Here is a 108823-nt window from a genome sequence, read left to right on the forward strand (position 1 = left end):
ACTCCAGCAGGTGGCCCGGCTGATAGCCCCAGGGCCGGAAGAGATCGCCCGGCTTGTCGCGGTTGTACGCCCAGTCGTGGTCCCACTCGCTCGTGTAGTGCTCCCACAGCAGGCCGTCGCCCTCGTCGGCGAGGTCGCGAGCCAGCCCCTCGGCGATGCGAGCGGCGCGGTCGAGGTACTCCTCGGTCCCGGTGGCCTCGTAGGCGGCCAGCAGCGCCTCGCAGGTGTGCATGTTGGCGTTCTGGCCGCGGTAGTCGCTCGTGCCGGACCAGTCGCGGTCGAGTTCGACGCGACACCGGCCGTACTCGTCCTCCCAGAAGTGGTCGTCGAGCAGCGCGTACGCGGGCTCGATCCGCTCGCGGGCACCCGGGACGCCGGCACGTGCGGCCGTCGCGTACGCCAGGAGGACGAACGCGTGACCGTAACAGCGCTTGCCGCCGTCGGCCACCGCCTGGCCGTCGAGTTGCCAGACGTAGCCGCCGTGGCGGTCGTCGCGGTGGTGGCGTTCCAGGTGACGAATGCCGTGTGCAGCCATCTCCTCGCAGTAGTGGGGGCCATCGAGGAGTGCGCCGACGCTGTAGTTGAACACGAAGCGAGCAGTGGCCGGCAGGAGCTTGGCGCGAGCGTCGTAGACGGTGCCGTCGCGGTCGCTGATCTGTGGGACGAACCCGCCGTGGGTCGTGTCGACGGATCGCTGGTGGTAGAAATCGAGCAACGAGAGCGCGTGTCGCCGGAGGTACCGGGGGTCTCTGACCGTCGTGTCGTTGCGGGCGAGCATTGCCGGCCCGTCGACGTGACGAGTAATAAGCTTGCCCGAACGCGTGCCACTCTGTTCCAGACCGAGTGCCGTGCCGTCGGCCGGAACGGACCGACGGCGGTCCGGTTTACAGGATCCGCTTGCCCATCGCGCTGGCGGTGAGTTCACAGGCCAACTCCGCGGTCTGGTTGTGCGTGTCCAGGATCGGATTCACCTCGACGATCTCCATCGAGCACAGCTCCGTCGAGCAGTTGGCGACGTACTCCATGGCGACGTGGGCTTCCCGGTACGAGACGCCGCCCCGGACCGGCGTTCCAACCCCCGGTGCCTCGTTGGGATCGAGCCAGTCCATGTCGAGGCTGACGTGCAGTCCGTCGGCCGCGCTGCTGGCGACGGCCAGCGCGGACTCGACCACGTCCGTCACGCCGCGGTCGTCGATGTCGCTCATCGTGTAGGCCGTCACCGGCGACTCACGGATGTGTCGGCGTTCGCCCTCGTCGAGGTTCCGCAGCCCCACGAGCGCGACGTTCGCTGGGTCGACGTTCGGAGCGTGAGCCCACTCACTGCCGTCGAAGGAACCGGTCCCGAGAATCGCAGCCAGCGACATCCCGTGGACGTTGCCGCTGGGGGTCGTCTGGGGCGTGTTGTAGTCGGCGTGGGCGTCGAACCAGACGATGCCGATGTCGTCTGCCGTGGTTCCCGCGACCGTTCCGATCGCGATCGAGTGGTCGCCGCCCAGAACGAGCGGGAACTCGCCTGCACTCGCCGTCGAGTCGACGGCCGACGCGACGCGTTCACAGACCACCTCCGTCTCGGCGAGATACTTCGCTCGTCCGTCGACCGATTCGTTTGCGACCGGCTCCAGTTCCTCCGGGCGTGGAACCGTCACGTCGCCGTAGTCGACACACTCGATACCGGTCGATTCGAGCTGGTCGGCGAGGCCGGCGTACCTGATCGCCGAGGGACCCATGTCGACGCCGCGGCGATCCGCGCCGAGGTCCATCGGTGCACCGATGAGACGTACCTGTCGATCCATATCGGGTGGCTACGCGAGCCAGCACTAAAAGACAGATGGACGACGTGACCGGCGAGCCGTGCCAGCTGGGAGCGTGCTTCCTGTCAGCGGTATCTAATTGTTCTGTGAAGAACCCGGCTGACGACAGTACTCGTCGGTGTGACTGTGACGACGGGCAGAACTTCCAGTCGGGTCGCGACGAGTGTCAAAAAACACTGGCCCTGTCGAGGGACCTCGGGAAACAGCGCTGCTTCCGCTCGATTTGTGGATGTGATTTTTTACCACGATACACAGTGACAAGCAGGATGGGGCCACCGTCGGCTTTAAGGACAGGTACATCCAATCTTCGGTTATGTCATCAATCGAACTCACACCCAGTCAGAAAAACATCTTGCAGGAACTGGTCAACCTGTACAAAGAGAGCGAGAGTGCGGTCAAAGGTGAAGACATCGCCGAGAAGGTCGACCGAAATCCCGGAACGATCCGCAACCAGATGCAGAGCCTGAAGGCACTCCAGCTCGTCGAGGGCGTACCCGGTCCGAAAGGCGGGTACAAGCCGACGGCCAACGCGTACGACGCGCTCCAGATCCAGGACATGGACGACGCCGCCCGGGTCCCGCTCCGGCACAATGGCGACCTCCTCGAAGACGCCAACGTCGAAGAGATCGACCTGACGAGCGTTCACCATCCCGAGAAGTGTCGTGCCGAACTCCAGTTGCAGGGTTCGATCTCAGATTTCCACGAGGGTGACTCGGTCACCGTCGGTCCGACGCCGCTCTCGAAGCTCCAGATTATCGGTACCCTCGCGGGGAAAGACGACACCAGCAACAAGCTGATCCTGACCATCGACGACATGCGGGCACCGGCCGGCGAACCGGAACATTAATTCTGCCGTTCGTTTTCGAATAGTGGACGTTTAGCGTTTCTAACTATTATTCAACCCTTCATTTCGTGACATAAATAATAAATGCAGTCCCCCTGAATGTTTGATCGTCCATGACGGACAAAGACATTGGGGGGAGTACCAGACGAACCTTCCTCGGGACAGTAAGCGGTATCGTTGGATCAACAGCAGTCGGCACTGCGGCCGCGGTGGAGGGGCGAGATCCCGACGGAAACGGCGGTGATTCCCGTGATCCGGGAGAACTGATCGTCGGGATGGAGCCGACGGCCAACGCCGCCGAGACGAAGGCGACGATCCAGTCGGGACTGCCCGAAGGAGCTTCGGTCGTCGGCGAGAACGACACGCTGGGGTACATGGAAGTTCAGTTGCCCCAGCAGACCGGACCACAGGCACAGTCGGCGGCCAAGAAAGACCTGGAGAACCGGCCCGGCGTCGCGTACGTCGAGCCGAACACGACCTACTATCCGATGGTCATCGACGTGGACGACCCACGGGTGGGAGAACAGTACGCTCCCGAACTGGTGAACGCCGGTGGGGCGTGGGAGACGACGTTCGGATCGACCGACGTGACGATCGGCGTCGTCGATCAGGGGACCCAGTACACCCATCCGGACCTCGAAGCGCAGTTCGGACAGGTCAAGGGTCGGGACTTCGTCTCCGACGACGACGACCCGAGTCCGCGAAGTGGGAACGGACACGGGACCCACGTCTCCGGTATCGCGGCCGGGACGACGAACAACGCGACCGGCATCGCGGGCATCTCTGACTCCTCGCTGCTGGCCGCACGCGCACTCGGGGGTAGGGGCGGTGGCGGCGTCCTGAGCGCGATCGCAGACGCGATCGTCTGGTGTGCGGACAACGGTGCGGACATCATCAACATGTCTCTGGGCGGCGGTGGCGCGTCCCAGACGCTGCGCAACGCCTGTGACTACGCGTTCGAAAACGGCGCACTGCCGATCGCTGCGGCCGGAAACAGCGGTCAGCGCGGCGTCTCCTATCCGGCGGGCTTCGACTCCGTCGTCGCCGTATCTGCGGTCGGACCGAACGAGACACTGACCGACTTCTCGCAGTACGGCCCCGGAGTCGACGTTGCCGCGCCGGGACTGAACGTGCTCTCGACGTACCCGACCGACGGCTACAACTCGCTGTCTGGAACGTCGATGGCCTGCCCGGCGGCCGCGGGCGTCGCGTCGCTGGCACTCGCGATCGACCCGGACCTGTCGCCACAGGAGCTCAAAGACGTGCTCACCGAGAGCGCGCGGGACATCGGCCTCCCGTCGGACCAGCAGGGCAGTGGTCTCGTCGACGCCGGTGCGATCGTCGACGCCGTCAACGACAGCGACGACGGCTACACGGCACCGACGGCGACGCTTTCGGTCGACACGACCACGCCGATGGTCGGAGACGACGTGACCTTCGACGCGAGTGGGTCGACGGACCCGGACGGATCGATCCAGTCCTTCGAGTGGACGCTGGGCGACGGCACGACGGCGTCCGGCCCAGAGGTGACACACGCCTACGACTCGGCCGGCGAGTACACCGCGACCGTCACGGTCACCGGACCTGGCGGGCTGACCGACTCCGCCTCGGAGACCATCTCGGTCGAGGACTCCGACGGCGGCGGCGGCAGTGAGTACCCACAGTGGGACCCCAACGCCACCTACACCAGCGGCGACCGCGTCGTCTACGACGGCTCCGTCTGGGAAGCCCAGTGGTGGACCCAGGGCGACGAGCCCGGTTCGAACCAGTGGGGTCCGTGGGAAGAGATCGGACCCGCAAACGGCGGTGGCGGCGACGATGGCGGCGACGGCGACAACGGTGACGACGGCGACGGCGGCGACAGCGAGTACCCGCAGTGGGACGCGGACACCGCCTACACCGGCGGCGACCGCGTCGTCTACGACGGCTCCGTCTGGGAAGCCCAGTGGTGGACCCGAGGCGACGAGCCGGCAGAGGAGAAAGCGGTCTGGGAACGCGTCTCCTGATCGCTGTCACACCGTCGGCTGTCGCTCCGTGACGGCGTCCGCGACGCCGGGTCGCGGATAGCACGACGCAGCGATCGGCCGACAGCACGACCCTACCGCCCGTCGTTCCCATCAGATCGGGGAGACGTAGCGAAGGGACAACGCAGTTGCCACGCGAGAGCGATTTCAAAGCCTTTGTATCGCCCGCTGCCCGACCTTTTCACACATGACCGACAACGTTGTCGTTCTCGGAGCTGGCTACGCCGGCGCGGGTGCGATAAAGAGCCTCGAAGACGAACTGAACGGCGAGGCCGACATCACTTGGATCTCGGACACCGACTACCACCTGGTGCTCCACGAGTCTCACCGCTGTATCCGTGACCCGACCGTCCAGGAGAAGGTGACTATCCCCGTCGGCGACATCAAGTCTCGACAGACCGACTTCGTGCAGGCGTCGGTCGCCGACATCGACACCGAGGAGCGCGTCGTCGAACTCGACGACGACTCGACCGTCGAGTACGACTACCTCCTCGTCGCGATCGGTTCCCAGACCGCCTTCTTCGGTATCGACGGGCTGGAGGAGTACGCACACACGCTCAAGTCGCTGGACGACGCCCTGAACATTCACGACGCCATCGCCAGCGCCGCCCGAGACGCGACGCAGAACGATCCCGCTCAGATCGTCGTCGGCGGTGCCGGCCTCTCGGGCATCCAGACGGCCGGCGAGATCGCCGAGTACCGCGACGAGCGCCGCGCGCCCCTGGAGATCCACCTCGTCGAGGGACTCGACGAAGTGATGCCCAACGGGGACCCCGAGCTCCAGGGTGCGATCCGCAAGCGCCTCGAAGCGGCCGACATCAACATCATGTGTGGCGAGTTCATCGGCGAGGTCGACGAAGACACGGTCTACGTCGGCGAAGAGACGGAACTCGACTACGACGAACTCATCTGGACCGGCGGCATCACCGGCCGCGACGCCGTCCGCGACGTGGAACTGGACAAAGACGAACGCTCTCACCGCATCGACTCCGAGCGTGACTTCCAGACCTCCGACGAGCGCGTCTTCGCCATCGGCGACTGCGCGCTGATCGACCAGCCCGGCGACGACCCCGCACCACCGACCGCTCAGGCCGCCTGGCAGGCTGCCGAGGTCGCCGGTCGGAACCTCGCGCGCGCCGCCCGGGGCCAGCCACTGGACACGTGGACCTACGACGACATGGGGACGGTCGTCTCCGTCGGCGACAAGGCTGTCGCCCACGACGTGGAGTACATGGGTATCAGCGTCCCCGTCGACACGTTCGGTGGCTTCCTCGCAGAGAACCTCAAGAAGGCCATCGCAGCCAAGTGGATCCGCCGAGTCTCGACGACCGGCCGGGCCGCCAAGGCCTGGCCCGACATGTAGACGGCGGCCACTGCCCACTATTCTCTCTCGACTGATAGCCCGGCGTGCCAGTGGTCGGCGTCGCTAGCTTCGACGGCCTCGTCCATCTGTTCGAGGTAGTCGACGGCGAGGCTCGCGGTCTTTGCGGCCTTGCGTTCGCCCGCCGTCCGGAACTCGCCGGTGACGCGGTTGGCGTAGACCGTACAGACCGCGCCGGCCCGGAGTCCGTAGAGGTTGGCCAGCGTCAGGATGGCGCTGGCTTCCATCTCGAAGTTGAGGACGCCGGCCGCTCGCAGCGCTTCGATGCGCTCGTCGCTCCCGCTGGCCTCGAACCCCTCGAAGCCGGGCCGTGACTGGCCGGCGTAGAAGCTGTCCGTCGAACAGGTCAGTCCGAGGTGGTAGTCGTATCCTAACTCCTCTGCGGCGGCGACGAGCGCCGAGACGACGCGATGATCGGCGGTCGCGGGGTAGTCCTCGCGGACGTACTCCTCGCTGGTCCCCTCCTGTCGGACCGCGCCGGTGGTGATGATCAGATCGCCGATGCTGGCCTGCTCCTGGATCGCGCCACAGGAACCGACGCGGAGCAGCGTCTCGGCGTCGACGCGAGCCAGTTCCTCGACGGCGATGGCTGCCGAGGGCGACCCGATCCCGGTCGACGTGACCGAGATCGGCGTGCCGTCGTACTCGCCGGTCGCCGTGCGGTACTCTCGGTGGTCCGCGACGACCTCGTGGTCGTCCCACGACTCGACGACCTTGGCGACGCGCTCGGGGTTGCCCGGCAGGAGGACGCTGGGTGCCACGTCGCCCGGCGCGACTTCGAGGTGGTACTGCTCGCCGTCGTTGGGATCTTCGCTGTCGGCGGTCATTCCAGGTGCTCCCGTGAGATGGTCGCCGGAATCAGTTCGCCCAGCTGGTACGTCGTCGTCTCGCCGTCGCCCTCGTCACAGATCACCGGCAGGTCGTCGTCACAGAACTCGATCAGCGTCTGGCGACACATCCCGCAGGGAGTGACGCCGTCGCGGGCGTCCGACGAGACGGCGATCCGCTCGAACGCTCGGTGGCCGTCCGCGACCGCGCTCCCGACGGCGACCTCCTCGGCGTGGAGGCTGTTGCTGTAGTTGGCGTTCTCGATGTTACAGCCGGTGTACACCGCGCCGTCGGCGGTCTCGATCGCCGCACCGACGCCGTACTCGGAGTAGGGCGCGAACGACTCCTCGACGGCCGCTCTGGCTGCCTCGACCAGCGAATCCATGTGCGAGCCCACGGTTGGCCCGGTCAAATAGCCATCGCCCAGCAGTCGCCAGCTTGCTCAGGCCGCCGTGGCGACCGCCTGCTCGACGGTCTCGGCGACCCGTTCGACGAGGGCGTCTACGTCGTCGCTCTCGGCGTACACCCGGACGTAGGGCTCGGTGCCGGAGGGACGCACGAGCGTCCACGAGTCGTCTGGGAACGTCAGGCGGACGCCGTACTCCGTCTCGACGGCGGCCTCGGGGAACGTCTCGGGAAGTGTCGTCGCCAGCCGCTCCATCGTCGCCGTCTTGTGCTCGTCCGGACAGTCCACGCTGTGTTTGCGGTAGGGCCGCTCGGTGACGGGCTCCCGGAGCGCGTCGAGTCCCACATCGGCGATCAGCGTCGTCAGGACGGCGGCGCTGGCGACGCCGTCGATCCACCCGCCGAAGGCCGTGTGGACGTGTTTCCAGGGTTCGGCGGCGAAGACGACGGTCCCCTCCGCGGCAGCGATCCCCTCGTGGAGCGCACCGAGACGGATCCGTTCGACGCGACCACCGGCCTCGTCGACCCGCTCGTCGATCCGGCCGGAGGCGTTGGGCGTCGTCACGACGACGGGGTCCCGAGCGGACGAGCGGCGAACGTAGTGTTCGGCCAGTATCGCGAGGACGGTGTCCTCGTGGACCACGTCGCCGTCGGCGTCGACGATCACGATGCGGTCCGCGTCGCCGTCGTGGCCGATGCCGAAGGCCGCGTCCGTGTCGGCGACGAACGAGCGGAGTGCAGCCAGTGACTCCGGCGTGGGCTTGCTCTGACGGGCGGGAAAGTGGCCGTCGACCGACGCTTCGAGCGCGCGTACGTCCGCACCGAGTGCGCGGAGGACCTGTGGCGTCGCGAGCGCTCCCATCCCGTTGCCACAGTCGACCGCGACCGTGACATCCGGGGGCTCGTTCCCGTGATCCGCCGCGTAGGCCGCGACCGCGTCACGGTACTCGTCGAGCACCGTGGCCCGCTCCGTATCGCCCCACGCGGACCACTCGGCGGCGTTGTCGCCGGCAGCGACTCGCTCCTCGATTCGTTCCTCGGCCTCGCGGTCGTACTCGCTGCCGTCGACGAACAGCTTGATGCCGTTGTCCTCGGACGGATTGTGACTCGCCGTGAGCATGACGCCCCGCCGGCCCTGCGAGGCGTACGCGAGCGCTGGCGTCGGACACTGACCGATGCGGACGACCGAACCGCCCGCGCTTTCGATGCCCGCTTCGACGGCCGCGGCGAGGGCCGGGCCGGTGACGCGACCGTCGAGGCCGACGACGAACTCCGCGCCGTCGCGGCCGACCGCCTGGCCGACCCGAAGTGCGCGTTCGGGCGTCACTGTCTCGGCGACCGTACCACGGATTCCCGCCGTCCCGAACAGTTCCATACGTCACCGGTCGTGCGGGCCGCACTTGGGGGTAGCGGTACACTCTCGTGGTGGCAGTCGGTCTCGAACGGATCGACGGCGGAGAATCATACTGCCGGCTGTCACTTCGTGGAGAGCCTCGTCACCTCGGGGTGGCGAAATCGGTCACAGATGTACAGCCGGAAGTATCAGTTCGGCGTCGCACCCGCGTACGCGTCCTCCAGTCGAAGCACGACTCTGTGGATCGGCAGCGACAGCCCCATCCGACCGAACAGAAGTGCGATCGGGAGCAACACGATGCCCAGCAGCAGGCTGAACTGGTACAGTGCGAACACGAAGCCGCGGTAGAGTTGGGATTCCATCGTCCCTCGCTCTGCTATGGGCGAGTAGCAGTATATAAAGGTTAGCATCGGGGCACTGGCATCGAATCGACCGCAGTCGTGCGGTTTCGTCGATTCGTCCCGTCGACGCTTCCCGTCTCGAAGAGCCGCCGATGTTCGGGTAATGGAGCCGTTGGCACGACGGGACGTTCGCATAACTTATGACGATATTCGCCGTCTCGTGCGCAGGCACGAATCAAAACACACGTGTAGTGGGGACGCGGAGAAACGTGTATGAATTACCTCGTGGCGATGGAAGCAGCCTGGTTGGTCAGAGACGTCGAAGACATCGACGACGCGATCGGTGTCGCAGTCAGCGAAGCGGGGAAACGCCTCAACGAGTCCGAGATGGACTACGTCGAGGTCGAAGTCGGTGCGACGGGCTGTCCTGCCTGTGGCGAGCCCTTCGACTCCGCGTTCATCGCCGCCGACACCGCGCTGGTCGGCCTCGTCCTCGAGATGAAGGTGTTCAACGCGGAGTCGATCGAACACGCCCAGCGGATCGCCAAAAGCGAGATCGGCGGGTCGCTGCGCGACGTACCGCTGAAGGTCATCGACACGATCGAGTTCGAGGGCGAAGAAGCCGACGCCGACACGCAAGCCTGAGACGGCCGGCGATCGCTGTCACAGACCGCACACCCCCAGTGGCGAAGTGTGTCACAGACGGGTAATCACAGCAGACGGCTCGTTCTACCGTGGCGCTCGAACGTCGACAGCGCCGTCGGTGTTTTTATATATTACCGTAGGTAATTAGGGGTATGGAACTTCCGACGCCCGACGATCTGCGGGAACGGCGGACCGAGCTTGGCCTGACCCAGAGCAAACTCGCGGACCGGGCAGACGTATCACAGCCGCTGATCGCGCGGATCGAGGGCGGCGACGTGGACCCGCGGCTGTCGACGCTGCGACGGATCGTCAACGCTCTCGAAGAGGCCGAAGGCGGCATTCTCCGGGCCGACGAGCTGATGAACGCCCCGGTCCACAGCGTCGCGCCGGACGACTCCGTCCACGAGACCCAGGACATCCTCGACGAGGGCAAGTACTCGCAGGTGCCGGTCGTCCGCGACGGCACGCCCGTCGGCCTGATCGGCCACTCCGACATCATCCAGCACGACCGCGAGAACGTGGGCGACCTCCCGGTCGCCGACGTGATGCACGAGTCGATCGCGACCGTCGAGACCGACGCGACGATCGACGAGATCGACGCCTACCTGACTCACAACGACGCCGTCCTCGTCGTCGACGCCGGCGAGACGGTCGGCATCATCACCGAAGCCGACATCGCGGCCCACGTGAGTAGTAGCCAGTGACAGTCGATACACACCCGATCGCACGACGACAGCGCGATCTGCGTGTCACTCGTTTCGATTGACGGTATCGCGAACGTCGGCTCGTCGTCCGTGTTAGTCGCCGTATACCCCCGTGAACGGTCGGTCCCCCTTTTGCTGTCCCGTCGCGTCCAGAGCAGCAATGACGGTTCGTCCCGACGACGACAGACTGCACCGGCAGCTCGAAACGGCACTCGAAATTGCCGAGGACGATCGCATCAGATATCACCTCCGCGAGGCCCTCCAGTTGCGACTCGTCGCGGACGAACCGAGAGAACAGGAGATCGAGCGGTAGCCCGCTCCGCTCGCGTTCGGCCGCTCACCCGGTCAGCTCTAGCCCGCGGACGGCAACACAGCCTTCGCCGTCCGTGACCTCGCCGATGACGCGCCCGTCGGTCGCCTCGACGACGGTCTCGGCGGCGCGTTCCGGCATCGCGGCCACGAATCCGGTCCCGCATCCACCTTTTTCGTCGTCGGGTTCGCTCGCGGTGCTCGCGAACCACTCCTCGAAAAACGTGGGCGAAAAATGTGGCTCGCTCCGCTCGCATTCAGCCGCTCATCCGGTCAGCTCTAGCCCGCGGACGGCAACACAGCCTTCGCCGTCCGTGACCTCGCCGATGACGCGCCCGTCGGTCGCCTCGACGACGGCCTCGGCGGCACGTTCCGGCATCGCAGCCACGAACCCAGTCCCCATGTTGAAGGTCCGGTGCATCTCCTCGTCGGAGATCGAGCCCTCCGACTGGACGAACTCGAAGATCGGCTGGGCGTCGAATGGATCGGTGATCTCGTAGCGGTGGTCGCCCATCCGGGTGAGGTTCGTCCAGCCGCCGCCGGTCACGTGGGCCGCAGCGTGGGTCTCGGCGTCCCGGAGCGGACCCAGCACGTCGGTGTAGATTCGGGTCGGCGTCAACAGTGCCTCGGCGATCGTCTGCTCGGGATCGCGGGGGTAGTCGTCGGTGTACTCGTGGTTCGCGGTGACGGCCTCGCGAGCGAGGGTGAGACCGTTGGAGTGGATCCCATCCGAGGGCCAGCCGACGATGACGTCGCCGGGTTCGGCTTCACCGGGGAAGACCGCGTCTTTGGGCGCGAGCCCGGCACAGGTGCCGGCGATGTCCAGCCCCTTGATCACGTCCGGCATCACGGCGGTCTCGCCGCCGACCAGCGCCACGTCGGCCCGCTTCGCGCCCTCGCGCAGTCCGGCACCGATCTGCTCGGACTCCTCGTCGTCTGGCTCCTCGACTGCGAGATAGTCGACGAACGCGACCGGTTCGACCCCCGTCGCCACGAGATCGTTGACGTTCATCGCGATGCAGTCGATGCCGATCGTCGAGTAGTCGTCGATCGCTTCGGCGACGAGGAGCTTGGTCCCGACGCCGTCGGTCGCCAGCGCGAGGTACTGGTCGCCGATGTCGACCAGCCCCGCGTAGTCGCCCTCGAACTCGCCGGCCGCTCCGATGAGCGCCGCCGTCGCGGCCTCGCTGGCGTCGATGTCGACGCCGCTCGCCGCGTAAGTCAGCCCCTCCTCGTCGTCGCTGTCGTCGGTCATATGCGAGAGCGGGCGGGCCGAGAGCAAAAGACCACCGTTTCCGTGGGACCGGACTACAGTCCGGGAACGCCGGCCAGGAGCACGAAGACGCCAAGCAGGAGCATCGGCGCGGCGACGACCGCGTAGACCGGCTTGCTCCAGGCCAGGACCTTCTTGCCGTCGAGGGGACCGAACGGGATCATGTTGAAGCCCGCGAGCAACAGGTTGATCGAGACGCCAAGCGCCGCCAGCTCGAACAGGAGGCCCCCGAAGAGCCCGAGCCAGGCGACGACCAGCGGGACGACGAACACCAGCGCGAGCACGACGTTGGTCACGGGGCCGGCGAGTGCGATCAGCCCGTTCTCGCGCTCGGTGATTCGACCGCGGTGGTGGACCGCGCCCGGTGCGGCAAAGAGGAAGCCGGCCAGCGCGCTAATCACAGCCAGGAACAGCATGTTGTAGTCGGCGCGAAACTCCGCGATCTGGCCGAACCGGACCGCGACGACCTTGTGAGCGAGTTCGTGCAACAGAAAGCCGATCCCCGCGGTGAACAGACTCACCGCCAGCGCCCCGACGACCGCAGTCGGGTTCGGCGGCCGGCCGGCGAGCAGGCCCTGGACCATGTCGTAGTTGATGAAGATCGCGAAGGCCAGACCCAGCGCGAGCCACGCGATCAGGAGGTCCTTGAGTTCGCGCTCGCTGAAGCGGACGTTCATCGCACCAGCCCCCACAGCAGGTCGGCGCTGTTCTGTGCGCCCTGGATCATGAGCCGAACGACGCCGTCGACGCCGTTGACGTTCGGTGCGCCGGCCGCGATGATCGGCAGCAGCGTCGTCGCGAACAGCGCACTCGCGATCATGCTCCCGACGTTGGTCATCGCGACGATGAGGATGAGTCTGAACAGGGGCACCGCCCGAAGCCGCTGGAAGATGTCGGACAGCGGGGCCTGCTCGTCGTCGAGAATCTCGTTGAGCGTGCCGATGTCGCCGACGTTGACGTCGACGTATCGCAACTCGATGTAGCCCGCGAACCACCCGGGCGCGAGCAGCGGATTGACGCTCGTGAGCCACGCGACGGCTCCACCGACGGCGGAACTCGACCAGTGAGCACCGGCGAGTCGTGCCAGGGCCGCGGCGACGATCCCGTTGACGAGGAACCACGTCCCGAACAGCGTGAGCAGGAATTCACTGGAGGCCCCCGGCACGCCGGTGTAGACTGCCATCGCCAGCAGGAGGAAAAAGACCAGGAAGCCCAGCGTAAAGAGGTATCCAAAGAGCTTGTACGGCGAGAACCAGCCGCCGGTTTCGCGCCCGACCAGCGAGGACTCGGGCGGCAGCTCTTCGGGGTGGTCGAGGTAGCGTTCGATCCCCGCACGGTGGCCGGCACCGACGATGGCGACGACGTGATAGCCGGCGTCACGGAGGTCCACGAGGTTGTGTGCGATGTAGGCGTCGCGCTCGTCGATCAGGGCCTCCGCACCGCCCGGCGAGAACTGGCGAAACTCCTCCATCATCGCCGTCACGACGTCCACGTCGGTGAGTTCGGCCGGGTCGAACTCCTCGTACTCTTCGCCGCCACTGGCGCGGGTCAGCAGCGCGAGAACCGGGATCCCGACCACCAGTGCGACGCCGAGCGCGACGACGAGCCCGTCTGCGACGGCGACACCCAGACCGCCGAGCCCACCGACGAGCGGGAGCGAACTGCCGAGCCAGTTCCCGGCCGGAACCACGAGCGGACCGATCGTCGACTCGACGACGACGCTCACCAGCACCCCGATCGTGAGGCCGATCGAGAGGCCGACGGTGCGAGAGTCGCCCATGCCGGCGAACAGAGCGCCGACGAGGGAGAGCTTCTCCCAGAAAGAGAGACGCGCCCAGAACCGCTGGACCGTCATCTGGATATCGCGGTCGACGAGTGCGACCCCCAGACCGTTGCGTTCGGCCGTCTCGACGGCGGCCATCATATCTGCGCCGGGACTCACGTCGAAGCGGTCGCCCAGTCGCGTCTGGACGTACGACAGCATCCAGTAGGCCAGAAACTGAAAGACCGTGTTACCCCGAAGCAGATCACTGGCGTCGAGATCCTCCGGCGTCTCGCCTTTCATCTGCCGGTAGCGACCCTCGTCCAGCTCGACGGCGACCACGTCGGGCTGTTCGTCCTCGATCGTCCGTTCGACTTCCTCGACACTATCCTGTGAGACGTGTGCCGTCCCTACTACCGTCACACGCCCCTCCCCACCACCCCCCTGTGGCAGATTGCGCGTGGTCTCGGCGCGGTCGGTCATCACACCGGCTACACGGCGGCCACTGTTATGCGTTTCTGTCGGTCACGACTGTCGGTCGGCCGTCAGGTATCTTGTCGGAACGAAGACTATTCACTGTATCGAACTATCACGGAGAACCTCGAGCTCATCTAACACTATTGCTTTCCGCCCGGTAGCGCGCAAAATTACTGGACGGCTCGCGATTACATTGTGGTTAGTGACTTTCGAACATCCCAGAAAACGTGATATATCGTGGTTTTCAATATACGTCCGAGTTCAATGTACGATCTGACTGGATTTCAGCGTGACTTGCTGTACGTGATCGCAGGACTGGACGAACCACACGGGCTCGCGATCAAAGACGAGCTCGAGAAGTACTACGAGAGCGAGGTGAACCACGGACGCCTGTATCCGAACCTCGACACGCTCGTCGAGAAGGGGATGGTCGAGAAGGGACAGCGCGACCGACGAACGAACTTCTACGCCCTGACCAGTCGTGGCAAGCGCGAGCTCAACGCCCGCCAGGACTGGGAGTCCCAGTACGTCACCGCGTAGCTCGGCGCTCGAACCCGCGTCGGCGTGTCGATGTCACCGACAGCCGTCCGAATACTCGCTACCGCCTCCCGGCGTCGCGATCTTCGACGGCACACGCTTATACCACAACCAGACGAACGCCCAGTTATGCCACTGGACGTAGAACCGCCGGCACCGCCCGAACTCGACACCGCCGTCGACGCCAGCGACTACGACGACGTCGACGTGGACACGAGCGAGTACCGGCGCGAAGAACTGGAGGCGTTCTTGCAGGACGGTGCCTGGAAGCAGGCGTTCACGGAGTGGGCCGAGACGACCGACCTCGACGAGACGGCGTTCGGGATCGTCAGAGAACTGGGTCTCGTCGAGCAGTTCGACTTCTTCTGGGACGACTTCGCACAGCGGGTGGGGTACCACGCACCGGGACTGCCCGAGGACTGGCGAGAACGGTCGCTGCACCCGGATCTGAACTCCTGGGACACCGTCTCGGGGATCAACGCCGGCATGGCCGAGCTGGGACGGACGGTCAGCGAGACGCTCAAGGCCGATTACGTCGACTGGCAGACAGACCCGGATCTGCCGGACGATCTCCCGGAGTTCGGCGACGAGTGACGCCGCGGCCGTTCACTCGGCCAGCGGACTGTAGTTGCCGTTGATGTCCCACTCGTGGAGACAGAAGGGGTTGCCGGCCTCCTTTTGCTCGCCGTCGACCACGATCTGCCACGAGTCGGTCTCGTCGTCCCAGACGTCGTGACGACCGCAGCGTTCGCACGTCCGCTCCGAGGGCGGGACGAGTTTCGTCATACCGCGACAGTGGTGCCAGAGAATAATGAGCGTGCCGGTCCCGTCCGGTGGCTCCCGCTCAGTTGCCGCTCTCGGTCGCGGTGTCGGTCTCCGGTGTCGGCGTCGACGTCGTCGTCTCGTCGGTCGTCTCGGAGCCGTCGGTCTCGTCGGTCGTCTCTGAGCCACCGGTGTCGCTGGTCGAGTTCGTGGCGTCGGTCTCGTTCTCGGAAGGTCGGAGATCGACCTCCGTGCTGTTCATCTCGACTTCGGCCGACTCCTCGTCGACGCCCAGCACCTGCCCTTCCGAGACGTCGGTCGTCCCGCTCCACTGGGTGAGCGTGCCGTTGTCGACGCTACCGGCACGGAACTGGTAGCTGCTGTTGGCTCTGACCGAGACGTTCGTGTAGCCGTTGTCCGGTCCGAACTCGTCGTATCCGGTCGTCGAGTACGGGACGGTCATCGTGAACGTCCCGTCGTCGTTCGTTCGGGTCCGTTGGGTGTAGGTGAACGTCTCGTTGGAGGCGGGGTTGTACATCTCGACGGTCGCCTGCACGGTCGCGTTCTCGGGGCCGGTCCCTTCGACGGTCGCACCGGGAACGCGCTCGAAGAGCTTCAGCCACTGTGGGGCCGTGTCGTGGAAGACCTGCTGTTCGATGTCCTCCGGCAGACACGCGATCTGTCCCGGACCGGACTCTGCGACCCGGAGTGTCACGTCAGAGGTACACTCCGCGGTACTGTTGACAGGCTGGTAGCCCAGTCCCGAGGCCGCGGCGGACTGTAGCAGACCGCGGTTGTACTGACTGCTCGCCGTCGCGGACTGCTCGCTGGTTCCGACGAGTCGGTAGTGTTCCATCGCGGGGACGCGTTCGGACGGGAGCGCACCGATCCCGCCGACGCTCGACGTGGAGTCGTTGGCCGTGTACGCGCGTGCTTCTTCCACCGTCTGGGTCTGGAAGATGGCCCGCCGGCCGTCGACCTGTGCGACCTGTCGGCCCTGTAGCGTGCTCGGTTCCCAGTCGACGCCGATCGGTCGTGGCTCGACGGCGCTTCCGTGGTAGCGGTAGAGACGCACCACCGTGCTGTTGTAGTAGGCCTGTCGCTGGTGGACGAAGGTCGGTCCACGGAGCGACTGTGCGCGACCGGAGTAGACCGGGCTGTAGTAGTCCTGCTGGCTGACCTCCGACACGTCGTAGAAGTTCGGCGGCGCGAAGAACTTCCCGCCGACGTTGCCGTTGGTCTCGGCCATCTTCCAGTCGACGGCGACGTACCGGGTCTCGGCCTCGGAGTCGTTCTCGCTCACGTCGTCGAGCACGTCGTTGGCCTGGGTCTCGTTGGGGGCCAGCAGGAAGTTCGCGGCCTCGGTGGCACCCTGCTGGAACGGGTTGGCGGTCGGGATCCGCTGGCCCTGGGCGGTTATCCAGTGGCCGTAGTCCCACCACGAGAGGACGCCGTACTGTCCGTCCTCGTAGTCGAACTCGCCGACGTTCGGGAAGGTCCCGTAGTAGTCGAGTTCGTTCGCGGCTCCGCCGAGCGTTCCTTCGGCAGGCGTGTTGCCTTCCATCCAGTCGAGTCCGTCGGACCATCCTTCGATGCCCTGACCGGGGCTGTCGTATCGGTCGATGTTGGTCGGGGACGCGACCGCGACCATCGGTGCGACGACGAGGACGGCGATCGCGGCGACGGTGAGGACCTGGTACGCCTCGACGTTGATCCCGTCGCCGTCGACGATCGAACGGTCGCCGTCAGCGAGGTATCGGAGCACGGAACCGACCGCGTAGGCCGTCAGTCCGCCGATCGGCACTGCGAGGTAGTAGGCGAACCGTGCTTGCGTGATCGCGGCGGCCGTGACGAACGCCGCCCAGACCACGACGAGGAGCTGCTGGGGCTCGACCTTCGAGCCGATCAGGTTCCGCACGACGATGAGGGCACCGGCGGCGAGCGCGATGAACGTCGCGAAGCCGTGCATCTGGAACAGTGCGATCGCCGGCTGGCGCATCCGCGTGATCTCGCCGATCGTCCCGGCTGTCTCGGACGGCCCGATGCCCAGGACGCCGCCGAAGATCCGGACCAGGTTCCGGGCGAACAGATCGTATATGCCCGGTGTCGCGAGCTGTGCGAAGACGACACCGACGACGAGGACGCTCAGGATCGTCAGCGGATAGAACACCGTGTCGATGTCGTGGTCGTCCCAGAAGCGTGCCAGCCAGGCCATGAACACGCAGCCGGCGGCGACGCCGAACGCGAGCGTCGGGTGCAGCAGCGAGAAGACGCCGACCCTGAACTCGGCGGCGGTGATCGGGATGAACATCAGGACACCGGTCACGCCCAGTGCGACGGCACCGGCGATCGCCGTGTGCTCCGGGCTCTCGCCGCGGACGAACTCGATCGTCAGCTGGAAGAGCAGGTAGACGCCGACGATACCCAGCAGGAGGACGCCGAAGGGCCAGACCCACAGGTACAGCGTGATCGCGACCCCGGCCAGCGCGCTCCAGACGAGCGTGCTCCGGAGCCCCTCGAAGTCCCTGTCGAGGAACTGCTCGTAGACCGGCCGGTCCCGGCGGGCGACCGTCACGGCGACCATCACGCCGAGGACGCCCAGCGTCTGGAAGAGCACCTCCGCGATGTGGTGGTCCGAGAAGCCGACCATGCTCCGCTGGAGGATCGATCCCGCGGAGAGCGCGAACACGGCCAGTGCGACCACACCGCCGGCACGACCGCCGAGCCGACGGCCGATGACGTACGTGGGGAGCCCCGTCAGCAGCGCGAACACCGCCGGTGCGAACAGCACGACGAGCCGGACGGTGTTGTCGCTTGGCGATCCGAGCCCGACGATCAACGCGACGGTCGCGAGCAACTGGTCGAACAGGGTGCCGAACTGACCCACGTCGGTCCCGTGAGGGAAGTACGTCCAGGGGTCGAACGGCATCGTCTGTGGCCAGTTGCGGACGGTGTAGGCCGTCGAGCGGTAGTGATACCAGGCGTCGTTCCCGTTGAACAGCACTTCACCGTCGACGATGTAGTTGTCCCACGGTCGGACACGATTCCACAGTGTGAACCCGAGGAGGAGGGCGCCGAAAGCGAGGTGGTAGTACTGCTGCACCAAGTCGACGGCCCGCTCGAGTTCGTCGCTATCTTCGAGGCGGCCCCGCCTTTGACTCATTAGCGGAACGAATTGCCATCGCGCGCATAAGCCTTGTCATATGCGTACGACGGCGCGGCCGTGTCGCGTCGTCGTCCCTCTCGAAACCGCCGTCTGCCGTCCGCCAGCGACCGTTTTCGGAGACACGCTCGACGGCAGCTTCGTCGCCGATAGCCCGCTGGCAATGAAAACGCCTATGCGACGAGGCGGGACAGAACTCTGCATGCGCGTCTCGGTCGTGATCTGTCTGCACACGATGGACCGCTTCGATCACTTCGTCGAGGCGGTCGAGAGCGTGTTCGCTGGGACGTACGACGACGTGGAACTCGTGTTGGTCTCGGACGGGAGCGACGCGGTCTGTGGGGCCATCGAGGACCGCTTCGGCGACCGATCGGACGTACAGATCGTCTGCAACGAGGAAAATCGCGGGCTCGCAGTCAGTCGAAACCGTGGTCTCGACGCCGCAAGCGGAGACGTAGTCGCGTTTACCGACGACGACGTAATCGCCGACGAGCGGTGGCTCGAAGCGCTGGTCTCGGTGTACGAGGAGCGCGACGTGCCGGCGGTCGGGGGACGGCTCGTCCCGGAGTGGGTCGCCGACGAGCCCGTCTGTCTGCCCGCCGAGTTCTACTGGCTGATCGGGGTGACGCCGCCGACGTTCGGGCCGGCCGACGACGCCTCGGTCGGCGGCGAAGTACGCAACACCTACGGAGGCAACATGTCGTTCCGGCGGTCGGTCCTCGAAGAACTCGGCGGCTTCGAGCCCGAGATCGGCGGTCGAACTGGCGACAAGAACCTCCAGGGCGAGGAGACCGAGCTCTGTGCGCGACTCCAGGCCGAGTACGGCCGCGGGATGTACTACACGCCCGACGCGATTGTCGCCCACAAGATCTTCGACTACCGGACTGAACTCGGATGGCTCCTCGACAGGGCGTTCTGGCAGGGCTACTCCAAGCGCGGGCTCGAAGTGCTCGTGCCGGAGACCGACGGCACGGAGTCGGACTACCTCGCCACGTTGCTGTTCGTCGCGACGCCGCGACGGCTCCGCGGGCTCCGCACCGAGCCGTCGCTCGCAGCCGTCGTCCAGCTCGCGATGCTGTTCGTGTTCACCGGCGTCGTGGGGCTGGGCTATCTCTACGGGACGGTGAAGTGGTGACCATGTCCGAGGACAGTCTCCCCGGCGTCTGTGTCGTCACCCACCCGCTCGCGTCGGCCGGCGAGAACGCCACTCGGAGCTTGCTGGAGATCCTCGCCGCGGTGACGACGGTGTCGCTCGTCACTGCCGACCTGCCGGCCGACTCCGAGATCCGAGACCGCCACGAGCTGATCGAGCTCACGGAGCGAGGGGCCGGCCAGTCGAACGTCGCCGTCGCGGCCGCCCGATTCCTCCTGAATCAGCTCCGGATGTGCCGGGCGCTCGTCGGCAGAGACGAGGGGGTGGTGCTGTTCTACGGGGCGACCGCGTACCTCGCGCCGATCCTGTTCGCACGGCTGCTGGGCAAGCGCGTCCTCGTCGAGCCACGCGGCGACGTGCCCCTGACGCTCCGATTGCACTGGGAACAGTCGCTGCCGGCCGTCCTCGCGCGGACGCTCGCGGGACTGGTCCGGGCGCTGGAGCGGGCGGGCTTCGCGGCCGCACACGGCGTCGTCACGTACACGCCCGCGATGGCGACCCAGCTCGGTCTCGACCCACAGCGCCAGCGCGTCTATCCCGACGGCGCGCGGTTCGTTCACACCGATCGGTTCGACGTGGAGACGCCACACACGGAGCGCGAGCCGGTCGTGGGCTTTCTCGGCCGCCTCGACAAGGAGAAGGGAATCAGAACGCTCGCGAGCGTCGCACGATCGCTGCCGACAGATTACACGTTCCGGTTCGTCGGTGACGGCGGGCTGCGCCCCTGGCTCGAACGGGAACTCGCCGAGGAGATCGCCGACGGGCGCGTCGAAGTGACCGGGTGGGTCGACCACGACGACGTGCCCCGGCAGCTGAACGACCTCGCACTGCTGGTGTTGCCGTCGGACCCGACCGAGGGGCTCCCGACGACGATCCTCGAAGCGCTCGCCTGCGGGACGCCCGTGTACGCGACGCCGGTCTCCGGCGTGCCGGACGTGGTTCGAGACGGCGAGACCGGTTTCCACATCGCGGATCGCGACCCGGCGACGCTGCGTGACGGGATCGAGTCGATTCTCGGCCGAGACGACCTCGACGAGATCAGCGCCCGCGGACGGACGCTCGTCGAGGACGAGTACAGCTTCGAGGCAGCCTGCGAGCGGTACCGGGAGATCCTCCGGTCGGTCGTCGAGGATCGAGCAGACCGGGCCTAAGAGTCCGTCGAGACGGGGACAGTCCGGAACCGGTCGATCTATCCGAAAGGTACTTTGGACGCGTCGGAGTGAGTCCGACAATGACTGCCCCCAACGTCCTCCTGGTGATACTGGACAGCGTCAGAGCCAGAAACACCAGCCTGCACGGGTACGGGGACCGGACGACGCCGTTTCTCGACTCGTTCGCCGGAGAGGCCGAGTGGTACCGGCAGGCACGGGCTCCGAGCATCCACAGCGTCGCCAGCCACGCCAGCCTCTTTACCGGGCTCCACGTGGACCAGCACGGCGTCACGAAACACGAGTCGCGGCTGGCTCCCGACGCCACCGTCTGGTCGGACTTGTCCGAACGGGGCTACGAGACCGGCCTGTTCACGCCCAACGTCGTCGTCACGGAGTCGTCGAACCTCGCGGAGCCGTTCGACACCGTCGACGGCCCGCGGCGAGATCCGAAACACCGCTACTTCGAGGACGCGCTCTCGCCGACGGACGTGGAGGGCCACCAGACGAACGTTGAGTACCTGCGGCGGTGTGTCGCCAGCGGCAAGCCGCTCCGGTCGGCGTTCAACGGCCTGTACTTCCTCTCCAGCAACAAGGAAGCGTACGATCCCGAGCGGGAGGCGGGCACCGAGTACGTCGAGAGCTTCCTGCAGTGGTCGGACGAGCGAGACGGCCCGTGGGCTGCCTGCCTGAACTTCATGGACGCCCACTTCCCGTACGAACCCGTCCAGGAATTCCGGTCGGCGGGCACGGAAGAACTGCTGGACGTACACGACTCGCTGTCGTCGCCGATCTCGAAGGACGTCGCCGCGTCCGAGGAGTGGTGGAAGCTCCGGGCGATCGAAGCCCTCTACGACGACTGTATCCGGCAGGCCGACGACGCCGTGGCGACGCTGGTCGACGCGCTGCGAGAGCGCGGTGTCCTCGACGACACGCTCCTGGTCGTCACCAGCGACCACGGCGACGGCTTCGGCGAGTGGAGCCGCGTCGATCCGCGGGTCCGTGCCGCCTACCACAGCTGGAGCGTCCACGAGGTGCTGACCCACGTGCCGCTCCTCGTGCGCCGTCCCGGCGGCGAGCACGGAGGGGCGAACGACTCGCTGGCCAGCCTCATCCGCTTCCCGGCCGTCGTCGAAGCGACGCTCGACGGCGAGACTGGGAGTTTCGCCGTCGACGACCGCGCGTTCGCCTCGACCCACCGGCTCGAACGCCCGGCAGTCATGCTACCGGACGACTGTGAAGATCCCGAGCGGTACGGCGGACCGTGGCGCGCGGTCTACGAGCAGGACGACGACGGCGTGTACAAGTACGGGACCCACGATTCGGCGTCGGCGACGATCCGCGTCGGAGACGCACAGGTGTCCGACCGCGTCTCCGACGACGACGGCGGCGTCGTGGCGGAGTCGTACGGCGAGCTGGAGGGAGCCGACGTGAGCGAGGGCGAGTCGGAGTCGCTGGAGGACTCAGTCGAAGACCAGCTAGAGAGTCTCGGTTACATTCGATAGACTGCGAGCGGAGTCCAGCTCAGAGCCCGATTGCGGGCGTGTTCTCGCGGACGACCGTCCTGAACTCCCCCGACAGCGCCCAGAGAAAGGCGAAGTACGCCAGCGCACCCACCACGACCAGCAGCGCCGCTGTCGCGGTGGGATCGACCAGCGGAAAGACCGGTTGGGCGACCCGTTCGACGGTCGCGACGACGACGCCCATCCCGGCGGCGGCGACCACCTGCGTCCCGATCCGTTCGACCGGGAGCGAGACCGAGACGTGGCTCCGCAGGACGAAGTAGCCGACGACGAAGCTCAGGACGACCGACGTGGCAGTCGCGATCGCCGCTCCGAGGATTCGGTACTGCCAGATCAGCGCGAAGTTGAGGACGACGTTCGACACGACGAGGACGGCGTTGACCTTGAACGCCTCGCCGGGCCGGTCGATGCCGCTGAGCGCGTTGACGATCTGGCTCTGGTAGCCGTAGACGAGGACGGCGACGATGAGCAACCACAGCACCTCGGTCCCCCTGAGGAACTCCGAGCCGTAGATCCGCAGGAGGCGCTCGCTCAACAGGACCCCGCCGACCAGTCCCGGAATCGTGAACAGGCCCGCGTAGGCGAACGAGTCCTCGATCAACGACGACACCCGCTCGAAGCTGTCCTCGGCCGAGAGCTTGCTCAGCTCCGGGAACAGCGCCGAGCTGATGGCGTTGCTGAAGATGATGAGGAAGTTCGCGAGGCTCCACGTGATCGCGTAGACCCCCACGAGCTCGTCGGAGACGAAGACACCGAGGACCAGTACGTCCGCCTGGTTGAACGTCTTGCCCCGGATGCGCCCCAGCCAGGCGTATCTCGCGTACTCGTAGAGGCTCTCGAAGTGTGCCCGCGTCGGCAGTCGGTACGGACGGCCGACGAAGTACAGCCCGACGACGACGATGACGAGGCTCCCGGCCGCGTAGCCGTAGACGAGCGCGGCCAGCCCGAACGACAGCAGGATACCGCCGACCTGCAGGGCGGTCCGGACGATCTGTCGGACCGGCCGCAGCGACGACGCGACGTGGACCAGGTGGACGCCGTTCAGCATCGAGTCGACGTACGAACTCGCCACGCCGACGAGCAGCAAGACCACGACGAACTCGACCCGGCGGATGTCGAACAGCTGCTGAACCAGCCCCTCGCCGAGAAAGAGGACGACGACGATCGAGCCCGTCAGCGCCGCCATACAGAGCCCGCCAGCGACCTTGTAGGCACCCCTGTCTTCGCCTTCGCTCAGCCGTTTAGCGATCGCGCTCTCGAATCCCAGTGTCCCCACGAGGGCCAGCCACGCGACGATCGAGAGCAACAGGTAGTACCGACCCAGCACGTCCGCGCCCAGCAGCCGGGCGAACACGATGGTCCCGACGAACCCCGCGCCCGAAGCGAGAAACTTGGAGACGAACGTGACGAACGAGGTCTGGCCGATGCGCATCCCTATCGAGTCGAACGTCGGCCAGCAGTGGTTTATATTGGACGGTTCGCTGGCCGTCGGCCGGCGTCCGAACCGTTCGACGGCGGTGTCGCGCCGGCCGACCACCGCCGTCTATATCTGTGGCCGGAATATCCCCTCGGACATGGCGCGCGTCCTCATCGCCCCGGCGGACACCCGTCTCTCGAATCTGCGGTACGGCAAGAGCTACAACGTGTTGAACAACATGACCGCAGACGACGTGACGATCGACGCGCTGGTCGGGAAAGAGGAGACGGCGATCGATGCCCAGAACGTTCACGTTCGCGAGCTGGGGACGCAAAACAGGCTGCAGTACTACGGCCGGTCGTTCCGGACGGCCGCCCGCGAGATCCGGGCCGGATCTGTCGACATCTACCACCACATGAACCTGAGCTACCGGTGGTTCAACCCCGTGTTGCTCGCCGGGATCGCCGCCGACACGCCGACCGTCCTCGGCCCGTGCCAGACCGGCCACGCGATCATGGCCGAGGAGTTCAACAACATGCTCTCACAGGCGGTCGGGTACGAACTCCCACTGCCGGTCAGTAACGCGGTCTACTACCCGATGAACGCCGTCCGCGACGTGACGATCGACCCCGTCCGGATGTCGCTGTTCCGGCGGACCCTCGAAGCCGCCGACCGGATTACCGTCGTCCACGAGGAGGCGCGCGAGGCGTACGCGCGACACGTCGACGAGTCGAAGATCGACGTGATTCCCCTCGGCGTCGACGCGGAGCTGTTCGAGTTCACGGAGCGCCAGGACACGCAGACACTGGTCGCGATCGGACGACTGGAGCAGAGAAAGGGGTACGACGTGCTCCTCGACGCGCTCGCGAACGTCGTCGAAGCGTTCCCGAACGTCCACCTCGACGTGTTCGGCGAGGGACCCGAAGAGCAGGCGCTTCGCGAACAGGCGGCCAGCCTCGGCGTCGCGGACAACGTCACCTTCCACGGGTACGTCGACCAGTCGGTGGTTCGGGACCACCTCGCGCGGGCCCGAGCGTTCGTCCACCCGTCGCGTTCCGAGAGCTTCTCGCTGGTCCGACTGGAAGCGATGGCGGTCGGCTGTCCGGTCGTCGTCACCGACACCTCTGGCGCACACGAGATGGTCCGAGACGGTAAAGAGGGGTTCGTCGTCCCGACGGAGGCCGCCGAGCCGATCGCCGACGCGCTGCTGGAACTGCTCTCCGACTTCGAGCTGACGCGGGCGATGGGAGCGCGCGCTCGTGAACGCGTCGAACGAAAGTACGACTGGCGAGCGATCGGACAGCAGTACGTCGACCTGTACAGATCGCTCCTGTAGCGCGTCACTGGCGGTCGGTCGAAACCCGACCGCTTAAATGGAACTGCCGACACCTTCCGGTACTCGACCGGGCGACCCGCGTCGCCCACTGAGGCCGTGACGACCACGGAGATCCAGTGATGAACGTCGCAATAACTGTCAAGGAGTTTCCCCCCGACATCATCGGCGGGACCGAGACCCAGACGCGCCGGATGGCCCGCGCGCTCGCCGAGGCCGGACACGACGTGACCGTCTACACGAAGGCCTACGGCCGCGAGACGGAGGTCGACGAGCCCTACGAGATCGTCCGGGTCCCCAACTATCGGCGGTCGTCGTTTCTGAGTACGCTGACGTACCTGCTCGCGCTGACGGCGTTGCTCGTCAGGGACCGAAGCGAGATCGACGTGTTGCAGTGCATGATGATCTACCCCAACGGGTTCGTCGGTACGGTCGTCCACTATCTGACGGGCGTTCCCTACTTCGCGTGGATCCGGGGCGGGGACTACTACTTCATGAAGGCCAATCCGGTCAAACGGTGGCTGATACGGACCGTGCTGTGGGACACGACCGTCCTGGTCCAGTCGGCGGCTGTGAAAGCGGACGTGACCGCGGAGTTCGATCCGACGGACGTGCGCGTCCTCGGCAACGGCGTCGACGTACCGGCGGAGACGGCGTCTGGCGACGAGATCGTGTTCGTCGGGCGGCTGGAAGAACAGAAGGGTGTGGCCGTCCTGCTGCGCGCACTGGCCGGGAGTGAGGCGGCCGCCGCCGTCACCATCGTCGGGGACGGCTCTCGGCGGTCGGAACTGGAAGCGCTGGCCGACGAGCTGGGCGTCGACGCGACGTTCGTCGGCGAGGTCGCGCCCGAGGCCGTCGGGGAGTATCTGGGACGCGGCAGGCTCTTCGTGTTGCCGTCGGTCCGCGGCGAAGGGCTCCCCAACGCCGTGCTGGAGGCGATGGCGGCCGGCCTCCCGGTCGTCGCCACCGATACCGGCGGCGTCGCAGACGCGATCGTGGACGGCGAGACGGGCTACGTCGTCGAGCCGGGGGACGAACAACGGCTGCGTGACCGCATCGAGACGATCTACGCCAACGAGCAGCGTGCCCGCGAGATGGGCGAGCGGGCCCGCGAGTACGTGATCGAGACCTACTCGTGGGACGCGATCGTCGGACGCCTCGAAGCGCTGTACGAGGAGTGTACCGACCGCTGAAGATCGCTGCCCTGACGAGATCCTCCGGGCGGGACAGATCGACCGTTCCGACCGTTTTATACGAGTGCCTCCGGCAACTCCGGACACGAGATGAAAGAGCCGTTCCCCTACAGAGCCAGGAAGTACCTCTGTCAGCAGGTGACCGGCCGCCGGGGCGGCTCACAGCACCGTCGACTGGAGGCCACCGACTGGGACATCCTCCTCGTGCTCGACGCCTGTCGAGCGGACGCGCTCCGAGAAGTCGCCCACTGGCCGATCGAGACGGTCACCTCGCCAGCGAGCTGTACGCCCGAGTGGCTCGGGGAGTGCGTCTCCTCGGGCGTGCTCGACGCGGCGACCGTCGTCTCCGGGAACGCACAGTACGCGAAGGTGACGGACGAACTCGGAGCGACGGTCGAGCGGTACTGGGAGCGCCACTGGAACGACGAGCTCTCGACGGTGCTGCCCGAGCCGATCCTCGACCGGGTGACAGAGATCGCCGACGCCGAGACGGGGCCGGCGGTCGGACACCTCCAGCAGCCACACTGGCCCTACGTCGCGAAGCTCGACGGTTCGTGGCGACTGGCCTACGACGACCTCGGTCCGTGGGCGGACAGCGACGGCGAGATCGACTCGCTGCAAGTCGCGATGGCGCGGGGTCACGTCGACGTCGAGGCGGCCAGTGACGCCTACAGCGCCGCCGTCTGGAGCGTCTGGGACGCCATCGTACCGTACCTCCGCGAGTGGCTCGACGCCGGCTACACGACCGTGGTGACCGCCGACCACGGCGAGATCTTCGGCCGGGCGCGAGAACTGCGCCTGTACGAGCACCCCTGTGGCTGTCACGTCGACCCGCTCGTCGAGGTGCCGTGGGTCGAGTTCCGGCCGCAGACGGCGACCGACGCCGCCGAGTCCGTCGAGGGGCGTCTGAAGGCGCTGGGTTACGCAGAGTGAGGCTGTGGCTGTCAGTTCGTGCGTCGTCGCCACCGGGACACGGGGCCGTGTGGCGGCGCTGCTATACGCTTAAGTGACAGCCGGCAGTACAGCCACGTGACCATGGAGATCACCTGGCACGGCCACTCGACGTTCCACGTAACGGTCGACAACACAGCACTCCTCGTCGATCCGTTCTTCGACAACCCGAAGACGGACCTGGAGCCCGGAGCGGTCGACGCCGACTACGTCCTGTTGACCCACGGTCACATGGACCACATCGCAGACGTGGGGGCGTTCCCCGACGCGACCGTAGTCGGACTGCCAGAGGTCGTCGGCTACTGTGCGGACAACTACGACGTCTCGGACACGATCGGAGCGAACCTCGGGGGCACCGTCGAACTCGACGACGCGTTCGTCACCTTCCACCGCGCCGACCACACGAACGGCATGGAGACCACCTACGAGTCGACCGGCGGTGGGATGCCGGCCGGCTTCGTCATCTCCGACACGAAGCCGACGCAGGTGTCTGATGCCGAGTCGTCGACGTTCTACCACGCCGGTGACACGGGGCTGATGACCGAGATGCGAGAGGTGATCGGTCCGTACCTCGAACCCGACGTGGCCGCGGTCCCGATCGGCGATCACTTCACGATGGGACCGATGCAGGCCGCGATCGCCGTCGACTGGCTGGACGTGGACGTGGCGTTGCCGATGCACTACGACACTTTCCCGCCGATCGAAGTCGATCCCGAGGCGTTCCGGCGTGAAGTCACGGCCACCGGGAGCTCCGCAGAAGTGCGGATTCTGGAGGGCGACGAGTCGATCACTGTCGCCGAGTGACGACGCCACACCCGATTTTTCGCTGCTCGCCGGGACAGACCGCCAGCGTGGCGTTTCATATGCCGGCTGTACGTCTGTGAAGTATTTCGCGACCCCGTGTCGCGAATATCTCGAAACAGTGACAGCCGGAAGTGTCAGTCGTCAGACCGATTGTCCGACGCGAGCGAGACGCCGGTCTGTTCGGCGAGGGGCTCGACGACGGCAGCCATATCTCGCTCGCCGAGGCCGGCCGCTCGGGCACCGCTGAACAGTTCGCGGGCCGCTGCGGTGAGTTGCATCGGGACGCGGGCGTCGCCCGCCGCCTCCAGCGCCAGGTCCAGGTCCTTGAACTGGTAGTCGACGGGGAACCGCGAGTCGTAGTCGTCCGTGCGGATCTGTTGGCCCTTCGCCGAGAACAGCGGCGAGTCGAGCGCGCCGTTCTCGACGACTTCGAGCATGTCCTCGATTTCGAGCTCCTGGTTCGCGCCGAAGGTCAGCGCCTCGGCGAACGCGCCCATGGCGGTGCCCAACAGGAGATTGACGAACAGTTTCATGCTGGTCCCCTGTCCGACCCCGCCACACCGGACGACGGGGTCACACATGGCCGACAGCACCGGTTCGACGTCGTCGATCACGTCGTCGTCGCCACCGACGAGCCCGACGAGTGTCCCCTCGCGGGCCGGCCCGACCGTCCCCGAGACGGGGCAGTCGAGAAAGCGGCCGCCGTGCTCGCGGACGGCCTCGGCGGCCGCCAGCGTCTCGTCGCGACCGATCGTGCTCATCTGGACGACCGTCGTCGTCTCGTCGAGCCCCGCCAGAATACCGAACTCGCGTTCGAGGACCTCGCCGACGGCGGTGCCGTCGGTGACGATCAGACAGACCACGTCGACGCGTTCGGTGAGGTGTTTCGGCGAGTCGGCGACGCTGACGCCCGCCTCGGCGAAGGGGCGCTCTCGCTCGGTCGTCCGGTTGTACACGGTGAGGTCGACCCCCGCGTCGTCGAGGTTCCAGGCCATCGGCGCACCCATCGCACCGAGGCCGACGAAACCGACAGATCGTGCCATGCCACCGGGTTCGGCCGCCGGGGACTTCAAAACAGGGCCGGGAAAGAGTTTTGAGCCCCGCGCGAGCATGTCAACTCGAATGATGGATCAGAACCACGACCAGCAGCTGCGGGCGGAGCTGTATCTGCGGGGGGACACCTACGGGACCTACGACGCCCAGCGAGACGTGTTAGAGCGGGTCCGCGAACTCGAAACCGAAGACGTGCTCGACGAGTCGACCGTCGCCGACGAGTGGCAGCGCATCCGGACCCTGAACGAGGATCGCCGCGACGGCGCACTGGCCACCTACGACGAGTTCGCGGCCTGGGCGCAGCGAAACGACTACGCGCTAGAGCCCGCGTTCGAACGACGGGCCCGGTCGTACGTCGGTCTCAGTCGGATCGACGACGTCGTCGTCTTCCCGGTCGTCTCGCTGGCGATCTACGAACGCGACCGGCTCCAGGCGGTCTTCCCGTGCTCGGACGGCGAGCGAAACTACCGCGTCCAGGACTGTCTGGACGCGTTCGAGCGCGGCGACGAGGGGTGGCTCACGCAGTTCGACACGGTGACCGTCGACCGCACCGCGCCGCGGCTCGAACCGGGACTGGACGCCTGATCGACGGGAGCCACTGATACGGATTATTGTAGATCTTTACCGGATTGACCGCACACCGTGGTGCAGTCGACCGGGAAAACGGCTACAATAATCCGTATGAAACGCAGTACACATCGATCGCACTGCCGTCGTGCGAGCAGTGTGTGAACGGTCTCGATTGGGACCAGAGCACTCGCCGTCGGTTCGTCCCGTGTGACCGCACGGCCGCGAGCGCCACCGTGCTTATTGGAACCGATAGCCAAGGCCACGTATGGACGAGCCACCGCTGCATCCCCGCGTCGAGACCGTGGCCGAGGAGATCGAGACCATGGAGACCCGCGGGGCGGCGACGATCGCCGACGCGGCGGCGTCGGCACTGGTCACACAGGCCGAGGAGAGCCAGGCCGAGACCCCGGCAGCGTTTCGCGAGGAGATCAGAGCGGCGGCCCGCACCCTGCTGGATACGCGACCGACCGCCGTGAGCCTGCCCAACGCCCTGCGGTACGTGCTCCGGCGGATGGACGGCGAGAGCGTCGCCGCGCTGCGAGCGTCCGTCGAGCGGGCCGGATCGTCGTTTCGCGACCAGCTCGACCGCGCGCAGGACGACCTCGGCGAGATCGGCGCGAACCGCCTGCGAGACGGCGACCGGGTGATGACCCACTGCCACTCGACGGACGCCGTCGCCTGCATCCAGCGCGCGGTCCAGCAGGGCAAAGACGTGAGCGCGGTCGTCAAGGAGACCCGACCGCGCAAGCAGGGCCACATCACCGCCCGCGAACTCCGCGCGATGGACGTGCCCGTGACTCTGATCGTCGACAGCGCCGCCCGCCGCTATCTCGGCGACGTGGACCACGTCCTCGTGGGGGCCGACGCGATCGCCGCCGACGGCAGCGTCGTCAACAAGATCGGCACGTCCGGGCTGGCGGTCAACGCCCGCGAGCGCGGGACGCCGGTGATGGTCGCCGCCCAGACGATCAAGCTCCACCCGGACACGATGACCGGCCACACCGTCGACATCGAGATGCGCGACGAGTCGGAGGTGATCGCTCCCGAAGACCGTGCGGAGATCGGCGAGATCACGGTCGCAAATCCCGCCTTCGACGTGACGCCGCCCCGCCACGTCGACGCCATCGTCACCGAGCGCGGCCAGTTCCCACCCGAGAGCGTCGTCACGCTGATGCGCGAACTGTTCGGCGAGGGGACCCACGAGCCGTGGCTGGAACCGACAACACGGGAAGCCAACCGCCGACCCGAGGACGACGCCTAGGCGACTGGAGTCCGGGGCTGGCTGGCTCTCGGATGGACACCGGGTCGAGAGGTCGCACCTACCGAGGGGTCACGGAACGGCCCCGTCTCTCACCGTCTCGATGCGCTCGATCGGGGGGTAGAGATGAAGCCGTTACCGAACCGGCTATCGACTTGTCCGAAATATGCTAAGAGTGTCCTGCTGAATATAGAGGCTCTATGCAGCACTTATCCACCTTGATTTCACGACAATTCAGGAAAGCTCCCGTTAGCAGATTTGCAACTAACAAGTTAAGAAAATATTAAATTAATGTATGTGGAGAAGGTATGTTTCTTGCAATTAATAGCGAATCCAATTCTGAGCCCAACAAACATAATCTGAAACCAATTTGATTATTGGAAAACTATTAGTGGGTACCATATGTTATTGGTTCTGTATCATGGGGCTAATTACAAGTTCCAAATGCGATGTGTGTGGCAACAAACTGAAAGATGCGAAGCACTTCCACTGTAGTAACTGTGGAATTGAATTACACTTGGAATGTGCAAAAAGTAAAGGATGGATGAGGGAAGGCGCTACCTCCTCGGGTGGTATTCTTAGTTCTGGTGGGACTCAATTTCACTGGGACTGTCCAAACTGTCCACATACTGCGACGAAAAAAGTATAGTACATTACTCGGGCAGATCAACCCGTATATATTTTCGTAGCATCCGATTCTGTCAGAGGTTTCTCTGGTACCGGTAGATCGAGGGCCTTGGGCGCATAGAGTTTGCCACCGACCAGAGTACTGTATATGCGCCATGTATTCAGCAAACCAGCGAAGACAGTATCGACCGGTGACAGAATCTCAAACGGTCAGTTCGCACATGCACGGTGCAGCGATTCCACAGCTACTGGGGTAGCAAGCAACCATCATATGGAATGTTCGACAAAATGCCGAATTACCGACGTGCTATCGTCTCGCGTTTTCTTTTTCGGCGTTCAAATTATGTGTAGGAGTATTTGCAGCGATGTCAGGACGACCGCTGCAACGAGCGAGACGACGATGACGTAGATTCCGGCACTGTAGTTACTGAACGGCGGATTCCGGGTAGATTGAAACAACACGACAACTCCAGTAACGATGATCAGTACGTCGACGCCGACTTCGGGTGCCGATGCGGTGCCCCCGACGAAAACCCCGTTGATGGCTCTCAGTGTGCCTGTCAGGGTAAAGAGAACGCCGATCAGCTTGGAGGGTGGAACGCTCACAACGAACCACTCGTGCCCGGGTGAAATAATCTCTTGTCATCTGAGCATCTGCTTCCCGAATCGCCGACTTGCGACTGTCCTGCGGCCGGTGAGATGTAGACAGCGACGCCACGCGGGTGGTCCGGTGGTGGCCGTCGCCGGTGGGTGATACGACCGGCTGTACATCTGTGACCGATTTCGCCACCCCGGGGTGGCGAAGCTCTTCACGAAGTGACAGCCGGCAGTATGAGACGCGCTCCGGGCTGGCGAAGTGCCACGGGGACGGACAGCCGGCGGTGTGAGCGGTCGCGGGGACCGCCAGCGCGGGACCGTTCCCCCGAGGTACTTATTCATGCCCGACGGACGGTGTCGTAATGTCGCGCGTGCTCTGTGCCGGCCACGTCAACTGGGACGTAACGCTGCAGGTCGATGGGCTCCCCGAGCCGGACGGCGAGGCCCGGATCGTCGACCAGTGTCAGTCCGGGGGCGGCAGCGCGTCGAACGTCGCGGTCCTGCTGGCGGGGCTCGACGTGGAGACGACGCTGCTGGGGAGCGTCGGCGCGGACGAACACGGCTGGCTCGCGGCGCGCGAACTCGATCGGGCGGGCGTCGAGACGGTGCTGGTCGAGGCCGACGACGCGACCGCGGTGAAGTACCTCGTCGTCGAGGAGGACGGCGAGGTGATGGTGCTTGGCAACGACGGCGCGAACGAGGCGTTCACGGCCGACGACCTCGAACGGGGGACCCTCGACGCGAGCGATCGGCTCCACCTGACCAGCCAGCGGCCGGCGACCGCCGTCGCGCTCGCACAGCGGGCGGCCGAGGCGGGCTGTGCGGTGAGCTTCGATCCCGGACGGCGACTGGCCGAGCGCGAGTACGAGCCGGTGCTGGCCGAGGTCGACCTCGTCTTTCTCAATCAGCGCGAGGCGGACATCGCCGCCGACGCCGGGTTGCTGTCCGGCGTCGACCGCGTCGTGGTCAAGCACGGCGCAGGCGGGGCCGAGGTCCGGACCGACGACGAGACGATCAGCCACCCCGGATTCGCCGTCGATCCGGTCGACACGACGGGCGCTGGCGACGCGTTCGCCGCGGGGTTTCTCGCCGCCAGCCAGTCCGGTAGCGACGAGTACGCGCTGGCGGTGGGCAACGCCTGTGGCGCACTGGCCGCCAGAACCACCGGGGCCAGGCTCCACGCGGAGTGGCGCGACGTGGAGGCGCTGCTCGACATCGGGCCGGAGGAGTGATACGACCGGCTGTACGTCTGTGACTGATTTCGCCACCCCGGGGTGGCGAAGCTCCTCACGAAGTGACAGCCGGCAGTATGAGTCAGGGCCGCGGGAGCGTCTCGACGAGGCGCTCGAACTCCTGGCGGTACTGGGCCTCGGCGCGTGCCCGTGCGAGGCCGGACTCCTCGGCGAACGAGCCCTCGAATCCGCCCATCCGCCACAGCAGCGTCGAGAGCTGGTAGATCGGGCGTTTCCGGACGTACTCCTCGTCGAAGGCGAAGGCGCGCTCGCTGTGGTACCCCTCGTAGAGGGCGGTCCGGAGACGCTCGCGGACGCTCTCGTCCTGGAACGACGAGTCGACGAAGAGAAACTCCGTCTGGGCGAGGTGGTACTCCGGGAGCGCGGCGAGGACGTCCTGCCAGTCGAGCACGGCGGTGATCGGGTCGTCAAGCGTCGGATCGAACAGGAGGTTCGCCGGCCGGAAGTCGTCGTGGACCAGCCGCGGGACGCCCTCTTCCGGGACGAGCGAGAGGGCCGGCTCCAGGTTGCGCTCGGCCCGCTCGCGCAGGTCCGCGAACGGCGTGTCCGCGAGGCCGTCCAGGTGAGCCGTCGTCAGCTGCTCGAAGTACGCACGCCAGCTGGCGGTCAGGTCCCGGACGATGATCCGGTCGTTCCAGAGGTCCAGCCAGCCGAACGCCTCGAACGCGATCTCGGAGTGGAGATCGCCGAGCATGCGGCCGACCTGTCTCAGGACGCGCTCGTGGTCGGCCGTCGAGAGGCCGGCGTAGCTCTCTGCGAGATTGTCTCCTTCGAGACGCGCCGTCACGAAGTACGGCGGGACAGCGGCTTCGGGGTCCTGTTCGAACACGAGGATATCCGGCACCGGCAGCGTCGTTCGCTCCGAGACGTAGTCGTGGAGCGTGGGCTCGACGGCGAACGACTCCATGTCGTCGGGTTCGAACTTCACGACGACCTCGTACTCCTGGCCGGCGTGTTCGAGTGTCACCATGTACACGTCGCTCTGGTGGCCACTGCCCGGTCGCTCGAAGGAAAAGTCGGTGTAGTCCGGCCCGGACTCCTCCAGAACGGCTTCGATGTCGGTGACGGGAGTCGACACGACCACCCGTAAGACGGGGGTCGGCAAAAATCTGGTAGTTTTCTCGTCCCGGCTACCGGGGCGTCTCCGTGCCCCACTTGTCGAGGGCCGTCGCCAGCGCGGGCTCGTCGGCGGCGGCGGCCTCGATCGATCGGCCCTCGGCAGCGGCTTCGACGGCCGCACGGAGGGCTTTCGCACCCGCGTGGGTTCCGTCGGGGTGGCCGTGGACGCCGCCGCCCGCCTGGATCCCGATGTTCGTCCCACAGCGATCGACCAGTTCTGGAACGAGGCCGGGATGCAGTCCCCCGGAGGCCATCGGCAACACGTCGTCGAGCCCGTACAGGTCGCCCGTGAGCCACTGGTTGATCCCGACGGTGTCCTCGTTCGCGAGCTTGCCCAGGTCCGCGGTGCCGGTGTGGATCTGGTCGACGCCACAGAGCCGTGCGATCTGGGCGAGCACCCGCATGGAGACCCCGTGGGACGGGAGGCGATCGAAGGCCGCGTGCATCGCGCGGTGGGCGTGGATCGCCAGCCCGTGGCGCTCGCAGCGTTCGCGGACCTGCTGGACGGCCGCCCACCCGCAGGTGACGACGTCGACCATGACGTACTCACAGCCGTGTTCGGCGGCCAGATCGACCCGTTCGAGCATCTCGGTCCCGCCAGCGGTGACGTTGAGCAGGTAGCTCTTTGGCTCGCCGGTCTCGTCTTCGGCCCGGTCGCGCTGGGCAAGGCTCTCGGTCAGGCGGTCCTCGAAGGGGTTGAACGCCTGGTCGGTGAGGTTCTCGTCGTCTTTCAGGAGGTCGAGCCCGCCGGTCCAGGCCTCGTAGCCGATCTGGGCGTGCTGGTCCGTCGAGAGCCCGACCTTCGGCTTCGGGACCGTCGCGGTGATCGGCCGGTCGTCGGCGTCGAAGATCTCCGAGCGGACGCTGGTCCCGAACTGCGGGCCCGAGAAGCTCGTCGCCAGCGGCTCGGGCCACGCACAGTCCAGCAGGCGGATCCGGTCGACGGCTTTCATCCCGAGGATGTTGCCGGCGATACAGGAGAGGATCTGGGGCATGTTCCCTCCCTCGAACAGCGCGTCGGGGTAGGCGACGGTCACGCGGTAGCCGTCCCGATCGGCCGCCGTGGCCGGTTCGACGGCACAGGCCGTCGCCGAGAGGTCGGTGATACCCCCTTCGACCTGGAGTTCCGCCCAGGTGCCGTTGGAGGACTCGCTGGCGACCCGGCTGGCCGCCGACTCTGCGTCCTGGTCGGCGGCGGGTTCGACGTAGAACTCGCAGACGAGATCGGTGTCGGCCGGGTCGTAGGACAGGTCGAGGAAGTCTTCGTAGGTTATGCCAACCATACCCACGGCTACGTCGTCCGATCGTATAAATGTGGGACGGTCGGACGGAACGTCGTATTCACGCCCTGCGAGCCAGGACGAGGAAACCACGGCCGCTCCGTTGTCGATCGTGTTCTCTACCCGGATTTATCAGGCGAGCGGTCCTCTGTGGGTGTATGCCAGACCAGTTCAGTGTCGACGGCGACGTGGCCATCGTCACGGGTGCCTCGCGCGGAATCGGCCGCGCGACGGCGGAGGCGTTCGCCGCCGACGGGGTCGACGTGGCGATCTGTTCGCGAGACGAGTCCGAGATCACGACGGCCGCCGACGAGATCGGCGAGGCCCATCCGGGGGACGCCGTCGGCGTCGCCTGTGACGTACGCGACGAAGACGCGGTGTCGGCGCTCGTCGCGGCTGCCGTCGACGAGTTCGGCGGTCTCGACGTGCTCGTCAACAATGCGGGCGCGTCGTTCATGTCGTCGTTTACCGACATCTCGCCTAACGGCTGGGAGTCGGTCGTCGACGTGAACCTCACGGGGACGTACAACTGCACGCAAGCCGCCGCAGACGAGCTGGCAGAAGGCGGCGGGAGCGTCGTCAACGTCGCCAGCGTCGCCGGCCAGGACGGCGCGCCGTACATGAGCCACTACGCCGCGGCCAAGGCCGCGATCATCAACCTCACCAAGACGCTGGGCTACGAGTGGGCCGGCGACGGCGTCCGCGTCAACTGCGTCGCGCCGGGCTACGTCGCCACTCCGGGGCTGACCTCCCAGATGGGGATCGAGGCCGACGACGTCGACCGCGAGGACCCGGACCGCAACGTCGGCACCAGCGACGAGATCGCCGACGTGGTCCAGTTCCTGGCCAGCGAGGGCGCGTCGTTCCTGACCGGTGAGACGATCACGCCGCGCGGTGTCCCGGACATCGAGGAGAACCCAGAACTATGAAACGAGACGTGTTCCTGCCCGTCGCAGCACAGCCCGGCGTCGACACCTTAGTCGAGATGAGCCAGCGCGCAGAATCGCTGGGGTACGACCGCGTCTGGCTCCCCGAGACGTGGGGGCGAGACGCGGTCACGACGCTGACCTGTATCGCCCGCGAGACGGAGTCGGTCGGAATCGGGACCTCCATCATGAACGTCTACTCGCGGAGTCCGGCCCTGATCGGCCAGACCGCCGCGACGCTGCAAGAGGTCTCGGACGGTCGGCTGCGGATCGGGCTCGGTCCCTCCGGCCCGATGGTCATCGAGGGGTGGCACGGCGTCGACTTCGAGCGGCCGCTGCGTTACACCCGCGAGACGATCGACATCGTCAAGTCCGTCCTCGCGGGGGAGACAGTCGACTACGACGGCGACATCTTCCAGCTGTCGGGGTTCCGGCTTCGCTGTGAGCCACCGGAGCCCGTCCCCGGCATCGACGCCGGTGGGCTGGGTCCCAAGTCCGTCGAACTCGCCGGCCGCTTTGGCGACGGCTGGCACGCGCTGATGACGACGAAAGAAGGACTTCAGGACCGTCTCGAAGACTTCGAGCGCGGCGGCGACCTCGGGGACCGCGACCGCAGCGAACAGCGCGTGACGCTGTCGCTGCCCTGCTGTGCGCTCGACGACGGCGCGGAGGCCCGTCGGCTGACCCGCCAGCACATCGCGTTCTACGTCGGCGGCATGGGCACCTTCTACCGGGACGCGCTGGCCCGCCAGGGGTACGAAGACACCGCCCACGAGATCGCACAGGAGTGGGCCGGCGGCGACCACGAGGCGGCTATGGCCGCGATCGACGACGACCTGCTCGACGCGCTGGCGGCGGCCGGTACGCCCGAGCAGTGTCGCGAACAGTTCGCGAGCTTCGCGGACATCGACGGCGTCGACGCCGTCTCGGTCTCGTTCCCGCGAGCCGCAGATCCCGAGCAGATCGACGCGACCCTCTCTGCACTGGCACCCGATTGATCGGGCTCGGGGACGACCCCTCGACCATGCAGCGAACGAACGACCGGCCACACTGTGCGGTGTGCGACCAGCACTTCGAGAACCGGACGGCGTTGCACCGCCACGTCAAGGACGCCGGCCTGCTGTGGTAGCCTCCCGAAACGGGGGGCGACTATCCGGATCGACCCACACCGCCGAACAGCGCCGAGTGGAACTCGCGTCACTCGACCGGCAACGCCGACGTGTCGATGCCGTTGCGACGCCCATCGAGCACGTCGAAGCGCTCGCCGCGGCGTCGTTCGAGCCAGTAGAGCAGCCGCTCGGCCCAGTCGAGCTTGCGGCGCTTCTCGGCGCTGACCGACGGGTCGTCGAACGACCAGCCCGGAAAGACGAGCGTGGCCGCACCGAGGTGATCGGCCAGGAACGCCGCCCGGTCGCCGTCGGTGAAGCCACCGAAGTTCTCCACGCCGTCGGCGGGGGCGGCCTGGGTCGTCGGGAGGACCGCCGCCGGGTCGCACTCGGGCACCGTCGACTCGACGAGTCCGAGGTTGTCCCCGTGGGCGTGGATCGCGACCGGCGTCCCGCCGTTCGTGAGTCGGACGACTGTCTCGGCGTGTTTGTCCAGATCCGTGACCACGCAGTCGACTGCGACGCCCGTCGCCAGGAGTCGATCCGCTGCCGTCGACGCCGCGACGACCGCGTCGGCGTCGACCGCGCGGTCGATGTCGTCGTCTAGCGACGGCCCACCGCCGGCGACGGCGACCGTCTGCCCCGCCAGGTCGATCGACTCGGGATCGAGGGTCGAGGCTCCAGCCAGCAGCGTCGCCAGTCGGTCCCTGGCCCGCTCGTCGCCAGCCCGCGGGTAGCCAAAGTCCGACAGTATCGCCTCGTAAACCGGGTTCCAGTGGTGGTAGTCCATAGCTACTGCTATCGAGTTTGTGTCAGGATAAACCGTAGTTTGAGCCGAAATGGCACGACCGTGTACCCCTACCCGGGTGCCCTTTCGGCCTTCATCCGTCCTTTCTGGGGCATTGGGTATAAGTTTTCTCTTACTATACGTCGTTTGCTATCCATTCCATCACGTCGCCGACCCGTCCGCTGTCGTCCAGCGTCGCCGCGAGACGGGTCAGCGAACGTGGTGTGCCAAAGACCACCACTGACGACTCGCCAGCGATTCGGACGTTCGTGTCGGCGGCGGCCGCTGCCAGCGACTCGCGGCCGGCGGGATCGAGGCCGGTGATCCGGAAGGCTCTCGTCGTCCCGTCCTCGGGGTCGAAGTCGGCGTCGACTGCCTCGACGTGTCGGGCGACCTCCATGCCGTTCGTCACGTCCAGTTCCTCGACGCCGAGCGACGCCTCACGCAGGGGCGAGTCGGCGAACGCGTCGCCGATGCGGGCGGCGTCCAGCGTCTCGGCGACGTCGTGGGTCCGGACGACGTGTGCGCCCCGGTCGATCGCCATCGACGTGGCGGCCAGCGACACCGGCAGCGCCTCCTCGGTAGAGCGATCGGCGAGCGATCGCAGGAAGTTCTTGCGGTTGATCGAGACCAGGATCGGTCGGTCCAGCGCTCGAAACTCCCGCAGTCGTCGGAACGTCTCGCGGTCGTTCGCGAGCGTCTTCGCCTCGGACCAGCCGCCGAAGGCGGGGTCGACGATCGTCTTGTCCGTCAGCCCGTTTTGCCCCAGGGCCTCGTACACCTGATCGACGTAGTCGGCCTGCTGGGCCCACGAGGGAGACTTGCGAGCCGCCCAGTCGGTCTCCTCGACGGCTCCCGGCCGTTCGAGATCCGGCGGACTGGCCATCTTGCCGACCGCGACGTCGTACTCCCGGCAGATCCGTGGCATCTCTGGGTCCGCGAAGCCACAGATGTCGTTGACCATGTCGAAACCCGCCTCGATGGCCGCCTCGGCGACCTCGTGATAGCGCGTCTCGATCGAGAAGATCGCGTCGCCGCTGACCGACTCCATGGTCTGAATGGCCGTGTCGAGCCGGTCGAGTTCCTGCTCGGCCGAGAGCACGTCGAAGCGCTTGTTGGCCGACTCCAGGCCCACGTCTACGATATCCGCGCCCTCGCCGACGAGTTCCTCGTCGACGTAGGCGGCCGCTTCGTCGTGGTCGTCGAACACGCTGGGGTCGTACGGCGACTCCCGGCTGACGTTGAGCACACCCATGATCCGGGTAGGGTAGTCGTCACCGATCCCGAGTCCGGCGGCGTCGACGTTCTGCATAGCCCAACTGAGGCTTCACCACGCAAAAACGGCCCGCTTGCGGCGGTCCGTTCACACCCCCGGCTCGCTCGCCGATCGGTCGCTGGAGTCCGGTTACTCACCGAAGATGTCCGATACGTCCACGTCCGTCCGTGCCCGGGTCCCACCGGGCAGTCGTTCGCCACACTCCCGGCAGAAGTCGTACCCGGCCGTGTTCTCGGTCCCACAGGACGAACACAGCCCGGGATATCGCGAGTGGTCGGCCTGGAGTAGGCTCGAATACTGCGCCGGCAACACCGGGCGACCGCCGCGCTGGGGCTGTCTGCTGGCTCGCCGCCGCCACAGCACGACGGCGACCAGTCCAGCGAGAAGCGCCAGTCCGACCCAGAACGGGTCCATGCGTCTGATTTGGGGTTCGGTCAGAATAAGCACTGTGCCGACGACAGTCGGCATCGCGCCGCTTTTATCCGCGCCCGGCAAACGCTCTACATGGGCAAGGTCAACATCGGACTCCGAGGTTGGCGCTTCGACGAGGACGAGGTCTTCGACGACGACGGCCGCGTCAGACCGCTCGGGACGATGGACGAGGACACGAAGGCGCGCGTGCTGCGGCTGACAGAACGGCTCTCGGACCCCTGTGACGCCTGCTGGCTCCGGTACGGACAGGACGACCCCCAGCAGTGCTCGCCGGCCGAGGTGATCTACGGCGAACCTCGCGGCGAGGTGATCCTCTGTCGCGACCACGAGACCGACTTCGTCTACTGGTTCCGCGAGGTCGCCGACGAGGAGCTGATCGGGACCCGAGACCTGCAAGACGCGTTCCACGGCTGGTTCGCCGACGGCGGCCGCGCCCCGGAGGGGTACGCGGGCGTCGAACACGTCGACGAGGATCCCGAGGGCGTCCCCGAGACGCCGGACCCCCACGAGGAACTGCCCGGCATCGAAGAGGAGATCGAGCGCATCGACGACGAGGACCTGGACGCGCTCGACATCGACCTAGACGACCTCAACGTATGAGTTCGGTCGCTGTCGCCGTCGTCGACGCCGAGACGCCGGGCAACGTCGGGACGATCGCTCGCTCGATGAAGAACTTCGGCCTCGACGAGCTACTACTGGTCGATCCGCCCGACCTCCCCCGCGAGAGCGAGGCCTACGGCTACGCCGGACAGGCCCGCGAGGACATTCTCCCCGAGGCCCGAGAGATCTCGTTCGACGAACTCGTCAGCGAGTACCACACCGTCGGCTGTACCGCGATCACGAACGAAGACGGGAGCAAGCACGTCCGGTACCCCTTCGTGACGCCCCGAGACCTCGCCGACGACCTGGCTGGCCTCGACGCCGACACCGCGATCGTGTTCGGCCGCGAGCGGGTCGGGCTCACCAACGACGAGATCGAACGCCTCGATCAGGTCTGTTCGATCCCCGCCAGCGAGGAGTACCCCGTGCTCAACCTCGGGCAGGCGGCGACGATCGTCCTCTACGAGCTGCGGTCACTGACCGTCGAGGACACCCAGCTTCCGGACCCGACCCACGACCGGGCCGCCCAGCCGGAGATCGAGGGACTCCACGAGCAGTTCGCCGGCTTCCTCGACGCGATCGACCACCCCGAGGAGAAACGGGCGAAGACGCGGCGGCTGTTCCAGCGACTGATCGGCCGCGCACACCCGACTGGCCGCGAGACGACGACGTTGCGAGGGCTGTTCCGACAGGCGAGCCAGCGGCTCTCGGACGAGGAGTGACGCCGACCGCGGCCGTCTACGACGGTGCCTGCTGTCCGGTCTCTTCGAGGACGCCGTAGGTGTCACGCAGGTAGCGAAACACGTCCCGGGAGATCGAGGGCTCGTAGGTCCAGAACCCCTCGTAGACCTCCGGATCGGTCTCGCGGACGACGAGCGTTCCCGTCCGGTCGGTGCGGCCGTCCCCGTCGTACGTGACGAACCACGACTCTTCGATCTCGGTCGAGGAGTCGGGATGGACCGTCACGTTCGGGCGGTCGACGGTCGGCACGACGTCTGGGACGCCGTAGATGTGTACGTCGACGCCCGCGTCGGCGATCCGGTGCATCACCCGCCGCGATCGCTGGCTCTCCCAGTAGCGCGAGAGGTGCTGGAAGCCCGCGAGCAACTGGCCGCCGCCGGTCTGCCAGGCCGTCATCTCGATGGCCGTGCTGGCGTCGATCAGGAACTGCTTCTCGACGCCGCGCGCGCCGAAGACCCGCTCGTGGAGTGCTTCGAGCACGTCCGGACCGCGGCGTGTCGCGAACGGATCGTCGTCCGCGTTGGCGGTCTCGACACCGCTTGCCAGCTGTGAGAGCGGCGACGACGCCATCTGGACCGGGCCGCGATGCAAGAGCGCCACGTCTCTGGGGTTCTCGGCCGCCAGCTCCGTCTCGCGAACGTCGATGTCGAGATCCTCGAAGAACTCCCGGACGGTTTCGAGCCGGTCGTCCGGGCTCTCACGGTTGCAGACGGTCAGCGTCGGCCGGTCGCTGTCGACCTGTGCGATCAGTTCCGCAAGCGAGTCGAACGCCAGGTCCGTCGTCGCGCCGGTCGGCTCGGAGGTGCCGGAGGCCGGCGTCGCGGGCTGGGGAACGCCGAGTTCGCTCCGGGGCGCGGTCGAGATGGGGACGGACGACCACTGTTGTCCGCCGTCGAGGCCCTCGATGCGGACTTCGAGACCGTCGGTGCCCTCCCTGGTGTAGACGACGCCGTCGACCAGCGCCTCGACCTGGCCCAGGTCCGTCTTGCTGAAGGAGTTCTCGTGTGCCGTCAGCACGGCGAACCCCGATCGCTCCTCGACTAGCCGTGACAGCGAGTGGACGAACCGGATCGTCTGATCGACGTCGGCGTTGAGCGCCAGCGTCGTCAGCGAGAGGACGCCGATTCGATCGACGCTGCCGTCCCGGCCCTCGCCGAGCGTGTCGAGGAGGTCCAGGACGGCACTCCCGACGTTGCCAAGCTCCGCCGGCATCGACACGTGGCGGGTCCACTCGTTGTCCGCCGTCTCGCCGTAGGCGTCGCCGGCCGAGTCGACGATGCCGACCGCCGGTGACACACCGTCCAGCGCGCTCTCGTACTCGGCGCGCAGGGCGGCCGTGCTGCTGTCCGTCGAGACGAGCACGGTCGTATCGTCGTCGGTGGCCCCGTCGGCGAGGAGTCTGAGTGCGAGTCGTCGCTTGCCCGCCATCGGCGGGCCGACGCACAGCAGCGTCGTCCCACCGGGGACGGAATCGATTGGCAGGCGGTCCCCGGTGCGTACCATGCACAAACCTATGACGCCCAGTGTATACAAAACCCACGGTCAAGGTACCGGGCGAACCGCTGCTAAGCCGCGGAATACGCTGGTTTACGCCCGCTTCTGGATCTCTTCTCGCAGCACGTCACTGACCACGTCGCCGTCGGCTTTCCCGCGGAGTTCTCCCATGCACTCGCCCATCAGCGCCGAGAACGCGCCCATACCTTCCTCGGCCACCTGCTCGGCGTGGCGCTCGACGACCGTCGAGACGGCCTCTCGGACCTCGTCCTCGCCGGCACTGCCCAGCCCGGCCGCCTCGGCGGCCTCGGCCGCGTCCATCCCGGGATCCGCTGCCAGAGCCGTCAGCAGTTCCGGCACGCCCTCTTTGGCCAGTTCGCCGTCGGCGACCAGCTCCAGCGTCGCCCGGAAGTGGTCGTCGGTGAGGTGCGCGACGGGCACGTCGTCCCGGCGCAGTTCCGTCACCGTCGACTCCAGCGTCTGTGCGGCGAGGGTCGCGTCCACGCCCCGGTCGACGGCGTCCTCGAACAGCCGCCAGCGCTGGCCGTACGCGACCTGCTCGGCCAGCCCGGCGTCGAGGCCGAACTCGGACTGGTAGCGGTCGACCTTCTCGGTCAGCAGCTCCGGCGTCTCGACCTCGCTCTCGTCGGGGGTCACCGGCGGCACGTCCGTCTCGGGGTACATCCGCGCCGCGCCCGGGAGCGGACGGAGGTACCGAGACGTGGCGTCGTCGTTGGCGTCCCGGGTCTCTTCTGGCACCCGGTCGAGAGCGGTCTCGGCGCGCTCGGCCGCGGCGTCGATGGCCAGTTGTGCGGTCTCGGGGTCGTCGGCGACGATGGCGACGGCGTCTTCCGGGTCGGCGTCGACGGCCTCGCGCAGTGCGTCGACCTCCTCGTCGGTGACGCCGTAGGCCGGCAGTTCGTCCGTGTGGAAGATGCCCCCGGCACCGTGGCGCTTGGCGTGGTCGGAGAGCTCCGTCCCGAGCCGACGGTCCGGCTGGATCTCGCGGCCGACCAGGCCGTCGAAGCCGTACAGCGGGACCGCCTGCACGACGCCGCCAGCGTCCAGTGCGCCAGCGATGACCCCCGAGTCCGTCTCTTCGAAGAGATCGGTCACGTCGCGGGGCTCGCCGACGCCCGCTCCACGTTCGTTCAGTTCGTCTCTGATGTCGAGCAGTTCGACCTGGCGACGGACCTCGTTGCGGACGAGATCGTCGATATCGTCGAGGCTCTGGACGCCCTTCAGTTCGATCCGGGCCCCGTCGGCGATCGAGACGTTCACGTCCTGGCGGATCGTCCCCAGTCCGCGCTTGACCTGTCCGGTCGAGCGCAACAGCATTCCGATTTGCTCGGCCGCCTGACGGGCCTGGGCCGGCGATCGGATGTCGGGCTTGGTGCCGATCTCGACCAGCGGGATCCCCAGTCGATCGAGCGAGAAGCGCACGCCAGCGTCGGTCTCCTCGACGCGCTGGGCCGACTCCTCTTCGAGCAGCATGTCCTCGATCCCGACCGGTCCCTCGCTGGTCGAGATCTCGCCGTCGTTGGCGACCAGCATCGAGCGCTGGAACCCCGAGGTGTTCGAGCCGTCGATGACGATCTTGCGCATCACGTGGACCTGATCCGCGACGTTCATGTCCAGTAGCTGGGCGATCTCCAGGGCCACGTCCATCGCCTCGCGGTCGACGCGGTGTGGCGGCTCGTCGTCTTCCTCGACGAGACAGGTCGTGTCGTAGGCCAGATACTCGAACTCCCGGTCGACCATGCTCTCTTCGAGCGCGGCCTCGTCGATCTCGCCGAGTTCGCTCTTGGTCGGGTGGAGATAGCGGGTCAGCGACCGCGTCGACTCCGCGGGTTCGCGAACCCGAGTCGGACACTGACAGAACAGTTTCGTCGCCGTGTCGAGTTGCTGGTGGATCTCCAGACCGGCCACCAGTCCGAGTTCCTCGTAGTCGTACTCAGTCATTAGTGGGCGGTCCGAGCCCCACCCGCAAAAAACGCACCGTTGTCGGCCGGTCCGGGACCGATCGGCCGCCGGGTGGCTGGGTGTCACTTTTGCTCGTCGAGCCCGTGATAGGGATATGGACCACAGGCTCGTCGCCGTTCTCACGGCGGTACTCCTGGCGGGCTGTGGCGGCATCGCGACCTCCGACGGCGGCACCGAGACGCTCACGCCGGCCCCGGTTCCGGAGCCGGCCGACGCCACGACCGAGACCGGGACACTCCCGCCGGGCGTCACCGGGAACGGCGTCGTAGACGTAGACGAACTCACCGCCGCACACCAGCGCGCGACGGCCGACCAGTCCTACACCCTCACGACCGAGCGGTCGACGAGCCGCGAGACGGCCAACGAGACCCTCGACACGCGACAGGTCGTCCGGGTCGCCAACGAGTCGACGTACGCTTACTGGACGAACGAGCGCGTCGTCTGGGACGAGAGTCGGGCTCGCTACTTCGACAACTACTCCGAGTTCCAGGACCCCGACGGCCGGTACGTCCGCTACACCGAACTGGACGGCGAGACACGACAGCGCAAACTCGGCGCGACGGCCCCGCGTCCCAGACTCGACCGGGAGGCGACGGTCGCCATCGAGCGGTTCCTGACCATCGACAACGCGACCGTCAGCGTCCGCCGCGACGACGGCGAGCGCCACTACGAACTACGCGGCGAACAGCGAACCTTCGTCACCGAGCGCCCGATCCGGAACGTCTCGGTCAGTGCGGTGATCAGACACGACGGGCTCGTGCGGTCGCTCTCGGTGCAGTACTGGCGGGGCAACAGCGACTGGGGCGAGTTCGTCCGCTACTCGTTCGCGTACGAACGGCTCGGCACGACGACCGTCGAGAAGCCGGCGTGGGTCCGAGCGGGCGAGGACTGAGACGGACGAATGGTGGTTTGCCGGCGATCAAACGCCTCGCTGGCTACTCTCTGTCCCCCTCTTGGACCAAGACCAGTGCTCGGCGATCAAACGCCTCGCTGGCTACTCTCTGTCCCCCTCTTGGACAAGACCAGTGCTCGGCGATCAAACGCCTCGCTGGCTACTCTTGTCCAAGAATCACTCGCTCCGTCATCTTCGCCGGATCGAGCACCTCGTCGGCCTCGGACTCCGAGAGGTACCCCTCCTCGACGACGACTTCCTTGACGGTCTTGTCTTCTTCGAGGGCCTGCTTTGCGACCTTGCTGGCCTTGTCGTAGCCGATCGCCGGGTTGAGCGCCGTCGCCAGCGCCATCGACTGCTGGACCCGCTCGGCGCAGTGCTCGCGGTCGGCTTCGAGTTTGGCGACGAACTTCTCGGCGAAGACCTCGCTGCCGTTGGCGATGAGACGCGCCGACTGGAGGAAGTTGTTGGCCAGGACCGGCTTGTAGAGGTTGAGGTCGATCTGGCCCTCGGCAGCGCCAGCAGAGATGGCGGCGTCGTTGCCGACGACCTGCTTGTGGACCTGGTTGACCGCCTCGGCGACGACGGGGTTGATCTTGCCGGGCATGATCGACGAGCCGGGCTGGTTCTCCGGCTGGTCGATCTCGCCGAGGCCGTTGCGCGGGCCGGAGGCGAGCAGGCGGAGGTCGTTGGCGATCTTGTTGAGGCTGCCGGCGACGGTCCGGAGCGCGCCGTGGGCCTCGCTCATGGCGTCGTGGGCGGCCTGGGCCTCGAAGTGGTTGTCGGCCTCCCGGAAGTCGATTCCCGTCTCCTCGCTGATGTACTCGGCGGCGCTGGCGGGGAACTCGGGGTGGGTGTTCAGCCCGGTGCCGACGGCGGTGCCCCCAAGCGCCAGCTCCGAGAGGTGGTCGCGCGTGTGCTTGACGCGAGTGATGCCCTTCTCGATCTGAGCGCGATAGCCAGAGAACTCCTGGCCCAGCGTGATCGGCGTCGCGTCCTGGAGGTGGGTGCGGCCGGTCTTGACTACGTCGTCGAACGCCGACTCTTTGTCCGCCAGAGCGTCACGCAGGGTCGACAGCGCGGGCAGTACGTCTTTCTCGACGGCTTCGAGAGCGGCGACGTGCATCGCCGTCGGGATCACGTCGTTGCTGGACTGGCCGTAGTTGACGTGGTCGTTGGGATGGATCGCTCGCGTCCCGATCTCGCCGCCCGAGAGCTCGGTCGCGCGGTTGGCGATGACCTCGTTGGCGTTCATGTTCGAGGACGTTCCCGATCCCGTCTGGAACACGTCGACGGGGAACTGGTCGTCGTGCTCACCGGCGATCACTTCGTCGGCGGCCTCGACGATGTAGCCCGCGGTCTCGGCGTCGACCGTCCCCAGGTCCTCGTTGGCCTGTGCGGCGGCTTTCTTGACGATGCCCAGCGCTCGGACGAAGCGTCGACCGAAGGACTCCTCCGAGATCGGGAAGTTCTCGACCGCGCGCTGGGTCTGTGCGCCCCAGTACGCGTCGGCCGGCACCTGCATCTCTCCGAGGCTGTCGCGTTCGGTCCGGAACTCGTCGCTCATGACACGTGGAACCTCGCCCCGGTCGTCGTAAAACCCACCGCTTCGGTCGACGGATCGTCTCGGCTCTGTGACACAGTCGCCGGGATTATGGGGTCGGGCGACGACGCGACACGAACGTCACCGAACAGACCGCGAAGACCCAATCGAAGTTTCGACGGTAAACGACTGGACCGATGAACCACGTCACGCTGGCCTCCGACGACCGAGACCGTCCACTGGCGGCACTGTCTCGCAACAGACTCGCGGACGCACTGGGTGCGAGCGACATCGCACTCAACCACTACCGGGTACCACCAGGTGAGCGACTGGCTGGTCTCCACGCCCACGACGATCAGGCGGAGATTTTCGTCTGTCTCGACGGGACGATGACCTTCGAGACGCTCGACGGCGAGTGCACGCTCCGAACGGGAGAAGCAGTCCGGTTCGCACCCGGGGAGTTCCAGTCGGGCAAGAACGACGGGGACGCGACCGCGACTGTACTGGCTATCGGCGCACCGCGAGACACCGACGCCCTCCGCGTTCCGGTGGCGTGTCGCTCGTGTGGCAACGACCGGACGGAGCCGAGGGTTCGAGACGGGGAGACAGTGTTGGCGTGTCCAGCGTGCGGCTACGAGTCCCTCGTCGAGTGTCCCGAGTGTGGCAGCGGCGATGTCCGCGCGGAACTGGGTCAGGACGGTGCAGAGCCGGTATCCGTGTGTTTAGAGTGTGGGAACTCGTGGGCCGCGCGGTAGGGACTCTGTCGAGCATCCGGGCGACCGAGCGGTCCGAAGGACCCGGCAGGTCGCCCGGTTCACGCAAATCGCCGTTCGGCGATTTGCGCCTTTTTCACCCATGTTTTTGCCCAAGCGGTTCGAGCGCGGCTTCGCCGCGACTCGAACCTGCCGGGCAAAAAGATGGCTAGGTCCAGTTGTCCAGCCCGGTCTGGACGACGCTCTCCTCGATGCGCTCGAAGGCGCGCGCGACCTCGTCGGCGTCGACTTCCCACTCGCCGGTGACGTACTCGCGGGCGGCGTCGAGGTCGGGGTTCACCGCCAGATCGAGTTCGTAGTCGTCAGTGACGGTCGGGTCGAGGAACATCGCGCGGATGCGGTCGCCGTGTTCGACGTGTGCGTCGCGGGCGTCGAGTGCACCCCAGAGGTCGCCGTGTTCTTTGACGAGTTTGATGGCCGTCTTTGGCCCGATGCCGTCGATGCCGGGGTTGAAGTCCGTCCCCATCAGGATCGCGGCGTCGACCAGTTGCTCCCAGGTGATCCCGTGGTGGTCCAGCGTCGCCTGGAAATCCATCAGCTCCGGGTCGCCGCTGCTGGTGAGTTGGCGCAGCGTCAGCGGCGCACCGAGCAAGAGCGCGTCGTAGTCTTCGGTACCGACGTAGTCGACGGCGTCCTGACGGGCCATGTGGGCAGCCTGGGCCTCGCCCTCTGCGGGCGCGTCGACGACCGGTACGTCGAGGGTCCGGAGGAGTTGGCGGGTCGTCGTCAGGATCGTGTCGGTCAGGCGCTGGGTCTGGGAGTCGAGTCGGGCGATCTCGCTCGTGTCGCCGCGCTCTCTGGCGGCTTCGAGTTTTTCCTCGCGCTTTTCCCGGGCCTCGCGCCGTTGCTCGACCTCGTCGTCTTTGAGTTCCGTGACGCCGCCGTCGAAGACGAAGACCGGCGTCAGGTCGTGTTCGAAGAACTTCGGGAGTCCCTGGATGACGCCGATCAGGTTCGCCACCTCGGTCCCGTCGCTGGTGGTGTACTTCTCGTCGCTGGTGAACCGGACCGTAGTCGTGAGATACCGGTAGAGCCAGTTGTGGGCGTCGACGGCGACGACGCTGTCACCCAGCTCCTCGAAGGGAACGTCTTCGAGCGACGCCAGCGATCGTAGGTCTGCGTTTCCCATCGCACCGACGTAAGTGCGAGCGGGGTTTGAATGGTGGTGGTCGGCGTCGCCAGCCCCACGCGGGATTTATTATCGTCCGGATCGGTAACGAATCGTATGGCGACAGACACACTGCGTCGCTACCAGGACCCGGAGTACACCGGCTCGAACCGGTGTCTGCCGTGTGCGCTGGTCAACAGCGTCATCGGGATCCTGCTGAGTGGGGGTATCGCCGCGGTTGGGGCAACTTGGGCGACGACGGCCGTCGGCGTCGCTGGCGCGGGCGTCGTCCTCCTGCTCTCGGCCGTGAGTATCTACTTCAAAGGGTATCTCGTGCCGGGAACGCCCGCGTTGACCAAGCGGTACTTCCCGTCCTGGCTGCTGGCGCTGTTCGGGAAGGAACCGGCCGAGGCCGCGGCGGGCGTCGCGAAGTCGGCCGCCGATCCCGCCGTCAGAGAGGAGACCGAAGAGCCGGCGGAGATCGACCTCGAAACGTACCTGATGGAGGCCGGCGCGCTCGAACCGTGCCGGGGCGGCGAGGACCTCTGTCTCACCGACCCGTTCCAGACCGAGTGGAACGAGGCCATCGAGCGGATTCGAGACGCGGACGTGGGGCGGGAACGCCTGCCGGCGCTGCTCGACACCACGGCCGAGGAAGTGACCGTCGAGGAGCACGGCTCGGCGTTCCGTGCCCGCGTCGACGGCCAGTACGTCGGCACCTGGGAGTCCCGCGGCGCTTTCGTCGCCGACATCGCCGCGGCGGAGGTGCTGGGTGAGTGGCTCGACGACTGGGCGAGCGTCCCCGTCACGCACCGGGGCCAGCTGCTCAACGGTCTCAGGCTCTTCCTGACGACGTGTCCCTCGTGTGGCGGCGATCTCGCATTCGGCACCGACACCGTCGAGTCCTGTTGTACGACCCACGAAGTGGCCGCCGTCTCCTGTGAGGACTGCGAGACGCGAGTCTTCGAGTCGGATCCGGTCGACTGACAGACGGGCGTCGCTCCGACCGGCACAGAACAGCGACACGAGAGCGTGTCGGCGTCTCGCGAGCGGTCAGGAACCGCCAGATGCCGGGACGGCGACTGTCGCCGGTGGATCGGCACCGCGACGGTCGTCGAGAAAGGCGACTTCTTCGGGACTGAGGTCGCGTTCGCGGTAGCGTTCGAGACCGGACCGGTAGCGCGCTGGCGACCGGTCGCCGGGCCACGCGAGCACGAGTTCGGCGATGCCGGTCGTCTCGCCGGTGTAGGCAAAGCCCGAGCGGTAGCCGGCCTCGTAGGCGAATGGGTTGTTGACGGCGATCCGAAGCGAGTCGTACCCGCGGTCGGCGGCCCGAGCGCGCGTAAACGAGAGCAGTCTGGGGCCGATCCCCTCGCCGCGGCGATCCTCGCGGACCGTGACGTAGCGCAGCCAGAGAGTCGTCTCGTCGGTGCGGTCCTCGTTGAACGCGACCGCAGCGACGATCTCGCCGTCCTCGCGTGCGACGGCCTTGCCGGTGGCCGACATGACGAACTTGCCCGCGTAGCTGAACGTCCGGTAGTCCAGTTCGAGCGTCGGGCCCTCTGGCGGCCACCCCAGCAGGACGAACTCCATACCGACACCTCGGCGGGGATGCGAAAGAGTCCGGCGGTCCGGGGCGGCTACAGGTCCCGCGAACGGTGGATGTTCCGGAGCGTGCCGCCACACTCCTCGCAGGTTCGGTCGGTCGTCGACTGCTGGCGCTGGCCACAATCGAAACATTCGTACAATTCTTTCTCTGTCGTCGTAGTGCTCGGGCGCATATTCGCCCATACGTGTCCCAATCAAATACCTTCGTCCCTAAAACACATTATATGATACATATTCGAGAACGGCGAGGAGCGAACGCACGGTCACGTTCGACGACACGGTCAAGCGTCTGGGCCGAGACGGGCCGGTATGCACGGCGATGCCGCGGTCTTCGATCGGTTCGCCTGGGCGTACGACCGCCTGATGCCGTCGGCGGACGCGGGTGCGCTCGCGGCCGGACTCGCCGAGGCCGACAGAGACGTGGACCGCGTCGTCGACGTAGCCGGCGGCAGCGGTCGCGGACTCAGAGCGGTCTCGGCCGATGATCGACTCGTCGTCGACGCCGCGCGTGGGATGCTCCGGCAGGCCACGCGCCACGGGCTGGCGACCGTCCAGGGCGACGCGGCGACGCTGCCACTCGCAGACGACAGCGCCGACGCAGTGACCATCGTCGACGCGCTGCACCACCTGCCGGACCGCGACGGTGCGATCCGCGAGGCCGAGCGCGTGCTCGCACCGGGCGGAGTCCTCGTGGTGGCAGACTTCGACCCGTCGACGATCAGGGGGCGAGGGCTGGTCGCCACAGAACACCTGGTCGGCTTCGCCTCTCGCTTCGACACGCCCCGGCAACTCCACCGACGGATGGCCGACGCGGGGCTGGAGCCGGTGATCGTCGAAGACGGGTTCGGCTACGTCGTGGCCGGCGTCCGCTCGACGGCGTGACGAAACGGGAGAACAAAGACGATGGAACCCCGAGACGGAGGTATGTCAGTCTCCTCGTCGGTCGGCCGGCGCGTCGATCCGGAACTGTCGATGGTCCTGCTCGCGCTGGGAGACGTGCTGGCGGTGACGATCTTCGTCGGCATCGGCGAGATCACCCACGGCATCGACCCGATCGCACAGCCCGGCCGCGTCGCGGGGACGCTCGCGCCGTTCCTGATCGGACTCGCCGTCGTCACCCTCGGTGGCGGGCTCTACACGCGAGACGCGATCAGGTCACCGGGGCGGGCGGTCTCGCTGATCGTGCCGGCGTGGATCGTTGCAGTCGTCGTCGCCCAGTTGCTTCGGGCGACGGCGGTCTTCCCCGGCAACGCCGCGATCACGTTCGCGATCGTCTCGGCGATCGTCGGGGGCGTCCTGTTGCTCGTGTGGCGTGCCATCGCGTCGGTGGTGCTCTGATACCGCTGGCCGTCACGGTCGTCGCCACGCCGTAGCAGCGAGCGATGGACAGCGGTCGCTCGTCAGCGTGCGTCGCGAGACGGTGAGTGTGTGGAGAATCGTCCCCGATCGAAACGGTCTGTGGCCGGCGATCGGCTGGTCCCGTCGTTTCGATGGGGACGCGTACAGCGGTGTCGTGCCCGTGGTGAGTGCCCCGTCCCGGAGGGACCGCGTGCCACGCGACCCGTCTACTGGAGCGTGCCTACGTCGAGCGCCACCGTCGACTGGATCCACGCCTGGTGGTTCTCCCGGTCGTAGATCACGAACTCGTCGTCACCGATCGTGAGTTCGGCGTATCGCCGAGTCTGCTCGTCGGTCGTGGCGTCCGTCACGTCGTCCGTGGCATTCGTGCTCATAGGTATCGAGGGGAGCAGTAGGGTGTGCCTCTGTCCCTCCGCTCTCCGGTTGCAGACGGGATCCCTTAAGCGCGACCCCCTAGTTATCACGTCAGATAATTCACTGTACGATTGGGTCCAGTGGCTATGTTCCGATTATCAGCGCGGATATCTCGCTAGGCAGTGGTTGATCCTCGCCACGGCGACAGCGTTGGTCACACCAGCCAGCGCCGGGTCAAGACGAGGACGCTACGAGTGGCGGCCGTCGTCTCATCGATTGCCACATTTCGACGTTTTGGGGCCTGAGACACACATTCTCGATCGAATAGCCATTCATAAGTTATGAGTTGTATTTGCAGTGGCGACAGAGGGAGTATCGAATGCCTATAGAGACGATAACAGAGTAATTATGCGAAACGCTTATACGTGTATTCATCCTACTAATAATTACATTCATGACGGGATACTACGATCTTGTACTCGGTCTCATTCCGGTCGCGCTCGCAGGCATCTCCGGCACACTCGTGATCGGTGGCATCCCGTTGACCACGGCGATTCCGATGGCGTCTGTCGTCGCGGTCGGCCTGATCGGACACGCGATGTTCGTCCGTGCGCCGGTCGACTCGCCGCCGGCGACCGCGAGCGGATCGGAGTCGGCTCAGGTCGCAGACTAGGTCCCCGTCGCCACGACGTTTTCTTACCCCCTCGTCTCGAAGGGGGTCGTATGTCCGCTTCCGACGAACCGACGCTGTTCCTGACGAGTGACGACATCGACGGACTCGCGACGATGCCGGAGTACGTCGAAGCCGTTCGCGACGGCTACCGCGACCGGGGCCACGGCGCGCCGGCTCGGCCCAGAACGACGCTGTACGCCGACTCACCGGCCGGAATGCTGACGGGGTACACGGCGATCTTGCCGACGGTCGGCGCGATGGGTGGCTACACCTACGCCGCCGGTTTCGGCGGGCAGGACGCTCACTTCGTGTTGCCCCTGTTCGACGCCGAGAGCGGCGACCCGCTGGCGGTGTTCGACGGCGCGTCGCTGAACCCCTTCAAGACCGGCGCGACCGGCGGCGTCGCGGTCGACGAACTCGCTCCGCCGCGTGCCGACGACCTCGCGCTGTTCGGGAGCGGGGCACAGGCGCGCGCACAACTGAAGGCCGCCGCCGCGGTCAGAGAACTGGAGCGAGTCGAGGTGTACTCGCCGACCGCCGACAGCCGGATGTCGTTCGCCGCCGAGATGAACGAGCAACTCGACGCGACCGTCGCGGCCGTCGCGTCGCCGTCTGCCGCCATCGAAGGCGCAGACATCGTCGTGACCGCCACGAACGCCAGCGAGCCGGTGTTCGACGGCTCTGAGCTCGAACCGGGAACGCACGTGACGGCGATGGGCCAGTACCACCCCGAGAAACGCGAGGTCGACGCGACGACGATCGAGCGGGCGACGTACGTCACGGACCTCCGAGATCGGGTCACGAACGACGCCGGTGCGTTCATCCACGCCGTCGAGGAGGGCGTCGTCGACGAGGACCACGTCCACGCCGAGCTGGGCGAGATCGTCGCCGGCACGGCGCGAGGCCGAACCAGCGAGGACGAGATCACGCTGTTCGACAGCGGCGGGACGGCCATCGAGACGGTCGCGGCCGCACAGATGCTGTTGGAGCGAGCGCGCGAACGCGGGCTCGGCGAGGAGATCGAGTTCGCCCCGGCCAGCGAAGCGCTGACGGGACGCTAGACGTACGGTGCCAGCCCGAGCGCGTCGATCAGCGTCAGGCCACTGAGGAGTGCGCCGACGAGGTACCCGCCGATGGTCCCGCCGTTGAGCAGCGGGAGGCCGGCGTGGGCTCGCCCTTTCAGCACCATGCGCATGAGCACGGCGAGCCCGACGAACGAGCCGACCATCGCGGTCAGGGCCGGCAGCGGGATCGACAGCACTTCCGGCGTCCCCTCGCTCGCGAAGTGGGCGGCACTCGCAACGAGCACGGTCGGGATCACCACGTCGCCCAGACCGATGAACAGGGCGTCGCGTTCGAGCGGGCTCTCCTCGGCGACCCCCTCCTCGGAGTCGTCGGCGTCAGCGTCGACAGCGACGCCGCCGTCGCCGTCGGCGACGGGCGTAGCCGCCGTGTCGTCGCTGGCGTCGTCTTGAGCACCCGTCTGGGCCGTCGCGTCGGGCGTGTCGCTGTCGAGGAAGGAGTACGACAGCGTCAGCGGAATGACGAGGACGACGGGGACCTTCAGGTCCATGACGCCGTTTGCCAGCGTCAGCATGTGTTCGGTACCGTAGACGCTGATCGCGTCGTAGACCGCGAGCACGGTCAACAGGAGCAACGCCGGCAAGACGCCGAAGCTGATGCCGAACAGTCCGGCCCCCGCGGCCCCCATCAGCGCCCCGGCGGTGTCGATGACGTACCACTCCGGATAGACGTACAGGCCGACGCCGATGGCGACCGCGCCGACGAGTGCGATCGCGTTGATCCCCAACACCAGCGGTGCGGGCGGGACGAGGACGCTGAAGACGTACAGCGAGAGCCAGGCACCGGAGCCGACCACCAGCAGCCGGATCAGTTCGTCGACGCCGAGCTTGAACGCCGCGAGCATCACGCCGGTGGCGACGAGGATGGCGACGACGTAGTAGATCGTGTTCGTCGGGTCCTGGGGGTTCTCGACCGGTTCGTACACCTGGTCGAACGGTTCGACGAGGGCCAGGGCGGCCAGCTGGACGAACAGGAAGATCGCGACGACGATCCCGAGCCCCAGAACGACGCGCTTTCGCTCTTCCATGCTCGGGACTCCGTCGCCGCAGGTATGAGGATTTCGGAGCCTACCGGGCGTACAGCCGCTGGCCGACCAGCGTCGGGAGCCGAACCTCGTCGTCGGGCGTGACGGCGACGTACGGGTTCTCGACGGGGCCGAACACGTCGACCACCGAGCCGGCAGTCGTGAGGTCCTCGGTCACGACCTCCGTGCCGAACCCGGGATAGTCGTCGTCGCCCGTGCGGACGATCGCCAGTCCCTGTGCGATCCGGACGACCTCGCCGACGCGTTTCATGCCCGCAGGGCCTGCAGGTACGCCGCGACGGCACCCAGCAAGTCGCTCTTGGTCGCGTCGTCGGCGTCTTTCACGAGGACGCGCCCCCGCGGTTCGGACTCGCGGGGATACGTCTTCTCGCGTTCGATGACGGCGTCGTAACCGACCTGCTGGACTGCCTTCGCGATCTCGTCGACCGTCGGCTCGGTGACGGCCTGTTCGCGCGAGACGCGCCGGCCCTCGTTGCGGGACAGCGCCGCGTCGAGCGCGGCCGGCCAGATGACGTTCTCGACCATACGTGCAGTGGCCGCGTGGGCCTTATGAGCCTTTCCGACGGACGCCGAGTGCGAGCGTCGCGACGAGCGCCAGGGCCGTGCCGACGAGACCGAAGCCGGGACCGCTCCCGTCGGTCGTCCCGGTGCCACGCTCCGTGACGACATCGGGCGTCGCGCTCTCCGTGACGACATCTGGGGTAGCGCTCTCGGTGACGGTGTCGGGCGTCGCGCTCTCTGTCGTCTCGGTCGTCGTGGCCGTCTCTGGCGTCTCGCTTGCAGTCGCCGTCTCGAAGGCTGCCGGATGGAACGCCTCGGCCATCGCCTCCAGCGCGAGGACGACGCGGGGAGCCGGCTGGCTCACGTAGTTGGCGTCGACGGAGAGCACCTGTTCTCGCTGGACGGCGGTCGTCTCGTTGTACGGCGCACCGGTCGGCTGGGAAGCGTCAGACGGGTAGACGAGCCACTGGGGGTCGCTGTCCGCGACGACCTCGGCGTTGATCGGCTGGTAGCCGGAGAGACCTGCGTCCGCGGCGACGTTCTGGCCGCCCGCGGTCTCGATCAGGTCGTGGATGTGGGTCTCGTTGCCCGTGGTGTACTGGTAGAAGTAGTAGAGGACGCGCGGCCGGTCGCGGTCCGAGACCGTCTCTCGGACGGCCTCGACGCGTTCGTCCATCTCCGCGACGGTGTCGGTCGCGCCCTCACAGTTGCCGGTGAGCCGACCGACCGTCTCGGTGTTGTTCGCGATGTCGTTCAGATCCGTCGCCAGCGGGAAGTGATACACCGTCAGCCCCGTGTTCCGGAGCTGCTGGACGGTGTCGCTGCGAGTCGCGTTGGCCGCTAGCACGAGGTCCGGGTTCGCCCCGACGACGGCCTCCACGTCGGTCGTCCCGTCGTCGTTGGTCACGTCCGTTCGGTTCCCGGTGTCGTTCAGGTACGCCGTGTTGGCGTTCTGGGGCATGCCGACGACCTGGTCGCGCGCGCCGATCTCCCACATCGTCTGGGCGTCACTGGGCTGGAGCGCGACGACGCGGTCGGGTACTTCGTCTACGCGCACCTCCGTGCCTGTCGCGTCGGTCGTCGAGTGAGGGAACTCACAGCCGTCGCTCTGTACGTCGCTCGTGGCCGCCGTCACCGGGAGGGCGACGCCAGCGATCACGAGCACTGCCGCGAGCGCCATCGCACTGAGTCGTCTCATCGTGTTGTCGGTCCGGACGAACACAATAAGTTCTTGTCTATCCCAACTGTAGTTGGAAGCGTGTCGTTCCGTCACTGGCTCGTCTTCTCGCTGCTGTCCGCGATCTTGCTGGCGACGGTACTGACGAGTGCGACGATCGGGCCGGTCTCGATCGACCTGCCGACGGTCGCGAAGGCGGCGACCAACGCCGTCGGCGTCCCGGTCGGCCTCGCCCTGGAGAGCGAGCACACCGGACTGTTCGGCGTCGAGTTCTCGCTGCCCGTCCCGTCGGCCGAGTACCGTTACCCCTTCGCCTTCGACGTGCCAGAGACAAGCGAGACGATCGTGCGCCAGATCCGCCTGCCACGGATCGTCCTCGGTGCCGTCGTCGGCTTCGCGCTGGCGGCTGCCGGCACCGTCATGCAGGGGTTCTTCCGGAACCCGCTGGCGGACCCGTCGATCATCGGCGTCTCGTCCGGCGCGGCCGTCGGCGCGGTCGCCGCGATCGTCTTCGCCGTCGCCCTCCCGCTTCCCGTGATGGCGTTTGCCGGCGCGTTGCTGGCCGCCTTCGGCGTCTACGCGATCGCGACACAGAACGGCGAGACGCCGGTCGCGACGCTCCTGCTGGCCGGCGTCGCCGTCCAGACGTTCCTCGGTGCAGTCATCTCCTACATGCTCGTCCAGTCGGGCGAGAGCCTCCGCGAGGCAGTCTTCTGGCTGATGGGCCACCTCCACAACAGCACCTGGGCGGAGGTCGAGGCGACGCTGCCCGTGGCCGTGCTCGCCGTCGGCGTCCTCTACGCCTACGCCCACGATCTGAACGTCCTGCTGATGGGCGAGGCCGACGCCCACGCGCTGGGGATCGAAGTCGAGCGAACCAAGCGAATCTTGCTCGCGCTGGCGAGTGTCGTCACCGCGGCCGCCGTCGCGGTCACGGGCGTCATCGGCTTCGTCGGGCTCGTCGTGCCCCACGTGATGCGCCTGCTGGTCGGCCCCGACCACCGGATTCTCCTGCCGACCAGCGCGCTCGCTGGCGCGTCGTTTCTCGTCGCCGCCGACACGCTCGCACGCAGCGGCGCGGTTGAAGTGCCGGTCGGGATCGTCACCGCCGCCATCGGCGCGCCCTTCTTCCTGTACTTGCTCCGGCGACGGGAGGTCCACACCGTATGATCGAAGTCGAATCCGTCGACGTATCGCTGGGGGACACGGAGATATTGCGTGACGTGTCACTGCGAGTTCCGGCCGGCGAGTTCGTCGGACTCGTCGGTCCCAACGGCGCGGGCAAGACGACGCTGTTGCGCACGGTCAACGGCGCGATCGATCCCGACGCAGGGCGGGTCCTCGTCGACGGGGATCGGATGGACGACCTCTCCTCGCGGGCCGGGAGCCGCCGCGTCGCGACGGTCCCCCAGGACACCGGAACGCGGTTCGCGTTCAGCGTCGCGGACGTCGTCGCGATGGGCCGGACCCCACATCGCTCGCGTTTCGGTTCCGACGGTGACGGCGACGACGCCGTCGAGCGCGCGCTCGAACGCACGTCGACCGCGTCGTTTCGAGACCGGCGGATCAGCACGCTTAGCGGGGGCGAGCGCCAGCGCGTCTTCGTCGCTCGTGCGATCGCTCAGGAGGCACCGGCGCTCGTCCTCGACGAGCCGACGGCCAGTCTCGACGTGAACCACGCGACACGGACGCTCTCGCTCGTGCGCGAACTCGTAGAGAGCGGTCGCGCCGTGCTGGGAGCGATCCACGATCTGGAGGCCGCTGCACGCTTTTGCGACCGCCTGGTCATGCTCGCGGACGGCGAGGTCGTCGCGTCGGGCGAGCCGGCCGACGTGCTCACGGCAGACGCACTGGCGACGAGTTTCGACATGGAGAGTGTCGTCACGCGAAACCCGGTCACCGGCACGCCGACGGTGACACCGCTGTCGGACACCGGCGACGAGGAGCGGTCCGTCCACGTGCTGGGTGGCGGGCGCGTCGGTGCGGCAGTCGTCGCGCGCCTCCACGCTGCCGGCTTCGCGGTCACCGCCGGCCCGGTACCGGAGGGAGACGAACTGCTCGGCGTGAGCGAGCGACTGGACGTGCCGACCGAGACCGTCCCGCCGATGTCGGCACTTGACGGATCGACGCTCGCAGCGGCGGGCGAGCGGATCGACGAATCCGACGTGACGGTGCTCGCCGACCTCACGCTGACGCCGGACGGAGGACTGCTCGATCTCGCCGCAGAGGCGGGGCGGACCGTCGTCGTCGAGGAGCGACCCCTCGACGAGCGCGACCGCGCTGGCAGGGACCAGCGGCGTCGCTACGAGCGACTCCGCGAGCGAGCCACCACGAGCGAGCTCGACGACGTGACGGCGACCGTGCGGTCCGTCGAGGCAGACGCCGGCCGACACGTTAGCCGTCGAGGGATATAGACTTACATGGGGCGACCTGCAAGCGTCGGACGCTATGGTCAACAAAGCCATCGTGGGGATTCTCGTCCTCATCGTCCTGACGTCGCTCGGCGTCGGGGTGTTGATCGGGACGCAACTCGGTGGCGGCGACGCGACAGCGGTCCCCGATACCGACGCCAGTGACGGCTCCGCCACGGGGGGTGGCGGTGACGCCACGACGTCGACAGCGACAGCCTCCAACGAGACGGCGACGGCCGTCGAATCGACGGAGACAGCGACCGCGACCGCGACGCCGGTCCAGACGACGGTCCCCGCCCGCGAGTTCGACAGCGAAGCGATCGAGCGAGAGGTACTCGCGGCCATCAACGAGAAGCGCACGGAACGGGAACTAGAAACGTTCAGGAACGACACCACCACCTGGCAGCGACTCCAGACGATGGTCCGATCGCACAGCCAGGCGATGGCCCAGGAGCGCAGTGTGACGTTCTCGGCCGGTGGCAACAGTAGCTCCGACCGCTACGAAAACGCGGGCCTGTACGGTCGGTGTCAGTATCAGGACCCCGAGACCGGCGACATCATCCAACCGAGCAACAGCTTCCAGGCCGTCGGAAGCACAGTCGCTGGGCAGTCCTACCAGGAAGACGGACAGCGTCGGTTCAACGGGAACGAATCACAGGTCGCGACGACGCTCGTCGAGAACTGGTTCGACTCGTCGACCTACCGACCGTCGCTGATCAACAGGGGCGTCGAGTTACTGGCCGTCGGCGTCACGGTCACCGACGACGGCACGGTGTACGCGGCGACGGCGATCTGCGAGTAGCCGGCCAGTCTCGCCCGCGAACGGCCATCGATCCCTTTCTGTCCGCCCGTGACGCGTCCCGGAGTCGCCGCCGAGTCGCGACCCGAGCCACCGATAGTGTTATGTGGTACCGATACACATGGTTAGACGGTAACGACAGATGACTACTCCAGGAGTCGACTGGATGGAACCCAACGACGGCGACATCCTCGCGACGCTTTCACGGACGGGACCGGAGTACGGGCCGGTGATCGCGTACCAGCTCGGCATGGACAACGCACAGTTCGAGCGGTACTGCGAACGGCTCGCGGCCAACGACGTGCTCGAACGAGTCTCGGAGGAGCCGCTGTATCGATTGACTGCACGCGGACAGCAGCTGGTCGATCGGAGTCCCGAGTCTGCCCGGGACCGACTCGCAGTCGAGTGAGCCGCCGCTCGTCGCTGTCGCACGGTCGGTCTCCGCCTCCCGAGAGGACGGATGCGGCGCTTCTCGCTGCTCGACGGTGACGGCGAGCGATGCCCGGTCGCCGCCAGCTTACGCTTCCTTTCGCTCCCAGAGGACCAGCGCAGTCATCGTCTGGACGGGCGCGCCCTCGTCGTTCGTGGTTTCGATCGCGACGTGGACGAGACCGCGGCTCTCGTCCCACGGTTCGGTCTCGACGATCTCCGTCTCGACGGTCAGAACGTCGCCCGGCTCGACCGGATTTCGCCAGCGGAGCTCGTCGACGCCGGCCGCACCGAGCGCGCGGGACGACGCGATGTACTCGTCGACGAGCAGTCGCATCGTCATCGCGGCGGTGTGCCACCCGCTCGCGACGAGCCCCCCGAACATCGACTCTCGGGCCGCGTCGGCGTCGGTGTGAAACGGCTGTGGATCGTACTGCTCGGCGAACGAGACGATCTCGTCTTCGGTGACCTCGTAGCGACCGAACGACTCCGTGTGCCCGACCGTGAGCTCCTCGAAGTACTCCATATCCAGAGGAGAAACCGCCGGGAGAAAAAGGCACCCCGTCGGCGGTCCCCCCTCGGGTGAGAAAAGTCGTCGCGAAGAGAGCCGACGGTGTCAGGAAGACTGCTGGTCCTCGACCCAGTTCTGGTACTCGTCCTGCGGGAGGACACGCACTTCACCGAGCATCTGCGAGTGACCCGAGCCACAGTATTCGGCACAGTACAGCTGGTAGGTGCCGGTCTCGGTGACGCGTGTCTGGATCGTGTTGTGCTGTCCGGGCATGGCGTCCTGTTTCAGCGCGAGCCCCGGAACGTGGAAGGCGTGGAGCCAGTCCGTCGAGGTGACGGAGAGCCGGACCGTCCGGTTGGCCGGCAACACCAAAGTGCCGCCGTTGCTCAGCCTGTTGTCGGCGCTGTACTCCTGGGAGGTGTTGGCGGCGGTGCCGTTGTAGTTGAACGTCCAGGCGTACTTCTGGGCCACCACTTCGACTTCGAGTGGTTCCTCGCTGGTGTCGAGTTGCTGTGTCGACTGGGCGGTGACCATCGGCTCGGCCATGACCTGATACGAGGCGACGCCGACGAACAGGAGGATGATCGCGGTCGCGACCGTCCAGGTGATTTCGAGGCGTCGGTTCTCCATCGTCGGAAGCGGCTCGTCGTTCTTGCTGAACCGCCACACGGTGTAGATCAGGATGCCCTCGACCAGCACCGTGATCGGGATCGCGACGTACAGGAGGTTCATGTTGAGCCCCCAGATGAGTTCCGACGTCTCCGAGGCAGACGTCTGGGCGACGGCCGGCTGTGTCAGGGCGGCGAACGCGATCGCCCCGAACAGCGCGACGAGCCCGACTCGATGTCTCTTCATGCGTATTCGCCGCTTAGTATTTCGGAGGTAAATAGCTGCTGTCTTGAGCCAGTGACCCACCGCTGGGGTCGTCGTTCGAGGCGACCGATCCCGCCGAGCGTGCGCCGGCATCGGGTCAGCGACCGCGGGCGAATCAGGGGGTCTAAGTGCAGGCATCCATAGGTTCCACCAAGGAGACAACGAACGATGAACGGCCGCCGCCCACGGTTCACGACGATGCTCGCCGCGAGTGCGGTTGGCGTCTACCTGCTGGTCGTCGCTGGCGCGACGACTTCGATCGCCGACGCCGTCCACGCCTGTTCGACGTGGCCGACGTGTGAAGGGCCGATTCTCGGAGACGTGGGGCTCGCGATCGCCTGGACCCACAGGCTGCTCGCGGCCGCGGTCGGTGCGCTGGTCGTCGGCGCGGCCGTCGTCGGCGTCCGAACCGGTGCCAGACGGCGAGTCCTGGGGACGCTGGCGGTCGCGCTCGTCCTCTATCCCATCCAGATCGCGCTCGGTGCGTTCGTCGCACTCAACGGCGCTGCCGCGCCGTTCCCGGGTGCCCACCTCGCGACGGGCATGGCGATCTTCGCCGCCCTCGTGGGCGCACTGGCGTGGCAACTGGAAGCCGAGACGGGGACCGACGACGAGACGCCCGTGACCGAGACGATCGAGGTGCCCGAGATCGACGACGAGCCCGGGGGGCCGCCGATCGGCGCGCTCTCGACCCGCGAGCGCATCACTGCGACCGCGTTCGCGTACTTCCGGCTGATGAAACCCCGGCTGATGTGGCTGCTCTGTCTCGTCGCGGCGGCCGGGATGGCGCTGGCGGCCGCACACGTCGCCACCGGCCCGGCGAACCCGAGCCTCGCCACGTCGACGATCCTGCTGACCCTCGGTGGGGGCGTGCTCGCGATCGGGGCCTCGGGGACGTTCAACCACGTCCTCGAACGCGACATCGACAAGCGGATGGACCGAACGTCCGACCGACCGATCGCGACCCACCAGCTCCCGGTCCGGAACGCGCTGGCCTTCGGGATCGCGCTGGCCGTGGCCTCCCTCGCGCTGTTCTGGCAGGTCAACGCGATCGTGGCCGCGCTCGGACTGGCGGCGATCCTGTTTTACAGCGTCGTCTACACGCTCGTCCTCAAGCCCAACACCGTCCAGAACACCGTCATCGGCGGGTTCGCGGGGTCGCTGCCCGCGCTGATCGGCTGGGTCGCTGTCACCGGGAGCTTCGACCTGCCCGGACTCGCACTGGCGGGCATCATCTTCCTGTGGACGCCTGCCCACTTCTACAACCTCGCGCTGGCGTACAAGGAAGACTACGCCAAGGGCGGCTTCCCGATGATGCCGGTCGTCCGCGGCGAGACCGAGACGCGAAAACACATCGTCTACTACCTCGGCGCGACGCTGATCGCGGCCGGCGTCATGGTCTCGATCACGTCCCTCGGTGCGCTGTACACCGTGACGACGGCGCTACTCGGTGCCGTCTTCCTGTGGGCGGTCGTTCGGCTCCACCGCGAACGGACCGAGCAGGCGGCCTTCCGGGCGTTCCACGCCTCGAACGCCTACCTCGGGGCGCTGCTGATCGCGATCGTCGTGGACGCACTCGCAGTATGAACACCACTACGTACTCGATCGACCGGTTCGAACTCGACCGGGGCACGCTCCTGCGGGGATTGCTGGTCCTGAACACGGAACTGCTGTTGATCCTGGGCTACGTCTTCCTCGGCGACAGTCAGATCACCGGCGTCGAGCCGCTCGTGATCCCGTTCGTCTGGATCAACGTCTCGCTGTGGGTCTTCGCGCGTGCGGAGATCCCGCAAACGTCGGACCGCCAGCGGGTGATCGGGCTCGTCGTCGCGGTGGCGTACTTCGGAGTCCTCACCTACTTCGGCGGGCTCTGGGGCGCGGGTGTCCCGGAGTTTCCGACGCAGTTCCGGGTCGCGTGGTTCTCGCTGCCACCGGGCTGGGCACCGGCCGTGCTGCTCAACAGCGATCTCCTCCGCGTGAGCGTCATCCCCTACCAGCTGGTGGGCTATCTCGCGCTCGCGTACCTGGTGTACGCGACGGTGCTGGACGCCGCCGGTTCGGCGATCACGGGCGTGCTGGGGCTGCTCTCGTGTGTCTCCTGTTCGTGGCCGATCCTCGCGTCGGTCTTCTCGACGGTGCTGGGCGGCTCCGCGGCGCTGGCCGGTGAGCTGTACGATCAGTCCTACCTGCTCTCGACGGTCGTCTTCCTCGTGACGATCGCGCTGCTGTACTACCGACCGGGCTGGCAGCGCGGCTCTAGTAGCCATTGAAAGTCAATGCACACCCGATCGCACGACAGCAGTGCGATCGGTGTGTAAATCGTTTCAATTGTTACGATGGAACGGGAGCTCTACGTCGACCGGTCGCGGGCGAATGGCGACCGTCGTGAGCCATCCCTGAACGCGTGCGAGCAGGTTACAGAGGTGCAACGAGAGGATGCCGAGCACTGCGCCTCCGGCGGAGACGGCGAGGGCGTCTCGCAGCGTCGTCACCTGCCAGGAGGTGATGGTAAAGGGCAGCGTGATCACGGCTGCACCGTCCCAGAACTGGACGACGTAGGACAGCGAGAAATCCACGGGACCGGTCAGGTAGAGGCCAATCGAGGTCGTGTCGTAGTACAGCGGTGCCAGCAGGAGACTCGCGACGAGGACGAAAAGCACCGTCAACACGACGAACGTCACGACGCCGACTACGAACTTCGCCGCCAGGTAGGCGATGCCGACCCACGTCCCGAGGTCGGTGATCGGCTGTCTGACGTAATCGCGCCAGTCGTCGGTCTCGGTGTCTCGATCCAGCGGGATCGAGCGGTCCAGCAGCCGGCAGGCCAGCCACCGTTCGAAGACGAGGAGCCGATCGGAGACGACGAGGACGCCGATCAGGACCGGGAGGCCGACGACGACCGAGAGCAACGTGACCCCGAGCGGAACGCCGGCAACGAGCAGCGTGAAGTAGAACAGGCCAAGCGGGAACGTCAGCGCCAGATAGAGGAGGTTCTTGTAGGTCTGTGCGCGTACGACGACACCGAGGACCGGCGAGGACGACAGCGAATGTCCCTGGATGTGTCGGGACCGGAGACTCATACCGAGATGTATCAATGGGACAATGCAAAAAACTACTCTTTTCCGGGCTCCACGCGAGGTGTCCGTATGAGCACCGTCGAAATCGAGTACTGCGTTCCGTGTGGCTTCCGTCAGCGAGCGATCGAGATGAGCGAGGCGATCCTCAACGGCTGTGAGCGCGAGCTGGACGAGCTGTCGCTGGTGATGGGCGACCACGGCGTGTTCCGGGTCGCCGTCGACGGCGAGACCGTGTACGACAAGGCCGAGGACAGCGCCGAACTCGACGAGGTCGTCCGGACGGTTCGGTCGGCACTGTGAGCGAGGTGCGTGTCGCTTTCGGACCCGCGTAATACACCCCGACCGAGCAACAGTGACGAGTCGAAGCGTCTTTCGGCGACAGGACCGGACCACAGCGTATGGACGAGGTACTGGTCGCCGAGGACGTACACCGCAAGTACGGCGACACGGTCGCGGTCGACGGCGTGTCGCTGTCGCTGGGTGCGGGAGAGGTGTTCGCGCTGGTCGGCCCCAACGGCGCTGGAAAGACGACGCTCGTGCGAGCGCTGACGGGGACGACCGACGCGGCGGGACGAGTCGAACTGTTCGGCCAGTCGCCGACGGCGGTCGACAGGGATCGGATCGGGCTGCTCCCACAGGACTTTACGCCACACGAGCGGCTCACGGCGACGGAGCTCGTCTCGTACTACGCCGGGCTCTACGACGACGCTCGCTCCGTCGAGGACGTGCTCGCGGACGTTGGTCTCGAAGACGACGCCGACACCTGGTACGAGGAACTGTCCGGCGGCCAGCGTCGGCGAGCCTGCGTCGCGACGGCGCTGATCAACGACCCCGACTTGCTCGTGCTCGACGAGCCGACGACAGGGATCGATCCGGCGGGCCGGCGCTCCCTGTGGCGACTGCTCTCTGGGCTGGCCGACCGCGGCGTGACGATCCTCGTGACGACCCACTACATGGAGGAAGCCCACCGGCTGGCCGATCGGGTCGGATTGCTGGCTGATGGCTCTCTCGTCGCGGTCGACAGTCCCGAGGCGCTCGTTGCCGAGTACGGCGGACAGCGGACGCTGACAGTCGGTGGGACGTTCGACCCGTCGGTCACGCAGACGCTGGATCGACCGGCCGAGGTCGGCGAGGACCGGCTGGTCGTGTTCGACGTCGATCCCGCACAGATCGGCGACGTGATCGCGACGCTCGACGGGGCCGGCGTCGAGTACGACGAACTCACCTGGAGCGAGCCCGATCTGGAGGACGCCTATCTCGAACTGACCGGGGACGCCGTCCGTGCGGTCCAGGGCGGTGCGGGTCGTCCGGCGACGACAGTCGGGGGTGAGCAGTCGTGAGCCGCGTCGGTCGGATCGGTGCGGAACTCACGGCCGCCCGGAAGGCCTTCCTGCGGCGACGGACAGCCGTCTTCTTTACGTTCTTCTTCCCGCTGTTGATCGTCGTGATCTTCGGGGCGCTGGTCCAGACCAGACCCGGCGACGGCGGGCTGTTCACCGAGTCCCCCGCCTTCTACGTGCCGGGCTATCTCGCGGTCGTCGTCCTCTTTACCCCGCTGTCCCGCGTCGGCAGCGAGGTCGCGCGACACCGCGACGGCAACCGCTTCGAGAAGCTCGCCACGACGCCGCTGACCCGCCCCGAGTGGCTGGTCGGTCAGAGTCTCGTCAACGTTGGCGTCATCGGCCTCGCCAGCCTGCTCGTGCTGGGCGTGATGGTGCTGTTGACCGGTGCGTCGATCGTGGTGACCCCGGCGACGGTCGTGCTCACGGCGCTGTTCGTCGCGGTCGGCGTGGCGCTGTTCTGTGGTGTGGGGGCGTTGCTGGGGAGCTACGCCGACTCACAGGACGGCGTCATCGCGGCCTCCAACGGGATCGCGCTCCCCCTGCTCTTCCTCTCGGAGACGTTCGTCCCGACGAGCCTGCTGCCGGGGTGGCTCCCGACGTGGCTCTCGCCGCTGACGTACTTCTCGCGGGGCGTCCGGGCGGTCGCGACGCGGGGCGACGTGGCCGGCGGCGTCGAACACCTCGCGGTGCTCGCCGCAGTCGGTGTCGTGGTCTTTTTCGCCGGTGCGCTCGCGCTGCCCCGGACGGACTGACCGGAACGGACCGACGCCGCTGGGAGGCTACCGCGGCTGCCACATGTAGATGTGGTCGTGTTCAGATAAGGATGAAGAGTGAGGCGGTTCGTTTTCTAAGTTGTCTATGCCCGAAAACGACCGCCTCATCGGGAATTTAGACGAGATCGACTTAGAGTTTGTTGAACGAGAAGCGACACCACGATTTCTGATGAAATTCAGTATTCAGTTGCATCTTGCTGGATTATCGCTTTCGAATACTGTTTCAGTTCTTGAGATATTTGGTGTCGAACGTGCTCGATCTACTGTTCATAATTGGGTTCACAAGGCCGAGCTACAGCCAGAATCTGGCCGATCTCCGGATCAGGTTGCGGTCGACGAGACGGTGATCCGAATCGACGATGAACAGTACTGGCTGTACGCCGCCGTCGATCCTTGCTCGAACGAATTGCTACATACAAAGCTTGAACCGACGCGTACGAACGCTATTTCTTACGCATTCTTTGCCGAGCTGCGCGAGAAACACGACGTCGACGATGCCGTGTTTCTCGTCGATGGTGCGACTCCGTTGAAAGACGCGTGTTCACGTCACGGTCTCGATTTCAAATACCAAAAGCATGGAAATCGGAATAGCGTCGAACGTGTCTTTCGTGAAGTGAAAAGACGAACCTCTTCGTTCTCAAACTGTTTCAGCCACGTCGATCCAGACACAGCTGACGACTGGCTCAGATCATTCAGCTTCGCATGGAATCAGCTAATCTGAACACTACCGTAGATGTGGTTCAACATGACGTAGGTCACCAGGCCGAGAAAGAGGCTCAGCGACCACGCGGCGGCCGCGATGCGTCCCACGCGGGCGTGGATCGTCTCTCGGAGCTCTGCCGGCGAGTGGGTCAGGCCGAGCACGACGGCGTGTAACACGACCGGGACCGAGACGGCCGACAGGAGGATGTGGACCGCGAGCATCGCGATGTAGGCACCCCAGACGACACCCTCGGCGAGGATCTCCTTCTCGAAGCCCGCCCCGACCTTCGTGAGATAGAGCACGAGAAAGAGCATGATGAGCCCGAAGGCGGTGAGCATCGCCGCCCGGTGTTTCTGGACCGCGTCGTTCCTGATGAAGTAGACGCCCGCGAGGATCGAACAGAGCGCGAAGAAGTTGACGACGGCGATGGCGTCCCCGAGCAGGATGACCGCGTCCGTCGAAATCTCGGGGAGGGGGAGCGTCCCGGTGAACGCACCGGCGACCAGCGCGTATCCGATCAGCGACAGGACGGCCGTGACCACACGCGGTCGAGCACGAGCGCGCGACTGGAGTTGTGCGACTGCCATTGTTCGATGTCGGTCCTGCAGCGTGTTTGTGCTTTCCGGTCGCCCCGGATCGGGGGTGCCAGCCACCGTCAGAGTGAAACCGGTCGGCGTGGTAGGACCTGCCATGAGTGCGGACCAGCAAACGGAGGGGCAACGCATCCGCTGTCTCGTCGCCAAGGTCGGACTCGACGGCCACGACCGGGGCGCGCACGTGATATCGCGGGCGTTCCGCGACGCCGGCTTCGAAGTGATCTACTCCGGGCTCCACCGCGCCCCCGAGGAGGTCGTCCAGGCGGCCGTCCAGGAGGACGTGGACGTGCTCGGCATCTCGATTCTCTCGGGTGCGCACAACACGCTGGTCCCACAGATCCTCGAAGGGCTCGAAGAGTACGGCGCGTTCGAGGACACGCTCGTCATCGTCGGCGGGATCGTCCCCGACGACGACAAGGCCGAACTGCGCGACCTGGGCGTCGCCGAGATCTTCGGTCCGGGCGCGTCGATGGACGAGATGATCGAGTACGTTCGCGAGCACGCGCCCGACCGCGAGCGATGAGCGATCTCGTCGAGGACCTGCTCGCGGGCGAGCACCGGGCGCTGGCGAGAGTGATCAGCAAGATCGAGGACCGCTCCCCGGGGTACCGCGAGATCGTCTCCGAACTGCACCGCCACACCGGATCGGCCGACGTGATCGGCGTCACCGGCTCGCCCGGCGCGGGCAAGTCGACGCTGGTCGACAAGGTCGCAGCGACCTACCGGGAGCGTGGCGAGACCGTCGGCGTCATCGCGATCGATCCCTCCTCGCCGTTTACCGGCGGGGCCGTGCTTGGCGACCGCATCCGGATGGGCTCGAACGCCGGGGACATGGACGTGTTCTTCCGGTCGATGTCCGCCCGCGGGTCGCTGGGCGGGCTGTCGACGGCGACGACCGACGCGGTCACGGCGCTCGACGCCTTCGGCAAGGACAGAGTGATCATCGAGACCGTCGGTGCCGGGCAAAACGAGATCGACATCGTCAGGACGGCAGACACCGTCGCGGTGCTGGTCCCGCCCGACAGCGGCGACGACGTACAGATGCTCAAAGCGGGCATTCTGGAGATCGCCGACCTCTTCGCGGTCAACAAGGCCGACCTCGACGGCGCGAACCGGACCGTCCAGCAGCTCAAGGAGATGCTCCACTACGGCCAGGGACGGACCGGGAACGACGCGGACGACTGGGAGCCCCCGGTGATCGAGACGATCGCCGACAGCGGCGAGGGCGTCGAGGAGTTTCTGGCGGCGGTCGACGACCACCTCGACTACCTCGACGCGTCGGGCCAGCGCGAGGCAAAGCAGCGCTCGCGCTACGCCGCCGAGATCCGGGCGCTGGTGCGGGCAGACACCAACGACCTGCTCGAAGCCGAGCTGGCCCAGCGCGGCGGGATCGAGACGTACGTCGACGAGATCGTGGCCCGCGAGTCCGATCCCTACACCGTCACCGAGGAGATCGTCGCGCCGCTCAGAGAGTGTCTCGACGCGCGCGGCGAGAACTGACCCACCGCCACCCCGACCGCCGCGGGTCGCGGTTCGGGCAGTGATTATTTATCCGACAGGCACTTGCGTTGAGATATGAAACTCCGGAACCTCCTGGGAGTCGCTGCGGGGACGGTCGGGCTGACGGCGCTCGCGAACCGATTGCTGGCGGCGCGAGCCGGCGAGTTCGAGCCGCTGCTCTCGGGCACACAGCGGACCTACCGCTGGCGCGGGTTCGACGTGGCCTACACGGAGGCCGGGGATCCCTCCGATCCGGATCTCGTCCTGTTGCACGGCATCAACGCCGCGGCGTCGAGCCACGAGTTCCACGCCGTCTTCGAGGAACTGGCCGAGGACTACCACGTCCTGGCACCGGACCTGCCGGGCTTCGGTCACTCCGATCGGCCGCCGCTGCTGTACTCCTCGTCGCTACTGACGACGTTCGTCACGGACTTTCTGGCCGACAACACCACCGACGCCACGGTCGTCGCGTCGTCGTTGACCGGCTCCTACGCCGCCCTGGCGGCACGGGACGTGGATATAGGGCACCTCGTGCTGATCAGCCCCACCGCCACGTCGATGGGCGGACGCCAGACGTGGCTACGGTCGCTGTTGCGCTCGCCGATACTCGGACAGGGGATCTACAACCTCGTCGTCAGCAAGCCCTCGTTGCGGTACTTCCACGACGACCACGGGTACTACGACATGGACAACCTCGACGAGGAGATCGTCGACTACGAGTGGCAGTCGGGCCACCAGCCCGGCGCTCGGTTCGCTCCCGCGTCGTTCGTGAGCGGGTTCCTCGACAGCGAGATCGATCTGTCGGCAGAACTGGCTGCCCTCGACGTGCCGGTGACCCTCGTCTGGGGACGTGACGCCGACATCACGCCCCTCTCGAAGGGCCGAGAGCTGGCAGACGAGGCCGACGCCCGGCTGGTCGTCTTCGACGACGCGTTGCTGGTTCCCCACGCGGAACACCCCGACCAGTTCGTCGACGTGGTTCGGGGCGAGTACGACGAAGCCGTCGCGTGAGCTATCGCGGCCGGAAGACGACGGCTCGCTCGCCGGTCGTCTCCCGCTCGCCGATCTCGATCCCGACGGTCGTCCCGATTTCGACGGCGTCGGGTTCGACTCCGCGGACGAGGCCGGTGATCGAGACGGGTCCGAAGTCCGCGATCGCGGTGACGTAGGGCGCGTCGTCCTCGAACTGCGGCGTGGCGACCTGGACGGTCGTGTGGGTCGCAATTTTGCCTGCGTCGGGGAGTCTCTCTCTGGACAGCTTTCGCGAGCCACAGTCGGGACAGACCCGGCGGGGCGGCAGCCAGCCGTGGCCGTTCTCGCAGCCGAGGTAGTAGGGATCGGCTGCCGCGAGCGCGTCCAGCCAGTCGTCGAACGCGCCGTCGCGTGCGCGGTCGGTCATTCGCCCACCTCCAGACCCGTGGTCTGTCGGTTGCCCGCTCGCTCGCCCCGCTCGCTCGCGGGACCGCCGGGAGAGCAGCCCACTCCCGAGGCGGGCGCATTCGCGTCACGTCGTTCGCTCATTCGCCCACCTCCAGTACGTGGACTGTCGTACTCGCGACGGTTCCACCGGCGTTGTGGGCGACGCCGACGGTGGCGTCTGGCACCGCGTCGGCGCGGGGATGGGAGCCGTCGAGGAGCCACGCGATCGTCGCGAGCTGTGCGACGCCGGTCGCGCCGACCGGGTGCCCCTTCGCTTTCAGCCCCCCCGAGAGGTTCACCGGCAACTCGCCGTGGCGGGTCGTCGTCCCGTCGCGGGCAGCCGTGATGGCCTCGCCGCGCTCGAAGAGCCCCAGCGACTCCAGTGCGAGCACCTCGGCGATGGTAAAGCAGTCGTGTACCTCCGCCACGTCGACGGCGTCTGCCCCGACCCCGGCGTCGTCGTAGGCTTCCCGTGCGGCCTTGTCGGCGGCGGGGGTCTGTGCGTAGTGAGCGCGGTCCTGAAGCGCGAGGTTGTCGCCGCCCTGCCCGGTCCCAGAGATCCGGACCGGCGCGTCGAGGTCGTGCTCGGCGGCGTAGGCCTCGCTGGTGACGATCGCCGCCGCAGCGCCGTCGGTGATCGGACAGGCGTCGTACAGCCCGAGGGGCTCGGCGACCATCGGAGCATCCAGTGCGTCGGCGACGCTGATCTCTTTCTGGAGCTGGGCGTGGTCGTTGACCAGCGCGTGCTCGTGGTTCTTGACCGCGACGTGTGCGAGGTCCTCCCGAGAGCCGCCGTACTCCTCGAAGTACGAGCGGGCCATGAGCGCGTACGCTCCGGGGAAGGTCATGCCGGCGCGAATCTCGTAGAGGTCGTCGGCCGCGATCGAGAGGGCGTCGGTCGCTCCGGCGGTCCCGATGTTGGTCATGCGTTCGGCACCGCCGACCATGACCACGTCGGCCTCGCCCGAGCGGATCGCCCGGACGGCGCTCCGTATCGCCGCGCCGGCAGAGGCACAGGCGGCCTCGTAGCGCGTCGCGGGCGCGTCGACACCGACCATCTCGGCCATCAGCGGCCCCTGATGGCCCTGGTGTTCGGCGAGTTCGCCCATGAAGTTCCCGTAGTACAGTGCCTCGACGTCTTCGGCCGGGATTCCGGACTGGTCGAGCGCTTCGAGCCCGGCCTCCGCGAAGAGGTCACGGCCAGTGCGTTCGGGGTAGCTCCCGAACGACGTGACGCCGGCCCCGGCAACGCGTGGGTCAGTCATTAGCCGATTGATCGGTCTCGGTACTTAAATGCTTGCCGCCCGTGTGACCACTTGCCACGAAATCGCCCGGCGAGAATCGCAATACGGCGCTATTCTTAACGGACGTTCGATATGTTCCTTCGTGACAATCTATATCCTTCGTAGGCAATAGGCCGGCGGCGAGCGGACGGTCGCGCCTTACTCGACGATCTCGGCGATCTGGCGTGGCTCGCCCGAGAGGGAGGGCTCGGGTTCGACGATCTTGAGCACCTCGTGGTCGGTCACGTCCGGGTAGGACTTCCCGACCGCGTCCTCGATCAACGCCTTCTCCAGGCGAAATTCGGTTCCGTCGTACACCACGTCGACACCCTGCTCGTCGAACGAAAGGACAGTCATGCTCGCCGGTACGCGCAGGACGAACAAAAAGGGTTGCAGACGGCGACGACCGGCGAGGCCGGGCACGTCAGACGCACGTCGGACGCCCGTCAGTCACAGCATGAGGCTTTAAGACCGCAGAAAACCGTACTGCACGCGTGCGACTCGGCTCCGATCCTCTCGACCGACTGAGTATCCCCGACGGCACGACCGTCGAGGAGCACGATCTGGTCACCGACGGGAACGTCATCGTCGGCGGCCAGAGCACGGTCGACTTCGGGGTCCGGGGCCACTCGGTCATGGCGGGCGAGCGGGTCTCCTTCGGCGGCCACATCGAGGCCGAGGGCGACTGCCGACTCGACATGTGGTGTACCGTCGACGACAACGTGCTGGTCGGAGAGAACGCGTACCTCGGCGAGCGCGTCCAGATCGACGGGGAGCTGAAGGTTGCGGGTGACCTCGACATCGGCGACGACGTAGACATCGAAGACGGCTTCGAGGCCAACGGCTGGATCGTCATCCGCAACCCGATGCCGACGATCGTCTTCCTGTTCGTCTACCTCTCCCAGCTGCTCCGGGTCGGCGAGGAGGAGGCCGCCGAGGAAGTCCTCTCCTCGCTGACCGACGACGACGGGCCGGATCACGACCCGCTTCTGATCCCGCGGGGCGCGACCGTGAGCGACGACCGCTGGCAGGTCTCCACGCCCGCGACGATCGGCGACGACTGTCGGCTCCACGGCAACGTCCGGGCTGAGGAACTGACAGTCGGACGCGACGGCGTGGTCTTCGGGAGTCTCCGCGCGAGAGGTGACATCGTCGTCGGCCGCGGGACGGAGATCAAAGGCGACGTGACGACCCGGAGCGGCGACGTTCGGATCGGTCCCGGCGTCACGGTCTGGGGCGACGTGGTCGCGGAGAACGTCGCGCTCCACGAGAACGCCACCGTCGACGGGACGATGCGAGCCGGCGGCGAGATGCGGATGCACACCGACGAGGTGCTCGACCGCCCCGACGAGACGGCCGAAGCGATGGCCGAGGCCGCGGAGGAACTCGGCGACGACCAGGCGGCGGTCGCCGCTGCCGACGAGACGGCCGCGGGCGAAAACGACGAGACGAGCGAGGAGGACGCAGGGGCAGCGAGTGACGAAGCGGCCGACGCGACGGCAAGCGACGACGAGCAGGTCGAAGCACGCGAGTGATGTCGCCGGTCGTCACTCGTCGATCGTGACGCCGGAGAACTCGAACCGGGCGCCGCCGTCCTCGCTGTCGGTGAGCGTGATCTGCCAGCCGTGGGCGTCGGCGATCCCGGAGACGATCGCGAGCCCGAATCCGGTCCCGTTGGGTGCGGTCGAGTACTGGGTGTCGAAGACCCGATCTCGGTCGGCCGCGGGAATGCCACAGCCGTCGTCTGCCACGTAGAAGCCGTCCGGGAGCGTCCCGACTCGAACCGTCGTGTCCGCTCCGGCGTGCTCGACCGCGTTGCGCAGGAGGTTTTCGAGGAGCTGTCTGAGGCGGATCTCGCTGGCACGGATCTGTAGGTCGGTCTCGACGACGAGCGTCGCCTCGGCGGTCCGGAGGTTCTGCCAGGCGGTCTCGACGATCCTCGCGAGCGGGACCGTCTGGAGTTCGCCCACGGCGTCGCCCTGGCGGGTCAGGGCGAGGATGTCGGTGATCATGTCCTCCATGCGATCGATCGCGCGGTGCCCGCGGTCGAAGTGCGCTCGATCGCCGGTCTCGGCCGCGCCGTCGAGTGCCCCACGCAACACCTGCAACGGGTTCCGGAGGTCGTGGGAGACCACCGACGCGAACTCTTCGAGGCGGTCGTTCTTGCGCTGGAGTTCGCGCTCGCGTTCTCGCTGGTCGCTCACGTCGCGGCTGATCGCCAGGAACCGCTCGCCGTCGTCGACGCCCAGACAGCGGATGTGGACCTCCGTGGGGAACGTCGTGCCGTCTCGACACAGGAACTCGCCTTCCGAGCGACACCTGTCGCCGGGTTCCATCCCCTCCCAGAGCGACAGGGCCCGCTCCGGATCGGCGGCCTGATCGAGGTCCCAGACGGACATGTCGGTCAGCGTCGCCTCGTCGTAGCCGGTCATCTCGCGCAGCTGGGCGTTGGTCTCGACGATCCGTCCCTCGGCGTCGTGGACGTTGATCATGTCGGGCGAGTGTTCGAACAGCGCCCTGAGCCGCCGCCGGGACTGTCTGAGTTCCGCCTGGCGTTCGTGTTCGCTCGTGACTTCTCGGACGACGACGAGGAGCGTCTCCGAGTCCCCGTCGCTCCCGATCGGCCGGATCTGTGCCTCGTGGAACACACGTCCGTCCAGTGACTCCGGACCGACGGTGTACGACACTGCCTCGTCGGACGCCACCGATTCCCGGTATCGAGATTCGATTGTGGGGCCGTACTCCGGACCGAACGCCTCGGTCGGCGTCCGGCCTTCGATTTCTGCGACCGACGTACCGGCCAGCTCCGCGAGCCGCTCGTTACACCGGCGATACCGGCAGTCGTCTCCGGAGAGTTCGACGATCGCGACGCCACAGTCGACGTGCTCGAACACCGCCGTCCACTCGGACGGCGTGAGCGTCCGTGTGGTCGTCACCGCCGACGAGACGGCGGTTCGAACCCGTCGAGCCAGCAGCGTCGCCTGCTCCGTCGCCGGCCAGCACAAGACCTCGGTCGCGCCCGCATCGATCGCGTCGGCGGCGACCCCCGTCGCCGCGGCGTCCGTAGTGACGACGACCGGCAGCGCTGGCCGCCGCTCGTGGACGGCGTCGAGTACGTCACGGACGAGCGGCCAGGACAGACCACGATCGGTGACGAGACAGTCGAACGCGTCGGCGTCCGCTTCGAGTCGTTCGACGACCCCGTCGATCCCGGTAACGGTTTCCACCCAGAACTGCCCACCGGCCCGGTTCAGCACCGCCCCCACGTCGTCACTGTCTCCTCGCTGCGCGCAGACAGCCAACACCCGAGTCGTGGATTGCACTGGATTATTGTTTGTGGCGTCGTACAAAAGTTCGACTCCTAGATCGGGAAACGATACCGTCCAGACGGTACCAGGGCAGTCGGAGATCGGTAGTTGTCCGGGGGCGCGGCTATGGCACGACGCCGTGTCTGCCACGGGAAGCGGTACTGCAGGGAACCGAAACCCCCTTTTCGGTGACTGCGGTAGGAGGTGGCATGCTCTCTGTGGCGCTGGCGGGCAAGCCAAACGCCGGCAAGTCTACGTTCTACACCGCCGCGACCGAATCGGAGGTCGACGTGGGGAACTACCCGTTTACGACCATCGACGCCAACCGCGGCGTCAGCTACGTCCGCACCGACTGTCCCTGTCTCGACCGAGAGGAGCGCTGTGGCGACGAACACTGTCGAGACGGCAAGCGCTACGTCCCGGTCGAACTGCTCGACGTGGCCGGCCTCGTCCCCGGTGCCCACGAGGGGCGCGGACTGGGCAACCAGTTCCTCGACGAGTTGACCAACGCCGACGTGATCCTCAACGTCGTCGACGCCTCCGGGGGGACCAACGAGGAGGGTGAACCCGTCGAGATCGGCGACCACGACCCCGTCGAAGACGTGGACTTCGTCGAGACGGAACTGGACCTCTGGCTGGCCAGCATCGTCGACCGCAACTGGGAGGCCGTCGAGCGGGCCTCCCGTTCGCCGGAGTTCGACCTCGACGAGGAGCTGACCGACATGCTCACCGGCGTCGGAGCGACGCCGAAAGACGTGGCGACGGTGCTGCGAGAGATGAGCTATCCCGAGGACCCGATCGCCTGGACCGACGACCACCGCGAGACGCTGGCCCGAGAGATCCGCCTGCGGACCAAGCCCATCGTCGTCGTCGCCAACAAGGCCGACATCGCACCCCCGGAGAACGTCGAACGGCTCCGTGAAGCCGCCGAGGTGATGGTCCCGGCGACCGCCGACGGCGAACTCGGCCTGCGCCGGGCCGCGGACGCGGGCCTCGTCGACTACGATCCCGGCGACGACGACTTTCAGATCTTCGGTGACGTGAGCGACGACCAGCGCGAGGGGCTCGAACAGATCCGCGACGTGATGGACGAGTGGGACGGGACCGGCGTCCAGCAGGCCCTCGACCGCGCCGTCTACGACCTCCTGGACATGCTGACGGCCTACCCGGTCCAGAGCGAGAGCAAGTGGACCGACGGCCAGGGCAACGTCCTCCCGGACGCCTTCCTGCTCCCCGACGGCTCGACGCCGAAGGATCTCGCCTACGCGGTCCACTCGGACATCGGCGAGGGGTACCTCCACGCCGTCGACGCCCGCGAGGACCGACGGATCAGCGACGATCACGAGCTCTCTGAGGGCGACGTCATCAAGATCGTCAGCTCGAACTAGGTCATAGCCATCGAGAATCGTTCTACAGCGGTCCCAGCCACACCGCGGCCACGAGCACCGCGAGGAAGACGTACGAACCGCGGATCAAGAGCTTCGTCGCGAGTTCCGGCCCGGCGTCGCGCGCGAGGAGCGCGACCCCGAGGAAGGCGACTGCCGCGAGCCCACCGCTGGGCGGGATGCCCGGCAGCGTCAGCGCCGCGACGACCACGGCGGCCATGCCGGTGAGCATCAGCCCGTACGCGACACGGCGTGCGCGGGCAGGGCCGAGGACGACCGCGACGGTCCGCTTGCCGATCGATCGGTCGTAGTCGTAGTCGGTCGCGTCGTCGATCACTTTGATCCCCGAGAGGACGACGAGGAAGACGGCAGCCAGCGCGAGCATCGTCGCCGTCAGGGTCGTCGTCTGGACGTAGTAGCCGCCCAGCAGTGCCAGCGCGATCCCGGTGGGGTAGCCGACCGTCGCCGTCAGCGGGTGCATGTCCAGGTGGGGCGCGTGGTGGAACCCGATCAGCCAGCCCGGCAGCGTCAGCAGCGCGGCCGGGAGGTTCACGAGGACCGCGAGCGCGACCGTCGCGGCCAGGAACCCCGCCGTCGACAGCGCCAGCGCGACCCGACAGCCACGTTCCGTGAGCGGGTGAGCCTCGTCTTCGCCGCGCCCGTAGAAGTCGACGTAGCCGTCCTTGACGTGGGCCGTGTACAGCCCACAGAACACCGCGACGGCGTGCAGCGCGGCCAGTCGAACCGAGAACGACGACCCGTACAGCCCCCCGAACAGCGACGCTGCGACCGGCGGGAGCATGAACACGGGGTGGATCTGAGAGGCGAGTGCGCGAACCGCCGGAACCGGCCCCCGTCCCTCGGTGGCGAGTGGCATACGCGACACGTCGAACCGAACTGACAAAAAGTCGATCCCCGGCGGTCGAACGGAGCGTCCGGAGGCCGCGCTACGCCCAGTTGCCGCGGTCGAGGACGAACCCGGAGACGTGCGAGGCCAGTTCTCGGGCCGCCCGCTCGCTGTGGGCGTGCAGTTCCCCCGAGACGTGGCCGGCCTCGCCGCCCACGCCCTCCGCCTCGGAGATCGGGTCGGTCCCCGTCGGGTAGCTCCGGCGCGAGCGGACGCGATCCCGGAGCGACTGGACGACGCCGCTGGAGAGGCGAGCGTCGAGGTGCTGGAGGTCGTACTTGACGATGTACCCGCGGTCGGCGTCCCGGACGGCGAGTACCGGCTCGCCACGGTCGCGACAGCGGTCCCAGATCGCGCGCTGCTCGTCGCGGCTCTCGTAGACCGGCACGTTCGACGATGCCAGGTGATCCATACGTCTCTGGTAAGGGTCGGGACGATAATGTGGCTGTCGCCTACTGGACGGTGACGTAGCTCAGGACGCCGATCGCGACGAACTGCAGGCTCCGGAGGACGAGGACGGCCTGCTGGACGTGGGGGTCTCCAGCGTAGAGACTCGACATCGAGAAGAAGAAGTAGACCGCGACGGCGTTCTCCGCGAGCATCGCGACGGCGAAGACGACCAGTCCGCCCACGAGGTTCGTCCGGAACGTCGAGTAGTTGCGGATCCAGATCCCGATCAGTGGCAACAGGATGAGCACGTTCAGGGCCGCCAGCGCCGAGGCCGCCTTGATGAGTGGTCCCATCGCCATCAGTCGATCCGCTCCATGATCTCTTCGAACGTCTCCCGGTTCCGCTCGAACCGATCCGTCAGGAAGTACAGCTTCGCGTAGTCGGTGTCGCCGGGTTCGACGACGTCGTGTTCGATCAACTGGTCCATGTGGTGTCGGATCGTCTTGTAGCCCACGTCGAGTTCCTCCGCGAGTTCGTTTGCGTTCATCGGTCTGTCAGAGAGCGCGTCGATGATTCGAGCGCGATTTTCCCCACCTCGTGTCGCAGTCAGTAGATACCAGAGGGCCTTCTCCATCGCACCATCTTGAAATAACTCCAGCGGCGTCGATTATAGTCCTGTCCATCGCCTCGGCTCGGTGTCAGTGACGGAGCGGGCACACAAAACGGTTGTTCGAACGCCGTCCCGAAAGTGGGTCGAATGCGACCCACATCGCGGACCGGCCAGACATCGGTGCGACGCCGTCGGTCTGATCCGGCTACCGACGCGTCGCCTCCTCGGGACCGACTGTCGTCGGTGTCTTAGCGGGGCTGGACGAGCACGCGAAGCACGTCGCTGGTGTCGGGGTAGTCGTAGCCGTTGATCGTCTCGACCGGTGCGACGGTGCCACGCTCGACCAGGCCGACGCCGGCTCCCCGCTGGCGCTGGACCTGGTTCTCGCCGACGCCGGGCTCCTCGTTGATCTCGGTCCCCGCGTCCCAGAGATCGACGTGGTCGGTCACGTCGCCCTGGGTCGACTGTTCGTCCGAACTGAGTGGGATCCCCGTCGCGCCCCCCAGCGCGTAGAAGAGGTCGTTGGACGGGACGAACATCGTCACCATCGAGAGAGACAGATCGTCGGTCTCCAGTCGTTCGGTCTCGAAGTCGTAGGAGTGGTTTGGCAGTAGCGGACCGGGTTCGTCGCTACCGGCCGGAACTGCCTGGACACCGGCGTCGTGGACCGCCTCCCGCTCGCCGAGCGACGCGACGAGAGACGCGGGCGAGCCGTCTTCGGCGACGCCTTCGAGCCCGTTGTCCCGCGCCGGCTCCCCGGCGGTGAAGATCGGTTCGTCGGCTTCGTGGACCGCGTAGACGACCGGCGAGAGCGGGACCGGCTGCTGGGCCGCGTCACCCTCGGCCGTCGTCTGGAGCGTCTGTCCGTCCGAGACGTTCGTGACACGAACGTTGTACCGAAGCTTCTGTGCGCTCTGTACGGTCGCCGCGACCGTCCCAGTCCCACCCAGCAGGACGGCACCGGCACCCGCAACGAAGCCGCGTCGTGACACCCGTCGACCGTGCGATTCCTCCGTCGTCGCTGTGTTGTCGTCTGTCATCGTCGTTCAGTGCCAGCTGGCACGAGCGATCGAACGGAGGTTGGTTTAAAGAGTATTTTTCTGAAACGATCCACACTGTGGGCTAACTCCGTTCCAAATTCGACTCAGATGTCGGCCAGTCGGGACAGCGGACCGGAGCCGTCGGCGAGAACCGCGGTCACGCGTCGGAGTGCACTCCCGAGGACGAAGCCACAGACCGCGATCGGGGTCCCGAAGGCGACCGCGAACAGAGCCGCGATCGCGACGGCGTCGGGGAGCGAGACGACGCTCGCGCCGTACTCGTAGGTGACGGTCGTGCCGTACCGGGCGACGCCGACGCCGAAGACCGGTCCCGCGACGAGCAGGGTCGTCGGCACCAGCCCAGAGTTGACCGCTGCGCTCGCGGTGGCGAGGACGAGCAGTGCCGCGACACCGAGGAAGACGACCAGCGCCGGCTCGGTGCCGTACCAGGTCCCGCGGATCCACGCTTCCAGCGTCGCGTACCCCATGGTCGACCTGACCCACCACGTCGTCAGGAGCGCCAGCGGGACCGACAGCAGTCCGGCCAGCAGCGACACCGCCACACGACGGCCGAGCAGGCCGTGGCGAACGGGACCGGCCAGTCCGCGCTTGACCGGACCAGAGAGGAGCGACCGGCCTTTTCGCGTGGCTGTCGCGAGCGTCGAGCGAGCGATCGTCCAGGTCCATCCCAGCGCCGACAGACACAGCGCGAACGCACGGCCGAAGGCGGCCATCGTCCACGAGAGGGCGGTGAGGGCGATCGAGGCGGCTCGATGCGACGCTGCGGGGAGGGAGCGTTCAGGGCGCATAGTCAAACGTTCACCGGCGGTGATATTAGACGTTCCGGAGCGTCACTCGACGGCCGCGAGCGCCTCGTCCATGATCGACAGCGCCTCCTTCAGCGTCTCCACGTCGACGGGATACGAGATGCGGGCGTAGCCCGCGCCCTGAGCACCGAAGGCCTCGCCCGGGACGACGACGACACCGCGCTCGATGCACTCGTCGACGAACCCCTCGGGCACCTTCGGCATCGCGTAGAAGGCCCCTTCTGGCGTAGGACACTCCAGGCCGATGTCTTCGAGGCCGTCCAGCAGCACGTCACGACGCTGCTCGAAGGCGGCCCGCATCTCCTCGACCACGTCCTGTGGCCCCGAGAGCGCGGCCTCCGCCGCGAACTGGGCCGGCGCGCTCGCACAGGCCTGTGCGTACTGGTGGACCCGCAGCATGCGCTCGATGCGGTCGCTGGCACCCGTGACCCAGCCCAGCCGCCAGCCGGTCATCGAGTAGCTCTTCGAGCAGGCGTTGACGACGACGACGTTGCCCGCGTCGGTGAACTCCGCTGGCGTCCGGTGCTCGCCGTCGAAGACGATGTGTTCGTACACCTCGTCGGAGAGACAGAGCACGTCGTGTTCGTCTGCGATGCGAGCGAACGCGCGCATGTCGTCGGGCGACTGGACCGCCCCGGTCGGATTGGCCGGACTGTTGACGATGAAGGCGGCCGTCTCCTCGGTGATCGCCTCCTCGACGGTCGCCGGATCGAGCGTCAGATCGTCCCGCAGCGGGACCGGCTTGGGCGTCCCGCCAGCGAGGTGGGTCAGCGCGTCGTAGGAGACGAAGCCGGGGTCGGGGAAGATCACTTCCTGGCCCGCGTCGACGTGGGCCTCGAGCGCGATGTGCAGCGCCTCGCTGCCGCCGGCCGTCGCGATCACGTCGTCGGGATCGACCGACAGATCGTTGTCGCGCGCGTGCTTGTCCGCGATCGCCTCCCGTAGCTCGCGGGTCCCCTTGTTCGACGTGTAGGCGTCTGCTTTCCCCGCCTGGATCGCCTCGACCGCAGCCTGACGGGCGTGGTCCGGCGTCGGAAAGTCAGGCTGGCCCAGCCCGAGGTTGATCGCGTCCTCGCCCGCGGCCTCGAAGACCTCGCGGATCCCCGAGATCGACACCTGCTCGACTCGACGGGAGAACTCTGTCATACTCTACCGGCCGGCTTCGGGGCCGATAACTCTTGATGATCCGGCCGCTGGCGGCGACGGCGTGTGGTGGCCGCGCCCGCTCCGTATCACTCGTCGGCGGCCGCCCGCAGATCGTCGATGTGGGCTTCCAGTCGACGCAGGGCCGCGTCGGCGTCGTCGTACCCCCGATCGTAGTCGGCGTAGCAGTCGTCGGCCGCTGCCAGGAACTCGTCGACGGCGTCTTCGAGATCGCTCATACCTCGGGTTCGTCGTCCGCGTACGGAAACCCTGCGATTTCGGAGCGACCCGTCAGGCATTTGCCCGAGCCAGCCCGAGTGAGAGGCGATGGAACTCACCTACGACGACCGGGCCGTCGTCGTCGGGGAGACGCTGGTACTGGCCGACCTCCACGTCGGCAAGGGGTCCTCGAACCTGGAACTGCCGATCGGGGACAGTACCGACACGCTGGATCGACTCGACGGGCTGCTGGCGCGCCACGAGCCCGAGACGGTCGTGATCGCTGGTGACCTGTTGCACTCGTTTACCACGGTCCCGCGGACGGTCTCAGACACCCTGGCGGAGATCCAACAGCGCTGTCGCGCACACGACGCGCGCCCGATCGTCACGCCCGGGAACCACGACACCATGCTCGACTCGGTGTGGGACGGGGCGACCACGCCCGAGTACGCGGTCGGCGACACCGTGATCTGTCACGGCCACGAGGCCCCCGATACCGCCGGTGAGCGGTACATCGTCGGCCACGACCACCCGACGATCGAGATCGAGGGCCAGCGACGCCCGTGCTATCTCGTCGCCGAGGACGCCTACGAGCACGCGGACGTGGTGATGGTGCCGGCGTTCAACCGCCTGCTGGCCGGCGTGCGGGTCAACGAGATGCGCGCCGACGAGTTCATGTCGCCGCTGATCCGGTCGATCGACCAGTTCCGTCCGCTCGTCTGGGACGAGGCCGGCGACGAACGCCTCGATTTCCCCCCGCTCGGAGAGTTCCGGCAGCTGCTGTAGCGTTCGAAGCGGCAGATATTTTGCCCGCCACGGTGGATCGACGGATATGGTTGCGACCAACGCCGCAGTGGCACTCATCCTCACGACGATCGTCGCACTCGCGTTGCTGACGCTGGCGACGGTGTACTACGTGCCGAAGGTGCTGCCAGGAAACGACGAGCACGGCGAGGGAGACGACGAGGGAAATGAGCGCCCGCCCGGCGGTCACGCCGCTTGAGCGCGTCCTCCTTTTGAGAGAGTCACCGCCGAAACGACTCACTCGCCGTCGCCCAGCCACGCGTCCTCGATACGGATTGCGCCCCTGTCGCCCTCCCACTCCGTCTCGTACGAGAGCCTGATCGGGCGATCCATGTGAGGGCCGTCAGTGACGAGCGTCTCGAACTCCCCGCCCTCGCCGAGGATGTGGACACCGTACTCCTCGTTGAGCGCCGCCAGCTCGTCGAGCGCGGCCTCGTCGAGCGTCCGGCCGAGCCAGGACTCGTCCAGTCCGTAGGCGGCCACCTGGATGATCCGGATCTCGAACCCGGCCGCGAGCATGGCGTCGGCGAGTGCTCGCGGGTTCTCCTGCCAGAGCGGGGCGAACAGCTCGGCGTCGAGGCGATCACACATCGCCCGGATCCGGCTCGTCTGATACTCGCTCTCGACGGCCCCGGCGGTGACGCCGGCCACGCCACCCGGAAGCTCCGCGTCGAGCGTCTCCAGTGCCGCCTCCAGTGGCTCCAGTTCGGCGTCGCCTTGCTGGCCCGAGTCGACGGCGCTCTCGGCCGCGAGGTCGTCGGGCTCGACATCGACGAGTTCGATCCCGATGCTCTCGGCGGCCAGCGTCGCCAGCGAGGTCGCCGGGATGTGGTACATGTACGAGTCGTCGGAGGGATGGACGGTGACGAGTCGCCGCACGTCGCGGCCGCTCTCCAGGGCGCGGTACAGCGCCCACGCGGAGTCTTTGCCACCCGAGAACAGACTCACCCACGCGTCGGTCATACCTGCCCTTGCCCGCGGCCGAATAAAGCGATGTGGATTCCCGCAGGAACACCTTTGCCGTCGGCGTGTGAACGTCGAGATATGTACGACCGAATCCTGTTGCCGATCGACGGCAGCGACGGGGCGAGGCGGACGGTCGATCACGTCGCCGACATCGCGGCCGCCCAGGACGCGTCGGTGACCGCGCTGTTCGTCGCGGACACGACGCTGGACTCGGTGACCCGCATTCAGGGCGATGTCGTCGACTCGCTGGTCGAGACCGGCGAAGAGATCGTCGGCGAAGCGGGCACCGTCCTGGCGAGCAGCGGCGTCGACTACGAGACGGACGTCGTCTCCGGCGGTCCCGCACGGACCATCGTCGACTACGCCGACCGGTACGGCTTCGATCTGATCGCGATGCCGACACACGGCCGGACGGGGATCTCCCGGCGGCTACTTGGCAGCGTCACCGAGACGGTGATCCGGCTGTCTCAGATTCCGGTGTTGACGATCCGTCTGGCAGACGAGACCAGAACGACGTTCCCCTACGAGCGGCTCTTGCTGCCGACCGACGGGAGCCCGGCGGCGACCGCGGCCGTCGAACACGGGCTCGATCTGGCGGCTGCACTGGACGGGACGCCACACGCGCTCTCGGTCGCCGAGTCGGGCTCTGTGCTGGGACTGGGTGGCGACGAAAGCGACCCCCAGTCTGCCGCCGAGGCCGCCGTCGAGAACGTCGAGCCGATGGCGAGCGAGCGCGACATCGGCACGCTCGTGACAGCCGTCGAACACGGGTCGCCACACGAGGCGATCACGGCGTACGTCGACGCGAACGATATCGACGCGATCGTGATGGGAACGACGGGCACGCGAGGGATCGGCGAGATCCTGCTGGGCACCGTCGCGGAGCTGGTCGTCCGGACGGCACCGGTACCGGTGATCACTGTCACGGCCGAGGAGTGAGCGGCGGCCTACTCGACGAACTCGTCCTGGACGCTCGACTGGCTGAAGTACGCGGCAAAGCGGACGCCGATCAGGCTCACGAGAATCCCGCCGAGGATGAACACCGCGAGCCGCGGGCCTCGCTCCAGCGTGACGGCCTCGATCAGCACCGGGCCGATCGTCGCCGGTCCGATCTGGAACTGGCCGATGGCCCCGGCCCGTTCGAGGAAGTACTCGGAGAACCCCCGGACGACCAGTCCGACGGCGATCGTCCCGAACGGGAGGTTGACGTACGCCGAGCGGATCGAGTCGCGCTGCATGAGTTCGTCGATGAGCCGGCCGGTAGCGGCCGCGAGTGCCGCCGCCGTGAACCACGGCACGCCGTCGAACGCGAAGCGCATGGCGTGGATGAACGCGCTCTGGTCGCCGGTCGATCGCACGCCCAGCGCACCCACGAAGACGCCGACCAGCGCCAGACCGGCGGCGACCACGTAGGTGACCAGCGACACGCGCCCGGAGTACAGGGCCTCCTGGATCTCGCCGGGGAGCCGCGAGAGGTACTCGTCGATCCCCAGCCCCTTGTAGATGAGGAACGCGCCGACGGCGGCCGCGATGGCCCCGACGGCGAAGGTGGGCGACGTGACCAGCAAGAGCAAGGGGAGCGCGATCAGTGCGATCCCCAGCGGGACGAGGACGGTCTTGCGCAACTCCTCGTCGGCGAGGAACTGCTTGAGCAGGTAGTACGTCGATTCGATGTCCCGGGCCTGCCGGACGACCACGCGGTCGACCGCGTCGACGCGCAGGCGGCTCTCGATGATCGGGACCAGCCGCTCGTCCTCCGCGCTGTCGACGACGACGACCGCGGAGTCGGGATCGTGGATCTCGACCAGTTCGTCCACCTGTCTGGCGACGCTCCGGTCGGCGCTGACGCCGTCGCCCCGATCGCCGACGACCGTGACGATCGCGTCGTCGCCGTCGGCTTCCAGGTCGTTGCTCACCCGCAGCCCTTCCAGCATCGTGTTCACGCGGCTGTCTTCCGGGTCCGTGAGCCCGATCTCGGTCACGAGCCCCTCGACGGCGTCGTAGCCGGCGACCGGGAGCGATGTGTCTGGCGGAAACGTCCCCCCGCGATCGATACAGACCACCAGCGTCGTCACGTGTGTCTGGTCACGTCGCCCGAATAAAAATCCTCGCCAGGGCGACGGCCTACCGACGGAAGGAGAGGCCGTCGAGATCGCCGTCGAACGCGCTCGCGACACCAGCCCCGAGCGCGAAGGCAGCCCGCTGGGCACCGGTCTGGAGCCTGCCGGCCAGCCCGCGAGACGGCTCGAACGCCTCGACGGTGACTGGCTCGCCCAGTTGCGCCTCCAGTTTCGCCTCGACGTCTCGTCGCGTCCCGATCTCGTCGACCAGCCCCAGCTCGTGGGCCTCGCTGCCGAGGAAGATCCGGGCCTCGGTGTCGCGAATCTCGGCGGCGTCCAGCTCCCGCCCCTCAGCGACGGTGTCGACGAACTGCTCGTAGTAGTCGTCGACGATCGACTGGAGGTACTCGCGTTCTTCCTGCTCGAACTCCTTGAGTGGGGTCCCGGCGTCTTTGAACGCGCCCGCGGTGAACTGTTCGTAGGAGAGCCCGACTCGGTCGGCCAGGTCCTTGGCGTTGACCCGCGAGCCGATGACGCCGATCGAGCCGACGATGCTCCCCTCGCGAGCCCAGAGTTCGTCACAGCCGGCGGCGATGTCGTACCCGCCGGAGGCACACACGTCCGTCGCGTAGCCGACGGTGGGGCCGTCGAAGCGCTCGGCGGCCAGCCGGATGTCCTCGCTGGGGACGATCTCGCCGCCGGGCGTGTTCAGCTTGACGAGCAGCGCGTCGACCGCGCTGTCGTCGTCGGCGCGCTCGATCTGCTCGACGATGTCCTCGGCCCGCGCACCGACCGGAGGGCTGGTGATCGAGCCGCCGCCGTCGCGACTGATCGGCCCTTCGACGGCCACCTCCGCGACGTTGTAGCCGGGCAGGAGCGAGCCGGCGATCGAACCCCCGAGCTTGACGCCCGCCACGACCGCGAGGACGACGAACACCACACCGAGGAGGTCGGCGAGGCTCCCCGGCAGGACGTAGAACGCGAGCCAGCCGACGAGGCCGACCGCGATCGTGACAGCGGCGACGAGCAACAGCCGCCCGACCGTACGTGTCGTCGACATCGTCACTGGAACATCCCGAGCGGCTTCGCGCTCGTGGACTCGTCGTTTGCCTGCTGCATCTGCGCAGCCAGGTCCGCCTTCGCCTCGCTGATCTCCTCGGCGTGCTCGACCAGGACCTCGGTGTCGATGTCGATTCCCGCGAGGGGCTGGACGCCGTCCTGCAGGACGACGCGGGCCGCCGCCGGATCGGGGAACTGCTTGTCTGCCTCGACGACGAGCCCGACGCTGTCGAGGCCCTGGCGCTGTGCGACGTGGAGCAGGGCACCGGTCGGCCCCGTGACCGCACCGTCGATCGTCGGCGCGCCGATGTCGGCCCCAGAGAGCAGCGCCTTCCCGTCGCCGGTCCCGACGCCGTACATCGACGCCGTCCCCTCGCGTTTGGCCGGCATCCCGCTGAGGTAGATCGGCGTCACGTCGTTGTCGGCCAGCCAGCCCGTCAGGCAGGTGGCGAACTCGTCGGCGGTGCTTGGCGAGACCGGCGCGTCGCTCTGGAGGACGAGCAGCTCCCGCTCCGCGTCGGCGTAGAGCCTGACCGGCGGCTTGAGCTGCTGGTCGCCCTGTCGGTAGACGGCGATCTCCGGGAGCCCGTCGCAGTGGATCGAGGCGTACTCGGTCATCTCGAAGGTCTCGACCAGGTGATCGGCCGCGATCTTGCCGACCAGCCCGACCCCCGGAAGCCCCTCGACGAGCGTCGGCGATTCCAGCGCGAGGTCGTCACGGTGGACTGCAATGTGTGCCATACCCGAAACCAGCGCGTCCGTGGAGTTAACAGTCGGGGCCGGCCGCCGACCGGGCAACCGCCTCGGTCGCCCCGAGCGCGCCACTCCGAAACAGACAAGCGTGCGACCGCTATACGCACCGCCAATGGACGTTCTGGAGCGGTACGAACCGCTGATCGATGATTTCTCGGCGTTCCGCGACGCCTGCGCGCGCCCGCTCCCGCCGGTCGTTCGAGTCAACACGCTCAAGACGACCGTCGACCGGGCCATCCGGGCGTTGCGAGACGAGGACATCACCGTCGAACGAACCGACTGGCACGAGGGCCTCCTGGTGCTTCCCGACGATCAGCCGGGGGCGAACTGGCCGTACTTCCACGGCTGGATCTACGGCCAGGAGGAAGTCTCGGCCGTGCCCGCCCGCGTCCTCGATCCACAGCCCGGCGAGCGGATCTGGGACGCCTGTGCCGCGCCGGGGAGCAAGACCTCACAGATCGCGGCCCGACAGGCGGACGACGGCGTCGTCGTGGCGACCGACTCCAACCTCGGCCGGCTCTCGGCGCTGCGGACCAACACCGAACAGCTCGGGATCACCAGCGTCGCCGTCACCCACGAGGACGCCCGCAACCACTCGCTGAAGCCGTTCGGTGACGACGCCGCCGCGGAGTACGACCGCGCGCTCGTGGACGTGCCCTGTTCGTGCGAGGGGACGGTCCGCAAGAACCCCGACACGCTCGACGAGTGGACGCTCGAACACGTCGAGGGCATCGCCGGTGTTCAGAAGGGCGTGCTCCGGCGAGCGATCCAGACCACGAAGCCCGGCGGAACCGTCGTCTACTCGACGTGTACCTTCGCGCCCGAGGAGAACGAGGCGGTGCTGGACTACGCGCTCGAAACGGAGGCGTGCCGACTCGTCCCCTTCGAGATCCCGCTCGACTCGACCAGCGGCGTCACCGAGTGGCAGGGCGAGTCCTACGACGACAGCGTACGGCAGGCCCACCGGATCTACCCCCACCACAACGACACCGGCGGGTTCTTCTGCGCGAAACTGGAGGTCACAGCATGACCCACGGCGACGTGACTTTCGACCGAGTGCCGGTCGACGACGCGGCCCGCGAGGACCCCGACGCGCCCACCCGCGAGGAGATCCTGGACTACTGGCCCGAGCGGTTCGGCATCCCCCGCGAGGTGTTCGAACCCTACACCTTCTGGGAGCGAGGCAACGGCAAGATCTGGCTGTTCCGCGGCGAGGCACCCGACACGGTCCCCATCCAGGGGCTCGGCATGACGTTCCTGCGCACCCGCCAGGAGTTCTGGAAGCCGACGACCGACGCCGTCCAGCGCTTCGGCGACCGGGCCAGCGAGAACGTCCTCCACCTCGACCGGGACGCCGCACGGGCCTTCGTCGCGGGCGAAGACCAGGAGATCGAGTGGGACGGCGACTGGGGCTACCTCATCGTCACCCACGACATCGCCGGGACGACCGAACCCCTCGGCGTCGGCCTGTACACCTACGGCGAACTCAAGACACAGGTCGCCAAGGGTCGCCAGCGGGAGCTGTAACGGACCGGGTTGCTCACTTCTTTCGGATCGTCCCGCCGTCCAGGCCCTCCCACTCGACCCGGTATCCGAGCGCCGACAGGACGGCGCTGGCGTCGTCGAGCCCGTACTCGTCGAGGATCGTCTCGGCGGCCGACAGCGACATCCCGGTCTCGATCTCGTCGTCGACTGCCGACAGCACGGCGGGCCTGACCAGCGTCCGCCCGACGCGCTCGTGGTCGGGAACGGATCGGTCTTCGACAGTGGCCTCGCTGACGCCGTGTGCCGCGGCCAGTTCAGCGAGCGTGAGTACGTCGGCGTCGGGCGTGAGTTCCTCGGGGAGCGTCTCGGCGTTTGCCGCCGTCAGCTCCGACTCGTATCGCCGCAGTGCGTCGCGAACGTCCTTGATCCGGACGGTGCCCGAGTAGGGGATCGCTCGGTGGTCGCGGGCTTCGATCTCCGCGGTGGCGTCGCCGGACTCGGTCCGGTTCGAGGCCGACTGCTGGTCGACAGCGAGGCTCTCGTCGACGGCGACGAGCAGCTCCACGTCGTCGATCTCGGCCAGCTGTGCCAGTTTCTTCTCGACGTACTCGGGCGTCCAGAACCCCATGATCTCGAAGAACACGCGGAAGTCGGCGTACTCGTAGTCGAAGGCGAAGTCGGGGATCGCGACGCTGGAGCCGGCGGCCAGCGGTTCCGGCTCTCGGGTGAGTTCCCAGTCGAGATCCAGCGCTTCGAAGCGGGCGGCGAAGTCGGCTTCGACGCCGCTGTCGTAACTCACGTCGGTCACCGGCTCGACGGCGGGGACCGACACGTCTTCGTGGGTGAGTTGGAGCGTGCGCTCGGTGCCGCGGTCGTCGATCGTCGCCCGGAGCGTCCACTCGGCGGCCGAGGCGGCGACGGTTCGCAGGAGCCGGGCAAAGCGTGTGCCGTAGCGCCGCGTTCGCTGGAAGAGCCGGTCGGGGCCGGTGACGACGACGATTCGGCCCTCGTCGGTGGCTTCGATCTCGTACATGAGACGGAGGCGCTTGACCGCGGAGACGAGCGTCCGGGGATCGCTCGATCGGAGGCGGACCTCGGTCGCGTCGAACAGGGCCGTCTGTGCCAGCGAGAGGTTGTACTGGGCGATCAGTTCGGCGGGGTCCCAGCGCGTGTCGACGCCGGTCAGGACCTGCCGGCACTCGCGGTCGGCGTACAGCGAGTGCTCGATGTCGGCGGCGTCGACGGCGAGTCCGTCGGCCGCCCGTTCGATCGCCGCGCGTCGCTCGTCCTCGGAGGCGACGCCGACGGCCTCGCCGGCCTCGAAGGCGGCGCGGCGGGCTCGCGCCGGTGGGACCGCTGTCCGGATCTCGAAGGTGGCTTCGCGTTCGACCAGTTTCGCTAGCCCACGGACGAGCTTGAAGTCGTCGGCCCCTCGTTCGAGGTCGGTCAGCGCCGTCTGGAGTGTCTCGCGGGCCTCGCCGACGTGGCCCTGATAGGTGCCGATTACGCGGGCAGCAAGCGGTTCGTCGGCATCGTCGGCGAACTGCGGGTGGTACCCCCCGCCCGCTCGCGAGACGCGCAGCAGGTCCTTCGTGAGCACGACAGACTGTCGGGCACCGATCGGCAAAAGGCCGGCGTCGTTCACCGACGCCGGGCGGCGACGTTCTCCTCTGCCGTCTCCTCGCTGATCAGTTCGTAGAGGATCGCTCTGTCGCCGTCTCGCTTCGGCCGCAGGATCCGTCCGAGGCGCTGAGTGAACTCCCGCTCGCTGCCGCTGCCAGAGAGGAGGACGGCGACGTTCGCGTCGGGCACGTCGATCCCCTCGTCGAGGACGTTGGCGGTGACGATGCGAGAGTAGGTGCCCTCGCGGAACCGTTCGAGGATTTCGCGGCGCTCGTCGGCTCCCGTCTCGTGGGTGATCGCCGGCAGCAGGAACCGCTCTGAGAGCCGGTAGACCAGATCCGTGTGGGCCGTGAAGACGATCACGCGGTCGTCGCGGTGGCGATCGAGGATCGTCGCGAGTCGCTCGATCTTCCGGTCGGCGTTCATCATGACTTCGCGTGCGCGCTGCTTGGCCAGCAGGGCCTCGCGCGCCTCGGGATCGGTGCCGGACCGCTTGACCAGTTCCTGGTAGTCGCTGCCCGACCGCATCGTGATCGAGGAACGCTGGAGGTAGCTGGTAAACGTCTCCTGGTGGCGCTCGTAGGTCGCTCGCTCGCTCTCGGTCAGTGCGACCGCGATGCGCTTGATGTCGTAGTCCGCGAGGTGGTCGCCAGCGAGTTCGTCGACGGCGATCCGGGACGCGAGGTCGCCGATCAGTTCCGCGACGACCTCGTGGGCACCGTCCGGACGCTCGAAGGTCGCCGTGAGCCCGAGACGAGCCGGCGCGGCGAGCAGGCGGGCGATGTCGCGGTACCCCTCGCCGCCGAGGTGGTGGACCTCGTCGAAGACGACGAGTCCGAAGCGGTCGCCCAGTTCGTCGGCCCGGAGGTACGCCGAGTCGTAGGTGGCGACGGTCACGTCCGCGACGCGCTGCTCGCCCCCGCCCATGCGGCCGATCTCGCAGTCGAACTCCCGTTCGAGTTCCGAGTGCCACTGGTCGAGGAGGTCGATCGTGGGCACGACGACCAGCGTCGGCGTCGCCAGTGCTTCCATCGCCGCGATCCCGACGACGGTCTTGCCGCTCCCGGTCGGCAGTTCGAGCACGCCGCGATCGCCGCTGTCTCGCCAGGCGTCGAGTGCCGCCTGCTGGTAGTCCCGGAGTTCGTACGTCGATTCGAGCGGCAGCGTCGGCAGATCGAGCACGTCGTCCTCGTAGGCGACGCCGCGCTCGTCGAGGGCCGCCCGAACAGCGGCGTAGCGGTAGGCCGGTGCCCGTCCGGTCTCGCTGCGAGCGTCGTACTCGACGCCGGGGAGATCGGCGGGCAGTCCCTCCGAGAGGCGGATCGTCCCCTCCTCGAACGACAGTCGTGCCATCGTCGCTCGGTTGGACGGTCCGGGGCAAAACGCTGGCGACGGATCGGCACCGATCAGACGATCCGTCTGGAAACCATCCAGTATTTGGTTATTCTATGCTACCGACATATTTCGTCGGACCGGCGTACCGTCGAGCGAATCTTCCATCACCCGCTGCCAATTATTTTGGCGGTGAAGTTCGCGGCGGCCGATACATTCTGTTACGCTCAGTAGCCCGATACACCACCAGTCGTAAATTGAAGCGCGAAATCGGACAACAGAGGCAACCACGAGCGTTCGAGGGAGATCTCCAATCAGCTCGAACTAATTATAGACTATCTATCATTCTCCGATATGATACCTTAGAGTAAACTTAGAGACAGTGATAAGTATGTGGTGTTTGATTAACGGGACGCCATGACACGAGGCACACAGACCTGGCGACGCAGAGGGGTATTGAAATCCATCGGAGCACTCGGGGCACTCGCCGGTGTCGGCGTGACGGGTGCGACTCCCGGTCGAAGCCCCGGGCCGAAGCCGGACGAACTGATCGTCGGAGCGAAGCGAGGCGTCAGCACGGCCGACGTCGAGTCGGAGGTCTCGGCCGCGACGACGGCGAACACGTCGGTGGTCCACCGCAACGAGGTGCTCGGCTACCTCGCCGTCAAACTCCCCGAGGTGAGCACACAGTCCGAACGCGAGTCGGTCCGACAGCAGTTCGAGAGTCAGCCCAACGTCGCTTACGTGGAGGACAACGTCACCTACGAAACCCAACTGACGCCCAACGATCCGCAGTTCGGTGACCAGTACGCACCCCAGCAGGTCAACGCAGCGGCGGCCTGGGACACGACGCTTGGCAGTACGGACGTGACCGTCGCCATCGTCGACACCGGCACGCAGTACGAACACCCTGACCTGACGAACCTGTTTGGGAGCAATCCCGGCCGGGACTTCGTCGACGGCGACGGCGACCCCGCTCCGGGATCGGCCAGCGAATCTCACGGGACTCACGTCAGCGGGTGTGCGTCAGCAGACACCGACAACGGCGTCGGCGTCGCGGGCGTGAGCGACTCGCGACTGGTGAGCGCCCGAGCACTCGGTGGTGGCGGCGGCGGCGCGCTGTCGGACATCGCCGACGCGGTTCGATGGGCGACCGACCAGGGTGTAGACATCATCAACATGTCGCTGGGCGGGGGCGGCTACACCGAGACGATGAAGCGAGCGGTGGAGTACGCCTACGACCAGAACGACGTGCTCGTCGTCTGTGCAGCGGGTAACGACGGCGGCTCCGTCTCGTATCCCGCCGCCTACGACGAGTGTGTCGCCGTCTCGGCGCTGGACCCGAACGAGGAACTCGCGAACTTCTCGAACCGCGGCCCAGAGATCGAGGTTGCCGCACCGGGGGTCAACGTCCTGTCGACGGTGCCCTACGACGGCTACGAGTCCTTCTCTGGAACGTCGATGGCCTCGCCCGTCGCTGCGGGGGTCGCGGCACTGGGGAAGGCCGCCGAGCCGGGCCTGTCGGCGAGTCAGCTCCGCGAACGGCTCAAGTCGACGGCCGACGGCGTCGGACTACCCGGCGACCAGCAGGGCTCGGGCCGCGTCGACGCCGCCGACATCGTCCGTGCCAGCGGCGACCCGCCGGACAACGAGACACCGTCGGCCGCCGCCACCGCCGATCCGACCGACCCCAGCGTCGGCGAGACCGTGACCTTCGACGGGAGCGCCTCGTCCGACCCCGACGGCACGATCGAGAGCTACCAGTGGGACTTCGGGGACGGGAACACCGGCTCGGGCGTGACCGTGGAACACAGCTACGACACTGCCGACGAGTACCAGGCGACCCTGACCGTGACCGACGACAGCGGTGCCTCGACGACCGACGGCGTCGTCGTGAACGTCTCACGCGGCGGTGGCGGGGACTGTAGTCAGAGCGCCTCTGGGAGTGCCGACGGACAGCTCACCGGCTGGCGAGACAGCGACAGTTACACCTGGACGAGCCAGTTCTCGTCGACCTGTAACGTGACGGTCGACCTCTCGGGACCGTCGGGGACGGACTTCGATCTCTACGTCACCGCGGACGGCCGGACGCCGACGACCAATGACTACGACGCACGGTCGGTGTCGGGCGACAGCGAGGAGTCGGTCACGCTGTCGGAGATCGGTGACTCGGTCGGTATCCTCGTCGACTCCTATCGGGGCAGCGGCTCCTACACGGTCAGCGTCGAGGAGACCGGCGCGGGCACTCGGGCGACCACCAGTTCGGAGGGACTGTAACCAGAGTCTGGCGGTGTCGACCGACGCGTCACCGCAATCCCGACGACCGGATTCTGTAATTCTTTTACCCGCGCGACCCCCTGCTACAGGTATGACCGAGCAGGACGCGGCAGAGACCGAGGCGTCGTCCGGCGAAGCCGACGAGAGCGGAACCGAACGAGGGGACGCCGACGTGTCGGGCGAGGCCGCATCCGAGGAGCGTGGCGACGAGGCCGTCGACGAAGGACTGATCGACCGGGTCGCCGAGTCCGATCCCGAGGCGATCGCGACGGAACTGGCGTCGCTGCGGACACGCGTCGACGGCCTCGAAGGGGCGGTCGACGAGCGCGACGCGGAGATCGACGAGCTGGAGTCGAAGCTCAAGCGCAAGCAGGCCGAGTTCCAGAACTACAAGAAGCGGATGAAAAAGCGCCGCGAGGAGGAGAAACAGCGCGCCACGGAAGACCTCGTCTCGAAACTGCTCGACGTGCGCGACAACCTCCAGCGCGCGCTCGAACAGGACGAAGACGTGGACATCCGCGACGGCGTCGCGTCGACGCTCCGGCAGTTCGACGACGTGCTCGACGCCGAGAACGTCGACGTGATCGAGCCCGAGCCGGGTGCTGACGTGGACCCCGAGTACCACCAGGTACTGGCCCGCGTCGACTCCGACCAGCCCGAGGGGACCATCGACGAGGTCCACCGGGCGGGCTACGTGATGGCCGAGAAAGTGCTCCGGGAGGCACAGGTCACCGTCAGCGAGGGCGAGTAGACGCTCGATCCGACACCTGACGAGTCCGGCGTAGAACCACTCTGAACGGTTGTATTGTGGTTAGGTTTATATCCACCGGTCGAATAGTCACCACTGGTCGAAAACGGTACGCATGCGGTCCCTCCCCGTGGTTCCTCGCTATCGAATCTAGCAACTTTTAACCGGCGCAATCGGGTATAGACGAGTAAGATGGCGAGCAACAAGATTCTCGGAATCGACCTCGGGACCACGAACAGCGCGTTCGCGGTCATGGAAGGGGGCGACCCCGAGATCATCGTGAACAGCGAAGGCGAGCGAACGACACCGTCGGTCGTCGCGTTCGACGACAGCGAGCGCCTCGTCGGCAAGCCGGCCAAGAACCAGGCCGTCAAGAACCCCGACGAGACGATCCAGTCGATCAAGCGCCACATGGGCGAAGACGACTACTCCGTCGAGCTCGACGGCGAGGACTACACCCCCGAGCAGGTCTCGGCGATGATCCTCCAGAAGATCAAGCGCGACGCCGAGGAGTACCTCGGCGACGAGATCGAGAAGGCCGTCATCACCGTCCCCGCGTACTTCAACGACCGCCAGCGCCAGGCGACCAAGGACGCCGGAGAGATCGCCGGCTTCGAGGTCGAGCGCATCGTCAACGAGCCGACCGCCGCGGCGATGGCCTACGGGCTCGACGACGACTCCGACCAGACCGTCCTCGTGTACGACCTCGGTGGTGGGACCTTCGACGTCTCGATCCTCGATCTGGGCGGCGGCGTCTACGAGGTCGTCGCCACGAACGGTGACAACGACCTCGGTGGCGACGACTGGGACCACGCGATCATCGACTACCTCGCCGACCAGTTCGAAGACGAGCACGGCATCGACCTGCGCGACGACCGCCAGGCCCTCCAGCGCCTGACCGAGGCCGCCGAGGAAGCGAAGATCGAACTCTCCTCGCGAAAGGAGACCCGCGTCAACCTCCCCTTCATCGCGACGACCGACGACGGTCCCCTGGACCTCGAAGAGAAGATCACGCGCGCGACCTTCGAGTCCCTGACCGAGGACCTCATCGAGCGCACCGTCGGCCCGACGGAGCAGGCTCTCAAAGACGCCGACTACGACAAGAGTGACATCGACGAGGTCATCCTCGTGGGCGGGTCCACGCGGATGCCACAGGTCCAGGACAAAGTCGAGGAGATGACCGGCCAGGAGCCAAAGAAGAACGTCAACCCCGACGAGGCCGTCGCGCTGGGCGCGGCGATCCAGGGCGGCGTCCTCGCGGGCGACGTTGACGACATCGTCCTGCTTGACGTGACGCCCCTGTCGCTGGGTGTCGAAGTCAAGGGCGGTCTCTTCGAGCGGCTCATCGAGAAGAACACCACGATTCCCACGGAGGAGTCGAAGATCTTCACCACCGCGGCGGCCAACCAGACGCAGGTCCAGATCCGCGTGTTCCAGGGCGAGCGCGAGATCGCCGCCGAGAACGAGCTGCTCGGCGAGTTCGCGCTAACCGGCATTCCACCGGCCCCCGCCGGAACGCCCCAGATCGAGGTCTCGTTCAACATCGACGAGAACGGGATCGTCAACGTCTCGGCCGAGGACAAAGGCTCGGGCAACAAGGAGGACATCACCATCGAGGGCGGTGCCGGCCTCTCGGACGAACAGATCGAGGAGATGCAGCAGGAAGCAGAGGAACACGCCGAAGAGGACGAGGAACGCCGCAAGACCATCGAAGCGCGCAACGAGGCCGAGTCCGCGGTGCGCCGCGCCGAGACCCTCATCGAGGAGAACGAAGAGGAGGTCGACGACGACCTCGTGGCGGACATCGAAGCCGAGATCGAGACTGTCGAGGAGGTCCTCGAAGACGAGGACGCCGACCGCGAGGACTACGAGGACGCGACCGAGTCCCTGACCGAACAGCTCCAAGAGATCGGCAAGCAGATGTACCAGGAGCAGGCCGCCGAAGGCGCTGCTGGCGCTGGCGGTGCTGCCGGTGCCGGCGGTATGGGCGGCATGGGCGGCGCTGGCCCCGGCGGTGCGGCGGGCGCTGGCGGCGCTGCCGGCCAGGGCGAGGAGTACGTCGACGCCGACTTCGAAGACGTGGACGAAGACGACGACGAGTAAGTCGTCGTCTTCGTCCGCTCGGGAGAGCTTCGCTCTCCCGGTGTCTTGAGAAGCGACCGGAGGGAGCTTCTCAAGGGAAACGACGAAGAGTAACGCGAGTCGAGTCGTTCTCGTCGGCTCGGAAGGCGCGCACAGCGAAGCGAGCGCGCCTTCCGATGTCTGCGCGAACGAAGTGAGCTTCTCAAAGGTGACGACGACAAGTAAGTCGGCGTCCCCGTCCGTGCTCCCCGTGTTTCGAGGCCGGCGAGTCTCCGAGTCGCCGTGTTTCTAAAGACGACTCGCGTCGACGCCGTCCGACGATCCGTCTTCGATCGCACGTTCGTATCGCTGTGTGAACCGGAGGAGATCCCGAACCGGGTCTGGAAACTCACGCAGTCGAACGTCGCCGGTAGCGCTGTCGTACTCGACAAGCGTCGCGTCGGCGAGCTGTGGGAGGTGGACGTGGCGGAGTTCGATCACGACGCGGTCGCGTTCGGACAGACTGACCGGGCCGTCGGCAGTCGAACGCCGGTCGGCGAACAGCGTCGCCAGCGTCTCGACCGTCGTGTGGGGCTCGTCGAGCAGGTAACACAGCGTCTGCCGCCTGACTGTCGACGCGAGCGCGTCGAAGAGCCCGTCCAGATCCGGCAGGTCACCAGTTGCATCGACCTCGCTGTCGAGGTGCCCGAGCGGCAGCATCCCATCCCCAGTATTGTTGTCCATTGACAACACCTGGAGACACGTTCAGCGGGGTGGACTATTTAGATACCGGTTGGTTATCTAAGATGATGTCGCGATTGGGGTCGTCCAGCGCGTTCACTCCGAGGAGACAACCACAACACCCATTGTTCCCAGTTCGCAACGTTTCGGTATGACCGAGCTACCACCGGTCGGTATCGGAACGTGGGAGAACACGGACCCCGAGGCGTGCGCGAACGCCGTTCAGACGGCCCTGGAGATGGGGTATCGCCACGTCGACACCGCCGACATCTACGGCAACGAGGAACACGTCGGTGCGGGGATCGCACGCGCCGACGTGGACCGTGAGGCGTTCGTCCTCGCCTCGAAGGCCCACACGCAGGCGACGGGGCTGACCTACGACGCCGTGATCGAGACGGCCGAACAGAGCCTCGATCGACTCGGCGTCGACGCTCTCGATCTCTTCTACGTCCACTGGCCGACCGGAGAGTACGACGCCGAAGAGACGCTGCCGGCGTTCGACGAACTGGTCGCAGACGGGCTGATCCGGGAGGTCGGCGTCTCGAACTTCACGCCCGAACTGGTCGAGGAGGCGATGGACGTACTGGACGCACCGGTCTTTGCCAACCAGGTCGAGATGCACCCGCTCCTCCAGCAAGCGGAGCTCGTCGCCCACGCACAGGCACACGACTACTACCTCGTCGCGTACTCGCCGCTGGCGCGGGGCGACGTGTTCGAGGTCCCCGAACTGAACGAAATCGCCGACAAACACGGCGTCAGCGAGGCCCAGGTCAGTCTCGCCTGGCTGCGCTCGAAGGACAACGTCGTCGCGATTCCGAAGGCGACCAGTCGGGCACACATCGAAGACAACTACGCGAGCCTCGATCTGGAACTCGACGAGGAGGACATCGCGACGATCGACGGGATCGAACGCGAGGATCGCCACCTCGACTTCGAGGCAGCGCCCTGGAACTAGAGTCGGAAAACGAGGCAACAGTCCGTCTCGATCAGTCTGCGTCGATCAGTTCGGATCGATCTCGTAGGTGTCGAGCGTCACCGTCTGCGCTCCGGCCGCACCGAGCGGCCGGCCGGTCCAGCGTACCTCGACGGTCACACCGGCAGTCAGGGGGAAGCCGACCGTCCGATCGGCGTCGAAGTAGTCGCCGTCACCGTCGGCGTCGACCGTCGGATCGTCGAGCGAGAGCGCTCCCCCGGGAGCGAGTCGCGCACTGCTGTTCTCGGACCAGTTCACCGTCGCCGCGTTCGTCCCCGCCTCGTCGGTCACGACGAGCGAGAGTTGCGCCGCCGAGACGGTGTCACCACCGACGTGGGTGATCGTCACAGTGTGCGTGTCGGCGTCGTAAGAGCCGTCGAAGGAGGCCGTCGGCGGGTCGACGATCCCGGCCCCGGACGCACTGACGGCGAGCACGACGACGGCGACGGCGACGCCGGCCGCGAGCCAGACGGCCACGCGCTCGAGGCCGAACGCCGCCCGGACGTAGTCGCTGACTTCCATCGCTTCGGGAGTCACGAGGGAGCGCCTTGAATCGGTCGATGCCCGGTCGGAGCCGTCGAAGCGTCATCGCACACTCGCGTCCCCGACCCGTTCTTTTCAAGTAGCTCAATCGTCTACGGGTGGACAACGAATGAGCGAGGACTTCTACGAAGTACTCGGGGTCTCCCGGGACGCCAGCGAAGACGAGATCAAAGACGCGTACCGGAAGAAAGCACAGGAGTACCACCCCGACGTCTCCGACGACCCGAACGCCGAGGAGAAGTTCAAGAAGATACAGAAGGCAAAGGAGGTCCTCACCGACGAGGAGAAACGCCAGATGTACGACCAGGTCGGCCACGAGCGGTTCGAGCAGGCCGAGAAACACGGCGGCGTCGGCGGTGGCGGTGCCGGCGGTGCCGGTGGGAGCGGCCCGTTCGGCGGTGCCGGCGGCGGTGGTCCCTTCGGCGGCGGCGGTGGCGGGATGGGCGACATCTTCGACCAGTTCTTCGGCGGCGGCCGCTCCAGCAGCGGGCCACAGCAGGGCCAGGACCTCAAGACCTCCGTCACGATCGATCTCGAAGAGGCCTACAGCGGCGTCGAGAAAGAGCTCACCGTCCGCCGGCCCGAGACCTGTCCAGACTGTAACGGACAGGGCCACCCGCCCGACAGCGACTCCCGGACCTGTCCGCAGTGTAACGGCCAGGGACAGCAGACGACCGTCCAGCAGACGCCGATGGGGCGCGTCCAGCAGACCCAGACCTGCCGGCGCTGTGAGGGCGACGGGACGCTGTACGACGAGACCTGCTCGACCTGTCGCGGCGACGGGACGGTCCGCAACCAGGCGACGCTGACCGTCGAGGTCCCGGCCGGCATCCAGGACGGCCAGACTCTCCGGATGAACGGCGAGGGCGCGCCCGGCGACCGGGGCGCGCGCAACGGCGACCTCCTGATCGAGGTGTCGGTCCGTGACCACCCCGACTTCGACCGCGACGGCGCAGATCTTCACTACCACCTCCCGATCTCGTTCCCGCAGGCCGTCTTCGGCGACACCGCCGAGGTCGAGACGTTCGACGGCACCGTCGAGTTCGACGTGCCGGCGGGCACCCAGAGCGGCGAGGTGTTCCGTCTCTCGGGCAAGGGGATGCCCCGACTCCGGCGGCGCGGGGAAGGCGACCTCTACGTCGAGGTCCAGGTCGTGACGCCCGACGAGCTGACCGACGAACAGCGCGACGCGCTCAAGCAGTTCGCCGAGGCCGGCGGCGAGGAGGTCTCGGTCGACGAAGGGTTCTTCGAGAAGCTGAAGAACTCGCTGTAGCCGGATCCGCCGTCTTTTCTTACCCCGGTCCTAACCCCCAGCCATGGAGACACTCGGGGACCTCGTCGCCGACGCACGCGACGGCGACGGTTCGCTGTTCGCGTCGAGCGAACGAACCGCACCGTACAGCTACGCCGACTTCGCGATCAACGTCTGGAAGACCGGCAATCTCTTGCGTCACTACGGCGTGCGCGAGGGGACACGGGTCGCCGTCGTCGTCGGTCCGAAAGCGCCGACTGCGGACGACGAACCGGGCTGGCTCGGTGGGACTCCGGACCCAATCCTCGCCGTCCTCGCGGCGGCGGTCGACGGCGCAGTCGTCGACCCCGCACCGCCGACGAGCGTCGACGCGAAGGCGATGATCGCGCCCAACGACTGGGTCGCCCGCTACGAGCTGGCACCCGGGACGAAGGCACTGGCCTACGGTGGACCGCCCGAAGATCCGACCGTCGCACACCTCGAACGGGAGGCCTGGAGCGAGAACCCACTGGCACCGCCCGCAGACCTCGATCCGGACGATCCCGTGCTGGCGGCCGATCGCACGTACACCCACGGCGAGTTGCTGGCCGGAGCCGACCGCGTCGTCGACGAGTACGATCTCACCGCAACCGACGAGGTGACGATCGCCGCGCCGCTGACCGAGCCGGGGACGCTGGTCGCCGGTGTGCTGGCTCCCATGCGAGCCGGTGCGACGATCCTGCTGGGTGCGGACCAGTCTGGCACCGTGACTGTCGGGGACGGAGCCGCGACTGGAGCGCGCGTGATCGATCCGGAAAGCGTCTTCGACGGTAGCCACTGAGAGGGATTGTTTCCACCCCAGGACGACAGTTCGACCGACGAATCGATCGGTTCGGCCGCTCGCTAGTGGCTGGCGCGGTACTCGCCGTGCTTGACGCCGACGAACAGGACGAGTAGTCCGAACACGAGCAGTCCGCCGGTGATACCGAAGCTCAGCGTCTGAGGCATGGGGCTGGTGATCGTCCCACCGGCGAGCACGCCGAAGAGGACGACGAACGCGGCTGCGGTGACCGTGGTGTTGAACTCCATGTGTGACGCTTAGCTGCTGCGATCAAAAGCCTTGTCGAGACGGTGATCCCCGCGGGCAGTCACGTCGGGCGCACGAGGTCGGCGAGTGTCACGAGGAGTCCGAGCAGCCAGCCCAGCGGCACGGAGATCCCGAACCAGATGATTGCGTGGGCGGCCCCCTCCCGCTCGAAGTTGGCCCGGAGGAAGTCCCCCGCACCGAGCGGGTCCATCACGTTGAACAGGAGCCAGCGTGCGAGGCTGTCACTCAGCGGGATCACGGCGTCGGCGACGGCCGGCGAGAACAGCGCCGCGACGACCGGCGGCAGGAAGATCGCCGTCACCCCGAACGGATACGAGACGAAGACGGTCACCGCTCGTCCGCCAGCGCGGCGTGTGACCACCGCCAGCGCGGCCGAGACAGTCGCCACGAGGCTGGCGGCGGCGACCGCGACGATCCCGCCGGTCGCGAGGTCGAGCTGGTACCGAGCGAGCGCGATCAGGGCTCCCCAGACGAGCACCGACAGCACGACGACGCCGACGACGCCGAGTCGCGTCGCGGTGCTGTCGACCCGTCGCGTCTGGAACCGGAGGAACGCACCCAGCAAGACGAGCGGATACGTCAGGGCGACGACCGGGAGGCCGACGGCCGACCAGAGGCGGTAAAGCGCGAGTCCGAACTGGCTGTCGGGTGTCCACTTGCCCAGCACGCCCTCGTCCGTGGCCCGCTGGCGGGGATAGATCAGCGCCATCCAGGTCTCGTGAAGCCGTTTGATGTCGATCCGGATCCCCCCGACGATACCCTGTTCGCTCCCGGTGGACATATCTCGTCGTTTGGGTGGCCCCCATTTAACCGCTTGTGGCTGTGGAACCGTCACCGCAACTGGACACCTCACCGACAGCCGGCGGTGCGGTGTCACTGTGAGCTCCAGCACGACGGTCGGTGGCCGGGGAACCGTATCGAAGTATATACTACGGGGGACACCCAAGCGCCGCGTATGACAGAGGGTTCAGCCGACGTGTCACGCCGTGGGTTCATGCGGACGGCCGCGGGCGCGGCGACCGCTGCCGGGGCGGCCGGAACCGTGGCGGCCCAGGAAGAAGAGGGCGGCGACGGCGGCGGTGGTGGTACCCCCGACTACAGCGGATGGTTCAGCAACACGAGCAACTTCGACGAGACCGTCGACGCGACGGGCCAGGACACCGTGACCGTCGAGGTCGGCACCCAGGCCAACGGCGGGGCCTTTGGCTTCGGACCGGCGGCCGTCCACGTGGACAACGGTGCGACTGTGGAGTTCGAGTGGACCGGCGAAGGCGGGCGACACAACGTCGTCTCCGACGGCGACGGTCCACTCGACTCGGGCGATGCCGTCGACACGACCGGCGTCGAGTACGAACATACCTTCGAGGAGGACGGCATCTACAAGTACTACTGTGTCCCCCACGAGAGCCTCGGCATGCTCGGGGCCGTCGTCGTCGGCTCCGACTACCCGACTGCCGACTCCGGCGGTGGCGGTGGTGGCGGTGGCGGCGGCGGTGCCAGTAGCGCAGCGCCGGCCGTCCCCGAGAGCATCAAGTCCCTCGGCGTCGCCGCGTCGGTCGTGATGACCGCGACGCTGGGACTGGCCTACGTGTTCATGAAGTACGGCGGCGACTACGACACGCCGGAGTAGCGCACGCCGTTTTCGGCCAGGACCGCGCCGCTATCGATCGGTTCACGTCTCTATCGCGAACGTCGTCCGTGAGCGCCGGCCGACAGTATCAGACGGCGTCGGGACTGGTGTGAATCGTCAGTTCCACGTCGCGCCGATGCCCCTCCAGATCGGCGACGATCCGCTCGACAACGCGCTCTGCCTCTTCCTGGATCAGCGGCTTTACCTTCTCGATCACCCAGTCCATCGACACCAGCCGCGGGAGGTCGAGCGCGCTCGACGACGCCGACCCCGGATCGAAGTTCACCGTGAGTCGCACTTCGGTGGCGTGGTCCTCGTCTGCGGGTCGCTCTTCCGGGAGCGACGTGATCTGCCAGCGACCGGTGGCGTCGAGGTCTTTCGTGATCTTCCAGTCGATCTGGTCCGGCGGATCGACGGCGACGACCTCGGATCTGGCGGTGTAGCTGAGCTTCCACCAGGCAAAGCGGAGCGCGTACTGCGTGCCCGGCGTCCCGTCGCCGCGTTGCTCTACGTCCGTGAGGTACTTCGAGTAGCGGGCGTAGCCGGGGAAGTCCATCAGGAACTCGTAGACTTCCTCTGGCGAGACGTACACGACGGTGCTGACGTCGACGGAGTCCACGGTGACACGTGTGGCCGGGATCGGCATAGGTCTGGCCCTCCACCGTCGGGGCGAGTCGCGATCTTTCGGAGGGATCGTTCGGGCAGTGGATCAGGGTGGGACACTGCGTGTGAGCGTACAGCGTCGGAGCGCCCGCCGGAACGTCGTGCAGAGAGTGGCCAGACCGGTGGGTGACGGCGTTCCAGACAGTGTCACACCGACAGCGACTGCAAGTGTTCGATGCGTGCCTCGGTTGGTGGGTGTGATCGCGTCTCGATGTAGAGGGGGGACCGATCGGCGTCGCGCTCGAAGCCGTGCGGGAGGAAACACAGCCCTCGAACCCCCTCGTAGGCGCGTCGCTTGTCCGTCTCCGGACTGCTGGCGACGCTGTCGTCGACGCGTTCCAGCGCGCTCGCCAGCGTCGCCGGCTCGCCGGTGAGTTGGACGGCACCGCGGTCTGCGGCGAACTCGCGGTCTCGTGAGAGAGAGCGAGCGAGGTACGCGACGGGGGCCGTGAGCACACCCAGCGCGATGCCAGCCAGCAGGTACGTCCCACCGGCGAGCACGAGGACGGCCACGAGCCGCTCTACCCCGGTCCCCGACGGGCTCCCGACGGCCGAAGACAGCGCAGTTCCGGCGACGAGCGCACCGCCGGCCAGCACTGCGCGGCGGCCGACCGGACCGACGGTGTCTGCGAGCGGCCGATACTCGCCGTTAGTGAGGGCGGGGAGGAAACTCGCCAGCGTCATGACGGTCGCGTCGTGGTTCGCGACGTGGGCCAGTTCGTGTGCGAGCACCGCGTCCAGTTCGTCACCGTCTAGCGTCGCCAGCAGTCCATCGCTGACGACGATCGTCGCCGATCGGACCGTGCCGACCGCGAAACTGTTCGGAACCGACGAGTCCGCCACGGCGACGGTCGGCGGCGGACAGTTCGCCAGCTGGGCCAGCCGATCGACTCGCGCGTGCAGGTCCGGGTACGCCTCGCGATCGACCGTCCGGGCGTCGACTTCGGCCAGCGTTCGGCGACGCGTGTAGCGGAGTTGCGCCCAGAGAAAGCCACAGAGAAGCAGCGCGGTCACGACCACCCACCAGAGCGTCCCCGCTGCAGCGCCGCCGACGCCGATCGCTCCCAGAACCACAGCACGGACGGGGGCGAGCCACGGCTCGAAGAGGACGGTGAGGACGACGACGAAGGCGACGTTGCCCGCGAGGAGAGCGACGAGTGTTCCCGCCATCCGTCGCCGTAGATCCACCCGACTGGTCATTTGTGTGATCGTCGCCGGCCCGTAACGAAAACTCTTCGGCTCCGTATGGCAGTGTGCCGTGGAAAGGGAACGCTTTACACCGAGACGTGAGATTCGAAAGTAACCGTGGCGACGAATCGTCCTCGCGCAGTCATCGCCCTCCTCTGTATCGCGACCCTCTGTTATGGCTCGGTACTGATACAGCCGGGTCTGAACGCAGACCTGTCTGGCTCGGCACCCGACGACACGGGTATCTCGGAGACGACACCCATCGAGACGGGGACAGCGACCGCGACACCGGCGACGGGAGAGAACGAACGGACCACCGAAGCGGCGTCGACGCCCGGGCAGACGGCCACCCCGACACCGACGCCGACACCGAGAGGTGACACGCCCGCCGACGGCGAAACAGGCGGGGGCAGCTCGGCCAGTCCGCACTGGTCGCTCCTGTTCGGTGTCGGCGGGGCCGTCGCCATCCTCCTCGGTGTGGTGGTGACGCTTCGCAGAACTGAGACGGACGACGGTCGAGGCTCCGGCGGTGTCCCCAGCCTCTCCCTCCCAGCACTCCCGTCACTGCCGCGCCTCTCGCAGGTGACCGCGGCCGTGCTGGTGACGACTGCCGACGGGATCGCACGTGTGCTCGACGACCTCGGAACCGTGATCGGTGGGGTCCTCCAGGCACTGGGGCGCGGTGTCGGCCCGGTCGCGGGCATGCTCGCCCGAACTGCGGTGAGCGTTCCGGCCGCACTCGCTGCCGGCATCGTCTCGCCGCTCGCTGCACTGGCGTCAGTCGGCAGCGATGCGGTGTCGTTCGTCGACGACGGACTCTCGTCGACGCCGGTTCAGCGTGACACTCCCGAGACAGATCCACGGGCGACCGGCGGCGGCGAACCCGACGAGGCGGCGGGGCCGGAACCGGTCGAGAGCGTCGTCGTGGCCTGGGAGCGGATGGCAGAGCGCGTCTCCGTCCGGAATCCGACGGCGACGACGCCGGTAGAGTACGCCCGTGCCGCCATCGATCAGGGGCTCCCACCCCAACCGGTCAGGCGGCTCACCGAGCTGTTTCGCCGGACCAGATACGGGCCGGACGCGGAGTCCGACAGTCGCCTGGAACGAGCACGGGCGGCACTCGATTCGATCCGGGGAGGTGAGGAGCGATGACCGAACGCGACGAACGCGTGACCGACTCGGCGACGGTCACCGCCGAGACGGTCGACGACGAACCCGGTGGCGGTGGCCGGTGGCGATACGCCGCCGGCCTCGGCACACTCGCGCTCGTCTGTGCCCTGGTCGTCGGCGTCCTACCGGCACGGTACGTCCCTCAGGTGGCCGTCGGCATGGGCGAGACGGTCCGGGTGGCCGTGTTGCTCGGTGGCGGAGTGGTCGGGTTACTCGGACTCTACGCGCTGTCGGCCGACGACGGAGCGACGCCCCGAGAGACGACATGGGAAGTCGACGACGAGAACCCCGTCGAGCAGCCAGCGCAGGACCGGCCGACGGGCCAGACTGGGACCCAGCCCGGTCGAGAGCTCGACGCCGAACTCGAACGGATCGATGGGGTCGTCGACGAGATGAACCCGAGGGACGCCTATCGTGCGTACAAGATCAGACAGAAGCTCCGCGAGCTTGCCGTCCGCGTGCTCACCGCCGAGCGAGGGTGGTCCGCGAGCACGGCACGCAGCCGGATCGAGTCGGGACGCTGGACCGACGACCCGAGAGCGGCCGCCTTCCTCTCCGAGGGGTCGGTCGTCCCGTCGGTGACGCTACGGCTGCTAGACTGGGCGCGCGGAGACGCCTTCCAGCGACAGGTCGAGGCGACCGTCGTCGAACTCGCACGGGAGATGGAGGTCGAGACGACGTGACGAGCGACCAGGTGAAAAACCGCGACGTGGGGCTCGCCGTGGCGCTGGTCGCCGGCAGTGCCGGGCTACTCGCGGGCGAACCGGCGCTGCTGCTCGCAGCCGTCGTCGGCCTCGTGTACACGGCCTACGAGGCGACCACCGGACCGCCAGCGCCGGCCCTCGAAATCGAGCGATCGGTGTCACGAGCGACACCGACGCCGGGACAGAGCGTCGACGTGACCGTGACGGTCACGAACCACGACGAGCGCGCCGCGCCCGACGTTCGGATCGTCGACGGGGTGCCCGAGCGACTCGCTGTCACCGACGGCTCCCCGAGAGTCGGGACTGCCGTAGAGCCCGGCGAGTCTGTGTCGTTCACCTACAGCGTCCGCGCTCGCCGTGGCACACACCAGTTCCAGCCGACGACCGTCGAGTGCCGATCGCTGGCCGGCGACGCGGCCGATCGGCAGACGGTCCCGATCGAGACTGAGATCGACTGCACCGTCGACGTCCGTGACATCGTCACCGGCACACAGACGCTGCCGTACCCCGGCCGGATCGAGACGGACTCGCCCGGTCGGGGGGTGTCCTTTCACTCCGTTCGCTCCTACCACTCGACAGACTCGCTGTCCCGGATCGACTGGAAGCGGTTCGCTCGGACCCGAGAGCTGGCCACCGTCGAGTACAGCGCCCAGCGGGCGGCGGCGTACGTCGTCGTCGCCGACACGCGTGTCGACTTCGCCGCGTCGGAACACTCGCCGACGGCGACCCAGTACGTCAGCTACGCCGCCGAACGAATCGGTACGGCACTGCTCGAAGATAGTCACCAGGTCGGTGGGG

At 67.0% G+C, this 108823-nt stretch carries 118 protein-coding genes and 1 pseudogene (2 of these 119 cut by a window edge); 59 read left to right on the top strand and 60 right to left on the bottom strand.

The window, feature by feature from the left end:
* Both IL252_RS01780 and rocF read right to left on the bottom strand, forming a co-directional pair.
* Positions 1-778 carry the 5' portion of an AGE family epimerase/isomerase gene (locus IL252_RS01780; protein WP_208626251.1) on the bottom strand. The gene continues 434 nt to the left of window position 1, outside the view, so only the first 778 of its 1212 coding nucleotides appear in the window; its start codon is at positions 776-778; its stop codon lies beyond the left edge, outside the window.
* A gap of 106 nt (positions 779-884) precedes the next feature.
* Positions 885-1793 (bottom strand): arginase, encoded by a 909-nt coding sequence (rocF, locus tag IL252_RS01785; RefSeq protein ID WP_208626254.1) that lies wholly within the window; start codon positions 1791-1793, stop codon positions 885-887.
* A gap of 331 nt (positions 1794-2124) precedes the next feature.
* Here rocF and IL252_RS01790 point away from each other — a divergent pair, with 331 nt between their 5' ends.
* From IL252_RS01790 to IL252_RS01800, 3 genes are all read left to right on the top strand, one after another.
* Positions 2125-2658, top strand: a complete 534-nt coding sequence (locus IL252_RS01790) for an HTH domain-containing protein (RefSeq protein WP_153553789.1) — start codon at positions 2125-2127, stop codon at positions 2656-2658.
* 110 nt (positions 2659-2768) lie between these two features.
* Positions 2769-4661, top strand: a complete 1893-nt coding sequence (locus IL252_RS01795) for a S8 family serine peptidase (protein ID WP_208626256.1) — start codon at positions 2769-2771, stop codon at positions 4659-4661.
* 205 nt (positions 4662-4866) lie between these two features.
* On the top strand, positions 4867-6042 hold the full coding sequence (locus tag IL252_RS01800; RefSeq protein WP_208626258.1) for an NAD(P)/FAD-dependent oxidoreductase: 1176 nt from the start codon (positions 4867-4869) through the stop codon (positions 6040-6042).
* 17 nt (positions 6043-6059) lie between these two features.
* Here the strand turns inward: IL252_RS01800 and IL252_RS01805 are convergent, their stop codons facing one another.
* From IL252_RS01805 to IL252_RS01820, 4 genes are all read right to left on the bottom strand, one after another.
* A complete protein-coding gene (locus IL252_RS01805; protein ID WP_208626261.1) occupies positions 6060-6887 on the bottom strand; it encodes a nucleoside phosphorylase in 828 nt (275 codons plus the stop codon).
* The gene (gene cdd, locus IL252_RS01810; RefSeq protein WP_170094713.1) at positions 6884-7273 is read right to left on the bottom strand and encodes a cytidine deaminase; all 390 of its coding nucleotides are present in this window, start codon (positions 7271-7273) and stop codon (positions 6884-6886) included. The genes IL252_RS01805 and cdd overlap by 4 nt, the downstream gene beginning before the upstream one ends.
* Before the next feature lie 57 nt (positions 7274-7330).
* On the bottom strand, positions 7331-8668 hold the full coding sequence (locus IL252_RS01815; RefSeq protein ID WP_208626264.1) for a phosphomannomutase: 1338 nt from the start codon (positions 8666-8668) through the stop codon (positions 7331-7333).
* Positions 8669-8835: 167 nt separating this feature from the next.
* On the bottom strand, positions 8836-9009 hold the full coding sequence (locus IL252_RS01820) for a hypothetical protein (protein ID WP_208626266.1): 174 nt from the start codon (positions 9007-9009) through the stop codon (positions 8836-8838).
* Positions 9010-9261: 252 nt separating this feature from the next.
* Here IL252_RS01820 and IL252_RS01825 point away from each other — a divergent pair, with 252 nt between their 5' ends.
* The 3 genes from IL252_RS01825 to IL252_RS01835 all read left to right on the top strand — a co-directional run bounded on the left by IL252_RS01825 (position 9262) and on the right by IL252_RS01835 (position 10650).
* The gene (locus IL252_RS01825) at positions 9262-9633 is read left to right on the top strand and encodes a DUF555 domain-containing protein (protein WP_015763690.1); all 372 of its coding nucleotides are present in this window, start codon (positions 9262-9264) and stop codon (positions 9631-9633) included.
* A 152-nt stretch (positions 9634-9785) separates the two neighbouring features.
* Positions 9786-10337 (top strand): CBS domain-containing protein, encoded by a 552-nt coding sequence (locus IL252_RS01830; protein ID WP_208626269.1) that lies wholly within the window; start codon positions 9786-9788, stop codon positions 10335-10337.
* A 160-nt stretch (positions 10338-10497) separates the two neighbouring features.
* Positions 10498-10650, top strand: a complete 153-nt coding sequence (locus tag IL252_RS01835; protein WP_208626272.1) for a hypothetical protein — start codon at positions 10498-10500, stop codon at positions 10648-10650.
* A gap of 24 nt (positions 10651-10674) precedes the next feature.
* Here IL252_RS01835 and IL252_RS01840 read toward each other — a convergent pair.
* From IL252_RS01840 to IL252_RS01855, 4 genes and pseudogenes are all read right to left on the bottom strand, one after another.
* Positions 10675-10809 (bottom strand): annotated as a pseudogene (locus tag IL252_RS01840) (phosphoribosylformylglycinamidine cyclo-ligase); the annotation flags it as partial.
* A gap of 102 nt (positions 10810-10911) precedes the next feature.
* On the bottom strand, positions 10912-11901 hold the full coding sequence (gene purM / locus IL252_RS01845) for a phosphoribosylformylglycinamidine cyclo-ligase (RefSeq protein ID WP_208626274.1): 990 nt from the start codon (positions 11899-11901) through the stop codon (positions 10912-10914).
* 53 nt (positions 11902-11954) lie between these two features.
* Entirely contained in the window at positions 11955-12596 is a 642-nt protein-coding gene (locus IL252_RS01850; RefSeq protein ID WP_208626277.1) for a metalloprotease, read from the bottom strand.
* Positions 12593-14164 carry a TraB/GumN family protein gene (locus IL252_RS01855; RefSeq protein WP_208626280.1) on the bottom strand — a complete coding sequence of 524 codons (1572 nt, stop codon included), beginning with the start codon at positions 14162-14164 and terminating at the stop codon, positions 12593-12595. The genes IL252_RS01850 and IL252_RS01855 overlap by 4 nt, the downstream gene beginning before the upstream one ends.
* A gap of 258 nt (positions 14165-14422) precedes the next feature.
* Between IL252_RS01855 and IL252_RS01860 the strand changes: the two genes are divergently transcribed.
* Both IL252_RS01860 and IL252_RS01865 read left to right on the top strand, forming a co-directional pair.
* Complete coding sequence (locus tag IL252_RS01860) at positions 14423-14698, top strand: PadR family transcriptional regulator (RefSeq protein ID WP_015763696.1); 276 nt, start codon at positions 14423-14425, stop codon at positions 14696-14698.
* 126 nt (positions 14699-14824) lie between these two features.
* Complete coding sequence (locus IL252_RS01865) at positions 14825-15289, top strand: hypothetical protein (protein WP_208626283.1); 465 nt, start codon at positions 14825-14827, stop codon at positions 15287-15289.
* 12 nt (positions 15290-15301) lie between these two features.
* Here the strand turns inward: IL252_RS01865 and IL252_RS01870 are convergent, their stop codons facing one another.
* A complete protein-coding gene (locus IL252_RS01870; protein WP_015763698.1) occupies positions 15302-15481 on the bottom strand; it encodes an HEWD family protein in 180 nt (59 codons plus the stop codon).
* Between the two features lie 58 nt (positions 15482-15539).
* Positions 15540-18620 (bottom strand): oligosaccharyl transferase, archaeosortase A system-associated, encoded by a 3081-nt coding sequence (locus IL252_RS01875; RefSeq protein ID WP_208626285.1) that lies wholly within the window; start codon positions 18618-18620, stop codon positions 15540-15542.
* A 202-nt stretch (positions 18621-18822) separates the two neighbouring features.
* On the opposite strand from IL252_RS01875, the gene aglG reads away from it, so the two are divergent.
* From aglG to IL252_RS01890, 3 genes are all read left to right on the top strand, one after another.
* On the top strand, positions 18823-19755 hold the full coding sequence (gene aglG / locus IL252_RS01880) for a glucosyl-dolichyl phosphate glucuronosyltransferase (RefSeq protein WP_208626288.1): 933 nt from the start codon (positions 18823-18825) through the stop codon (positions 19753-19755).
* Between the two features lie 2 nt (positions 19756-19757).
* Positions 19758-20924, top strand: coding sequence for a glycosyltransferase family 4 protein (locus tag IL252_RS01885; RefSeq protein ID WP_208626291.1), 1167 nt, complete (start codon positions 19758-19760; stop codon positions 20922-20924).
* Positions 20925-21004: 80 nt separating this feature from the next.
* Positions 21005-22426: a sulfatase-like hydrolase/transferase gene (locus IL252_RS01890; protein WP_208626293.1), complete on the top strand. Its 1422-nt coding sequence runs from the start codon at positions 21005-21007 to the stop codon at positions 22424-22426.
* Positions 22427-22445: 19 nt separating this feature from the next.
* On the opposite strand, the gene IL252_RS01895 is transcribed toward IL252_RS01890, so the two are convergent.
* On the bottom strand, positions 22446-23876 hold the full coding sequence (locus IL252_RS01895) for an oligosaccharide flippase family protein (protein WP_208626296.1): 1431 nt from the start codon (positions 23874-23876) through the stop codon (positions 22446-22448).
* On the opposite strand from IL252_RS01895, the gene IL252_RS01900 reads away from it, so the two are divergent.
* From IL252_RS01900 to IL252_RS01915, 4 genes are all read left to right on the top strand, one after another.
* Complete coding sequence (locus IL252_RS01900) at positions 23869-25197, top strand: glycosyltransferase (RefSeq protein ID WP_244256718.1); 1329 nt, start codon at positions 23869-23871, stop codon at positions 25195-25197. The genes IL252_RS01895 and IL252_RS01900 overlap by 8 nt on opposite strands.
* A gap of 119 nt (positions 25198-25316) precedes the next feature.
* Complete coding sequence (locus IL252_RS01905) at positions 25317-26387, top strand: glycosyltransferase family 4 protein (protein WP_208626299.1); 1071 nt, start codon at positions 25317-25319, stop codon at positions 26385-26387.
* Positions 26388-26477: 90 nt separating this feature from the next.
* Complete coding sequence (locus IL252_RS01910; RefSeq protein WP_208626302.1) at positions 26478-27320, top strand: hypothetical protein; 843 nt, start codon at positions 26478-26480, stop codon at positions 27318-27320.
* A gap of 102 nt (positions 27321-27422) precedes the next feature.
* Positions 27423-28142 (top strand): metal-dependent hydrolase, encoded by a 720-nt coding sequence (locus IL252_RS01915; protein WP_153553809.1) that lies wholly within the window; start codon positions 27423-27425, stop codon positions 28140-28142.
* 134 nt (positions 28143-28276) lie between these two features.
* Here IL252_RS01915 and IL252_RS01920 read toward each other — a convergent pair whose 3' ends face one another.
* Positions 28277-29185: an NAD(P)-dependent oxidoreductase gene (locus IL252_RS01920; RefSeq protein WP_208626304.1), complete on the bottom strand. Its 909-nt coding sequence runs from the start codon at positions 29183-29185 to the stop codon at positions 28277-28279.
* An 82-nt stretch (positions 29186-29267) separates the two neighbouring features.
* Between IL252_RS01920 and IL252_RS01925 the strand changes: the two genes are divergently transcribed.
* The gene (locus tag IL252_RS01925; protein WP_244256720.1) at positions 29268-29780 is read left to right on the top strand and encodes an HTH domain-containing protein; all 513 of its coding nucleotides are present in this window, start codon (positions 29268-29270) and stop codon (positions 29778-29780) included.
* Positions 29781-30030: 250 nt separating this feature from the next.
* Positions 30031-31026, top strand: coding sequence for a ribose 1,5-bisphosphate isomerase (locus tag IL252_RS01930; protein ID WP_208626310.1), 996 nt, complete (start codon positions 30031-30033; stop codon positions 31024-31026).
* A gap of 960 nt (positions 31027-31986) precedes the next feature.
* Here IL252_RS01930 and IL252_RS01935 read toward each other — a convergent pair.
* A complete protein-coding gene (locus IL252_RS01935) occupies positions 31987-32256 on the bottom strand; it encodes a hypothetical protein (protein WP_208626313.1) in 270 nt (89 codons plus the stop codon).
* A gap of 353 nt (positions 32257-32609) precedes the next feature.
* Between IL252_RS01935 and IL252_RS01940 the strand changes: the two genes are divergently transcribed.
* Complete coding sequence (locus tag IL252_RS01940; protein ID WP_208626315.1) at positions 32610-33479, top strand: carbohydrate kinase family protein; 870 nt, start codon at positions 32610-32612, stop codon at positions 33477-33479.
* A gap of 82 nt (positions 33480-33561) precedes the next feature.
* Here the strand turns inward: IL252_RS01940 and IL252_RS01945 are convergent, their stop codons facing one another.
* Both IL252_RS01945 and rbcL read right to left on the bottom strand, forming a co-directional pair.
* Positions 33562-34578 carry a phosphotransferase family protein gene (locus IL252_RS01945; protein ID WP_208626317.1) on the bottom strand — a complete coding sequence of 339 codons (1017 nt, stop codon included), beginning with the start codon at positions 34576-34578 and terminating at the stop codon, positions 33562-33564.
* Between the two features lie 52 nt (positions 34579-34630).
* On the bottom strand, positions 34631-35902 hold the full coding sequence (gene rbcL, locus IL252_RS01950) for a type III ribulose-bisphosphate carboxylase (protein WP_208626320.1): 1272 nt from the start codon (positions 35900-35902) through the stop codon (positions 34631-34633).
* A 155-nt stretch (positions 35903-36057) separates the two neighbouring features.
* On the opposite strand from rbcL, the gene IL252_RS01955 reads away from it, so the two are divergent.
* Together IL252_RS01955 and IL252_RS01960 are read left to right on the top strand one after the other, a co-directional pair.
* On the top strand, positions 36058-36828 hold the full coding sequence (locus IL252_RS01955; protein WP_208626322.1) for an SDR family NAD(P)-dependent oxidoreductase: 771 nt from the start codon (positions 36058-36060) through the stop codon (positions 36826-36828).
* Complete coding sequence (locus IL252_RS01960) at positions 36825-37823, top strand: TIGR04024 family LLM class F420-dependent oxidoreductase (protein ID WP_153553818.1); 999 nt, start codon at positions 36825-36827, stop codon at positions 37821-37823. Before IL252_RS01955 ends, IL252_RS01960 begins: the two co-directional genes overlap by 4 nt.
* A 199-nt stretch (positions 37824-38022) precedes the next feature.
* On the opposite strand, the gene IL252_RS01965 is transcribed toward IL252_RS01960, so the two are convergent.
* The 3 genes from IL252_RS01965 to IL252_RS01975 form a co-directional block, all read right to left on the bottom strand.
* Positions 38023-38721, bottom strand: a complete 699-nt coding sequence (locus IL252_RS01965; protein WP_208626325.1) for a 6-hydroxymethylpterin diphosphokinase MptE-like protein — start codon at positions 38719-38721, stop codon at positions 38023-38025.
* Positions 38722-38854: 133 nt separating this feature from the next.
* A complete protein-coding gene (gene folP, locus IL252_RS01970) occupies positions 38855-40030 on the bottom strand; it encodes a dihydropteroate synthase (protein ID WP_208626328.1) in 1176 nt (391 codons plus the stop codon).
* Positions 40031-40123: 93 nt separating this feature from the next.
* Positions 40124-40408 (bottom strand): zinc-ribbon domain-containing protein, encoded by a 285-nt coding sequence (locus IL252_RS01975; RefSeq protein ID WP_170094770.1) that lies wholly within the window; start codon positions 40406-40408, stop codon positions 40124-40126.
* A 90-nt stretch (positions 40409-40498) separates the two neighbouring features.
* On the opposite strand from IL252_RS01975, the gene IL252_RS01980 reads away from it, so the two are divergent.
* Positions 40499-41026: a hypothetical protein gene (locus IL252_RS01980; RefSeq protein WP_208626329.1), complete on the top strand. Its 528-nt coding sequence runs from the start codon at positions 40499-40501 to the stop codon at positions 41024-41026.
* The gene (locus IL252_RS01985; protein WP_208626332.1) at positions 41023-41748 is read left to right on the top strand and encodes an RNA methyltransferase; all 726 of its coding nucleotides are present in this window, start codon (positions 41023-41025) and stop codon (positions 41746-41748) included. Before IL252_RS01980 ends, IL252_RS01985 begins: the two co-directional genes overlap by 4 nt.
* Positions 41749-41764: 16 nt before the next feature.
* Here IL252_RS01985 and IL252_RS01990 read toward each other — a convergent pair whose 3' ends face one another.
* Together IL252_RS01990 and gatE are read right to left on the bottom strand one after the other, a co-directional pair.
* Positions 41765-43270 carry a DICT sensory domain-containing protein gene (locus IL252_RS01990; protein WP_170094776.1) on the bottom strand — a complete coding sequence of 502 codons (1506 nt, stop codon included), beginning with the start codon at positions 43268-43270 and terminating at the stop codon, positions 41765-41767.
* Between the two features lie 84 nt (positions 43271-43354).
* Positions 43355-45223 (bottom strand): Glu-tRNA(Gln) amidotransferase subunit GatE, encoded by a 1869-nt coding sequence (gene gatE, locus IL252_RS01995; RefSeq protein WP_208626334.1) that lies wholly within the window; start codon positions 45221-45223, stop codon positions 43355-43357.
* 115 nt (positions 45224-45338) lie between these two features.
* Between gatE and IL252_RS02000 the strand changes: the two genes are divergently transcribed.
* On the top strand, positions 45339-46136 hold the full coding sequence (locus tag IL252_RS02000; protein WP_208626337.1) for a hypothetical protein: 798 nt from the start codon (positions 45339-45341) through the stop codon (positions 46134-46136).
* Between the two features lie 160 nt (positions 46137-46296).
* Here the strand turns inward: IL252_RS02000 and IL252_RS02005 are convergent, their stop codons facing one another.
* Positions 46297-47703 carry an aspartate ammonia-lyase gene (locus tag IL252_RS02005; protein WP_208626339.1) on the bottom strand — a complete coding sequence of 469 codons (1407 nt, stop codon included), beginning with the start codon at positions 47701-47703 and terminating at the stop codon, positions 46297-46299.
* A gap of 173 nt (positions 47704-47876) precedes the next feature.
* On the opposite strand from IL252_RS02005, the gene IL252_RS02010 reads away from it, so the two are divergent.
* Positions 47877-48434: a cupin domain-containing protein gene (locus IL252_RS02010; protein WP_208626342.1), complete on the top strand. Its 558-nt coding sequence runs from the start codon at positions 47877-47879 to the stop codon at positions 48432-48434.
* Between the two features lie 166 nt (positions 48435-48600).
* Here IL252_RS02010 and fen read toward each other — a convergent pair whose 3' ends face one another.
* Positions 48601-49581: a flap endonuclease-1 gene (gene fen / locus IL252_RS02015; RefSeq protein ID WP_208626344.1), complete on the bottom strand. Its 981-nt coding sequence runs from the start codon at positions 49579-49581 to the stop codon at positions 48601-48603.
* A gap of 96 nt (positions 49582-49677) precedes the next feature.
* Between fen and IL252_RS02020 the strand changes: the two genes are divergently transcribed.
* Entirely contained in the window at positions 49678-50547 is an 870-nt protein-coding gene (locus IL252_RS02020; RefSeq protein WP_208626347.1) for a hypothetical protein, read from the top strand.
* A 66-nt stretch (positions 50548-50613) separates the two neighbouring features.
* Here the strand turns inward: IL252_RS02020 and IL252_RS02025 are convergent, their stop codons facing one another.
* On the bottom strand, positions 50614-51153 hold the full coding sequence (locus IL252_RS02025) for a GNAT family N-acetyltransferase (protein ID WP_208626350.1): 540 nt from the start codon (positions 51151-51153) through the stop codon (positions 50614-50616).
* A 47-nt stretch (positions 51154-51200) separates the two neighbouring features.
* On the bottom strand, positions 51201-51341 hold the full coding sequence (locus tag IL252_RS02030) for a rubrerythrin-like domain-containing protein (protein WP_170094792.1): 141 nt from the start codon (positions 51339-51341) through the stop codon (positions 51201-51203).
* Positions 51342-51477: 136 nt separating this feature from the next.
* Between IL252_RS02030 and IL252_RS02035 the strand changes: the two genes are divergently transcribed.
* The gene (locus IL252_RS02035; RefSeq protein ID WP_208626353.1) at positions 51478-52050 is read left to right on the top strand and encodes a class I SAM-dependent methyltransferase; all 573 of its coding nucleotides are present in this window, start codon (positions 51478-51480) and stop codon (positions 52048-52050) included.
* Between the two features lie 42 nt (positions 52051-52092).
* Positions 52093-52506, top strand: a complete 414-nt coding sequence (locus IL252_RS02040) for a DUF3054 domain-containing protein (RefSeq protein WP_244256722.1) — start codon at positions 52093-52095, stop codon at positions 52504-52506.
* 227 nt (positions 52507-52733) lie between these two features.
* On the opposite strand, the gene IL252_RS02045 is transcribed toward IL252_RS02040, so the two are convergent.
* Positions 52734-52901 (bottom strand): hypothetical protein, encoded by a 168-nt coding sequence (locus IL252_RS02045; protein ID WP_015763732.1) that lies wholly within the window; start codon positions 52899-52901, stop codon positions 52734-52736.
* 434 nt (positions 52902-53335) lie between these two features.
* Here IL252_RS02045 and IL252_RS02050 point away from each other — a divergent pair, with 434 nt between their 5' ends.
* Together IL252_RS02050 and IL252_RS02055 are read left to right on the top strand one after the other, a co-directional pair.
* Entirely contained in the window at positions 53336-53554 is a 219-nt protein-coding gene (locus tag IL252_RS02050; RefSeq protein ID WP_208626358.1) for a hypothetical protein, read from the top strand.
* A 50-nt stretch (positions 53555-53604) separates the two neighbouring features.
* A complete protein-coding gene (locus IL252_RS02055; protein WP_208626360.1) occupies positions 53605-54615 on the top strand; it encodes an ornithine cyclodeaminase family protein in 1011 nt (336 codons plus the stop codon).
* Here IL252_RS02055 and IL252_RS02060 read toward each other — a convergent pair.
* The 4 genes from IL252_RS02060 to IL252_RS02075 are packed head-to-tail and all read right to left on the bottom strand — an operon-like array spanning position 54612 to position 57381.
* Positions 54612-55664 carry a presenilin family intramembrane aspartyl protease PSH gene (locus tag IL252_RS02060; RefSeq protein WP_170094799.1) on the bottom strand — a complete coding sequence of 351 codons (1053 nt, stop codon included), beginning with the start codon at positions 55662-55664 and terminating at the stop codon, positions 54612-54614. The genes IL252_RS02055 and IL252_RS02060 overlap by 4 nt on opposite strands.
* Positions 55665-55704: 40 nt before the next feature.
* Positions 55705-55932: an H/ACA ribonucleoprotein complex subunit GAR1 gene (locus tag IL252_RS02065; protein WP_170094801.1), complete on the bottom strand. Its 228-nt coding sequence runs from the start codon at positions 55930-55932 to the stop codon at positions 55705-55707.
* Complete coding sequence (gene srp19, locus IL252_RS02070; RefSeq protein WP_170094803.1) at positions 55929-56207, bottom strand: signal recognition particle subunit SRP19; 279 nt, start codon at positions 56205-56207, stop codon at positions 55929-55931. Before srp19 ends, IL252_RS02065 begins: the two co-directional genes overlap by 4 nt.
* A gap of 22 nt (positions 56208-56229) precedes the next feature.
* Positions 56230-57381, bottom strand: coding sequence for a PGF-CTERM-anchored ABC transporter substrate-binding protein (locus IL252_RS02075; RefSeq protein WP_208626363.1), 1152 nt, complete (start codon positions 57379-57381; stop codon positions 56230-56232).
* Positions 57382-57441: 60 nt separating this feature from the next.
* On the opposite strand from IL252_RS02075, the gene btuC reads away from it, so the two are divergent.
* The 4 genes from btuC (at position 57442) to IL252_RS02095 (ending at position 60979) form a co-directional block, all read left to right on the top strand.
* On the top strand, positions 57442-58530 hold the full coding sequence (gene btuC / locus IL252_RS02080; RefSeq protein WP_208626366.1) for a vitamin B12 ABC transporter permease BtuC: 1089 nt from the start codon (positions 57442-57444) through the stop codon (positions 58528-58530).
* On the top strand, positions 58527-59774 hold the full coding sequence (locus IL252_RS02085; RefSeq protein ID WP_208626369.1) for an ATP-binding cassette domain-containing protein: 1248 nt from the start codon (positions 58527-58529) through the stop codon (positions 59772-59774). The genes btuC and IL252_RS02085 overlap by 4 nt, the downstream gene beginning before the upstream one ends.
* A gap of 34 nt (positions 59775-59808) precedes the next feature.
* Positions 59809-60573, top strand: a complete 765-nt coding sequence (locus tag IL252_RS02090; RefSeq protein ID WP_208626371.1) for a hypothetical protein — start codon at positions 59809-59811, stop codon at positions 60571-60573.
* A 139-nt stretch (positions 60574-60712) separates the two neighbouring features.
* Positions 60713-60979 carry a hypothetical protein gene (locus IL252_RS02095; RefSeq protein WP_244256725.1) on the top strand — a complete coding sequence of 89 codons (267 nt, stop codon included), beginning with the start codon at positions 60713-60715 and terminating at the stop codon, positions 60977-60979.
* 108 nt (positions 60980-61087) lie between these two features.
* Here IL252_RS02095 and IL252_RS02100 read toward each other — a convergent pair whose 3' ends face one another.
* Positions 61088-61525 (bottom strand): MaoC family dehydratase, encoded by a 438-nt coding sequence (locus tag IL252_RS02100; RefSeq protein ID WP_018258195.1) that lies wholly within the window; start codon positions 61523-61525, stop codon positions 61088-61090.
* A 90-nt stretch (positions 61526-61615) separates the two neighbouring features.
* Positions 61616-62365: a cytochrome c oxidase subunit II gene (coxB, locus tag IL252_RS02105; RefSeq protein WP_015763744.1), complete on the bottom strand. Its 750-nt coding sequence runs from the start codon at positions 62363-62365 to the stop codon at positions 61616-61618.
* A gap of 186 nt (positions 62366-62551) precedes the next feature.
* On the opposite strand from coxB, the gene cyoE reads away from it, so the two are divergent.
* Together cyoE and IL252_RS02115 are read left to right on the top strand one after the other, a co-directional pair.
* The gene (gene cyoE / locus IL252_RS02110) at positions 62552-63970 is read left to right on the top strand and encodes a heme o synthase (RefSeq protein WP_208626374.1); all 1419 of its coding nucleotides are present in this window, start codon (positions 62552-62554) and stop codon (positions 63968-63970) included.
* Complete coding sequence (locus IL252_RS02115; protein WP_208626376.1) at positions 63967-64653, top strand: hypothetical protein; 687 nt, start codon at positions 63967-63969, stop codon at positions 64651-64653. Before cyoE ends, IL252_RS02115 begins: the two co-directional genes overlap by 4 nt.
* Before the next feature lie 54 nt (positions 64654-64707).
* Here the strand turns inward: IL252_RS02115 and IL252_RS02120 are convergent, their stop codons facing one another.
* Entirely contained in the window at positions 64708-65463 is a 756-nt protein-coding gene (locus tag IL252_RS02120; RefSeq protein ID WP_208626379.1) for a sensor domain-containing protein, read from the bottom strand.
* Positions 65464-65529: 66 nt separating this feature from the next.
* Between IL252_RS02120 and IL252_RS02125 the strand changes: the two genes are divergently transcribed.
* The 4 genes from IL252_RS02125 (at position 65530) to IL252_RS02140 (ending at position 68297) form a co-directional block, all read left to right on the top strand.
* Positions 65530-65760, top strand: coding sequence for an Rdx family protein (locus IL252_RS02125; protein WP_153553847.1), 231 nt, complete (start codon positions 65530-65532; stop codon positions 65758-65760).
* A 98-nt stretch (positions 65761-65858) separates the two neighbouring features.
* A complete protein-coding gene (locus IL252_RS02130; RefSeq protein WP_208626382.1) occupies positions 65859-66800 on the top strand; it encodes an ABC transporter ATP-binding protein in 942 nt (313 codons plus the stop codon).
* Positions 66797-67555 carry an ABC transporter permease gene (locus tag IL252_RS02135; RefSeq protein WP_208626385.1) on the top strand — a complete coding sequence of 253 codons (759 nt, stop codon included), beginning with the start codon at positions 66797-66799 and terminating at the stop codon, positions 67553-67555. Before IL252_RS02130 ends, IL252_RS02135 begins: the two co-directional genes overlap by 4 nt.
* A 106-nt stretch (positions 67556-67661) precedes the next feature.
* A complete protein-coding gene (locus IL252_RS02140) occupies positions 67662-68297 on the top strand; it encodes an IS6 family transposase (RefSeq protein ID WP_208626387.1) in 636 nt (211 codons plus the stop codon).
* On the opposite strand, the gene IL252_RS02145 is transcribed toward IL252_RS02140, so the two are convergent.
* A complete protein-coding gene (locus tag IL252_RS02145; RefSeq protein WP_208626390.1) occupies positions 68285-68866 on the bottom strand; it encodes a DUF420 domain-containing protein in 582 nt (193 codons plus the stop codon). The genes IL252_RS02140 and IL252_RS02145 overlap by 13 nt on opposite strands.
* A gap of 103 nt (positions 68867-68969) precedes the next feature.
* On the opposite strand from IL252_RS02145, the gene IL252_RS02150 reads away from it, so the two are divergent.
* The 3 genes from IL252_RS02150 (at position 68970) to IL252_RS02160 (ending at position 71386) form a co-directional block, all read left to right on the top strand.
* Positions 68970-69398, top strand: coding sequence for a cobalamin B12-binding domain-containing protein (locus IL252_RS02150; protein WP_153553851.1), 429 nt, complete (start codon positions 68970-68972; stop codon positions 69396-69398).
* Complete coding sequence (gene meaB / locus IL252_RS02155; protein WP_208626393.1) at positions 69395-70375, top strand: methylmalonyl Co-A mutase-associated GTPase MeaB; 981 nt, start codon at positions 69395-69397, stop codon at positions 70373-70375. The genes IL252_RS02150 and meaB overlap by 4 nt, the downstream gene beginning before the upstream one ends.
* A gap of 75 nt (positions 70376-70450) precedes the next feature.
* Complete coding sequence (locus IL252_RS02160) at positions 70451-71386, top strand: alpha/beta fold hydrolase (RefSeq protein WP_208626396.1); 936 nt, start codon at positions 70451-70453, stop codon at positions 71384-71386.
* Position 71387: 1 nt separating this feature from the next.
* Here the strand turns inward: IL252_RS02160 and IL252_RS02165 are convergent, their stop codons facing one another.
* The 4 genes from IL252_RS02165 to IL252_RS02175 form a co-directional block, all read right to left on the bottom strand.
* Positions 71388-71774, bottom strand: coding sequence for a Zn-ribbon domain-containing OB-fold protein (locus tag IL252_RS02165; protein WP_208626398.1), 387 nt, complete (start codon positions 71772-71774; stop codon positions 71388-71390).
* Positions 71771-71896, bottom strand: coding sequence for a hypothetical protein (locus IL252_RS17705; protein ID WP_277347283.1), 126 nt, complete (start codon positions 71894-71896; stop codon positions 71771-71773). The genes IL252_RS02165 and IL252_RS17705 overlap by 4 nt, the downstream gene beginning before the upstream one ends.
* On the bottom strand, positions 71893-73059 hold the full coding sequence (locus IL252_RS02170; protein WP_208626399.1) for a beta-ketoacyl synthase N-terminal-like domain-containing protein: 1167 nt from the start codon (positions 73057-73059) through the stop codon (positions 71893-71895). Before IL252_RS02170 ends, IL252_RS17705 begins: the two co-directional genes overlap by 4 nt.
* Before the next feature lie 177 nt (positions 73060-73236).
* Positions 73237-73434 (bottom strand): DUF5800 family protein, encoded by a 198-nt coding sequence (locus tag IL252_RS02175; protein ID WP_015763758.1) that lies wholly within the window; start codon positions 73432-73434, stop codon positions 73237-73239.
* A 137-nt stretch (positions 73435-73571) separates the two neighbouring features.
* On the opposite strand from IL252_RS02175, the gene IL252_RS02180 reads away from it, so the two are divergent.
* Positions 73572-74612 (top strand): polymer-forming cytoskeletal protein, encoded by a 1041-nt coding sequence (locus tag IL252_RS02180; protein ID WP_208626401.1) that lies wholly within the window; start codon positions 73572-73574, stop codon positions 74610-74612.
* 12 nt (positions 74613-74624) lie between these two features.
* On the opposite strand, the gene IL252_RS02185 is transcribed toward IL252_RS02180, so the two are convergent.
* Complete coding sequence (locus IL252_RS02185) at positions 74625-76382, bottom strand: PAS domain S-box protein (protein ID WP_244256890.1); 1758 nt, start codon at positions 76380-76382, stop codon at positions 74625-74627.
* A gap of 212 nt (positions 76383-76594) precedes the next feature.
* Between IL252_RS02185 and IL252_RS02190 the strand changes: the two genes are divergently transcribed.
* Positions 76595-77773, top strand: a complete 1179-nt coding sequence (locus tag IL252_RS02190; protein WP_208626405.1) for a redox-regulated ATPase YchF — start codon at positions 76595-76597, stop codon at positions 77771-77773.
* 22 nt (positions 77774-77795) lie between these two features.
* Here IL252_RS02190 and IL252_RS02195 read toward each other — a convergent pair whose 3' ends face one another.
* The 8 genes from IL252_RS02195 to IL252_RS02230 all read right to left on the bottom strand — a co-directional run bounded on the left by IL252_RS02195 (position 77796) and on the right by IL252_RS02230 (position 82926).
* Positions 77796-78647 carry a UbiA family prenyltransferase gene (locus tag IL252_RS02195; protein ID WP_208626407.1) on the bottom strand — a complete coding sequence of 284 codons (852 nt, stop codon included), beginning with the start codon at positions 78645-78647 and terminating at the stop codon, positions 77796-77798.
* Between the two features lie 70 nt (positions 78648-78717).
* A complete protein-coding gene (locus IL252_RS02200) occupies positions 78718-79089 on the bottom strand; it encodes a hypothetical protein (RefSeq protein WP_208626409.1) in 372 nt (123 codons plus the stop codon).
* Positions 79090-79129: 40 nt separating this feature from the next.
* The gene (locus IL252_RS02205) at positions 79130-79426 is read right to left on the bottom strand and encodes a hypothetical protein (protein WP_208626410.1); all 297 of its coding nucleotides are present in this window, start codon (positions 79424-79426) and stop codon (positions 79130-79132) included.
* Positions 79426-79701 carry a winged helix-turn-helix domain-containing protein gene (locus IL252_RS02210; protein WP_015763765.1) on the bottom strand — a complete coding sequence of 92 codons (276 nt, stop codon included), beginning with the start codon at positions 79699-79701 and terminating at the stop codon, positions 79426-79428. Before IL252_RS02210 ends, IL252_RS02205 begins: the two co-directional genes overlap by 1 nt.
* 224 nt (positions 79702-79925) lie before the next feature.
* Positions 79926-80717, bottom strand: a complete 792-nt coding sequence (locus IL252_RS02215) for a spondin domain-containing protein (protein ID WP_208626412.1) — start codon at positions 80715-80717, stop codon at positions 79926-79928.
* A 104-nt stretch (positions 80718-80821) separates the two neighbouring features.
* Entirely contained in the window at positions 80822-81526 is a 705-nt protein-coding gene (locus IL252_RS02220; protein WP_208626414.1) for a hypothetical protein, read from the bottom strand.
* A gap of 42 nt (positions 81527-81568) precedes the next feature.
* On the bottom strand, positions 81569-82690 hold the full coding sequence (locus IL252_RS02225) for a pyridoxal phosphate-dependent aminotransferase (protein ID WP_208626415.1): 1122 nt from the start codon (positions 82688-82690) through the stop codon (positions 81569-81571).
* Between the two features lie 86 nt (positions 82691-82776).
* Complete coding sequence (locus IL252_RS02230) at positions 82777-82926, bottom strand: hypothetical protein (RefSeq protein ID WP_018258172.1); 150 nt, start codon at positions 82924-82926, stop codon at positions 82777-82779.
* Between the two features lie 88 nt (positions 82927-83014).
* Between IL252_RS02230 and IL252_RS02235 the strand changes: the two genes are divergently transcribed.
* Together IL252_RS02235 and IL252_RS02240 are read left to right on the top strand one after the other, a co-directional pair.
* Positions 83015-83692 (top strand): metallophosphoesterase, encoded by a 678-nt coding sequence (locus tag IL252_RS02235; RefSeq protein ID WP_208626417.1) that lies wholly within the window; start codon positions 83015-83017, stop codon positions 83690-83692.
* Positions 83693-83738: 46 nt separating this feature from the next.
* Complete coding sequence (locus tag IL252_RS02240; RefSeq protein WP_194286864.1) at positions 83739-83909, top strand: hypothetical protein; 171 nt, start codon at positions 83739-83741, stop codon at positions 83907-83909.
* A 38-nt stretch (positions 83910-83947) separates the two neighbouring features.
* Here IL252_RS02240 and IL252_RS02245 read toward each other — a convergent pair whose 3' ends face one another.
* Positions 83948-84673, bottom strand: coding sequence for a diphthine--ammonia ligase (locus IL252_RS02245; RefSeq protein ID WP_208626419.1), 726 nt, complete (start codon positions 84671-84673; stop codon positions 83948-83950).
* 81 nt (positions 84674-84754) lie between these two features.
* Here IL252_RS02245 and IL252_RS02250 point away from each other — a divergent pair, with 81 nt between their 5' ends.
* A complete protein-coding gene (locus IL252_RS02250; RefSeq protein WP_208626421.1) occupies positions 84755-85615 on the top strand; it encodes a universal stress protein in 861 nt (286 codons plus the stop codon).
* An 8-nt stretch (positions 85616-85623) separates the two neighbouring features.
* Here the strand turns inward: IL252_RS02250 and IL252_RS02255 are convergent, their stop codons facing one another.
* The 3 genes from IL252_RS02255 to IL252_RS02265 are packed head-to-tail and all read right to left on the bottom strand — an operon-like array spanning position 85624 to position 88536.
* On the bottom strand, positions 85624-86751 hold the full coding sequence (locus IL252_RS02255; RefSeq protein ID WP_208626422.1) for a DUF373 family protein: 1128 nt from the start codon (positions 86749-86751) through the stop codon (positions 85624-85626).
* A gap of 49 nt (positions 86752-86800) precedes the next feature.
* Complete coding sequence (gene sppA / locus IL252_RS02260) at positions 86801-87796, bottom strand: signal peptide peptidase SppA (RefSeq protein ID WP_208626423.1); 996 nt, start codon at positions 87794-87796, stop codon at positions 86801-86803.
* Positions 87797-87798: 2 nt separating this feature from the next.
* Positions 87799-88536, bottom strand: a complete 738-nt coding sequence (locus IL252_RS02265; RefSeq protein ID WP_208626424.1) for a proteasome assembly chaperone family protein — start codon at positions 88534-88536, stop codon at positions 87799-87801.
* Positions 88537-88660: 124 nt separating this feature from the next.
* On the opposite strand from IL252_RS02265, the gene IL252_RS02270 reads away from it, so the two are divergent.
* Both IL252_RS02270 and IL252_RS02275 read left to right on the top strand, forming a co-directional pair.
* Positions 88661-89578: an RsmB/NOP family class I SAM-dependent RNA methyltransferase gene (locus IL252_RS02270; protein WP_208626425.1), complete on the top strand. Its 918-nt coding sequence runs from the start codon at positions 88661-88663 to the stop codon at positions 89576-89578.
* Complete coding sequence (locus IL252_RS02275) at positions 89575-90075, top strand: hypothetical protein (RefSeq protein ID WP_170094856.1); 501 nt, start codon at positions 89575-89577, stop codon at positions 90073-90075. The genes IL252_RS02270 and IL252_RS02275 overlap by 4 nt, the downstream gene beginning before the upstream one ends.
* A 13-nt stretch (positions 90076-90088) precedes the next feature.
* Here IL252_RS02275 and IL252_RS02280 read toward each other — a convergent pair whose 3' ends face one another.
* Together IL252_RS02280 and IL252_RS02285 are read right to left on the bottom strand one after the other, a co-directional pair.
* Entirely contained in the window at positions 90089-91633 is a 1545-nt protein-coding gene (locus IL252_RS02280) for a DUF790 family protein (RefSeq protein WP_208626426.1), read from the bottom strand.
* Between the two features lie 41 nt (positions 91634-91674).
* Positions 91675-93009 carry a DEAD/DEAH box helicase gene (locus IL252_RS02285; protein WP_208626427.1) on the bottom strand — a complete coding sequence of 445 codons (1335 nt, stop codon included), beginning with the start codon at positions 93007-93009 and terminating at the stop codon, positions 91675-91677.
* Between the two features lie 435 nt (positions 93010-93444).
* Here IL252_RS02285 and IL252_RS02290 point away from each other — a divergent pair, with 435 nt between their 5' ends.
* The 3 genes from IL252_RS02290 (at position 93445) to dnaK (ending at position 98116) form a co-directional block, all read left to right on the top strand.
* Positions 93445-95265 (top strand): S8 family serine peptidase, encoded by a 1821-nt coding sequence (locus IL252_RS02290; RefSeq protein ID WP_208626428.1) that lies wholly within the window; start codon positions 93445-93447, stop codon positions 95263-95265.
* A gap of 91 nt (positions 95266-95356) precedes the next feature.
* Complete coding sequence (gene grpE / locus IL252_RS02295; RefSeq protein WP_208626430.1) at positions 95357-96016, top strand: nucleotide exchange factor GrpE; 660 nt, start codon at positions 95357-95359, stop codon at positions 96014-96016.
* Between the two features lie 189 nt (positions 96017-96205).
* Entirely contained in the window at positions 96206-98116 is a 1911-nt protein-coding gene (dnaK, locus tag IL252_RS02300; RefSeq protein ID WP_208626431.1) for a molecular chaperone DnaK, read from the top strand.
* Positions 98117-98383: 267 nt separating this feature from the next.
* On the opposite strand, the gene IL252_RS02305 is transcribed toward dnaK, so the two are convergent.
* A complete protein-coding gene (locus IL252_RS02305; protein ID WP_208626433.1) occupies positions 98384-98818 on the bottom strand; it encodes a hypothetical protein in 435 nt (144 codons plus the stop codon).
* Between the two features lie 148 nt (positions 98819-98966).
* Here IL252_RS02305 and IL252_RS02310 point away from each other — a divergent pair, with 148 nt between their 5' ends.
* On the top strand, positions 98967-99770 hold the full coding sequence (locus IL252_RS02310) for an aldo/keto reductase (RefSeq protein WP_208626435.1): 804 nt from the start codon (positions 98967-98969) through the stop codon (positions 99768-99770).
* 45 nt (positions 99771-99815) lie between these two features.
* Here the strand turns inward: IL252_RS02310 and IL252_RS02315 are convergent, their stop codons facing one another.
* Entirely contained in the window at positions 99816-100310 is a 495-nt protein-coding gene (locus IL252_RS02315; protein ID WP_208626437.1) for a type IV pilin, read from the bottom strand.
* Between the two features lie 130 nt (positions 100311-100440).
* Here IL252_RS02315 and dnaJ point away from each other — a divergent pair, with 130 nt between their 5' ends.
* Together dnaJ and IL252_RS02325 are read left to right on the top strand one after the other, a co-directional pair.
* A complete protein-coding gene (gene dnaJ / locus IL252_RS02320; protein WP_208626439.1) occupies positions 100441-101604 on the top strand; it encodes a molecular chaperone DnaJ in 1164 nt (387 codons plus the stop codon).
* 43 nt (positions 101605-101647) lie between these two features.
* Positions 101648-102403: a hypothetical protein gene (locus IL252_RS02325; RefSeq protein ID WP_208626441.1), complete on the top strand. Its 756-nt coding sequence runs from the start codon at positions 101648-101650 to the stop codon at positions 102401-102403.
* A gap of 62 nt (positions 102404-102465) precedes the next feature.
* Here the strand turns inward: IL252_RS02325 and IL252_RS02330 are convergent, their stop codons facing one another.
* Together IL252_RS02330 and IL252_RS02335 are read right to left on the bottom strand one after the other, a co-directional pair.
* Positions 102466-102651 (bottom strand): hypothetical protein, encoded by a 186-nt coding sequence (locus tag IL252_RS02330; RefSeq protein ID WP_208626443.1) that lies wholly within the window; start codon positions 102649-102651, stop codon positions 102466-102468.
* 59 nt (positions 102652-102710) lie between these two features.
* Entirely contained in the window at positions 102711-103451 is a 741-nt protein-coding gene (locus IL252_RS02335; RefSeq protein ID WP_208626445.1) for a hypothetical protein, read from the bottom strand.
* A gap of 174 nt (positions 103452-103625) precedes the next feature.
* Between IL252_RS02335 and IL252_RS02340 the strand changes: the two genes are divergently transcribed.
* Entirely contained in the window at positions 103626-104300 is a 675-nt protein-coding gene (locus IL252_RS02340) for a halocyanin domain-containing protein (protein WP_208626447.1), read from the top strand.
* Positions 104301-104388: 88 nt separating this feature from the next.
* Here IL252_RS02340 and IL252_RS02345 read toward each other — a convergent pair whose 3' ends face one another.
* Positions 104389-104919 (bottom strand): type II toxin-antitoxin system RatA family toxin, encoded by a 531-nt coding sequence (locus IL252_RS02345; RefSeq protein ID WP_244256727.1) that lies wholly within the window; start codon positions 104917-104919, stop codon positions 104389-104391.
* A 191-nt stretch (positions 104920-105110) separates the two neighbouring features.
* Positions 105111-106133, bottom strand: coding sequence for a M48 family metalloprotease (locus tag IL252_RS02350; RefSeq protein WP_208626451.1), 1023 nt, complete (start codon positions 106131-106133; stop codon positions 105111-105113).
* Positions 106134-106268: 135 nt separating this feature from the next.
* Here IL252_RS02350 and IL252_RS02355 point away from each other — a divergent pair, with 135 nt between their 5' ends.
* The 3 genes in view from IL252_RS02355 to IL252_RS02365 are tightly spaced (each overlapping or abutting the next) and all read left to right on the top strand, a layout consistent with a single transcriptional unit that may run on beyond the window.
* Entirely contained in the window at positions 106269-107303 is a 1035-nt protein-coding gene (locus IL252_RS02355) for a DUF4129 domain-containing protein (RefSeq protein WP_208626453.1), read from the top strand.
* Entirely contained in the window at positions 107300-108004 is a 705-nt protein-coding gene (locus IL252_RS02360) for a hypothetical protein (RefSeq protein WP_208626455.1), read from the top strand. Before IL252_RS02355 ends, IL252_RS02360 begins: the two co-directional genes overlap by 4 nt.
* Positions 108001-108823, top strand: partial view of a DUF58 domain-containing protein gene (locus tag IL252_RS02365; protein ID WP_208626457.1) — the 5' portion only. 536 nt of this gene lie beyond the right edge of the window; only the first 823 of its 1359 coding nucleotides appear in the window; the start codon lies at positions 108001-108003; the stop codon falls past the right edge of the window. Before IL252_RS02360 ends, IL252_RS02365 begins: the two co-directional genes overlap by 4 nt.

Source organism: Halomicrobium sp. IBSBa (assembly GCF_017612575.1).
Classification (GTDB): Archaea; Halobacteriota; Halobacteria; order Halobacteriales; family Haloarculaceae; genus Halomicrobium.

What these genes read in the sequence shown, in the direction of transcription:
- rocF (WP_208626254.1), bottom strand. Translation starts at nt 1,793, where the DNA reads ATGGATCGACAGGTACGTCTCATCGGTGCACCGATGGACCTCGGCGCG.
- IL252_RS01790 (WP_153553789.1), top strand. Translation starts at nt 2,125, where the DNA reads ATGTCATCAATCGAACTCACACCCAGTCAGAAAAACATCTTGCAGGAA.
- IL252_RS01795 (WP_208626256.1), top strand. Translation starts at nt 2,769, where the DNA reads ATGACGGACAAAGACATTGGGGGGAGTACCAGACGAACCTTCCTCGGG.
- IL252_RS01800 (WP_208626258.1), top strand. Translation starts at nt 4,867, where the DNA reads ATGACCGACAACGTTGTCGTTCTCGGAGCTGGCTACGCCGGCGCGGGT.
- IL252_RS01805 (WP_208626261.1), bottom strand. Translation starts at nt 6,887, where the DNA reads ATGACCGCCGACAGCGAAGATCCCAACGACGGCGAGCAGTACCACCTC.
- cdd (WP_170094713.1), bottom strand. Translation starts at nt 7,273, where the DNA reads ATGGATTCGCTGGTCGAGGCAGCCAGAGCGGCCGTCGAGGAGTCGTTC.
- IL252_RS01815 (WP_208626264.1), bottom strand. Translation starts at nt 8,668, where the DNA reads ATGGAACTGTTCGGGACGGCGGGAATCCGTGGTACGGTCGCCGAGACA.
- IL252_RS01820 (WP_208626266.1), bottom strand. Translation starts at nt 9,009, where the DNA reads ATGGAATCCCAACTCTACCGCGGCTTCGTGTTCGCACTGTACCAGTTC.
- IL252_RS01825 (WP_015763690.1), top strand. Translation starts at nt 9,262, where the DNA reads ATGAATTACCTCGTGGCGATGGAAGCAGCCTGGTTGGTCAGAGACGTC.
- IL252_RS01830 (WP_208626269.1), top strand. Translation starts at nt 9,786, where the DNA reads ATGGAACTTCCGACGCCCGACGATCTGCGGGAACGGCGGACCGAGCTT.
- IL252_RS01835 (WP_208626272.1), top strand. Translation starts at nt 10,498, where the DNA reads ATGACGGTTCGTCCCGACGACGACAGACTGCACCGGCAGCTCGAAACG.
- purM (WP_208626274.1), bottom strand. Translation starts at nt 11,901, where the DNA reads ATGACCGACGACAGCGACGACGAGGAGGGGCTGACTTACGCGGCGAGC.
- IL252_RS01850 (WP_208626277.1), bottom strand. Translation starts at nt 12,596, where the DNA reads ATGAACGTCCGCTTCAGCGAGCGCGAACTCAAGGACCTCCTGATCGCG.
- IL252_RS01855 (WP_208626280.1), bottom strand. Translation starts at nt 14,164, where the DNA reads ATGACCGACCGCGCCGAGACCACGCGCAATCTGCCACAGGGGGGTGGT.
- IL252_RS01860 (WP_015763696.1), top strand. Translation starts at nt 14,423, where the DNA reads ATGTACGATCTGACTGGATTTCAGCGTGACTTGCTGTACGTGATCGCA.
- IL252_RS01865 (WP_208626283.1), top strand. Translation starts at nt 14,825, where the DNA reads ATGCCACTGGACGTAGAACCGCCGGCACCGCCCGAACTCGACACCGCC.
- IL252_RS01870 (WP_015763698.1), bottom strand. Translation starts at nt 15,481, where the DNA reads ATGACGAAACTCGTCCCGCCCTCGGAGCGGACGTGCGAACGCTGCGGT.
- IL252_RS01875 (WP_208626285.1), bottom strand. Translation starts at nt 18,620, where the DNA reads ATGAGTCAAAGGCGGGGCCGCCTCGAAGATAGCGACGAACTCGAGCGG.
- aglG (WP_208626288.1), top strand. Translation starts at nt 18,823, where the DNA reads ATGCGCGTCTCGGTCGTGATCTGTCTGCACACGATGGACCGCTTCGAT.
- IL252_RS01885 (WP_208626291.1), top strand. Translation starts at nt 19,758, where the DNA reads ATGTCCGAGGACAGTCTCCCCGGCGTCTGTGTCGTCACCCACCCGCTC.
- IL252_RS01890 (WP_208626293.1), top strand. Translation starts at nt 21,005, where the DNA reads ATGACTGCCCCCAACGTCCTCCTGGTGATACTGGACAGCGTCAGAGCC.
- IL252_RS01900 (WP_244256718.1), top strand. Translation starts at nt 23,869, where the DNA reads ATGCGCATCCCTATCGAGTCGAACGTCGGCCAGCAGTGGTTTATATTG.
- IL252_RS01895 (WP_208626296.1), bottom strand. Translation starts at nt 23,876, where the DNA reads ATGCGCATCGGCCAGACCTCGTTCGTCACGTTCGTCTCCAAGTTTCTC.
- IL252_RS01905 (WP_208626299.1), top strand. Translation starts at nt 25,317, where the DNA reads ATGAACGTCGCAATAACTGTCAAGGAGTTTCCCCCCGACATCATCGGC.
- IL252_RS01910 (WP_208626302.1), top strand. Translation starts at nt 26,478, where the DNA reads ATGAAAGAGCCGTTCCCCTACAGAGCCAGGAAGTACCTCTGTCAGCAG.
- IL252_RS01915 (WP_153553809.1), top strand. Translation starts at nt 27,423, where the DNA reads ATGGAGATCACCTGGCACGGCCACTCGACGTTCCACGTAACGGTCGAC.
- IL252_RS01920 (WP_208626304.1), bottom strand. Translation starts at nt 29,185, where the DNA reads ATGGCACGATCTGTCGGTTTCGTCGGCCTCGGTGCGATGGGTGCGCCG.
- IL252_RS01925 (WP_244256720.1), top strand. Translation starts at nt 29,268, where the DNA reads ATGGATCAGAACCACGACCAGCAGCTGCGGGCGGAGCTGTATCTGCGG.
- IL252_RS01930 (WP_208626310.1), top strand. Translation starts at nt 30,031, where the DNA reads ATGGACGAGCCACCGCTGCATCCCCGCGTCGAGACCGTGGCCGAGGAG.
- IL252_RS01940 (WP_208626315.1), top strand. Translation starts at nt 32,610, where the DNA reads ATGTCGCGCGTGCTCTGTGCCGGCCACGTCAACTGGGACGTAACGCTG.
- rbcL (WP_208626320.1), bottom strand. Translation starts at nt 35,902, where the DNA reads ATGGTTGGCATAACCTACGAAGACTTCCTCGACCTGTCCTACGACCCG.
- IL252_RS01955 (WP_208626322.1), top strand. Translation starts at nt 36,058, where the DNA reads ATGCCAGACCAGTTCAGTGTCGACGGCGACGTGGCCATCGTCACGGGT.
- IL252_RS01960 (WP_153553818.1), top strand. Translation starts at nt 36,825, where the DNA reads ATGAAACGAGACGTGTTCCTGCCCGTCGCAGCACAGCCCGGCGTCGAC.
- IL252_RS01965 (WP_208626325.1), bottom strand. Translation starts at nt 38,721, where the DNA reads ATGGACTACCACCACTGGAACCCGGTTTACGAGGCGATACTGTCGGAC.
- folP (WP_208626328.1), bottom strand. Translation starts at nt 40,030, where the DNA reads ATGCAGAACGTCGACGCCGCCGGACTCGGGATCGGTGACGACTACCCT.
- IL252_RS01975 (WP_170094770.1), bottom strand. Translation starts at nt 40,408, where the DNA reads ATGGACCCGTTCTGGGTCGGACTGGCGCTTCTCGCTGGACTGGTCGCC.
- IL252_RS01980 (WP_208626329.1), top strand. Translation starts at nt 40,499, where the DNA reads ATGGGCAAGGTCAACATCGGACTCCGAGGTTGGCGCTTCGACGAGGAC.
- IL252_RS01985 (WP_208626332.1), top strand. Translation starts at nt 41,023, where the DNA reads ATGAGTTCGGTCGCTGTCGCCGTCGTCGACGCCGAGACGCCGGGCAAC.
- IL252_RS01990 (WP_170094776.1), bottom strand. Translation starts at nt 43,270, where the DNA reads ATGGTACGCACCGGGGACCGCCTGCCAATCGATTCCGTCCCCGGTGGG.
- gatE (WP_208626334.1), bottom strand. Translation starts at nt 45,223, where the DNA reads ATGACTGAGTACGACTACGAGGAACTCGGACTGGTGGCCGGTCTGGAG.
- IL252_RS02000 (WP_208626337.1), top strand. Translation starts at nt 45,339, where the DNA reads ATGGACCACAGGCTCGTCGCCGTTCTCACGGCGGTACTCCTGGCGGGC.
- IL252_RS02005 (WP_208626339.1), bottom strand. Translation starts at nt 47,703, where the DNA reads ATGAGCGACGAGTTCCGGACCGAACGCGACAGCCTCGGAGAGATGCAG.
- IL252_RS02010 (WP_208626342.1), top strand. Translation starts at nt 47,877, where the DNA reads ATGAACCACGTCACGCTGGCCTCCGACGACCGAGACCGTCCACTGGCG.
- fen (WP_208626344.1), bottom strand. Translation starts at nt 49,581, where the DNA reads ATGGGAAACGCAGACCTACGATCGCTGGCGTCGCTCGAAGACGTTCCC.
- IL252_RS02020 (WP_208626347.1), top strand. Translation starts at nt 49,678, where the DNA reads ATGGCGACAGACACACTGCGTCGCTACCAGGACCCGGAGTACACCGGC.
- IL252_RS02025 (WP_208626350.1), bottom strand. Translation starts at nt 51,153, where the DNA reads ATGGAGTTCGTCCTGCTGGGGTGGCCGCCAGAGGGCCCGACGCTCGAA.
- IL252_RS02030 (WP_170094792.1), bottom strand. Translation starts at nt 51,341, where the DNA reads ATGCGCCCGAGCACTACGACGACAGAGAAAGAATTGTACGAATGTTTC.
- IL252_RS02035 (WP_208626353.1), top strand. Translation starts at nt 51,478, where the DNA reads ATGCACGGCGATGCCGCGGTCTTCGATCGGTTCGCCTGGGCGTACGAC.
- IL252_RS02040 (WP_244256722.1), top strand. Translation starts at nt 52,093, where the DNA reads ATGTCAGTCTCCTCGTCGGTCGGCCGGCGCGTCGATCCGGAACTGTCG.
- IL252_RS02045 (WP_015763732.1), bottom strand. Translation starts at nt 52,901, where the DNA reads ATGAGCACGAATGCCACGGACGACGTGACGGACGCCACGACCGACGAG.
- IL252_RS02050 (WP_208626358.1), top strand. Translation starts at nt 53,336, where the DNA reads ATGACGGGATACTACGATCTTGTACTCGGTCTCATTCCGGTCGCGCTC.
- IL252_RS02055 (WP_208626360.1), top strand. Translation starts at nt 53,605, where the DNA reads ATGTCCGCTTCCGACGAACCGACGCTGTTCCTGACGAGTGACGACATC.
- IL252_RS02060 (WP_170094799.1), bottom strand. Translation starts at nt 55,664, where the DNA reads ATGGAAGAGCGAAAGCGCGTCGTTCTGGGGCTCGGGATCGTCGTCGCG.
- IL252_RS02065 (WP_170094801.1), bottom strand. Translation starts at nt 55,932, where the DNA reads ATGAAACGCGTCGGCGAGGTCGTCCGGATCGCACAGGGACTGGCGATC.
- srp19 (WP_170094803.1), bottom strand. Translation starts at nt 56,207, where the DNA reads ATGGTCGAGAACGTCATCTGGCCGGCCGCGCTCGACGCGGCGCTGTCC.
- IL252_RS02075 (WP_208626363.1), bottom strand. Translation starts at nt 57,381, where the DNA reads ATGAGACGACTCAGTGCGATGGCGCTCGCGGCAGTGCTCGTGATCGCT.
- IL252_RS02085 (WP_208626369.1), top strand. Translation starts at nt 58,527, where the DNA reads ATGATCGAAGTCGAATCCGTCGACGTATCGCTGGGGGACACGGAGATA.
- IL252_RS02090 (WP_208626371.1), top strand. Translation starts at nt 59,809, where the DNA reads ATGGTCAACAAAGCCATCGTGGGGATTCTCGTCCTCATCGTCCTGACG.
- IL252_RS02095 (WP_244256725.1), top strand. Translation starts at nt 60,713, where the DNA reads ATGACTACTCCAGGAGTCGACTGGATGGAACCCAACGACGGCGACATC.
- IL252_RS02100 (WP_018258195.1), bottom strand. Translation starts at nt 61,525, where the DNA reads ATGGAGTACTTCGAGGAGCTCACGGTCGGGCACACGGAGTCGTTCGGT.
- coxB (WP_015763744.1), bottom strand. Translation starts at nt 62,365, where the DNA reads ATGAAGAGACATCGAGTCGGGCTCGTCGCGCTGTTCGGGGCGATCGCG.
- cyoE (WP_208626374.1), top strand. Translation starts at nt 62,552, where the DNA reads ATGAACGGCCGCCGCCCACGGTTCACGACGATGCTCGCCGCGAGTGCG.
- IL252_RS02115 (WP_208626376.1), top strand. Translation starts at nt 63,967, where the DNA reads ATGAACACCACTACGTACTCGATCGACCGGTTCGAACTCGACCGGGGC.
- IL252_RS02120 (WP_208626379.1), bottom strand. Translation starts at nt 65,463, where the DNA reads ATGAGTCTCCGGTCCCGACACATCCAGGGACATTCGCTGTCGTCCTCG.
- IL252_RS02125 (WP_153553847.1), top strand. Translation starts at nt 65,530, where the DNA reads ATGAGCACCGTCGAAATCGAGTACTGCGTTCCGTGTGGCTTCCGTCAG.
- IL252_RS02130 (WP_208626382.1), top strand. Translation starts at nt 65,859, where the DNA reads ATGGACGAGGTACTGGTCGCCGAGGACGTACACCGCAAGTACGGCGAC.
- IL252_RS02140 (WP_208626387.1), top strand. Translation starts at nt 67,662, where the DNA reads ATGCCCGAAAACGACCGCCTCATCGGGAATTTAGACGAGATCGACTTA.
- IL252_RS02145 (WP_208626390.1), bottom strand. Translation starts at nt 68,866, where the DNA reads ATGGCAGTCGCACAACTCCAGTCGCGCGCTCGTGCTCGACCGCGTGTG.
- IL252_RS02150 (WP_153553851.1), top strand. Translation starts at nt 68,970, where the DNA reads ATGAGTGCGGACCAGCAAACGGAGGGGCAACGCATCCGCTGTCTCGTC.
- meaB (WP_208626393.1), top strand. Translation starts at nt 69,395, where the DNA reads ATGAGCGATCTCGTCGAGGACCTGCTCGCGGGCGAGCACCGGGCGCTG.
- IL252_RS02160 (WP_208626396.1), top strand. Translation starts at nt 70,451, where the DNA reads ATGAAACTCCGGAACCTCCTGGGAGTCGCTGCGGGGACGGTCGGGCTG.
- IL252_RS02165 (WP_208626398.1), bottom strand. Translation starts at nt 71,774, where the DNA reads ATGACCGACCGCGCACGCGACGGCGCGTTCGACGACTGGCTGGACGCG.
- IL252_RS17705 (WP_277347283.1), bottom strand. Translation starts at nt 71,896, where the DNA reads ATGAGCGAACGACGTGACGCGAATGCGCCCGCCTCGGGAGTGGGCTGC.
- IL252_RS02170 (WP_208626399.1), bottom strand. Translation starts at nt 73,059, where the DNA reads ATGACTGACCCACGCGTTGCCGGGGCCGGCGTCACGTCGTTCGGGAGC.
- IL252_RS02175 (WP_015763758.1), bottom strand. Translation starts at nt 73,434, where the DNA reads ATGACTGTCCTTTCGTTCGACGAGCAGGGTGTCGACGTGGTGTACGAC.
- IL252_RS02190 (WP_208626405.1), top strand. Translation starts at nt 76,595, where the DNA reads ATGCTCTCTGTGGCGCTGGCGGGCAAGCCAAACGCCGGCAAGTCTACG.
- IL252_RS02195 (WP_208626407.1), bottom strand. Translation starts at nt 78,647, where the DNA reads ATGCCACTCGCCACCGAGGGACGGGGGCCGGTTCCGGCGGTTCGCGCA.
- IL252_RS02200 (WP_208626409.1), bottom strand. Translation starts at nt 79,089, where the DNA reads ATGGATCACCTGGCATCGTCGAACGTGCCGGTCTACGAGAGCCGCGAC.
- IL252_RS02205 (WP_208626410.1), bottom strand. Translation starts at nt 79,426, where the DNA reads ATGGCGATGGGACCACTCATCAAGGCGGCCTCGGCGCTGGCGGCCCTG.
- IL252_RS02210 (WP_015763765.1), bottom strand. Translation starts at nt 79,701, where the DNA reads ATGGAGAAGGCCCTCTGGTATCTACTGACTGCGACACGAGGTGGGGAA.
- IL252_RS02215 (WP_208626412.1), bottom strand. Translation starts at nt 80,717, where the DNA reads ATGACAGACGACAACACAGCGACGACGGAGGAATCGCACGGTCGACGG.
- IL252_RS02220 (WP_208626414.1), bottom strand. Translation starts at nt 81,526, where the DNA reads ATGCGCCCTGAACGCTCCCTCCCCGCAGCGTCGCATCGAGCCGCCTCG.
- IL252_RS02225 (WP_208626415.1), bottom strand. Translation starts at nt 82,690, where the DNA reads ATGACAGAGTTCTCCCGTCGAGTCGAGCAGGTGTCGATCTCGGGGATC.
- IL252_RS02230 (WP_018258172.1), bottom strand. Translation starts at nt 82,926, where the DNA reads ATGAGCGATCTCGAAGACGCCGTCGACGAGTTCCTGGCAGCGGCCGAC.
- IL252_RS02235 (WP_208626417.1), top strand. Translation starts at nt 83,015, where the DNA reads ATGGAACTCACCTACGACGACCGGGCCGTCGTCGTCGGGGAGACGCTG.
- IL252_RS02240 (WP_194286864.1), top strand. Translation starts at nt 83,739, where the DNA reads ATGGTTGCGACCAACGCCGCAGTGGCACTCATCCTCACGACGATCGTC.
- IL252_RS02245 (WP_208626419.1), bottom strand. Translation starts at nt 84,673, where the DNA reads ATGACCGACGCGTGGGTGAGTCTGTTCTCGGGTGGCAAAGACTCCGCG.
- IL252_RS02250 (WP_208626421.1), top strand. Translation starts at nt 84,755, where the DNA reads ATGTACGACCGAATCCTGTTGCCGATCGACGGCAGCGACGGGGCGAGG.
- sppA (WP_208626423.1), bottom strand. Translation starts at nt 87,796, where the DNA reads ATGTCGACGACACGTACGGTCGGGCGGCTGTTGCTCGTCGCCGCTGTC.
- IL252_RS02265 (WP_208626424.1), bottom strand. Translation starts at nt 88,536, where the DNA reads ATGGCACACATTGCAGTCCACCGTGACGACCTCGCGCTGGAATCGCCG.
- IL252_RS02270 (WP_208626425.1), top strand. Translation starts at nt 88,661, where the DNA reads ATGGACGTTCTGGAGCGGTACGAACCGCTGATCGATGATTTCTCGGCG.
- IL252_RS02275 (WP_170094856.1), top strand. Translation starts at nt 89,575, where the DNA reads ATGACCCACGGCGACGTGACTTTCGACCGAGTGCCGGTCGACGACGCG.
- IL252_RS02285 (WP_208626427.1), bottom strand. Translation starts at nt 93,009, where the DNA reads ATGGCACGACTGTCGTTCGAGGAGGGGACGATCCGCCTCTCGGAGGGA.
- grpE (WP_208626430.1), top strand. Translation starts at nt 95,357, where the DNA reads ATGACCGAGCAGGACGCGGCAGAGACCGAGGCGTCGTCCGGCGAAGCC.
- dnaK (WP_208626431.1), top strand. Translation starts at nt 96,206, where the DNA reads ATGGCGAGCAACAAGATTCTCGGAATCGACCTCGGGACCACGAACAGC.
- IL252_RS02305 (WP_208626433.1), bottom strand. Translation starts at nt 98,818, where the DNA reads ATGGACAACAATACTGGGGATGGGATGCTGCCGCTCGGGCACCTCGAC.
- IL252_RS02310 (WP_208626435.1), top strand. Translation starts at nt 98,967, where the DNA reads ATGACCGAGCTACCACCGGTCGGTATCGGAACGTGGGAGAACACGGAC.
- IL252_RS02315 (WP_208626437.1), bottom strand. Translation starts at nt 100,310, where the DNA reads ATGGAAGTCAGCGACTACGTCCGGGCGGCGTTCGGCCTCGAGCGCGTG.
- dnaJ (WP_208626439.1), top strand. Translation starts at nt 100,441, where the DNA reads ATGAGCGAGGACTTCTACGAAGTACTCGGGGTCTCCCGGGACGCCAGC.
- IL252_RS02325 (WP_208626441.1), top strand. Translation starts at nt 101,648, where the DNA reads ATGGAGACACTCGGGGACCTCGTCGCCGACGCACGCGACGGCGACGGT.
- IL252_RS02330 (WP_208626443.1), bottom strand. Translation starts at nt 102,651, where the DNA reads ATGGAGTTCAACACCACGGTCACCGCAGCCGCGTTCGTCGTCCTCTTC.
- IL252_RS02335 (WP_208626445.1), bottom strand. Translation starts at nt 103,451, where the DNA reads ATGTCCACCGGGAGCGAACAGGGTATCGTCGGGGGGATCCGGATCGAC.
- IL252_RS02340 (WP_208626447.1), top strand. Translation starts at nt 103,626, where the DNA reads ATGACAGAGGGTTCAGCCGACGTGTCACGCCGTGGGTTCATGCGGACG.
- IL252_RS02350 (WP_208626451.1), bottom strand. Translation starts at nt 106,133, where the DNA reads ATGGCGGGAACACTCGTCGCTCTCCTCGCGGGCAACGTCGCCTTCGTC.
- IL252_RS02360 (WP_208626455.1), top strand. Translation starts at nt 107,300, where the DNA reads ATGACCGAACGCGACGAACGCGTGACCGACTCGGCGACGGTCACCGCC.